Below are 115,343 nucleotides of genomic sequence, written 5' to 3'. Positions count from 1 at the left end.
CGGTGCTGTCTCACGCCCTGGAGCGGCAGGAGAGCCCCGAGACCCTCTACCACCTCGCGCGGGCGGTGGAGTGGTCGGGCGACTACCGCGCCGCGGTGGACTACTACGAGCGCGCGTTCGCGGCGTACCGCGCGCGGGCCGAGACCCGGATGCCCGCGCTCATCGCCGGCCGGGAGCTGAGCTTCCTGCACGCCGCCGTCTACGGCAACGACGCCGTCGCGGCGGGCTGGCTGGCGAGGGCGCGGAGCCTGGCCGACGAGGCGAGCGACTGCGTCGAGCGCGGCTGGGTCGAACTGGCCGAGGCGCTGGCGACCGACGACCCGGCCGAGAAGGCGGCGCACGTGCACGCCGCGGCCGGGATCGCCGACCGGTTCGGCGACACCGATCTGCGGTTCTGCGCGCTGGGGCACCGCGGTGTGATGCTGGTGCTCGCCGGCCGGATCACCGACGGCATGCGGCGGCTCGACGAGGCGGCGACGGCCGCGGCCTCCGGCGAGATCCCCGACCACCTCACGGCCGGCGAGATCTACTGCCACATGCTGACCTGCTGCGAGCTGGCCCTCGACGTCCGCCGCGCCCAGCAGTGGATCACCATCGCCACCACGTTCGGCGACCGTGTGGGCGCGCCGTGGGTGTCGGCGATCTGCCGCACCCACTACGGCGGCATCCTCACGGCGGCCGGGCGGTGGGCCGACGCCGAGCGCGAGCTGAAGTCCTCGATCGCGCTGTACGACGCCAGCTACGGCGCCCTGCGGTCGAGCGCGATCGTGCGACTGGCCGACCTCAGGGTGCGGCAGGGACGCTACGACGAGGCGGCGCGGCTCCTGTCCGGGTTCGAGTTCGACTCGTTCGCGGTGCGCCCGCTGGCGCGGTTGCACCTGGCACGGGGCGAGTACGACTCGGCGCGCCGGATCCTCCGCCGGGCACTGGCCGCGTCCGCACCGCACCCGCTGCAGGCCCCGGAGCTGGCGCTGCTCGCCGAGGTCGAGGTCGCCGCGGGTCGGCTCGACGACGCACGCTCGGCCTGCCGCACCCTGGCCGCCGTCACCAGGGAAGCCGACGTGCCCAGGATCGACGCGCTGGCCGCCTACGCCGCCGGGATCACGGCGGCAGCGGCCGGCGAACCTGACGCGGCCGCCCGTCTGGAGACGGCCCTGGCGGGGTTCGCGGCGGCCGGTCTCCCGCTGGAGACGGCACGCACCCGGCTCGCGCTCTCGCGTCTGCTGGCCGACACCGCGCCCGAGGTGGCGGTCGCCGAGGCGCGGGCGGCGCTGACGGCCTTCGACGAGCTCGCCGCGACGGCCGACGCCGACGCCACCGCGAGCCACCTGCGCCGGCTCGGCAGCCCCGGCAGGCCCGCCCCGCGCGGCACGGGGGCGCTCACCCACCGCGAGTCCGAGGTGCTGCGCCTGCTGGCGGAGGGACTGTCGAACGAGCAGCTCGCGCAGCGGCTGTTCCTCAGCAAGCGGACGGTGGAGCACCACGTGAGCAACATCCTCGGCAAGCTGGGCGTCACCACCCGCGCCGAGGCCACGGCTCTCGCCCTGCGTGCGCTCCCGGGCGACCTCGCGGCCGCCCCCGCGCCGTCCCGGAAGGCCACGTAGCACTTCCCTCACCGCGCCGTCGCGGAAGGCCATGTAGCTCTTCCCTCGCCGCGCCGTCACGAGAGGCCATCCGTTCGCGCACGGCCGAGGGCACGTCCCCCTCCCGTCCGAGGTGCCGTTCTCATGGCCTCGGCCTCCACCGGACGGCGACTCTCGTAAACCTTGCGACGCAAGCCTTGTATCGCAAGTCTTGCTATGCAAGACTCTCCTCCATGACCGAGGAGCGCATCGCCACGAACCTGCGCAAGGGAGTGCTCGAGTACTGCGTGCTCGCGCTGCTCTCGCACGGCGAGAAGTACGGCCTCGAACTGGCCGGCGAGCTCATCGCACGGGAGCTCATCGCGAGCGAGGGCAGCCTGTACCCCCTGCTGGCCCGCATGCGCGAGAACGGGCTCGTCGAGCCCCGCTGGGACTCGTCCGGAACCGGCCGCCCCCGCCGCTACTACGCCATCACCGATCACGGCACCGAGCAGCTCACCACCTTCACCCGGGTGTGGACGTCGCTCGGCGCCCAGGTCGACGACCTGCTGGAGGGATCCCGATGACCACGACGACCACAGGGACGACGACCACAGGGACGACGACCACAGGGACGACGACCACAGGGACCACGAGCGCCACCATGACCGAGAGGACCACGATGAACGCGATCACCGAGGACGCCTACCTGCGCGACGTCGGCAAGCGCCTGCGGGCGCTCACCCCCGAGCAGCGCGACGCGGTGCTCGACGACGTCCGGGCCCACTTCGCGGAGGCGGCGGATGCGGGCCGCTCCGCCGAGCAGGCCGCGGAGAGCCTCGGCGACCCGGCGGAGTTCACCGCACGGGTGCGGGCCGAGCTGGGCCACGATCCCGCCCGGGTCGACCGGATGCGGCGCACGCTGCTGTGGATCGCGACGGGCGTGGCGGTCTTCGCCGCCATGTTCGCCGCGTTCTGGCGCCCGGACGACTCCCTCCCGATGCCGAACAGCCAGTTCGAGGTGCACGGCTTCGGCATCGTGCTGTGGTACCTGATCCCGGCTCTGATCGCGGCGCTCCCGGTGCTCGCGTCCGTGCGCGCCCGGGCGGTCTTCACCGGAGCGGTCGCCATCCTGCTGACGGCGGTGTGCCTCGCCTTCCCCGACGGATGGGTCTTCGCCCCGGTCGCGGTGCTCGCATGGGCCGCGCTCGGCACGCCGGTCGTCGCCCGCCACGGGCGGCCCGCGGCCGGCTGGCGCATCACCATCGGCACCCTCACCGCCGTGCCGGCGATCGCGACCCTCGCCGGCGCACTCGTCGGCAGCTTCGGCATCGACATCTGGGGCGTCCTCATCGTCGCCGCCTCGGTCGGCGTCGGCGTGCTGATCGCCGTCGGCACGCCGTGGGCCGGCATCGTCCTCGCCGTGGGCGGCGTGGCCCTGCTGATCGAGTCCGCGCTCAACCCGGGGTACCTCACCCTCGCCGTCTGGTGGGCCGGCGGGCTGTTCATCGCCGTGGGCGCGAGCCACGCCCTCGCCCACTCCCGCCCGCGCACCCCCTCACGCGGGTAATACACCGGCGCGCGGCCACGATCCCGCCGGGAGAGCGGCACGGCCCCGGGCGAAGCCGTCCGGCGCCGTGCCGCGCCTCGCCCGTCATCGGGCGCGAGACTGGGCTCATGACGACGACGAGCGCAGGCCTCCTGTTCTACCGCCGACTGCCCGGCGCCGGGCTCGAGGTGCTGCTCGGGCACATGGGCGGACCGTTCTGGGCCCGCAAGGACGCGGGCGCGTGGACCGTGCTCAAGGGCGAGATCGATCCCGGTGAGGAGCCCCATGCCGCGGCGCTGCGCGAGGCGGGCGAGGAACTCGGGCTGGAGCTGCCGTCGTCGTCGGCTCCGGACCTCGAGCTGGGCGAGGTCCGCCAGCGCGCGGGCAAGAGGGTGTTCGCCTGGGCGCGCGAGTGGCCCGCGCCGGTGCCCGACCTGACGCGGGTCGCCGGCAACACCGTCGAGATCGAGTGGCCGCCGCGCTCCGGGCGACGCCTGGAGATCCCGGAGATCGACCGCGTCGCGTGGTTCACGCCCGACGACGCGCGGCGCCTGGTCGTGAGCGCGCAAGCCGCGTTCGTCGACCGCCTGGAGAACGCCGTCGCCGAGAATGCTTGACGGCGCCTGCGCTTGGTTCTAGTTTAACGCTACACCTCCCGGATGGGAGGTGCCGCCGCTCGAACGCGCGAGGCGGCACGGTCCCGGTCGACAGCGCCCGGGACGGTTCTCAAGGGAGAGACATGAAGCGTGAACCGACCGCGCGGCCCCTCGGCCGCGCCGCACGGCGCCTGACGGCGCTCGCCACCGCGACCGCACTGACCGGCCTCGCGGCCTGCTCCGGGGGCAGCGGAGGTGACGACCCGGCCGGAGACCTGAACGACGCCGGGGCCATGAGCGGCTACGCCGCCGACACCACCTTCCGGGCCACCGAGCCGGTCGAGTTCTCGATCCTCTGGACCGACTGGCCCGAGTCGCCCGTCAAGGACTCCTGGGAGATCTTCGACGAGATCGAGGAACGCACCAACGTCTCCCTCGAGCTGACCCACGTCCCGTTCAGCGACCACGTGGAGAAGCGCAGCCTTCTCATCAGCGCCGGGGACGCACCGGACGTCATCCCGCTGGTCTACACCGGCGAGGAGCAGCAGTTCGCCGCATCGCAGGCCGTCCTGCCGATGAGCGACTACGTGGAGCACATGCCGAACTTCCAGAAGTACGTCGAGGAGTGGGACCTCGGCCAGATGATCGACAACCTGCGCCTGGCGGACGGCAAGTACTACATGGTGCCCGGGTTGCAGGAGGTGTCCGTCCCGACGTTCACGCTGCTCGTGCGCGAGGACGTGTTCGACGAGGTCGGTGCCCCGATCCCGGAGACGTGGGACGAGCTGCGCGGCGCCCTGGAGAAGATCAAGGCGGAGCACCCCGACAGCAAGCCGCTCGCCGACGGGTTCGAGGGCGGGTCGATGCTGAACTACGCGGCGCACGCGTTCGGCACGGTCGCCGGCTGGGGCTACGGCAACGGCACCTTCTTCGACGAGGAGAAGGGCGAGTTCGTCTACGCCGGCGCGTCCGACGAGTACCGCGACATGCTCGAGTACTTCCACGGACTGGCCGAGGACGGCCTCCTCGACACCGAGTCGTTCACCGCGACGAACGAGGGCGAGGGCACCGTGACGGAGAAGTTCGCGGCCGGAGAGGTCTTCGCCGCCTCCGGCGCGGCCGGGACGGTCCAGGAGTTCTCCACGGCGCTCGACGCGACGGACGCGAAGGGCACGTACGAGATCGTCCAGATCGCTCCCCCGGGCGGACCGGCCGGGCAGGTCGTCGAGCCGCGCAACTTCTGGCACGGCTTCATGCTCACCGCCGAGACGAGGGACCATCCCAACTTCCTCGCCCTGGTCCAGTTCCTCGACTGGCTCTACTACAGCCCCGAGGCGCGCGACCTGCTGCGCTGGGGTGTCGAGGGCGAGACCTTCACGAAGTCGGACGACGGCGAGTACACCCTGGACCCCGAGTACTCGCTGAAGTCCTTCAACATCAACCTGGACGGGGATACTGACATCGGGGAGGACCTCGGCTACTCCAACAACGTCCTGTCCGACTCGACCGAGTCCCGTGCCCTCAAGGAGTCGTACAACTCGCCGCAGTACGTCGAGTACATCGACTCCGTGCTCTCCACGCGCACCCCGCGCGACCCCTTCCCGCCCGCACCGCTGGACGAGGTCGAGCTCGAGCAGGCGTCCCTGCTGGCGACGCCCCTCAAGGACACCGTCGACACGAACACGCTGAAGTTCATCATCGGCGACCGCCCGCTCAGCGAGTGGGACGCGTACGTGGCGGAGCTCGAGGCGCAGAACCTGCAGGGATACCTCGACCTGATCAACGGCGCCTACGAGCGCTTCGCGCAGGAGAACGGCTGACCTGTCGAGTGATCCGGGCCCGGTGGGACGGCGTCGCCCCTCGACGTCCCACCGGGCCCTCCCTGGAGGCGTGGGCATGACACACACACATGACGGAGCCGACGGCGTGCTGGTCGCCGACGGCACGGCGGAGCGGGCACCGGCGCGGCCCGCCGCTCCTGAGGGGAGGCCCCGCTCCGCACCGCGCAGAGGTCGCGGCGGGCGCACCCCGTCGGCGAAGGTGCCGTGGCGGAAGGCGTTGCGGCGCGACGGCGTGCTGTACCTGATGGCGTTGCTGCCGATCGTCTTCCTGCTCGTCTTCCGCTACCTGCCGATGCTGGGCAACGTCATCGCCTTCCGCCGGTTCCGTCCCGGCGACAGCATCTTCGGCGAGGAATGGGTCGGGCTCCGCTACATCGAGCTGTTCATCAACGACCCGACGTTCTGGAAGGTGTTCGCCAACACGGCGATCCTGGGCGGGCTGACCCTCGCCGTGACCTTCCCGCTGCCGATCGTGCTGGCGCTGCTGCTCAACGAGATACGCAAGAAGGCCTTCAAGCGAGTGGTCCAGTCGATCACCTACCTCCCGCACTTCCTGTCGATCGTGATCGTCGCCGGCATGGTCATGCAGCTGCTCTCCGTGCAGGGCACCGTGAACCAGATCATCGGTGCGCTGGGCGGCGAGGCGATCCCGTTCCTCGAGCGAGCGGAGTGGTTCCGCACGATCTACGTCGGCTCGGAGGTCTGGCAGACCGTCGGATGGGGAACGATCCTCTACCTCGCCGCCCTCACGACGATCGACAGCTCGCTCTACGAGGCGGCCCGCATCGACGGCGCGAACCGGTGGCGCCAGACCTGGCATGTCACCCTGCCCGGCATCCGGCCCACGATGATCACCCTGCTGATCCTCAACATCGGCGTCTTCCTCAACGTCGGGTTCGAGAAGGTGCTCCTGCTGTACACGCCGCTGACCTACTCGACGGCCGACGTCATCTCGACGTACCTCTACCGCGTCGGCCTCGTGTCCAACAATCTCAGCTACGCGGCGGCGATCGGCCTGTTCCAGGCATGCATCGGCCTCGTCATGGTCCTGTCCGCGAATCTCATCTCGCGGCGAGTGGTGGGAGCAAGCCTGTGGTGACCTCAGTGATGAATCCCGTCCGCCCCGGAGGCGGGGTATCGGTCGGCCCCCGCGACACCGTGGGGTACCGGGTGTTCACCTGGCTCAACACGATCACCCTGGTGGTGATCTGCCTCGTCACGCTCTATCCGTTCGTCACGCTGCTGGCGCAGTCGTTCTCCAGCGCGGGGGCGATCAAGGCGGGACTGGTCAACGCGGTCCCGGTCGGGTTCAACCTCGAGACGTACCGCGCGGTCATGCGCGACGGCGGGTTCTGGACGAGCTACGGCAACACCGTCCTGTACACGGTCGTCGGGACGGCCATCGCGATGGTGCTGACGACGACGTTCGCCTACGTGATCTCCAAGCGGCACCTGCGCGGGCGCAACGTCCTCATCGGCATCGCGGTGTTCACGATGTTCTTCAACGGCGGCATCATCCCGAACTACGTCCTGATCTCCGCCCTGGGCATGAAGAACACGATGTGGGCGATCGTCCTGCCCGGCGCGCTCTCGGTGTTCAACCTCCTGGTGATGAAGGCGTTCTTCGAGAACCTGCCGCGGGAGGTCGAGGAGGCGGCGCAGATCGACGGGCTGGGCTGGTTCGGCATCTTCACGCGCATCGTCCTGCCCCTGTCGAAGGCCATGATCGCCACGATGGTGCTGTTCTACTCGGTGGCCTACTGGAACGACTGGTTCGCCGCGTTCCTGTACGTCGACCGGAACGAGCTCTTCCCGCTGTCGCTCTACCTGCGCAATCTCATCGCGGGAGCGTCGACGACGACGGCCGCGAGCGCGGCGGCCGCCGGCACGACGACCGACGTCATCTCCGCGAACATCCAGGCGGTGGCGATGATCCTGGCGATCATCCCGATCCTGTGCGTCTACCCGTTCGTGCAGCGGTACTTCGTGTCCGGCGTGATGCTCGGCTCGGTCAAGGGCTGACGTCGGAGGTCGGGGGCCGACGTCGGACGCCGGGCCGGCGGGATCGCCGCCGGCCCCGACTCGATCACGCCAGGTCCGGGGCGGGAGCGGGCGCCGACGTCCCCTCGTGGATGAAGTCGTGCCGCGGCTGCACGGTGCGCGGCTCGAGGTGGATGCGGATGGCGACGCCGGGCAGGTCGGCGTGATGCGGGCCGATCTCGACCTCGAGCGCGTCGGGGGTTCGCCGCCAACGCGGCGGCTCGGGGTGGCCCAGCACCTCGACCCCGGCGATCTCGTCGGTCAGCAGCCCGAGGTCGCTGCCCCACGACCGCACGCGGGCCACCCCCGACTCGGGCCGGCGCAGCAGGATGGCGTACAGCTGCTCGCCCTGGTGGTCGACGCGGCGGGTGAAGCGGATGTCCCGCTCGGTGTACGCCGTCGGTCCCTCCACGAACGAGCCCTCCACGACGCGCGTCGGGCCCTCCGCGGCGACGATCCAGGGCCGCGTGCCGTAGATGGCCTGGCCGTAGGCGCCGAGCCAGCGGCCCAGGCCGCGGGCGAGCTCCACCTCGCGTTCGTCGAACGTGCCGTCCGCCTTCGGGCAGAAGTTCAGCAGCAGCACGCCGTTCTTGGCGACGACGTCGGCCAGCTCGGCGACGAGCTCCGGCAGTTCCTTGTAGTCCTGGTTCGGGTGCCAGCTCCACGAGTTGCGCGAGACGGAGGTGTCGTTCTGCCAGGCCTCGGGCTGGATCCGGGCCTTGGCCCCGCGCTCGATGTCGTGCACGGCGCTGCCGGGCGCGAACGCGTCCCATTTGTACTCGATCACGACCTCGACGCCCCACTCGGCGGCGCGGTTGTAGTAGTACGCCGCGAGGCGCCGGCGGTAGGGCTCGAAGGCGGGCTGCTCGATCCACCAGTCGAACCACAGCACCTGCGGCCGGTAGCGGTCGATGATCTCGACCGTGCGCAGCAGCCAGTCCTCGAGGAACGCCTCGTTCGGCGCGGTCTCCTCGCGCTGGGCGGGCCCGTAGAAGTCGTGCACGCGCGGGTCGAGCACGTCGGAGTCGAAGCGCGTGCCGGGGTTGAGGAAGAACCAGTGCTCGGCGCGGTGGGTCGAGGCTCCCGCGACCATGCCCGCGCGGCGGGTCGCGGCGGCGAGGTCGCCGTACACGTCGCGCCGCGGGCCCATGCGCGCCGCGGTCCACCGGGTGCGCGCGCTGTCGTACATCGCGAAGCCGTCGTGGTGCTCCGCGACCGGCACGATGAACTGGGCGCCCGCGGTGCGGAAGAGCTCCGCCCAGGCGTCCGGGTCGAAGCCCGACATGTGGAAGTCCGGGATGAAGTCCTTGTACCCGAACTCGCGGTGCGGCCCGTAGGTGGCGACGTGGTGCTCGAACTCCGGCGTCCCCTCGCGGTAGGCGTTGCGGGGGTACCACTCGGAGCCGTAGGCGGGCACCGAGTAGACGCCCCAGTGGAGGAAGATGCCGAGCTTGGCGTCGTGGAACCAGCGGGGCGGCCGGTAGCCCTGGAGCGACTCCCAGTCGGCGGAGAAGGGCCCCTGGGCGACGACGTCGTCGACCCGGCGCAGCGCCTCGCGGTTGTCGGAGACGTCGACCGGGTCGGGCAGGGTGCTGAGGTCGAGTGGGGTGGGGCGCGCGGAATGATCGGACAACCGAGTCTCCAAACGGGAGCATCAACAATCAGTGAGGCAGCTTGTGAGCCTATTGCTCCGACCTTTGCCCGGTCAACACCCGGGCGCGGCAGGAGATGCCACGCTGGAGACATGCCGAACCGTCTCGCGACCGCCACGAGCCCCTACCTCCTGCAGCACGCGGACAACCCCGTCGACTGGCGGGAGTGGGGCGACGACGCGTTCGCCGAGGCGCGGCGCCGCGGCGTGCCGGTCCTGCTGTCCGTCGGGTACGCGGCGTGCCACTGGTGCCACGTCATGGCGCACGAGTCGTTCGAGGACGCGGCGGTGGCCGCGGCCGTCAACGGCCGGTTCGTCGCCGTGAAGGTCGACCGCGAGGAGCGGCCCGACGTCGACGCCGTCTACATGGCCGCGACGACCGCGCTGACCGGGCAGGGCGGCTGGCCGATGACCTGCTTCCTCACGCCGGACGGCGAGCCGTTCCACTGCGGCACGTACTACCCGCGCGAACAGTTCCTCACGCTGCTCGACGCGATCACGGAGGCGTGGACGCGGCAACGCGACGCCGTCGTGCGGCAGGGGACGGCGATCGCGGACGCCGTCGCGCGCAGGTCCGCGCCGATCACGCCCGAGGCGCTCGACCCCGCCGCCCTCGACCGCGCCGCGCGGCTCGTGGCGCGCGACGCCGACCAGGTCCGGGGCGGTTTCGGCGGCGCCCCGAAGTTCCCGCCGTCGATGACGCTCGAGCACCTCCTGCGCCACCATGCCCGCACCGGCGACGCGGAGTCGCTGCGCATCGTCGAGCGCACGTGCGAGGCGATGGCTCGCGGCGGCATCTACGACCAGCTCGCGGGCGGTTTCGCGCGCTACGCGGTGGATGCCGACTGGGTCGTGCCGCACTTCGAGAAGATGCTGTACGACAACGCCCAGTTGCTGCGCGTCCACCTGCACCTGCACCGCGCCACGGGCTCGCCGCTCGCCGAGCGCGTCGCGCGCGAGACCGCGGCCTTCCTCCTGGCCGACCTGCGCACACCCGAGGGCGGCTTCGCCTCCGCGCTCGACGCCGACACCGACGGCGTCGAGGGACTCACCTACGTCTGGTGGCCCCAGCAGCTCCGGGAGATCCTCGGGCCCGACGACGGCGCCCGGGCCGCACACCTCCTGTCCGTCACCCCCGAGGGCACGTTCGAGCACGGCGCCTCGACCCTCCAGCTGCGCGAGGACCCTGACCCGGACTGGTGGGCCGCGGTGCGGTCGCGGCTCGCCGGGGCCCGGGCGGCGCGGCCCCAGCCGGCACGCGACGACAAGGTGGTCACCGCGTGGAACGGCCTGGCGATCGCCGCCCTCGCCGAGGCGGGAGCCGTGCTCGGCGAGGGCGCGTACGTGGCGGCGGCGCGCGAGTGCGCCGAGCTCGTCCTGCGGCTCCATGTCGTGGACGGGCGGCTGCGGCGCGCCTCGCGCGGGGGCGTCGTCGGTGCGGCACCTGGCGTCGCCGCCGACCACGGCGACCTCGCCGAAGGGCTCCTCGCGCTGCACCAGGCGACAGGTGAGCCGCGGTGGCTCGAGGCCGCGGGCGATCTGCTCGACGTCGCGCTCGCCCGCTTCGCCGACGACGCCGGCGGCTTCTTCGACGTCGCCGACGACGCCGAACGCCTCCTCAGCCGGCCGAAGGACCCCACCGACGGACCCGAGCCCGCGGGACAGTCGTCGCTGGCCGGCGCGCTGGGCACCTACGCGGCGCTGACCGGCTCGACCCGCCACCGCGAGGCCGCCGAGGCAGCGGTGACCGCGGCGGGCGGGCTCGTGCGGCAGGCGCCCCGGTTCGCGGGATGGACGCTCGCCGCGGCGGAGGCACTGGCCGCCGGCCCGCTGCAGGTCGCCGTCGTCGGGCACGACGACGCGGAGCGCGCCGCGCTCGAACGGGTGGCACGACGCGCGACGACGCCGGGCCTGGTGATCGCCGTCGGCGAGCCGGACGCCCCGGGCGCGCCCCTGCTCGCCGGCCGGCCGCTCGTCGACGGACGCGCGGCGGCCTACGTCTGCCGCGGCTTCGTCTGCGACCGCCCGGTCACGACCCCCGAGGACCTCGCCGGGGCGCTCGGGGCGTGACTGTCGAGGGCCACACCACACACCACTCGGCGGGGTCGATGACCGTGAGCCCCAGACCGTCGGCGACCTCCTTCATGTGGATGTCGTGCATGACCACCGTGATCCCGTCCGGCGCGAGCAGCGTGGCCCTGCCCGGGTAGATGGCGTCGAGGGAGCGGAGGTGCTTGCCCGGGCTGATCGTCGAGACGGCGCGGACGGCCTTGCTGCCGGGGTCGTCCAGGATCATGCGCAGTGCGATGGACGAGTCGATGTAGGACGACACCTCAGTGGTCGCCCTTGGACTCGTCGATGAGCTGATCCGGCGAGAGGCCCGGATCCGGTGGTCCGCGAGCGACTTTCGCCGTCAGGGACCGCTCGGGACCGCCGTCGTGCCGAGGCTCCAGCGGATGGCGCCGACGGCGATGCGGCCGGCCAGGCGTGACGCGGCGCCGTCCAGCCGGCGGTGCAGGCCGAGCTCCGTCCGGGCCCACGCGGGGAGCGTGGTGACCGCGCCGGCGGCGAGGAGCGCGTACGGGAGGCGGACCGGGCCGGGGAGGGGTGGCTCGTGGAGCAGGAACCGGACCGTGTCGAGGGCTTCCGGCGTGGCGCGCAGCTCCGGGCGGTAGGCGTCGAGGCAGGCTGCCAGGTCGGCGACCGTCTCCGGCACGTCCCGCGCGCCCACGGCCCGCGCCACCCGGCCGAGCTGCGCCACGTACTCGTCGGCCTCCGCCGGTCTCAGGCGGCGGGCGCCGAAGTGCTGGTGCGCCGTGAGGAACGAGTCCGCCTCGGCGGCGTGCACCCAGGTGAGCAGGTGCGGGTCGCTCGCGCGGTAGGGGACGCCGTCGGACGTCTTGCCGCGGACGCGCTCGTGAACCGCGCGGACGCGGTCGACGGCGGCCTGCGCCTCCTGCGCCGTGCCGAAGATCGTGGACGCGAGGAAGGTGGAGGTGCGGGCGAGGCGTCCCCACGGGTCGCTGCGGTAGCCCGAGTGCCCGGCCACACCCGCCATCGCCAACGGGTGCAGCGACTGCAGGAGCAGGGCCCGCAGCCCGCCCGCGAAGGTGGCGGCGTCCGCGTGCACCACGCGTGCCGCGCTGCCGGGCGGGAACCAGCGCGGTCCGGGCGTGAGGTGGATGCGGTCGCGGGTGGCGTAGCCGTCCTGCCCGGCCACCTTGAGGAAGATCGTCTCGCCCACCCGCACGCGGACCCGCTCGATCGGATTGGTCACGGCGGACATGGCACCATTGTCGCGCGGCGGTGGCCGTGCCCGGGCTGCTTCTGTCAGGTCGCGGTTTCCTCGCGGCCCACGCGACCGCAGCACCGGCGCGGACCGTCCGCGCACGTGAGGGTCCGGCGGGCGCCGCGTTCGCCGACAACCCGATCGAGAACCGGACCGTCCGCACGTGAGGTCTGGCGGCGGCGGGGACCGGCGGCGGACCATGGGGGCATGGCGGAGGCGCGGCGCGTGGTGCGGGCGGCGGCCGTGACGGTCGGCGTCCTCGTCGGGGTCGCCGGGGTGGTCGTCGGCGGGGCGTGGCTCGGGCAGGACGCGCTCGTGTACCACCCCGATCGCTCGTCACCGGGGCAGGCGGCACGCGCGCTCGACGGCGGCGTCGATGTCACGCTGGACACCGCGGACGGGCTCGAGCTGGCGGCCTGGTTCGTCCCGCCCGCGCCCGAGGCGCGCGACCGGGACGTCGCCGTCCTGGTCGCGCCGGGCAACGGGAGCAACCGGCTCGGACGCGCCGGCCTGGCCGCGCTGCTCGCGGAGCGCGGGTTCGCGGTCCTGCTGCTGGAGTACCGCGGGTACGGCGGGAACCCCGGCCGCCCGACCGAGGCCGGGCTCGCGCTCGACGCGCGGGCGGCCCAGATCGCGCTGGCGGAACGCGGCCATCCGCTCGAGCGGACGATCTACTTCGGCGAGTCGCTCGGCGCCGGGGTCGTCACCCGCCTCCAGTCCGAGGTCCCGGCCGCCGGCCTGCTGCTGCGCTCGCCGTTCACCTCGCTCGCCGATGCCGGCGCCCGCCACTACCCCTACCTGCCGGTCCGGGCGCTCCTGCGGGACCGGTACGAGGTCCTCGATCGCGTGGCCGCGACACGGGTCCCGGTCACGGTCGTGCACGGCGAACGCGACGACATCGTGCCGCCGGAGCAGAGCCAGGCCGTGGCGGACGCGGCACCACGGCTGGTCGAGCACGTCGTGCTCCCCGGGGTGGGGCACAACGACGCCGAGATGTTCGGCCCGGCGGTCGCGGACGCCGTCGTCCGCCTCGCCGACCACGCCGTCGGCCGATGATCGGGCTGCCGCGGCCCCCTCGGCCGATGCGGTGGAACCACGTGGTCGTGGCGCCGGCCTCGTGACCGGAGCCGCGTCCGTCTTCTACCCGAGGAGGCGGTCGACGAGGTCGGTCCACCCCGCGGTGATGCGCTCCTGCGACATCCCGCGCTGGGCGCGCAGATGCGCGAGGAGGGCCGGGTCCAGGGAGGCGAGCAGCGTCTCGGTGAGAAGCTCGGTGTCGCCGCCGGTCTCGGCGGCGGCCAGCAGGCCCGAGATGTGCCGGGCGTACAGGGCCCTCGGCGGGTCGTCGGTGTAGCGGCGGTCCGGGGGCAGCTCCGCCGCGAGATACAGGTCGCGGTACCGGAGGTGGTGCTCGATGAGTCCGGCGCCGAAGGCCCGGAGGCGATCGGTGGGCGGAGCGCCGGGGCCGAGGGGCGGCGGGCCGGAGATGAAGGCCTCCTGGAAGGCCCGCCCCGCGTGGTCGAGGAGGGCGAGCATCAGGCCGGCCCGGTCCCCGAAGCGGCGGTAGACGGTGCCCTTGCCGACCGCGGCGCCGGCCGCCACCGCGTCCATCGTCACGTTCGCCGCGCCGTGCTCCGCCACGAGCCGGGCCGCCACGTCCAGCAGCCGGCTGCGGTTGCGGGCCGCGTCGGCGCGCTCCCGCGGCGGCTGACCGGCGACGGGAAGCAGCACCGGCGGCGTGTGTGCGCTCATACCCGCGAGCGTAGGCGACCGGCGCGAGCAGGGCGACGGGCGCCGGGAACATATCCGGACCACAGTCCGTTACGCTTCCCGTACAACCGGACTACGGTCCGTATCCGCGTGTCGGGCATCCCCGGCCGCGTGCGAGACCAAGGGAGAGGCGGGCATGGAGCTCGGCATTGCAGTCTTCGGGGACGCGAACGCGCACCCCGTCACCGGCCGGCGGATCTCGGAGGCGCAGGCGATCCGCGACATCGTGGAGGTCGCCACCCTCGCCGAGGAGGTCGGCCTCGACTGGTTCGGCGTCGGGGAGCACCACACCCCGGAGTTCCCGGCGTCGGCCGCGGCGCCCATCCTCGCGGCCGTGGCCGCGCGCACCTCGCGGATCAAGCTGTCCAGCGCCGTCACGGTGCTCGGCACCGACGACCCCGTGCGCGTCTACGAGCAGTTCGCCACGGTCGACGCGATCTCCGGCGGCCGCGCCGAGATCATCGCCGGACGCGGTTCGTCGACCGAGTCGTTCCCGCTCTTCGGGTACTCGCTGGAGGACTACGACCGCCTCTTCGGCGAGAAGCTCGAGCTCCTCATGGAGATCAACCGCACCGACCGCGTGGTGTGGAGCGGCACGACGCGACCGCCGCTGAACGGCGAGTACATCCCGCCGCGCGCGGAGCACGGCCCGATCCCGCTCTGGCTCGGCGTCGGCGGCACGCCGGGGTCGGCGGTGCGCGCCGCGCAGCTCGGGCTCCCGCTGGCGTCCGGCCTGCTGGGCGGCAGCATCACCGGCAGCGCCAGGATCGCCGACCTGTACCGTGCCGCCGCCGCCCGGCTGGGGACACCACCGCAGCGGACCGCGGTGATGCTGGGCACCCCTGGCTTCGTCGCCGAGGACGGCGCCGCCGCCCGGGAGACCTGGTGGCCGCACTTCCACCGGTTCATGACGACCGTCGGCGACCAGCGCGGCTTCCCGCCGCCGTCGCGCGCGTCCTACGACGAGAGCACCGGCCCGGACGGCGCCCTGCTCGTCGGATCGCCCGAGGAGATCGCCGAGCGCATCGTCCGCATGCACGAGCGATGGGGCCACGTCCGGCAGTTCATCCACATGGACTGGGGCGGGCTGCCCCTCTCCGACCACCTGCGCGCGGTCGAGCTGTTCGGCACCGCCGTCAAGCCGCTCGTCGACGCCGAGCTCGGCCACACCCCGGTCGACCAGATCCTCGGCCGGAAGAACCACGAAAGGAACGACAGATGAACTCGGAGCTGGGGATCGTCCCCGATTCCTCGGCACGCGCCGCGAGCGGCCCGGCCCCCGGCAGGCTGCGCAGCGCGAGCGCCCGGGCGATGCGCCGCCCGGGCATCGACTACGACGGCGTCCCCGGGTCCCTGCGGGAGGGCGTGGTCGAGCCCGGCGACAGCGAGTACCTCGCCGTGAGCTCGAACTACCTGCGGGGCGGGGCGCCCGGCATCGTGCTGCGCCCCGAGACCCCAGGACAGGTGGCGGACGCGCTCGCGTTCGCGCGGCGGCACACCCACCTGCCGCTGGGCGTGCGGAGCGCGGGACACGGCGTGAGCGGCCGCTCGACGAACGACGGCGGCGTGGTGATCGACGTCGGCCGGATGAACCGGATCGAGGTGCTCGACCGAGACCGGCGGCTGATCCGCATCGGCCCGGGAGCCACGTGGAAGCAGGTGGCCGCCGCGCTGGACCCGTACGGCTGGGCGCTCGGTTCGGGGGACTACGGCGGGGTCGGCGTGGGCGGACTCGCCACGGCGGGCGGCATCGGGCTTCTCGGACGCGCGCACGGCCTCACGATCGACCACCTGCGGGCCGTCGATCTGGTCCTCGCCGACGGCAGCCAGGCCCGGGCCTCGGCCGAGGAGAACCCCGAGCTGTTCTGGGCCGTCCGCGGGGCGGGCGCGAACTTCGGCGTCGTCACCGCCTTCGAGTTCGAGGTGTACGACGTCGCGGAGGTCGGCTGGGCCAAGCTCACCCTCGTCAGCGACGACATCGAGAAGTCGCTGCTCCGGTTCGGCGAGGTCGCCACCGGCGCGCCCCGCGACACGACGGTCTTCCTCGTCACCGGGCGCCCGCGCCAGGGGCGGTCGATCGTCCAGCTGTTCGCGATCGTCGACTCGCCCGACCCGGCCGTCGTCGCCGAGCGGCTCACGCCGTTCCTGGACCTCGGAGCGCTCGCGCAGCAGGAGGTGTTCGTGACGCGGTACAGGGACATCATGGGTCAGGCGCACGACGTCGGGCCCGACGGCCACCAGGGCCGGGGCGAGCCGGTCTCCCGGTCGGCGTTCCTGCCGGCCATCACGCCGGAGTATGCGCGCGACACGGCCGAGCTGCTGCGCAGCGGCCGCGTCCACTTCTTCGAGCTGCGCCCCATGGGCGGCGCGATCGCCGACGTCCCCGCCGGGGAGACGGCGTTCGCGCACCGCACGCCCGCGTTCCAGGTGACCGCGATGGGCGCCGATCAGGTAGACCTGAACGCACGCTGGGACGCGCTGGCGGACCACTTCGACGGCCTGTACCTCAGCTTCGACACGGACCGGCGGCCCGAACGCCTGGACGAGGCCTTCCCGCCGCCGGTGCTGGAGCGGCTGCGCGAGCTCAAGCGCCGCTACGACCCGCACAACCTCTTCCGCGACAACTTCAACATCGATCCCCGCACCGGCCACGAGGCCGTGGGCGCGGGCCGGACGGGACGGAACTCATGACCGACTACGGACACGACCTGCTCTTCGGAACCTTCACGACGCCGAGCGCCCAGGGCGCGCAGCACGTGCTCGACCTGGCCGTCACGGCCGACCGCGCGGGGCTGGACCTGGTGACCTTCCAGGACCACCCCTACCAGCCCGCGTTCCTGGACACCTGGACACTGCTCGCCTACGTGGCGGCCCGCACCGAGCGCATCCGGGTCAGCGGGAACGTGCTGAGCCTCCCACTGCGCCCGCCGGCGGTGCTGGCCCGCGCCGCGGCGTCGCTGGACGTCCTGAGCGGTGGGCGCTTCGAGCTGGGCCTGGGTGCCGGGGCGTTCTGGGACGGCGTCGCGGCGATGGGCGGGCGCAGACTCACCCCCGGGCAGGGCGTGGAGGCGCTCCGCGAGGCGATCACCATCATCCGCGACGTCTGGGACACCGAGGCGGTCGGCGGGGTGCGCCAGGACGGCCGGTACTACCAGGTCGTCGGTGCCAGGCGCGGCCCGCGGCCCGCGCACGACATCGACATCTGGGTCGGGTCGTACAGGCCGAGGATGCTCGCGCTGACCGGCGCCATGGCCGACGGATGGCTGCCCACCATCGAGTACCTGCCGCGGGGCGTCGCCTCGCTGCCCGGCCTGAACGCCCGGATCGACGAGGCGGCCGAGGCCGCCGGGCGCTCGCCGCGGGACGTGCGGCGGCTGATGAACTTCATGAACGTGAGCTTCTCGCCCGACGACGACGGCCTGCTCGCCGGGCCGCCCGCCCGGTGGGTGGAGCAGCTGGCGGACCTGGCCCTGACCCATGGCGTCACGGCCTTCTTCATCGGCGGCGACGACGCCGGGGCGATCGAGCGGTACGCGGCCGAGGTGGCCCCGGCCGTGCGCGAGATCGTCTCCCGCGAGCGGGGGCACTACGGCTCGATGCCGTAGTGCTCGCGGACCTCGCGGACGGTGGGAATGCCGTTGAACCCGAGCTCGCGCAGCCCGATCGTGGCTTCCGTGCCGTCCTCCAGGTAGTAGTCCTGCGGGGTGGCCCACTGCGGATCCATCTCGGGTTCCGCGGCGATCGCCTGGAGGACGGCCTCACCGATCGCCCGTGCGTCGTCGGGGTCGTCCGTCGCCAGCTGGACGTCGACGCGTTGCCAGCCGCCGCCGAACTGCTCGCTGCAGTCGATCTCCACGGATGTGACGCCGTCCACCGCGCCGATGACCGTGGAGTACAACTCCGTGCACCGTTCCGTGCCCGGGGCGCAGCCGGCGAGTCCCGCGACCAGGAGGCCCAGCGCCGAAACGGCGGCCAGACGGGGGGCCGAGCGCGTCGCGCGTTCTCCGGTCACCTTCAGCTCCTCCGTCCGACGCCGATGTCCACGGCACTCGTGCTCGACGCGTTCCCGACCGCCGCGTCGTCGTTCGGAAGGGTAGCGGGATCGAAGAGGAAGCCGCTGTCCCGTAAGTGCTCCTCGTAGGCGAGAAGCCCGGGGTCGGTGCTCGAGCCCAGCGACGTGTCGTAGTCGCCGGTCCCGTGGCTCTGCCCCGCGTCGTAGATCGGCCCGGGGTTGTCGAGCGTGACCTCCGTGTGGTTCGCGCCGGCCTGTTCCGTGCCGCTCGGGAACGGGACGAGCGGGGCGAGCGGGTTGAAGAGGCCGTCACCCATGTCGAGCCGGGGTACGACGTCGTACTCGTGCTGCACCTCCAGCATGTTCACGCCGGGGTCGACGTGGTCGCTGTCGATCGGGGATCCGAAGACCATCGCGTTCGTCACGTTGTACTCCGACACGAAGTCGGAGTCCGAGACGAGGTCGGCGACCGTCATGCCACCCTGCGAGTGGCCGACCAGCATGACCTGGGCGTCCGGCGGGATGTCCGCGTTCTGCATGGCGAGCTCGACGGCCTCCGTCATGGTCGAGGTGCCGCCGCCCGCCGTGACGAGATTCCCCGTCAGGTCCATGGCGTTGTCTCCGGCTGCCGGGCTCCACGCCTCGGTTCCCGGCACGCTCACGATGACCCGCGGTCCGTCCTCCGTCTCGATGGTGGTGACGCGCACCGTCCCGTCACCGGCGTCGTACGCGTCCTTGACGCCCCCGGCCAGGTCCTCGATGCCGTAGGGGACCGTCAGCTCGTCGTCCCGCACGGGCTGCGGGTCGCCCGCGTACGGCTCGCCGTCGTCGAACAGGTTCAGGTCCACGAGGCCCGCGGTGCCGGTCGTCAGGCTGGTGTCGATCAGCGCGCCGCCGAACAGCACACCCGAGGCGATCACCTCGGTGGTGCGCGGCCACTCGCCGTCGAGGATCGAGCCACCCGTGGCGTCCCAGAGCTGACCGCCGGCGTCCCCGAGGTTGCCGTAGCCGTCCCCGAGCGTCGTCGCCGTCTCCGAGACCCAGCTCCCGACGTCGGAGGCGGTGTCCGTGAACCAGTCACCGAGGTCGGTGGCTCGGTCGGAGACCCAGCCGGCGCCGTCGGACACCTGGTCGCCGACCCGGACGACGCCGTCGCCGACGTCGTCCAGGCGGTCTCCGAACCAGTCGAACACACCGCCGTCGTCGACCTGGATCGGGCCGGTGGCACTCGCCCCCGCGAACGGGCTCTCGGCCTGGACCGAGCCGCTCGCGGTCACGCCGGCGAAGGGGCTACCGCCGTACGCCTCGGTGGTTCCCTCCTGCTCGTCGGCATTCCGGGCGGCCGTGTCGCCCGCGCCGCGCAGGGCGTCCGCCGCCTGCGTCAGGGACGGGGCAAGATCGCCCGACCACAGGTCGCGCATCTGGTCGACGTTCGCGCCCCAGCCGTCGAACCCGGACACCACGCCGTCGACCAGGTGCCGCGCGGCCTCGAGTCTCCCGGCCGACTCCGCGAACCTCCCCGACAGCTCCCGGACCTGCTCGATGTCCTGGCCCCACAGGTGCTCGCTCACCCCGCCGCCTCCTGGCGGGTGGTGGCGTCGACGGCGCCGGTCAGGGCCCACCGCAGCTCCTTCGCGACGGAGCCCGCGGGCCGCTCGACGAGCCGCAGTTCGTCGCCGTCGGCGCGCACGTCGATCAGCTGGTCCTCGACGACGGACCACAGCCGGCCCCACACCATCACCGGCACGTCGCCGCCGCACCAGGCCTCGACCTGCACGCAGAGGTTGCACTCCTCCCGGCCCAGGAGCCGCTGAGCGTCGTCGACGCCCAGGGCCAGCGGCCGGTCGCCCTCCACGGCGGCCGACGCCGGCGCCCGGAGCAGTTCCTTGTCCGGCAGGGTCCGGGCGAGCGACCGCCACAGCTCGTCCGGTCCCGTGAACGTGATCTGGGCTCCCGGCTCCGCCCGGATCTCGCCCTCGACGGACGCGATGCGCTGCGCCACGATCACGCTCTGCCCGCCGACCATCGTCAGCCGGGACCACACGCCGCGCTCCCCGGCGGTGGTCACGAGCAGAGCCCTGACGGGCGCGTCCAGGTGGTCCGCGAAGATCCCGGCCACGCTGTCCGTCGCGCCGGCGCGTGCGGCGCGCTGAAGCCGCCGCCATTCCTCGGTCTCGACCCGCAGGGTCCTGGAACCGGGCATCCGGGAGCCTTTCCTCGCTGGAATTCGCTCTTTCCGCCAGGAAGGTATCCGGTGCCCGGCAGGAATGCCATGAAAGTCGGTGGGGGACTTCTGCCCTTGCGCAGGGCGGTGGAATACGAAAGGGCCGTGCGGGGGCGTCAGGTGCCGCGGAACTTCAACGAATACCGGGCACCAGGACCGCCACGGCAGGGCTCGCCCGGGCGGATGATCTCCGGGTTTCCCGCATCAACATTTCAGGCAGGGCTGAAATGACGTGAACAATGTCTGAACAATACCCGTCGGACTCAGGAACTCTCGCGTGTACCCCTGTCGACGGCGGCTGAGGACCGAGCCGCCACCGCGATCCGACCCGATAGCGTCAGGCGGGACACGGACCGTCCAGCCGAGGGGACCCGATGAAGGCCGACCACTACGACGCGTTCGCTGCCGGCTATGACGCCGAGAACGCCGGAAGCTTGCTCAACGCCTGGTACGAACGACCAGCCATGCTCCGTCTCGCCGGCGACGTGCGCGGCCGCAAGATCCTCGACGCAGGCTGCGGCTCCGGACCGCTGTCGGCCGAGCTCCGCCGCCTCGGCGCCGACATGACCGGGTTCGACGGCAGCCCCGCGATGATCGAACTCGCCCGCCGCAGGCTCGGCGACGACGTACCGCTGACCGTCGCGGACCTCGCACAGCCGCTGCCCTATGCGGACGACGCCTTCGACGACGTCGTCGCCTCCCTGGTCCTGCACTATCTGGAGGACTGGCACCCGCCGCTGACCGAGCTGCGCCGCGTGCTCAAACCCGGCGGGCGGCTCATCCTCTCCGTCAACCACCCGCTCGTGCGCCCCTTCTTCTTCCCGGACGAGGATTACTTCGCCATCCGGCAGTTCTCGGAGGAGTACGAGTTCGCGGGTCGGCCGGGGACGCTGACGTACTGGCACCGACCCCTGCACGCGATGACCGACGCCTTCACCGCCGCGGGGTTCCAGATCGCGTCCGTGGCCGAACCCGCGCCGTCCCCGGACACACCGGCCGAACTCCTCCCGCCGCGCCTCGCGAGCGGAGAGAGAAGCGCCTTCGTGTCCTTCATCTTCTTCGTCCTCGAGGCTCGCTGAGATCCGCGTGATGCCACCGCTCGTACTGGACGCGATGCCGAGCCGCCCGCTCGTCGATGAGCGGGCCCGGAGGATCGTTCGACACAGCCGTCAGCGGCTCAGCTCCATCAGTGCCAGCAGCGCGCGCCCGTAGGCGTCGGCGGGCTCCGGGTCGCTGAAGACGCGGGTGCGGCCGAGGAACTCGACCTCCACCTCGTAGACGCCGTCGGTGCGGCGCAGGGTCCGGAAGGTGGAGCGCAGGAGGCCGCGCAGCTGGTCCTCGCGGGGCAGCCACAGGGTGTGCTCGATCGCGACCGAGTCCAGCGCCCACTCGGTGGTGCCGTTGAACCCGAGGATGGTGCCGGTCGGGTACTCGTGCGCCTCGATCGTCATCGTGCTCACGGTGAAGACGTCGCCCGCGAGCTCGGGCGACTCGATGCGGAACCGGTCGCCGTCGGCCGGGTCCCAGACCAGGCCGGCGTCGCGCAGTCTCGCGGCGAGGTCAGTGGAGATCACCGGTCCATTGTCGGGCACGCCGGCCCGGGTCATCCCTGCCGGAGCTGGATGCCGAACGCGGCAAGGATGCCGAACACGACGCCCCAGAGCGAGATGGCGATGATCTGCCAGACGATCACCGTGTTGCGGTTCGCGCCGAAGCCGACCATGGCGGCCGAGCTGATCTGGCTGGGCAGGATCCACTGGCCCACGAGGCTGACGCCGGCGACCCCGTACTTGTCGAAGGCCCGGCGCAGCCTTTCGCGCCGCGGCGACTCCTCACCACCCCGCTTCCTGCGCACCGCGTCGCGGGCGCCTGCGGCAGGCAGCACGAAGGCCAGCATCGACGGCCTCGCCCTGTCGCTGCTCGTCAGCGAGCGAGGCGTGACGGTCGACGGAGCGAGGGACCTGCTGCGCACGACCGTGAGCGGACTGATCGTCGCCGCGCCCGCCGCGGGAGGGCGGCGAAACGCGCAGGCGGCGATCCGTTCGCAGCGCCGGGAAATACCCGGCGAACCAGGAGACTGATTCCGGTATCGGCCCCTCCGGTGCAGGGGGCCTCCTCCCCCGGGGCCGATCGCCGGTCAGGCCTCCACCGCGTCCAACGGGTCGGCGTCGTAGGCCGGGAGGCCGTCGATGCTCGTGAGGTTCTTGCGGCGGCGGTACTCGCGCTGCCCGGCCTCGCCCTTGCGCTCGAAGAACGGGCCGAGCAGGTCCCGCTCGCCCTCGTAGGACATGAGGGGCACGCTCCAGCCGCAGCTGTCGGAGACCCGTTCGACGTCGACCACGATGACCGCGCGGGCGCCGGGAATGTCGGTGAACCGGCTCGCGAGGGCCGGGTACTCGTCGTCGTACCGCGTCACGACGCGGCCCGTGCCGTGCAACCGGACGATGTTCGGCGGGCCTTCGAACGCGCAGAACATGATGGTGATCCTGCCGTTCTCGCGCAGGTGCGCCACGGTCTCGCTCCCGCTGCCGGTGCCGTCGAGCCAGGCGAACGTGTGGTCGTCGAACACGGCGAAGGTGCCGGAGATGCCGCGTGGCGAGAGGTTGACGTGCCCGTCCGCGGCGAGGGGCGCCGTTGCGACGAAGAACACGGGCTGCCGCTCGACGAACTCGCGCAGCCGGCCGTCGATCCGTTCGTGCAGGTTCATACTGACATGCTGTCAGGAACGTCCTGCGTGGTCACGACCCGATCAGCACCCGGACACCGTGGTGAGGCCCGATCTGCCGTCACCCACGACCGCCGCGGTCTACCGATCGGGTTCGAGGGACGCGGGCGGGTGCGGCCTGATCGTTCGCACGCATCGCAGGTAGGCGGTGCGGAGTGCGGTCTCGCGGTCGTTGCCGAACATGTCGGCGCCCATGCGGTTCATGACGTAGGCGAAGGCCGTGCCGGTGGCGGGGTCGGCGAAGCCGCAGGATCCGCCGGCACCCCAGAAGCCGAAGGCGCGCTCGTCGGTGCCGAAGGTGAGCGATCCGCCGGGCTTCATCATGCCGAGGCTGAAGCGGATGTGGGTCTTGAGCACGAGGTCCCTGTTGCCGCGGGCCGGGTCGCGGCCGGGTGCCTGCAGTTCGTCGCGCACCGGCGCGGGCACGTCGATGAGGGTCGGGTGGAGGAACTGGTCGTAGAGCCGCGCGATCGCGCGTGCGGTGCCGATGCCGTTGCCCGATCCGATCTCGAGCCGGCGGATCTCGCGCCGGTTGAGGCTGTGGTGGTCGAGCAGGAACTTCGGGTTGCCCATCGCGCGGAACGGCAGCGAGCGGGGGTTGAGGAAGGACAGGACCATGGAGGGGGGCATCTTCAGCGGCATGAGCGCCTTGGTGAAGGACTTGATCTCGGCGACGTCGTCGTCGGGCACGTCGTCGGGCAGGCCGAGGAAGAACCGCGCGCCGAGGCGACCGGTCAGCTCGTCGGCCAGATACCGGCCGAGCGTGCGGGCCTGCGGATCGGTGCGCCGGATCAGCTCGCTCTGGTACCAGCCGAGGTTCCAGCAGTGGTAACCGTGGTGGTCCCCGGGCGTCCACGCCGGGCGCTGGGCGGCGAGGATCCGCGCCAGGCGCTCGGGATCGGCGATGACGGTCTCGTCGAGCGGGGCATCGACGGCGCACAGACCGGCCTGGTGGGCCAGCAGCTGCCGCACGGTGATGTCCTGCTTGCCGTGGGCGGCGAACTCCGGCCAGTGCCGCGAGACCGGGTCGTCGTAGGCGAACAGGCCGCGGCCGACCGCGTGCGCCGTCACGAGGGCCGAGACGCCCTTGGTGGTGGAGAAGACCGGGACGACCGTGTCCTGGGTCCAGGGTCGGCGGCAGGCCGTGTCGCGGTGGCCACCCCACAGGTCGACCACCTTGTTCCCGGACCGGTAGATGACGCAGGCGGCGCCCGTCTCACCGCGGTCGGTGAAGTTCGCGGCGAACGCGTCGGCGACGGGCCCGAACCCGTCGGCGACGTCGCCGTGGACCAGGCCGTTCACCGTGCGCCCCGCACGACGACGTCGGCGAGCGCCGGACCGAAGTCTTCGGCCGACCCTCCGTAGACCAGGACATGGACGAGCATGAATCCTCCGATGAGTTCCGCGATGAATTCGGTGTCGATCTCCGGCCGTAGTTCCCCGCGATCGGCCGCCCGGCGGGCCACGGTCTCGAGCGAGGCGAGCCGCGGCCGCACGAGACGTCGCTGGAACTCGGCCAGCAGCTCCGGCTCGCCGAGGCAGTCCGCGAGCAGGCCGCGCAGCAGCTCGACGTTTGCGGGGTCCGAGTACAGGAGCCGCTGCGCCTCGACCACCGCGGCCAGATCCCCCGCCAGCGTCCCGGTGTCCGGCAGGATGCCGGCGGCCTCGGCCCCGCCGCCGAACACGGCTTCGAACACCAACAGCGGCCTGCGCGGCCAGCGACGGTACAGCGTCTGCTTGCCCACGCCGACCGCACTCGCCACCTGCTCCATGACCAGCCCGCGATAACCCTGCCGCACCACGGCTTCGCGCGTCACGGCCAGGATGCGCTGGTCGATGGCCGCATCCCGCGGCCGACCCCGTGAACCCGCCATGCGAACAATATACAAGACGACCGTCTCGTAAATCTTCCCGACCACAGCCGTGGCGCACGGATTCATGGCCGTGCCGCCGGCCCCGGCGCATCAGGTACGCCTGGCCGGCGGCACGCCGCCGGGCGTGACGTGCCCCTACGCGGCCCGGCGGCTCCGGGACCAGGTGGAGATGCCGAGGACCAGCGCGAGCGCGGCGCCGACGACGGGGACGAGCAGCGCGCGCTGGTAGTCGGCCGCTCCTGCCTCCGTGGTGTGCCCGCCGACGAGGACGATCGTCGCCGCCGAGACGCCCAGCGCGGCGCCGAACTGGAACGCCGTGTAGACGACCCCACCGGCGAGCCCGTGCTCGGCCTCGTCCAGGCCCGCGGTCGCGGCGGCCGCGAGCGGCCCGTACACGAGGGCGAACATCACCGCGATCAGCAGCATCGACGGCAGCAGCTCCAGGTAGCCCCAGGCGCCGTCGATCCGCAGGGCCAGCGCGAAGGCCACGAGGCCGGCCAGCACCCCGGCCACCATCACCGGGACGTTCCCGAACCGTGCGACCAGCCGGTGCGTGAACAGCGGCGCCAGGATCATGTCCGCTCCCATGACGGCGAACGCCAGCCCGGTGGCCACCGGGGACCATGCGCGGAGATCCTGCAGGTAGAGGGTGACGAGGAACTGGAACGCGAAGAAGGACCCGATGACCAGCAGGCCGGCGACGCTCGCGCGCACCAGGAGCCCTTCGCGGAGGACGGCGAGGCGCAGCAGCGGATCCGCGGCCCGGCGCTCGATCACGACGAACGCCACGAGCAGCGCGGCGGCGACGCCGAGCGAGGTGATCCCCGTGGTGAGGCCCCGCCCCTCCCCCGTCTCCACGACGCCGTAGATCAGCACGACCATGGCCGACGTGAGGGTGACGGCACCGCCCAGGTCGAATCCGCGACGCGGGATGCGGCCGGCCTCGTCCGGCCGGATGACCGCCCGGCCGGCGACCCAGAGCAGCGCGCCCACGATGACGGGCGCGAAGAACACCCAGCGCCAGCCGGCCTCGGTGAGGAAGCCTCCGGCGACGACGCCGAGCGTGAACCCGCCCGCACCGATCGCACCGTAGACGGCCAGCGCCCGGTCCCGGAGCGGGCCCGCCGGGAAGCTGGTCGTCAGGAGGCTGAAGCCCGCCGGTGTCATGAACCCGGCCGTCGCGCCGGTGACGAACCGGGCGACGAGCAGCACCCAGGCGTCGTCGGCCACGCCGCCCAGGCCCGAGAACGCGACGAACACGGCGAGCGCGACCAGGAAGGTCCGGCGGCGGCCGACGAGGTCCGCCGTGCGCCCGCCGAGGATCATGAAGCCGCCGTAGGCGAGCACGTAGGCGCTGATCACCCAGTGCGCGTCGGCCGTCGCGAGGCCGATGTCGGCGGCGATCGCGGGGACCGCGACGTTGAGCATCGCGATGTCGATGCCCTCCAGGAAGAGCGCTCCGCACACGACCGCCAGCACTCCCCAGCCGGCCCGCGTCGCGGCCGCGGGCGGCGGGACCACCATTCTTGCCTCTGTCACCAGGATCTCCTCGCTCGGTGCATGGTTACCTCTTGTAACCATGACGATCCTTGGGCACGATCGTCGGATGGCACAAGAAGGCACTTCGGCGTCACCCGGTTACCCCGAGGGAACCGGAGCGGGGCCGGCCGAGTTGTCGGCCGAGTGCAGGGCGGACCGCGATCCCTTCCAGTGGGACGTCCGCGAGGACTGCCAGGTCCGGCAGATCCTCGACCGCATCGCCGACAAGTGGTCGCTCCTGGTCATCGCGCTGCTGGAGGAGAAGACGCTGCGGTTCGGCGAGCTCAGCAGGGAGATCGACGGGATCAGCAAGCGCATGCTGACGGTGACCCTGCGCAACCTCGAACGCGACGGCCTCGTGCGGCGCACCGTCTATCCCGAGGTCCCGCCGCGCGTGGAGTACGAGCTCACCTCACTGGGCCGCACCCTGCTCGGCACGACCCAGGCGCTCGTCACCTGGTCCGAGGAGCATCAGGAGGAGATCGCCCGCGCACGCGAGGCGTTCGAGACGGCGGCACACTGACCGGGCGCGCCGCCCCAGGGGTCAGGGCGTGGCGTCGTGCGCGGTCGTCGCGAGGACACGGTCGACCAGGTCCGTGATGAACGCCCGGTCGGCGGGCAGCGCCTGGAAGCCGATCCGGAACAGGACGCCGCCGTTGAGCAGCGCGAGGGCGGCGTCGACCGCGTCCGGCGGCAGGTGGGCCGCGAGAATGGCCGCCATCGGACCGGATCCCTCCGCCACGAGCTGCCGGCGCACCTCGTCGACCCCGGGATCGCTGCCCGCACGTTCCAGGATGCCGCCGAAGATGCGGGCGAGCTGACCCTCGGTGAGCGCCTCGGCCAGCCCGGTGAGCTCGGCGATCAGGTCGGCGCGCAGGTCACCGGTCGGCTCGGGGTGCTGGGACGTGGAGCAGATCTGCCCGACCGACGCCTCGATCAGATCCAGGCGCGTCGGCCAGTGCGCGTAGACGGTCGCCTTCGAGTACCCAGCTCGACGCGCGACCTCGGCATGGGTCACCCCGCCCCATCCCTCGGCGCGAAGCAGGGCCGTGGTCGCGTCGACGACGTCGCGCCGGGTCCGCACGATCCGGGGGTCGACCGTTCCTGCCTCCGTCTCCGGCGCTGTCTCCGGCGCTCCCTCTGCCATGTCGACCTAGCCTACGTGCCGCTGAAACCTCCGCACACTTCTGAACATCTTGTACAGTACTGACCGCATCGACTATCAGGCCACGTGCCCTTCTCGTGAGGAGAGACCATGACCACCACCGCGACGACTCCGACCGCCCCGCCCAGGGCCCTCGACGTCACCCTCTGGATCGCCCAGGGGCTGCTGGCGCTGATGCTGATCGGCAGCGGCCTGTTCAAGCTCCTCACGCCGCTCGCGCAGCTGGCCGAGACCTTCCCGTGGGCCGGGGACGTCGCCCCGGGCGTCGTCTACGCGGCCGCCGCCTTCGACATCCTCGGCGGCCTCGGCGTGCTGCTGCCCTCCCTCACGCGCATCGCGCCGCAGCTGACCGTGCTCGCCGCGCTGGGCTGCGTCGCCCTGCTCGCCACCGCCGCCGTCTTCCACTTCTCGCGCGGTGAGGGTGCCGACACCCCGATCAATTTCGTGCTCATCGCGCTGGCCCTGTTCGTGGCGTGGGGCCGCCGGTCGAGGGCGCCGATCAGGGCGCGGTCCCAGGCCGCCTGACGCGCCGCGGGCGCGCCGGCGAGCGAGACCCCACCGCCGGGCGGGGCGACTACGGCACGACCGACAGCGGGTGGACGGCGCCCGTGCCGGCGTCCACGAGCGCGGCGTGCGTGAGCCGGCCGGTCAGCGGCAGGATCTCGTAGGCCGCCTCCAGGACCAGCGGCGTCTGCTCCAGCCGCACCCGCGGCGCCAACGTGACGTGCGGGGTCCAGACTCCCGGGACGTAGTGCATGTGCAGTTCGTCCTCCGTGACGCCGAGGGCGTCGACGAGGCGCTCCTGGCGCGTGGCGAGCGTGCTCGTCACGGCGGGGATCAGGTTCATCCGCCCGCGCCGGAACGCGGCGACGGCGTCGAACCGGACGGTGACCGGGCCGGCGTCGGGCAGCGCCTCCACGGCGGCGCGCACCTTGTCCAGGTCCCAGGAGCGCAGCACCGCCAGCGACAGGTGCGGGACGTGCCGCCCATGGGTGTGCGTGGCGAGCGTGGGCACGCCGTCGTCCTCGAGCCGCTGCCACAGCCGCCGCAGGACCCGGTCGGTCGGCCCGTCGAACAGCAGGCACACGGCAAGGGCCATGTCCCCAGCCTAGAGGCCGTTCCGCACCGGGCGTTCAGCCTCGCGCGGCGGTCGGGGCGCGGGTGTAGCCCGCGGGGGTGATCGTGAGCTCCGCGCGACCGCCCGTCAGGGACCGCAGGTCGAGGGCGTAGCGGCCGAGCTCGGCCTCCGGGACCGTCGCGACCACGCGCGCACGGCCACCGTCGGCCAGCTCGGTCGCCGAGACAGCCGCACGCCGGCCCGACAGGTCGGTGAGCACCGCGCCCTGCCGATCGGGCGGGACGGTGACCGTCACGGTCGACACGGGCTCGAGGAGCACGGTCCCGGCCTCGGCCAGCGCGGCCCGGACGCCGGTGGCCGCCGCGGTGCGGAACGCCATGTCGGAGGAGTCCACCGAGTGCGCCTTGCCGTCGTACAGCTCGACGCGCAGGTCGACGACGGGGTGGCCCTGCGGGCCTCCGGCGGCCATGGCGTCGCGCGCGCCCCGCTCGACGGCCGGGACGTACTGCCGGGGCACCGCCCCGCCGACCACCGAGTCGACGAACTCGAACCCGCCCGCCCCGCCGTCGTGCAGCGGCCCGACCCGCAGCTGGACGACGGCGAACTGCCCGTGCCCGCCGGACTGCTTCTTGACCTTGCCCTCGGCCTGCGCGGGCCGGGCGATCGTCTCCCGGTAGGCGACGGGCACCGGTGCGGTCCGGACGTGGACCCCGAACACGCGCGCGAGCCGCTCGACCGCGACGGCGAGCTGGGTGTCGCCGAGCCCGCGCAGCACCGTCGCCTCACCCACCTGGTCGGCGACGAGCGTCCGGTCCTCGGCGACGAGCCGGGCCAGCGCCGCGGGCATCCGCTCGTCGTCGGACTGCGACGCCGGCACGAGCCGCGCGGCGTAGACGGGCCGGCGCGGCTGCGGCAGGTACGGTCGCGCCCGCCCCGACGGCCGCGACCAGAGCAGCGTGCCCGACGGCGACCCGCCCAGCTTGGCGACGGCGCCGACCTCGCCCGCGACGAGCTGGTCGACCGGCAGGTGCTCCTTGCCCCGCAGCCGGAACAGGCCGTGCAGGCGCTCGTCGGCGCCCGTGGTCGCGTTGCGCAGGCGGTCGGAGCCGTGCACGACGCCGGAGAGCACCTTGAGCATCGACACCTGGCCCACGTAGGCGTCGGCCACGGTGCGGAACACGTGCACGAGCGGCTCGCCCGACGGGTCCGCGGAGACCGCGACGGGCCGCCCGCCGTCGTCGCCCCCGTCGTCGTTCCCGGAACCCGCGGCGCCCGGGCCGGCGGCGGTCGTGCCGACGAACCCGGGGCCGGCGTTCCCGGGGGTGTCGTCCCCGGAGCCGACGACGATGCGGGCATCCCGCCCGCCGGGCGCGGGCGCGAGCTCGCACAGCAGGTCGGCGAGGCGGTCCACGCCGGCGGCGGTCGTCCCCGACGCGACGACGACGGGTATCACGTCGCCCGAGGCGACCTCGTACGCGAGGGTGCGTTCGAGGTCCGCCGCCGTCGGCTCCTGGCCCGACAGGTAGGCGTCGAGCTGGTCGTCGTCGTGCGACACGAGCTCCTCGGTCACGTCGACGTGCATCCGGTGCTCCTCGTCGACGACGTCGGCGGGCAGGTCCTCGTCGCGGTGCCGGCCGGCGCCGTCGTAGACGAGGGCATGCTCGCCGAGCACGTCGGCGATGGAGCAGAACGACTGCTCCTCGCCGAGCGGCAGCTCGATGGGCCACAGGCGCTCGCCGAACGCGTCCCGCAGCTCGGCGAGCACGCGCCGGAAGTCGGCGCGGGCCCGGTCCTCCTGGGTCACGACGACCAGGCGCGGCACACCGAGCGCCTCGGCCGCCGACCATGCCGTCCAGGAGCCGGGCTGCACGCCATCGACCGCGCTGACGACGACGAGCGCGAGGTCCGCGATCGAGAGGGCCGTGTCCACGGCGCCCGCGAAGTCCGGGTGGCCCGGCGCGTCGGCCAGGGTCAGCGTGTACGCGGCGCCGTCGGGACACGTCCAGGTGAGCGTGCCGAGCGCGAGCCCGAGCGAGCTGCCCCGGGCGACCTCCTCCGGCTCGTGGTCGCACACCGTGGTGCCGTCCTCCACGCGCCCGGCGCGGGAGATCGCGCCGGCGCGGTGCAGCAGCGCCTCGGCGAGTGTCGTCTTGCCCGCGCCCGCCGCGCCGACGACGGCGACGGTCCGGTGGTTCGTGGTCGGTGCCGCGTCCATGAGGCCCTCCCGCCATGGGGTGTACCAGACATGATGCCGCAGCGCCACGGCGCGGGCACAGCCGCTCCGCTACGCCCCGTAGGTCTCCGCGAAGTCGGTCACCTCGTGGGCGTACGACACCGAGCGGTTGTAGGTGGCCAACGCCGCCTCCCAGCCGTCGTCGGTCGTGACGTCGCCGCCGCTGCGGCACAGGTAGAGGCCGGCGGTCAGGGCCGCGTCGTCGATCTGGTGCGGATCCGCCCGCCCGTCGAGGTTTCCGTCCTGCGCCCAGCTCTCCCACGTGGCCGGGATGAACTGCATCGGCCCGACCGCGCGGTCCCATTCCGCGTCGCCGTCGAGCTCTCCCCCATCGGTGTCGACGATCTCCGCGACGCCCTCGCTGCCGTCCAGCGGGATGCCGACGATGGGCGGGCTCACCGTCCCGTCCGTCCCGGCGCGCGCGCCGCCGTAGCTGCCGTGCACCGACTCGACCGCGCCGACGCCCGCCAGCGTGTTCCACCCGATCCCGCACCCCGGCTCGAGCTCCGCCAGCCGCAGGGACGCCCCGGCGTAGGCGGCGAGCACCCGCACCGGGATCTCCGTGCGCCGCGAGACGTCCCGGAGCCAGCCCCGCTGGGCCAGGTCGGCGATGGGGACGGAACCGGTGTCGCCCGCGTGCTCCGCGGCCGGTGCCGGGACCGGCTGGCGCGGCGCGGGTGGATAGCTCAGCTCCCGGGCCGGCGACCAGGTCCCCCCGCCCGTGCCGCACCCGGTCAGCAGCAGAACGGCCGCGGCGACGACGGCCCAGGTTCGTACTCGTGCGGTGATGACGCGCCTCCGGTGCTCGGGAACAGCCGGGCGGCACCGGCGCTCGACGCCGGCGCTCGCCGTCCTGCCGCCGAGGTTACGGCCGGGCCGCACCGATCCGGTGTGCTCTGACAAGACCTCCAGCAAATGTGCCCGAATCCGACCCGGTCTCGGGAACCTCGCTGATCGTCCCGGCGGCCGACTGAGGCGCGACCGGACACGCCGGCGGCGCCACCCCTTTCGGAGCAGCGCCGCCGGTGCCTGCCGGTTCAGCCCGGGCTCACAGCTCCCGGCACTGGCCGAACTGGCGGCCCGTCACCGTGTTCGGCGCGCCGTTGTTCGTCGGCTCCGGGTCGTTGCGGTAGCAGGCGAGCGGTCCGACGATCCGGTTGTCCCCGATCACCGGGCCCTCCGAGCGGGTCACCGTGACGGGGCCGGTCACCCGGTTGCCCCCGCAGTTCGCCGCCGGGTCACCGATCGTGACCCCCGAGCTGCGGGTCACGGTGAGCGCACCCGTGAGGCGCGAGTCGCACACCCGCACCTCGGACGCCCCGTCGGCGCGGACCAGGGCAACGATCTTCGAGTCGGTCACCCGCAGCCCAGCGCCGTCGGACACGGAGACGCGGCCCAGCACCGTCGCGTCGTCGATGCAGGTCGTGCCCTCGGTGACCGAGACCTTGCCGTGGTGCCGGCCCGTGATCACCTCGTCGCACGGCGCCAGGCCCGTCACGGCGACGTCGGCCGAGGCCACGGCCGGCTCGTCGAACGGGTCGGACGTGACGTGCTCCGCGGTGTTCGTGTACGTGCCGCTGATCGCGTCCGGGTCGACCGTCACCTCGTAGGACAGCGTGACCGGGTCGATGCTCGGCCCCACGTAGTCGAGACAGATGCTGCCGCCCTCGGTGAGGGCCGACGACGGGTCGCCCGCGTTCACGACGGCCGTGCCGAGCGTACCCGCGAGGTTCTCGATCCCGATCGTGGCGAGGGCGGGCAGGGCGCCCAGCTCGCCGTACTCGAACGTGATCTCCGGCCGGTCGTCCGCCACGGAGTTGTAGATCCAGGTCTGGAACTTCCCGACGGAGTTGGACAGGTCGGCCGGGTCGGCGCCGTAGGGCAGCGGGTCGTCCCACTGCACCACGGCGACCTCGCCGCCCGAGGTGGCCAGCCGCACGCCGCGATCGTTCGCCAGCGAGAGCTCCAGGTCGGACCACAGCGGAGCGATCACGCCGTTCGGCGCGGCCGCGGCCGGGACCGCCTGCGGCTCCCACGGGCTGCCACCGTAGCCGCCCGCGATCGTGATCAGGCCGTCGTCGGACACCGTGAGGTTCGGCGACTGGTCGGAGTAGTGCGGGAACGGCCCGATGCTCGAGAACGCGCTCACGGCCGCGCTGTCGCCGTCGAGCGAGCTGAACCCGATGCCCACCGCGCCGAGGTCGACGAACCCGGACCACGCCGCGCACTGCGGGCTGGTGTCCGGCGTCGACGCCTCGTAGGCACCCGCGACGCCCACCGACGTGGGCATGTCGACCTCCCACGTGATCGTCTGCCCGTCCACGACGCCCCCGCCGGTCACCGACGCGGGGTCGATGGTCAGCCCGTCGGGCACGGTGTCGGTGATCGTGTAGGTGAGGTCCTCCGGCGTCACGTTGGGCTCGATCGTGAGGTCGTAGCCGATCGTGTCGCCGATGGCGGCGGCGTCCGTCGACGCGGACTTGGTCACGTCGTCGGCCACGCGGGACAGCCGGAGCGGGATCTCGCCGATGTCGCCCGGCGTGTCGGGCGAGCTGCCGAGCACGGCGGTGCCGTAGAAGAGGTCGCCCTCCTCGGCGTCGGGCAGGTCCCAGTGGACGCGCACGTCGTACGGCTCGCCCACCGGCACCTCGCCGTCGGGTCCGGCCACGCCGGCGTTGCCCAGGTCGGCGGACGGGACCACGGCCGTGGCGAGCGTGTGCGTGTCGGGCTGGTTGTCGCTGCCGCCCCAGTTCTGCACCAGGACCCACCAGGTCCCGGCGTCCGGCTCGGGCACCTCGCAGTACTCGGCCGCGGAGCCCGACGTCGAGGCGCACACCTGGGTGTCGGCGCTCGGCGTGTCACCGGTGCCGACGAACAGGTCGAGGTCGGGCGCGGTGGCCTGCGTGATCTCCGCGACGAGCCGCTCGGCGTCGCCGGGCACCTCCACGGTGGTGACCTGGACCTGGCTCAGGTCGTCGTACGGCGAGTCGTTCGTCGGGTCCTGCACGAGGGAGCCCTCGTGCAGGTCCGCCGCGGCCAGGCCACGCACGGAGCCGGTGAAGTCGGACACGGCGATCGACCGGAGGTCGCTCACCGCCTGCGACCCGGTGTCCCGGCGCGTGCTGATGTCGACCTCGTCCGGCAGCACGGCCACGGACGGGACGACGGCGACCGGCAGGGTCACGTCCGGCACGTCCGGGTCGCTCGGGGTGAGCGTGATGCGCCCGAACAGCGTCTCCCCCTCGGGGGCGCCGGCCACGTCCGCGGTGACCGAGATGTCCATCGAGTCACCCGGCGACACGGTGGCCTGCGACAGGTCCACGGTGAGCGCGAGGCCGGGGTCGGACTCCGCGGACACCGACCAGGTGACGCCGGCCGGGGCCGACGCGGGCGCCTCGGCCGTGCGCTGCCACGAGCAGGTGGCGAGGCACTGGGTCTCGGCGAAGGAGGGCAGGTTGAGCGTGCTGGGGTCGCCGCCCTCCTCGGGGTTCGCGGCCACGTAGTTCGCCGGGGTCTCGTCGAACAGCAGGCCGGCCTGGACCGCCGCCCCGATGTCCATGTGGCCGCTGCCTTGCGTGTACGGGGTGGCGGGCGCGCCGTCGTGGTTGCGCACGCCGGTCCGCGCCGTCGTCATGAGCGCGGACTGCTGCTCGGCCGGCGTCCAGTCCGGGCGGGCCTGCGTCAGCAGCGCGCCGGCGCCGGCCACGTGCGGGCTGGACATCGAGGTGCCCGAGCTGGTGGCGTACTCGACGTGGTCGTACGTGCCGTCGGCCACGCCGTAGGCGGCGAGGATGTCGACGCCGGGCGCGGTGATGGACGGCACGATCGTGTCGACGGCCCGGTTGGGACCGCGCGAGGAGAAGCTGGCCATGACGTCGCCGAGCGCGTCGTCCACGGTGAACGTGGTGCGCGCGACGCCTGCCGTGTGGCCGGTGCCCTCCGCGAGCCAGTTCTTGAGCGTCACGCCGTCCTGGTAGGTGAGGAACACGCCGTTGACCGCGTACGCCTCGCCGATCAGGGAGTCGCCGTTGACCTCGTTGTTCGCGAGCACGAAGCCGGCGGCGCCCTGCGCCGCGACGTTCTCCGACTTGCCGACGCGGGCGCCGACGCCGCGGTCACAGACCACGATCTTGCCGGTGTACTCCGCCTCGTGGCCGGACGTGTCCTGGCACTGCGCGTCGCCGAAGTCACCCGCGTAGACGATCTCGGTGGCGGGCAGCGGGCCGGTCAGGGACTTGCCGGTGAGGTCGGGCAGGTCGCCGGCGCTGCTGGTCAGGTCGATCAGCGCCGAGAACCCGTGCCGGTTGTGCGTGGAGGCGCCGACCGAGGTGAGCCACGGGGCGTCGGCCGGGGAACCGGTCGTGGCGACGCCCGGGCCGTCGTTGCCGTTGGAGGTCGCCACGAAGATGCCGGCGGCACGCGCGTTGAGGAACCCGATCGTGTCGAAGTCGTTCCACAGGTCCGATGGCGCGGACGAGCCGATCGAGTAGTTGATGACGTCGACGCCGTCGGCGATGGCCTGGTCGATCGAGGCGGTCAGGCCGGAGGTGGTGCAGCAGCCGCGGTAGCTGATGACGTTCGCGTGCGGCGCCACGCCGGAGACGTCGAACGTCGGCGGGTCGGTGCCCTCGGGCGCGGTCGGCACGACGTCGTCGACCACGTTGCCGCCCGACGTCGACGCCGTGTGCGTCCCGTGCCCGTCCTCGTCGAGGGCGCTCCGGTCGGAGTCGGTCAGGAAGCCGTAGGCGCCGATCAGCTTGCCGTTGCAGGGGAAGTCGGGGTCGTACTGGTCCGTGTTCGACGGGTCGCACGCGCCCAGGTAGTTCCCCGCGCCCAGCGGGTTGGTGTGGGTGTAGCCGTCGTCGCCGGTCTCGGCGAACGACGGGCTGCCCGGGTTGATACCGGTGTCGATGGTGCCGATGACGACGCCCTCGCCCTGGTAGTCCTCGGGCAGGCCCAGCTCCTCGACGGCGTTCCACAGCGCGTCCGCGTTGCTCCAGGCCGGGCCCGCGTCGGTGTGCAGCTCGTGCTCCTTGTCGAGCGCGATGTGCGCGACGGCGGGATCCTTGGCGATCTCCGCCGCCTCCTCGGGCGTCAGCACCGCCGAGACGCCGTTCACGGCGTACTGGTAGGTGAACGGGATCTCGACGTCGCGGTCCACCGTCCGCTCCATGCGGGTGACGAACTCCTCCTGCTCCGCCTCGAGGAACTCGGTGTACTCGCGCACCCGCGGGGTCGACGGGTCGAGCACCCGGCCCGGCCGCGGTGCCGTGGCCGTCATGCCTCCGACCCCGCCGCGGTAGGTCGGCACGGCGTCGCCGGCCAGCCGGATCAGGTAGGTGCGCTCCGCGCTCCCGCGGCCCAGGGCCAGCTTCTGGACGGCCGGCTCACGCTCGACGCCCGGCTCCGGGGTGGTCTCGGCCGGCACGAGCTTCTCGGCGACGAGATCGCGCGACTCGACCTTGTCCGGCCCGGGGGGATCGGCGGCCGGGACCGCGACCGCCGCGGGCGTCAGCGCCGCCGCCAGTGCTGTGACAGCGGCGATGACGAGGGGCGTTCTGGACCGGTGTGACATCTACGGCTCCCTTGGTGTGGCAGCGATGGGACGTTCACGAGCAAAGTGCCCGTTATTCCTTGCGCAGGTGAGAGGGCCGTGTCAACGGTCCCGGGCAGATTTCACCCGGTCCGGTCGGGCAGGTCGAGAAGGCGCGCCGAGGTCGGAGCGGCTTGCGCGAACCATGCGGTTGTTTCCGGATTGGCGCCGAATGCGGAAACAACCGCATGGCTGACCGGGTCAGACCGCCGACCAGCCGCCGTCCGAGGCGAGGATCGCGCCGTTGAGGTTGACCGAGTCGGTGGAGAGCAGGAACGTGATCGACGCCGCCAGCTCGGCCGGGGTGGCCAGGGACGGGATGTTGCCGCGGTAGCGGGCGAGCCGGCCGCCGCCGAACTCGGCGTCCTCGGGGACGACGATGCCGGTGGCGACGGCGCCGGGGGCCACCGCGTTGACTCGCACGCCCGTGCCGGCGTACATGACGGCGGAGGACTTGGTGAGGCCGACGACGGCGTGCTTGGAGGCGGTGTAGGCGACGCCTGCCGCCGAGCCGCGCAGGCTCGCCTCGGAGGCGACGTTCACGACGCGGCCCTGGCCCACCTCCAGCATGCCCGGCACGACGGCGCGGGTCAGGCGCATGGTGCCCTCGACGTTGACCCGCATGACGCGATCCCAGACGGCGTCGGTGACCTCATGGATCGCGGCGTTGTCGTCCATGATCCCGGCGACGTTCGCCAGCGCGTCGACGCGGCCTCCGGCGGCGCGGACGACGTCGGCCACCAGGTCCTCCGACGTGATGTCGCCGGCGACGGCGAGGATCTCGGCGCCGGGGAGCGAGGCGACGAGCTCGTCCAGGCCGGCCTTGGTCAGGTCGACCGCGACGACGCGGCCGCCCTCGCGGGCCACCCGGCTCGCGACCGCCCGGCCGATGCCCGACGCCGCGCCGGTGACCACCACGGTCTGGCCGGCGAACCGGCCGGGCGTGATCTCCTCGGCCCAGGCGGCGGGGGCCGCGGCGCTCTGCCCCGCGCCGGCCGCCGCGTCGTCCGGCGCGGCCTCCCGGTACGCGGTGAGGAGCGCGTCGACCATCTCGGCGGGGAACTTGCCCTGCGAGAGCGTGACGAGCTGCTCGAGCGGCAGGTTCCGCGCCGGCGCGAGCGCGTCGGCCGACCCGCCGCCCCGGGCGATCATGGCCGTCAGGATCGGGCCGCCGACGGGGTGGTCGAGCCACTGGCCGACGGTCGAGGAGGCGGTGAGGGACATGGCGTACTCCTGTCGACGAGAACCGGACACTGTTGTCCGGTAGTTAGGGTACGTCCATGGCAAGCCCCCGCGCGAATCTCGGCCCCGCCGCCGCGGCGCGCAACCGCGCGGCCCTGCTGGCCGCGGCCCGCGCCGTCTTCTCGGAGCTGGGCCCGCACGCCCCGCTCAACGCCGTGGCGCGGGCGGCCGGCGTCGGACAGGGCAGCCTCTACCGGCATTTCCCCGACCGGCAGGCGCTCGTCCTCGCCCTGTTCGAGGAGCAGGTCGCTGCCCTCGAGGAGCGCGCCGCCGATCCGACCGCGGATCTGGCCGACCTGCTCGGCCTGGTCACGCGGCACGCCATCGACTCGGTGGTGATCATCGACATCGCGTCCGCGACGCCGGACGCGCCCCCGGACCCGCGCCTCATGGAGCTGCGCGGCCGCGTCTCGGCGGTGCTCGGCTCCCGGCTCCCGGCCGCCGTCGCGACGGGCGACGCCCCGCCGGGTGCGACGGTCGACGACGCCCTGCTCGCCGTCGAGCTCGTCGCCACCGCCCTCACCCGCCGCCCGGCGGGGGAGCGCGCCACGTACGCGGCCCGCGCATGGCAGCTCCTGGGCTTCCGGGTCACGTCCGCGCCCCCGCGCGGATAGGCACCGCCGCTCGACGCGTCACCAGCGCGTGGTCACCGCCGCCCGAACCCTCAGTCCGGACCGAGGCCCCCGGCCGGGGGCACCCGGGCCGCCCGGCGGGCGGGAAGGATTGCCGCGGCCTGCCCCGCCAGGGCGGCCGTGAGGACGACGACGCCGAGCTGCGGCCACGGGATCTCCAGGACGGCCCGGGCGAGCGCCTGCTTCACGAACGTCTCGTAGCCCGCCCAGGCGAACGCGACCCCGAGCACGGTGCCGAGCACGGCGGCCACCACCGTCAGCAGCATCGCCTCGACCGCGAGCAGGCGCCGGAGCTGCCGGCGGGTGAGGCCGAGCGCCCGCAGCATCGCGTGCTCCCGCGTACGCTCGAACACGGACAGCCCCAGGGTGTTCGCGATCCCGACCAGGGCGATCACCACGGAGATCCCGAGCAGCCCGAGCACCAGCCACGTGATGACCGCCAGCTGCTGCCGGTCGGCGGCCTCGGCCTGGAGCCCGTTGTCGAGGGTCGCGCCGGCGGCGTCCGCGAGCGTGTCCAGGTCACCGACGAGCGCCGCCGCGTCGACCCCGGCCGCGGCGCGGGCCCAGACGGCGTGCTCCCGGGGCGCGTCGGTCAGCGCGGCCAGCGTCTCGGGCGCGACGACGCCCGCGCTCCCCCAGCCGGTCCCGCCGGTCACCCGGAGCCGGGCCGTGCGGTCGCCGGCGCGCACGGTCACCACGTCGCCGAGCCCGGCGGCCGGGTCCTCGCCGTACACCTCGGTGTCGAGCGCGATCAGGCCCGGTTCCACCGCGGCGAACGCCCCGCCGTCGCGGGCCACCTGATCCGCGTCCGGCGCGGTGAGGAGCAGGATCGGCCGGTCCTGGCCCTCGATCCCGGCGGGAACGCCGTCGACCGCGACGGCCCGCGCCACCCCGTCGGTGCCGGCCACCTCGCCCACGAGCCCGGGTGGCAGCGGGTCCTGCCACGAGGTGATCGCCACGTCGAGGGGATGGGCGCCGCCGTGGTTCGCGTCCACGGACGCGCGGGTCGTGGCCAGCCCGGTGAGCACCGCGGTCGTGAGCGTGACGCCGACGAGCAGCGACGCGGTGGTGGCGGCGGTCCTGCGCGGGTTGCGCACGGCGTTCTCGGTGGCCAGCCGGCCACCGGCCCCGAGCAGCGCCCCGGCCACGCGCACCAGGCGCGGCACGAGCACGGGCCCGAGGAGGAGGACGCCCGCGAACAGCACCCCGCCGCCCGCCAGCATGAGCACGGTACCGTCCAGGACCATCGCCGCACCGAGCAGCGCCGGCCCGGCGACCAGAAGGAGCACGGCGAGCACCAGGCGCACGCGGCCCGCGCCGGCGCGCACGTCCAGGACGTCGCCGGGACGCAGCGCCGCGAGCGGACTCACCCGGACCACCCGCCGGGTCGGCAGCCACGACGCGACCACCGTCACCGCCACGCCGACGACGAACCCGCCGGCCATCCACCCGACCGGCGGCTCCGGGGCGGACCCCAGCGGGTTCCGCGGCGCGACGGCGCCGAGCAGCGCGATCAGGCCGTAGCCGAGGCCGACGCCGGCCGGCACCCCGCACACGGAGGCGAGCAGCCCGACGACGACGGCCTCCCGGCGCACCGATCCCACGACCTGCCGCCGCGTCGCGCCCACGCAGCGCAGCAGCGCGAAGTCGCGCAGGCGCTGCGCGAACAGGATCGAGAACGTGTTCGCGATGACGAGGACGGAGACGAGCGCCGCGACGGCGGCGAACACCAGGAGCATCAGCGAGACGGTGTTCGTGTTGTTGGTGTGCACGGCGATGCTCTCGGCCACGAGCTCCTCGGGCGTCCGCGCCGTGGCGCCGTCGGGCAGCGTGCCGACGTCGCCGATCACCGCCGCCCGGTCCAGCAGGAGGCTGTCGTCGTCGCGCCAGTGCAGCAGTTGCTCGAAAGTGAGGTATACCGCCGCCTGCCCCAGGTTCGACGACGCCTGGACGATACCCACCACTCGCAGCTCGACCGCGTCGGCGCCCTGCCCGAGCCGGATCCGGTCGCCGGTCGCGATCTCCATCTCCTGGGCTGTCCAGACGTCGACCACCGCCTCCCCGGTGCGTTCCGGGAACCGGCCGGAGGCGAGCGTCTGCCAGCGGAGCTCCGGGGCCGTCGCGATCGACCCGACGAACTTCCCCGCCGCCCGCTCGTCGCCCGCCCGCAGCGGCAGCGTCGCCGAGCCGAGCACGGCGACGGTGTCCTCTCGCCCGGCGGCCCAGGCGATCGCGTTCTCCGTGCCCAGCCCGACGACGACGTGGTCCGCGCCGCGGAACGGCGCCCCGACGCCGTCCGTGATCCTGGCCTGCGCCGCGGCGGTGAGCACGCCCACCACCACGACGAACGCGACCGAGACGACAACGGCCACCGCCGCCGCCACGTACCTGCGGGCGTGGACGCGCAGCGAGGCGACCAGGACGGTCCGCATCAGGCGATCCTTCCGTCCCGCATCGTGACGACGTCGTCCGCGTACGACGCGGCGCCCTGCTCGTGCGTCACCATGACGACCGTCTGGCCGAGGTCGCGCACCGAGCGGCGCAGGTGCTCCAGCACCTCCGCGGACGTCTCGCTGTCCAGGTTCCCCGTCGGCTCGTCCGCGAACAGCAGCTCGGGCCCGGTGACCAGCGCCCGGGCGATCGCGACCCGCTGCTGCTGACCGCCGGACAGCTCCGCCGGCCGGTGACCGAGCCGATCGGCCAGCCCCAGGGTCTCCACCAGCGCGTGCGCCCGGTCCCGCACCGCGTCGTCGACCGGGCGCCCGCCCAGCTCCAGGGGCAGCACGATGTTCTGGTAGGCGGTGAGCATCGGCAGCAGGTTGAACGCCTGGAACACGAAGCCGATGCGCTCGCGGCGGAAGACGGTGAGCGCGTCGTCGTCGAGCGAGCCCAGATCCGTGCCGGCCACGGTGACCGTCCCGCCGTCGACGTGGTCGAGCCCGGCCAGGCAGTGCATCAGCGTGGACTTGCCCGAACCGCTCGGGCCCATGATCGCGGTGAACCTGCCGCGCGGGAGGTCGAGGTCGACGCCGCGCAGGGCGTGCACCTGCGCGTCGCCCCGGCCGTAGGTCTTGGTCAGGGCCCGCGCGCTCGCGGCGAGCGTCTCCCCGGCGGCGGGCCGGGCGCCGGGCTGGGTGGTGGTCGTCATGCCGTCAGTCCAGGCGAGGTCGTGTTGCCGAGGCGTATGCGCTTTTCGATACGCCGCCGATATGCGCGTGCTCGTAGCATCCGAGGCATGCGCGTGCTGATCGTCGAGGACGAGCCGTATCTGGCGGAGGCCGTCCGGGACGGCCTCCGGCTGGAAGCGATCGCGGCCGACGTCGCCGGCGACGGCGACACCGCGCTGGAGCTGCTGGACGTCAACACCTACGACGTCGCCGTCCTCGACCGCGACGTCCCGGGCCCCTCCGGCGACGAGATCGCCCGGCACATCGTCGCCTCCGGCAGCGGGACGCCGATTCTCATGCTCACCGCGGCCGACCGGCTCGACGACAAGGCCTCCGGGTTCGGGCTCGGCGCCGACGACTACCTCACCAAGCCCTTCGACCTGCGCGAGCTCGTGCTCCGGCTCCGCGCGCTCGACCGCAGGCGGGACCGTCCCCGGCCGCCGGTGCTCGAGGTGGCCGGCCTGCGGCTGGACCCGTTCCGCCGCGAGGTCTACCGCGACGACCGCTACGTCGCGCTCACCCGCAAGCAGTTCGCCGTCCTGGAGGTCCTCGTGGCCGCCGACGGCGGCGTCGTCAGCGCCGAGGAGCTGCTGGAGCGGGCCTGGGACGAGCACGCCGACCCGTTCACCAACGCCGTGCGCATCACCGTCTCGGCCCTGCGCAAGCGGCTGGGCGAACCCTGGGTCATCGTGACGGTGCCGGGCGTCGGCTACCGGATCGACACGGGGGCCGGCGGCGACGCCGGTGGCGGGCGTGGCTAGGCGGCCCGGGCCGAGCGTCCGCCTCAAGCTCACCCTCAGCTATGCCGGCTTCGTCATGCTCGCGGGTGCCGTGCTCCTCGCGGCCGTGTGGGTCTTCCTCCTGCGCGGTACGCGCGCCGCCGGTTCCTGGACGATCGCCGAGCTGCTGCCCGATCCCGCTCTCCTCGTCGGAGGCTGGGGGCCACGCGTGTTCGTCCCGGCGGCGATCGCGACGATGGCGTTCCTGCTGGTGTTCGGCCTCGTGGGCGGGTGGTTCCTGGCGAGCCGGATGCTCGCCCCGCTGGACCGGATCACCGAGGCCACCCGCCGGGCCGCGGCCGGCTCGCTCGCCCACCGGATCGAGCTCGAGGGCCGGCAGGACGAGTTCCGCGAGCTCGCCGACGCCTTCGACACGATGCTCGCCCAGCTCGAGGCGCACGTCGCCGAGCAGCGCAGGTTCGCGGCCAACGCGTCCCACGAGCTGCGCACCCCGCTGGCGATCACCCGGACCCTGCTCGACGTGGCCCGCGAGGACCCCGACGCCGACACCGGCGAGCTCGTACGGCGGCTCAGCGCCGTCAACTCCCGGGCGATCGACCTCACCGAGGCGTTGCTCCTGCTCAGTCGCGCCGGCCGGCGGTCCTTCGACCGGGCGCGCGTCGACCTGTCGCTCCTGGCGGAGGAAGCCACCGAGACGCTGCTGCCGCTGGCGGAGGCGCGCGGCGTCGCGGTCGAGACCTCGGGCGGCGTCGCCGTCGTCCACGGATCCCGGGCGCTCCTGCTGCAGCTGACCACGAACCTCCTGCACAACGCGATCGTCCACAACCTCCCGGAGGGCGGCACCGTGTGGATCCGCACCGCGGTGCGCGCGGGGGCCGCGGTGCTCACCGTGGAGAACACCGGCGCGCAGCTCACGGGCAGGCTTGTCGACACGCTCGCCGAACCCTTCCGGCGCGGCACGGAACGGGTCCGCGCGGACCACGCGGGTGTCGGCCACGCAGGTGTCGGCCTCGGCCTGGCGATCGTGCGGAGCATCGCCCAGGCGCACGACGGCGCCCTCGCCCTCGCCCCCCGGCCCGCCGGCGGGCTCCGCGTCACGGTGCGGATCCCCGCCGGGGACGGCGCCGCCGACCCGGGCTGAGGCATGGCGCGCGCTCACGCGCGGGCGCGCGTCACGTCCAGCGTGTACGTCGTGCCGTTGTTGCGGTCGACCCGCCATCGCGGGCGGGACTCCTCGGTCAGGGGGAAGGCGAACCCCGCCGCGACGAGGGCTCGCTCGAGGTCGGGCATCGAGACGCCGTCGACGTCGATCTCCCCGCGCCGCATCCAGGTCCTGGCCGACGTCGCCACCCAGGCCTCGCAGGACGCCAGGGTCGATCGCGTGTCGGCCAGGGTGACACGGACGGCGACGACGCCGCCGGGCAGCATAGCTCCGCCCACCAGCGCCGAGACCGCCGTCACGAGCCGCGTCCACCGGCCGGCCGCGGTGTCGTCGTCGGGAAGGGTCGTCATGTCATGCTCCAGTCGCCGTGGGGTGCAGCGTCGAACGCGGTGACGTGCGAGCGGCGGGTAGCCGCCGTCGTTATCCACACTGATGCCGCTAAATCCGAACAAGTGCCACACTTCTGTGGCACTCACCTCTAGGTTTCATGCAAGGGCGTTGCCGGGCGTATGGTGTGAATCCCCGTGACCGTCGAGGTTGGGAACACCGATGGACGACGAGTTGATCGGCAAGCGGATCAAGCAGCTCCGGCAGGCCCGGGGCGTGACGCAGGTAGGGCTCGCGCAGGAGGCGAAGATCAGCCTGTCCCTGCTGCGCAAGATCGAGCAGGGCGACCGGGACGTCTCCCAGCCGGTCGCGGCAGCCGTGGGGCGGGTGCTGCGCGTGGACGCGAGCACGCTCACCGGGCAGCCGTACCACCGGGAGGGCGCGTCGCCCGACCGCATCCACAAGCTGATCCCCGACCTCCGGCGGGCGCTGAACCGCTGGGACCTCCCGGCCGACGACGTCGACACCGCGCCGCGCCCGGTCGGCGCGCTCGCCCGCGATGCGCGGAACGTGTCCGAGCAGCTCCAGCACGGCCGCAACGCGCATCTCGCCGAGATCCTCCCGCCCCTGCTCACCGAGGCGTTCGCGATGGTGCACACCTGCGACGACGAGCAGGACCGCGCCGTGATCGCCCGCGCGCTGCTCGCGTACGCGCACGCCGCGCACACGGTCGCGCACCAGACCGGCTACGACGATCTCGCCGCGAGCGTCGAGGACCGCATCCAGTGGATCGCCGGGCTCACGGACGACCCGGCCGCCACCGGGTTCGCCGCGTGGATGCGCACCACGTCCCTCATGCGCGACGGCCTCTACGAGGGCGCGCTGTGGCTGCTGGACACGGCCCGCACAACGGTCGACCCCGGCGGGCGGGACGACGGCGCGCTGCTGACCGTGGGGGCGCTCCACCTGCGGTCCTCGCTCGTCGCGGGCCGCGCCGGCGATCTCGACCGGGCGATGGACCACGTAGAGGAGGCCCGCGGCATCGCGGAGCATCTGGACACGGACACCGACAACGACTGGTCACACCTCGCGTTCGGGCCGTCGAACGTCGCGATCTACCGGGTCGCGTGCGCCGTCGAGTCCGGGGACGGGCCACGCGCGCTCGCCATCGCGGACCGGACGCGCCTGCCCCAGCACATGCACACCCGGCTGCCCACGAGGGTCTCGCACCACAACCTCGACCTCGCGCGCGCGTACTTCTGGCAGGGCATGCACGACAAGTCGCTCGACAGCCTCATGACCGCGCGGCGTGCCGCGCCGGAGCAGACCAGGCACCACCCCACCACGCGCGAGGTGACGAACCTGCTCGTCCGGGCGCACCGCCGCAGCAACGAACCTCTCGCGCGCTTCAGCGCGTGGCTGGGCCCGGGCGACGACGCCGACCGGTGACGGGCGCGGCCACGGGTGACTCAGACGGCCGGGCTGCGGCGTTCCATGAAGACCGTGTCACGCCAGACGCCGTCGCGGCGTCCGATCCGCTCCCGGACGCCGAGCGTGCGGAATCCGGCCGAGTGGTGCAGACCCACGCTGGCGCGGTTCTCGGGGAAGATCGAGGTCTGCAGGGTCCAGAGGCCGCCGTCGTCCGCGGCCGTGACCTGCCTGCGGATGAGGGCTTTGCCGATCCCACGGCCCTGATGGCCGTCCGCGACGTAGATCGAGGTCTCGGCGACGCCGGAGTAGACCTCGCGGGCCGACACCGGGGTCGCCGCGGCCCAGCCGACGACCTCGCCGTCCAGCTCGGCGACCCAGCGGTGGTCCGGCAGCCACTTCACGTCCAGGGACTCCCGGCTCGGCACGACCGTCTCGAAGGTCGCCATACCCGTGTCGATGCCCTCGCCGTAGATGCGCCGCACCGCGTCCCAGTCCTCGTCGCGCAGCGCGCGCACCTCGACGTCGGCCGGTACGTCGCCGGGGCAGCACGGCCGCGGAGCCAGGAGGCCCATCACGGCGTCGGCGGCGTGCGGCAGGCCGACGCAGCACGCGGCGTTCACGGTCACCAGCGTGGCGGTGCCCTCCTTGTGCGTCCGGACGAACCCGACGCCGGCGAGCTTGCGCACGTGGTGCGAGCAGGTCGACTGGCTGATGCCGAGGGCGTCGGCGAGCGCCCCGACGGTGATCCCGCGCGGCGCGGTGGCGACCGCGTGCAGCATCCGCACCCGGGTGGGCTCGGCCAGGCAGGCGAACCACTCGGCGTAGGTGACTGCTTCGGCGGCGGGCAGCGCCGGGGGCGGGGCGTCGGCCGGGGACGTGGAAGCCGCTGTCGTCGTCATGGCAGCAGCATCGACCAGGATCGACGGCAACGTCAATCGACAACGATCGATAGAGCCGAGCACCGGGTCGTGCGCGTACCACTCGACGGCCCGGTGACACCCACGCGACACCTGGTGGCGGGCACACGACGAGGCAGCTCGCAGCACCCCTCGTCAAGCTCGGCCTGGACGCGCTGACGAAAACGGCGCGAACCGTTCCGACGCCCCCTCCCCGGCACGGAGGCGCTCGAGGCCGTCGAGGATGAGGTCGAGGCCGAACTCGAAGGCGTCGTCGCCGGCTTCCTCGACGTGGTAACGGATGTGCTCGGCGAGACAGGGGTACTCCGCCACCGGGAACGAGCGCAGGAGTTCGGGGCCCATCGCCTCCATGTCGTCCTGGTCGAGGGAGAAGCCCAGCTCCTGCATCGCGTGGCCGACGATGTGGTTCTCGACCGTGTGGAACGCGAGGTCGAGCAGGCCTGGCGCGAAGCCCGCCTCGCGCAGGTCGCGCAACGCGCTGTCGAGGTAGCGCATGCGCGCGGGCCCGATGCCGATGCGCGACGTCCACAGCGCGGCCGACCACGGGTGGCGCATCAGGGTGGCATGGGCCGAGACCGCACGACGCCGCGCGCGGTGGCGCCAGTCGGCGGGGGCCGCGGACGACGACGCTCGGGCCGCCGCGGCAGCGGACGGCGCGGCAGCAGGGGGCACGGCAGCCGACGGCGCGGCCTCCCGCACGCCACCGCCGGCCGGGGGCGTCCCCGGCGACTCGCTCCCCGGCAGCTCGATCTCCGCGGCGACCCGGTCGAGCATGCCGTCGAGCAGGTCGTCCTTGTTCTTCACGTGGTTGTACAGCGCCATGCCCTCGACGCCGAGCTCCTTGCCGAGCCGCCGCATCGACAGCGCGCCGATCCCCTCGGCGTCGGCCATCGCGATCCCGGCGTCGAGCACCCGGTCACGGTTCAGCGTGCGGCGCCCGCTCGGCCGGCCTGCCTGCTTCGACACCCGTGGCTCCCCTCCGATCGTGACCGCACCGGCCGTCGCGGCGCGGGTCTCCCGCGAACCGCCCGGCGACCACCGCCTCTGTGGCGGCGGCCCGGCGACCGGCCTTCCCGACGGTCCCGCGGCCGGCCGTGCCGGTAGCCCCGGCGACCGGCCGGCGGCACCGGGCCCGAGGGCCGGCGGTCTTGACGGCCCGTGCCCCGCAGCGTAACTTACGGCGTAAATATTTACACCGTAAATCTCTCGAGGGAGCGGCCATGCGAGCGATCGTGCAGCACGGGTACGGCGATCCGGGCGAGGTGCTGAGGGTCGAGGACGTGGAACACCCCGCCCCGGGGGACCGCGAGGTCCTGGTGCGGGTCGAGGCGGCGTCGGTCAACGCCAAGGACTGGATGGAGGTGGCCGGCCATCCGTACCTGTTCCGGCTCGCGCTCGGCCCGTTCCGGCCGCGGAACCCGGTCCCGGGCGCCGACGTGGCCGGGGTCGTCGAGACGGTCGGACCGAAGGTCACGCGGTGGCGTCCCGGCGACGAGGTGTTCGGCGAACTGCCCCGCGGCACCTTCGCCGAGTACGCCCTCGCGACCGAGGACGCCGTCGCCCCGAAACCGGCCGGGCTCGGCTTCGCGGAGGCCGCGGCCGTGCCGCTCGCGGGCATCACCGCGCTGCAGGGGATCCGGGCCGCCCGCGTCCGGCCCGGTCACCGCGTGCTGATCAACGGCGCCTCCGGGGGCGTGGGCACCTTCGCGGTGCAGATCGCGAAGTCGCAGGGCGCCCACGTGACGGGCGTGTGCCGCACGGACGCGCTCGACCTGGTCCGCTCGATCGGGGCCGACGACGTCGTCGACTACACCGAGGAGGACTTCACCCGGCGCGAGGGCTCCTACGACCGGATCCTCGACATGGTCGGCAGCCACTCCCTGGCCGACTACCGGCGGGCGCTGCGGTCCGGCGGGCGCTGCGTCGTCGCGACCGGCATGCCCGGCGGCAAGGTCCTCGGCCCGCTCCCCTACCTGCTCCAGGCCATGTCGGCCGGATCGCGGAACGGCTCGACCGTGACGACGCTGAGCGCCAAGCCGAACCCCGAGGATCTCGCCGAGCTCACGAGGCTGGCCGACGCCGGGCAGCTGAGGCCCGCCGTCGACCGCACCTACGAGCTCTCCGACGCGCCGGCCGCCGTCGCCGCCCAGGGCGCGGGCCACGCCCGCGGCAAGACCGTGGTGACCATCGGCGGCGGGGCATGACACCAGCTCCGCGGCCCACGCCGCGAGCCCGAGCAGACCCTCGGCGCCGCCGACGCCGAACGCCCGCTACGACGACGCGGACGCCACCACCCCGTTGTCCCACGCCCAGGCGGCGATCTCCACGCGGTTGCGCAGGCCCAGCTTGGCCTGGATCGCCGCCACGTGGCCCTTGACGGTGCTGAGGGAGATGAACAGGTCCGCCGCGATCTCCAGGTTCGTGCGGCCGCGGGCGATCGCGCGGACCACTTCGGTCTCCCGCTCGGACAGCGGCCGCACCGCCGCCTTCCCGGCGTTGCCCGGTGTGGCGCGCGGGGAGGTCAGGTGGCGCAGCAGCCGCACCGTGACCGACGGCGAGACCAGGGCGTCGCCGGCGTGCGCCGCCCGGACGGCCTCGACGAGCAGCGCCGGCCCGGCGTCCTTGAGGACGAAGCCGACCGCACCGCCGCGCAGCGCCCCGTAGACGTACTCGTCGTCGTCGAACGTGGTGACCACGATGACGCGGAGCGGGTCCGGCACGTCGGGCCCGGCGAGGGTGCGGGTGACCGCGATGCCGTCCAGGCCCGGCATCCGGATGTCGACGAGGCAGACGTCCGGTCGCAGCCGCTCCGCCAGGGCGACGGCCTCGACGCCGTCGGACGCCTCGGCCACGACGTCGATGTCGGGCTGGTCCTCCAGGATGAGGCGCAGGCCGCCGCGGACCATCGGCTGGTCGTCGGCCAGGAGCACGTTGATCGTCATCGCCGCTCCCCGGACGGCAGGGGCCGGCCATCGGCGGGCAGGGGCAGGGTGGCGAGGACGGTCCACCCGGCGTCCGGGCGCGAGCCCGCGCGCAGGGCGCCGCCGAGCGCCTCCACCCGCTCCCGCATCCCGACCAGGCCGTATCCGACGCCGGCACCCCCGGAGCCGGAGCCGTGGCGTGACCCGGGTGCCGCGTGCGGCGCGTCGTCGGACACCTCGACGCGGATGCCGTCCGGGGTCCGGCCGACGTCGACCGTCACGGACCGGGCCCGCGGGGCGTGCCGGGTCACGTTCGTGAGCGCCTCCTGGACCACCCGGTAGACGGTGCTGGTGACCTCCGGGGGCCAGCCGGCGTCGTCGTCGGGCAGACGAAGGCAGACGGCGGGGCCGCGCTCCTCGAACCTGCTCACCAGGATGCCGATCGCCTCGGGGCCCGGCGCGGACGGGGAGGCGTCGCCGTCGTCGCGCAGCAGGCCGACGACGCGGCGGAGCGAGGCGAGGGCGTCCGCGCCGGCGGTCTCGATGTCGGCGAGGGGGCCGGCGAGCGGCTCCGGCCGGCTCGATCGCCCGGCCACGATCCGGGCGGCCTGCGCCTGGACGACGATGCCCGTGATGTGGTGCGCGACGACGTCGTGCAGCTCACGCGCCACCGCGAGACGCTCGTCCCGGCGCACCCGCTCGACCATCGCCTCCCGGCGCTCCGTCCGGAGGCGACCCCCGAGCCCGGCCGCGACGGCCGCGAGCCACGAGACGCCGCACACCGTCGTGACCTGCGACGGCGCCGCCGAGAACGGGACCGCCGCGAGCCATGACGCGGCGACCACGGCGAGCCCGCCTCCCGCGACGACCACTGCCTCGCGGACCGGGAGCCGCCGGACCGCCGACGCGACGAGCACGGCGAGCGCCAGCGCCGTGGCGGGCGCCGGCTCCTCCGGCAGTCCGGCGAGCCGCGCCACGACGACCGCCGCGAGCGCCACGCCGAGCCCGGCCAGCGCCAGGGCGAACCGGCCGCGGCGGCGCAGCAGCGCGAGTGTGCCGGCCACGGTTCCGACAGCCAGGCCGAACGCCCAGTACCACCCTCCCCAGCTCGCCGCGAGCGCGGCCGCGGTCGCGGCGAGGACCGCGAGGACGACGACGGCGAGGGCGGCGTCCCCGGCGGCTCGCGCCGTCGCGGCCCAGCGGTGGGTGAGGTTCACGCGGCTCAGGCTACGAGGCTGCGAGGTGCGTCGTGCGCCCGGCGCAACGGCGGGCGGCGGAGCGGCGGGCGGCGGAGCGGCGGGCGGCGGAGCGACGGGCGGCGGAGCCACGTGGCCCACCGCCACAGCCATTCGGCGGGCCCGTACCGGAATCGGCGGAACCACAGCGTGGAGAACACCCACTGGGCGGCGATGATCGCGCCCGCGATGCCGAGCGCCTCGCGCGAGGACCACGGCTCGGCGAGGCCCACGAGGTGGGCGAGGGCGAGTACGGCGACGCTCGTACCGAGGTAGTGGGTCAGCGCCATCCGGCCGAGCGGGGCGAGCATCGCCTGGAGCACGGGGCGCAGGGGCGTGCGCAGCAGCACCAGCAGGAGGCACACGTACGCGCCGGCGAGGAGCAGCCCGGCCAGCGGGTAGGCGATGCGGTGCCCGAGGGCGTCGATGTCGCCGGCGGCCTCGAACCGCGCCTGCACCTGGACGGCGGGGACGGCGCAGGCGGCGAGCACGAGGCCGAGGGCGGCCGGGACGCGCGTCGAGTCCTCGATGCGGCGGACGACGCCGTACCGGGCGAGGGCCGAGCCGAGCAGGAAGAGGCCGGGGACGATCATGAACCGTCCGCCGGCGTCCAGGATGGCGACCACGAGGAGGGCCGCCGCGAGGGCCGCGGTCGCCCAGCGCGGCAGCCAGGTCGAGGGCAGGAGGACGACGAGCCCGGCGATCGCGTAGACGGCGAGGATGTCGCCGGGCCACAGGAGCAGGTGGTGGGCGGCGCCGATGACGAGGAGGGCGGCGAGTCGGCGGAGCAGGACCAGGCGGGGTCGTGGGCTGCGCGCGGCCGCGGACTCCAGGACGATCGAGAACCCGACGCCGAAGAGGAAGGAGAAGATCGGGAAGAACCGGTGGTCGACGAGCAGGTGGATCCAGTCCGCGTCGCCTGCGACCGGGCCGACGACGGCGGGGCCGCCGGGTATCGCGCTGCTCGCGATCGGGACGACGTTGGCGAGGGTGATCCCGCACAGCGCGAAGCCGCGCAGGACGTCCAGGGCGGCGATGCGGGGGCGTGTGCCGGGTGGTTCGATCGGGGTTCGGGGCATGGCCTCATGCTCGGCCGCGGGCGTCCTGCGGCGGTACCGGCCGAAAGTACTGTTCGGAGAGGTCGGCGTCGTTCGGCGGGACGGGCGGCGCTGGCGTCGTTCGGCGGCGTCGGCGCCGGCGCGTTCCCGCAAGAGCTACGCCTGCGCGGCGCGGCACGACAGCGAGAAGGTCCCTCCGGAAAGACGTCCCTCCGGCGCGGAGGTCCCTCGGGAAGGACGCCCCTCCGCGAGGACGTCACTCCGGAGCCTGACGATGCGCCGAGGCGCCCTGAGACAAGCAACCGTGCGGGCGGGACACCGACGGGGCGTCTGTGGACTGATGGTCTTTCCACGGATTTCGCTATCAAATGGCATGTCGAACATGCGTTCGCTAGTGTTGGTCGTGGCGGTGCCGAAGGTCCCGGGACAGTCGGTAGCGGCGCGAAGTCCGGGCGCAAGAAGATCGAGAGCAGGACGGTCGAGAGCAGGACGGTCGAGAGCAGGACGGTCGAGAGGGGGCGAGTGCGAATGTCGGCGGATCGGCGAACGAGCGTGGGCGGCGGCCGGCCTGTCGGCGCGCTCCTGGACGACCTCGAATCGTTGACCGCCGAGCTCATCGCCACCGCGGGACCCCGGGCCCTGGAGGCCGATCCTGCGGGCGCCGGTTCCGACGGCGCTACGGTGCTGGCGGGCGCCTCGGCGCGGCTGCGGATGGTCGGCCACCGGCTGGAGGTGCTGCGTACGACCTTCCTCCCCCTGATCGACGAGGCCGGCCTGTGGGCTCTGACCGGTGCGCGGACGTTCGCGATCTGGCTGGCGGCGACGGAGCAGATCCGCAACGCGACCGCGCGACGCGAGGTGCGTACCGCGACGGTGCTGCGTGACGTCCTGCCCGCGGCCTGCGAGGCCGCGCTGGACGGCAGGATCGGGCCGGATCACCTGCGTGCGATGGTGGACGTCGCGCCGACCAGCCAGGCACGCAGGGACGCACTGGCGGCTCCCGCCGTCGACGAGCCGCTCGACGACGGCCGCGACAGCACGCCCGACGAGAGGGGCGCCCCGGACGAGGTCCACGACGGGAACCGGCGCGCCGGCAGCGCGGACACCACACGCAGCACGAGCGACCCGGCGGGTGCGGACGACGCCGCCACTACGGACGACGCCGGGACCAACGGGGCGGCCGCAACCGACCGCGCAGGCAGCGATGCGGACGGACCCGGTCAGGCTGCGAACGCTGACGGAATGTCGCACCGTCACCCGGTCGAGCACACCGGGCCTGACGGAGACGGCAGGGCCGACGGCGCCGGCGGGCCTGACGGAGACGGCGACGCCGTCGGCCGGTCACGGATACCGACGTGGGAGGAGCAACTGCTGGAGTGGGCCGACGAGCGTCAGGCAGAGGACTTCCGCGGGCTGGTGCGGTACTTCGCGCGTCAGGCCGATCCCGAGGCGGACGAGCGCGGGCTGAAGAAGGCCCGGGACAAGGAGTACCTGAGCGTCTCGCCGACGATGGACGGCTTTCACGTGGCCGGGTTCCTGACCCCCGAGCACGGTGAACTGGTCACGACCGCCCTGGGCTCCGTGATGGGTGCGCCGGCCGCGGAGGACGACCGCACCCCGGGTCAGCGGCGTGCCCAGGGGCTGGCTGACCTGGCAAGGATCGCGCTGGACAACGGGCACACGGGGTCGGGCGCGGCGGTGCGTCCGCACCTGAACGTGGCCGTCTCCTGGACCGAGCTGCAGCGCCTGACCCACCACACCGACCGCACGCCTGGCAGCGCGGACGAGGTCCTCCTCGGCGCCCAGGAGCAGACCGCCCCGCCGGAGACGTATCCGGCCGGTCCGGCGCCGGCGGTGGTCGCGGGAACCGACACCCCCGTGCCGACGAGCCTGCTGCGGCGGATCACGTGCGACTGCGAGGTCACCCGGATCGTCTTCGGTCCCGACGGGGCAGTGCTGGATGTCGGGCGTGCCCAGCGCACGGTCACCGGCCCCATGCGGCGCGCGGTCATCGCGCGCGACAAGCACTGCGTGTGGCCCGGCTGCGACCAGCCGCCCGCGCGCTGCGAGGTCCACCACGCCGTCCGCCACTGGGCCGACGGCGGGCGCACCTCGGCCGACAACGCCGCGCTCCTGTGCTGGCACCACCACGACCGTGTCGACGGTCAGCACATCGCCATGCGCTGGACCGGCAATGCGAGCGGAACCCGCCACTCCGGCTGGTCCCTGACCGACCGGAACGGCCGCGAGATCAGCCTCGCGGGCGTATGGCGAGATCCGCCCGGGGAAACCCGCCACGAGGCCACCACCAAGCGACCTGCCGAGCTGCGACGTCCGGATGTCCGCGGCACCGCCACGGTCTCCTTTCGGCGAGGCATGGGTGACCCTGGTGAACTCGCTGCTTGACGTGCGGCGCAGTCTGCGCGCGTCACCCCAGGTACGGATTGGTCGCCAGCTCGTGCTCGACCGTCGTCGTCGGCCCGTGGCCCGGGACGACCGTCAGGCCTGCGTCGAGCCGCGTGACGACGTCGCGCAAGGTCGCCCCCATCGTCGCGTCGTCACCGCCGGGCAGGTCGGTCCTGCCGATCGATCCGGCGAAGAGGACGTCACCGGTGAACACGATCCCGGACCGCGCGGCGCCCTTCCCGCGGCCGCCCGGATCGCCGTCCGGTCCGGGCAGGTCCAGGAGGTAGAGCGTGGAGCCCTCCGTGTGCCCCGGCGCGTGCACGGCCCGCAGGGTCACGTCGCCGAACGTGAGGTCGGCGAACCCGTCGCGGGTGCCGAAGCCCCGGACCGACGTCGGCGCCCGGTAGGACTCCGGCACGAATCCCAGGCCGGCGAGTTCCCGCGCGAGCGCGCCGCTCACGATCGTCCCGCTGCCGGCCCTGCCACCCGCTACCGCACCCGCATTGCCACCAGCTTCCGCACCCGCCCCACCGGCATCCGCACCGGCACCCGCACCCGCACCCGCACCCGCACCCGCACCCGCACCGACCAGCGTGCCGAACGGGTCGTCGATCCGGTACGCGTCGGCGGCGTGCAGCCGCATCGGCACGTCGTACCGCTCGCACAGCTCAGCCGCGTCCCACGTGTGGTCCACGTGACCATGGGTGGCCAGGACGGCCCGGGGCCTGAGGCCCCGCTCCTCGACCACCCGGGCGACGCCCTCGGCCACGCCCGCGCCGGCATCGATGATCACGCAGTCCCGCGGCTCCGCACCGGCGACGCCGGCCGCCACCACGCAGCAGTTCGTCCCGAACACGGGCGCGACGACGACATGGACCTCGGCCGGAACACTCCCTGGGGCACTCACCGGGACACGGTACGTCGCCGGCGCCCCGGCCGGTGGGGGCGTGGGATAATTCGGGCGTGCGGATCGGAACGATCGACGAACTCTTCGAGGCCCTTGACCGGACCATCGCCGAGCACGAGCGCGGCGACCGCACCAGCGCCGCCGCCGCGGGTTTCTGGGAGCGACTGCTGCGGCGCGAGGACCACCCGCTCAGCACCGGCCTGCCCGACGAGCCGCTCACCGACTGGCACGAACGGGACCTGCTGGGCGACGTCGACGGTGCCCGCGTCCTCGACGTCGGCTGCGGCAACGGCCGCAACGGGAGATGGCTGGCCGAGCGGGGTGCGGACGTCGTCGGCGTCGATCTCGCCACGGCCGTCCTCGACGAGGTCCGCCCCACGCTCCCGAACGGGATGGAGGTCCACGCGGTCGACATCCTCCGCGACCCGCTCCCGGCCGGGCCGTTCGACCTGATCTACGACTCCGGCTGCTTTCATCACCTCGCGCCCCACCGCCGCATCACCTACCTCCAGCGGCTCGTGCCGCTCCTGCGGCTCGGCGGTCGCTACGCGATCGTCACGTTCTCCCAGGAGCGTCAGCCCAGCCCGAGCGACCGCGACGTGCTCGCGACGGGTGACACCGCGGGCGGCACGGCCTTCACGCTCGACGACCTCGAGCGGATCTTCACGGCCCTGCGGCCCCTCGAGCTCCGCGCGGTGCGGTCCGACGTGAGCGGTACGTTCGGCGCCGACTTCCTCAACGCGGCCCTCTTCCGCCGCTGACCGCCACGATCCGCGCCGGGACCGCGGCCCGTCGCGACCCTCTCAGTCGACCGCCGCCCGTCGCGACCCGCGCAGGAACTGCTCGACCGCCGTCTCCACGAGCCCGTCGAGCATGTCCGGCGGGACGAGGGCGCCGTTGACGAAGGTGACGATGCCCTGGATCGTCGCGAACAGAATCGTGCCCACCTGGTAGAGATCCCCGGCCTCGAGCACGCCGGCCTCCTGCCCTTCCGCGATGAGCTCGAACACGACGGCCATCGAGACACCGGCCGCGGCGACGACCGACTCGCTACCCCGCTGGTGCTTCGCGGTGAACATGAGGTCGAGGAGCGCGACGTCGCGCGTGGCGAAGCGGGCGTAGGCCGCGGCGGCGGCCCCGAGCCGGGCCGCGAAGTCCTCGCCGGCCTCCGCGATCGCCGCCCGCAGCTCCGCGCCCAACCGGTCGAATCCGGCGACCGCGAGCGCGTCCAGCAGCGCCTGCCGATCCGGGAAGTGCCGCCGCGGCGCGGCATGACTGACGCCGACCTGCCGTGCCAGCTCGCGCAGCGAGAGCTGGTCCGCGCCGCGCTCGCGCAGGCCTGCCTCGGCGGCGTCGAGCAGCGCGGCGCGGAGGTTCCCGTGGTGGTACGGGCGTTCGCCGGTGCGTTCGGAACTGGTTGCGGGCACGAGCACAGGATATCGAGGCGATGTTGCCATTGACAGCAATGTGTCCGGCGACAACTATGTTTCCTGTGACTACATTCACCGCCTCCAGCGTTCCCCCGATGACCGGCCGCACGATCGTCGTGACCGGCTCCAACAGCGGCATCGGCCGCGCCGCCGCTCGCGTGCTCGCCGCGAGGGGCGCGCGTGTCGTGCTCGCCGTGCGCGACGTCGACAAGGGCCGCGAGGCCGCCGCGACGATGACCGGCGAGACGGAGGTCCGGCGGCTCGACCTCGCGGACCTCGCGTCGATCCGGGCGTTCGCGAGCGACCTGGACGAGCCCGTCGACGTCCTCGTCAACAACGCGGGCGTCATGGTCCCGCCGCTGGTCCGCACGGCGGACGGCTTCGAGCTGCAGTTCGGCACGAACCACCTGGGGCACTTCGCGCTCACGAACCTGCTCCTGCCACGCCTCACCGGGCGGGTCGTGACGGTCTCCTCCAACGGGCACAGGGTCGCCCGGTCGCTCGACTTCGACGACCTGAACTGGGAACGCAAGCCGTACCAGGCCTTGCCGGCCTACGGGCAGTCGAAGCTCGCCAACCTGCTGTTCACGGCCGAACTCCAGCGGCGCCTGGCCGACGTCGGCTCCCCGGTGATCGCCACCGCCGCCCACCCGGGCATCGCCTCCACCAACCTCGGCCGCGCCCACAACGAGCGGCGACGCTGGCTGCGCCTGCTCGTCTCCCTGAGCGACCGGTTCGCGCAGAGCGACGAGGACGGCGCCCTGCCCACTCTGTACGCGGCCGTCGCGGACATCCCCGGCAACAGCTACGCGGGCCCGGGCGGCTTCCAGGAGGGACGCGGGGCGCCGGCCCTCGTCGGCCGCTCCGCCACGGCCCAGGACGGCGAACTCGCCCGCCGCCTGTGGGCCGTGTCCGAAGAGCTCACGGGAGTCACCTTCCCGCTGCGCGCGGCCGCTCCGGCGAGCGACTGAGGCCGCCGCGCCCCGGCCCGGAGCCGCCCCACGAAGTGGACGGATCTGTCCGGACCCTCGCTAGGCTCCGCTCATGCTCCCCGCCGTCGCCCTCACCGCGGTACTCGCCCTGATGGCCCTGTCTCAGCTCGCCCTCGCTCTCGCCCACGGCGCGCCGTGGGGCCGGTTCGCCCGGGGCTGACGATCGCCGCGGGACGTACCCGCCGCAGGACGTACCCGCTGCCCCGGGACCCGTCCCGGCCGCCCCGAGGGAACCTCGGCACGGACAGTTGAGGAGCCGCCATGAGAACGCCACGCATCCTGGACCGCGAGCCGTTCGTCCGCTATCTCAAGATCGTCGTGCGATCGGTCACCTACACCGTCGCCGCCGTCATGAGCTCGGCGTTCGTCGAGACGCTCAGTTCCGGGGAGTTCCTCACCGATCCCGCGTTCTGGCTGGCCGTCCTGGTGATCGTGGGCCCCGAGGTCCTCATCCAGGTCGGGCAGGGCAACACCGCACGAGCGCGCTTCGCGCAGACGCGCAGCGCCGTGGCGATCGTGTACGACACGCACGACCGGTACGTCGGACTCGGCGTCGTCGTGACTCCCCGGCGGGTCCTGGTCCCCCAGCATGTCGCGGTCCGTGGCACCCCTCCGGAGCCGGCCGCGTTCCGGGTCGCCTTTCCCCTGATCGAGTCCGCCGCGAGCCCGTGGGACTACCAGCGCACGGTCCGGCACGTCGGCGGCGACGACCAGGAGATGATCGCCGCGCTCGACGTCCCCCGGGGCGAACGCCTCCCCCGCCGGGTCCTCCCGTTCCGCCTCGCGGCGCCGAGCGCGGGCGCGGCGGTGCACGTGTTCGGCCGACCCGCCGGCGCCGCCTCCTGGGACACGGCCGTGCTCTCCGGCCGCGTCGAGCTCAGCGACGACCGCGGCGTGATCCGCGTCATCCTGGACTCCGGCACCGAGGTCGCCGAGAACGCCGACCTCGTCGGCGCGCCCGTCGTCGACGACCAGACCGGCCGCCTGCTCGGCATCCTCGACACCGCCCCCGCGCCCGGCGCGACCGTCCTCACGGGCCGGTCCGCCCCGAGCTTCGCCGCCCTGAACGTGCCCGCGCCGAGGTTCGTCCGGATGGTCCGGACCGTCGTCTCCGGCGTGAACCTGTGGACCATGCGGCGGGTCGCCCTCGTGCGCGCGTGGGCGAACCGCAACCAGCGCGGCCTCGCCACCGCGGCCGTGGCCGTGCTCACCGTCGCCGTCACGCTGTGGGCGGCGTCGGCGAGCAGGCTGCTCCCGCCGTGGCTCACCCCGGGCCCGGACCGCTGCGTCGCCCTGGACGTCAGCAGTTCCACCGAGAAGGACGAGATCGTCACGGATCTGGCCGCCGAGTTCTCCCGCCACCGGTACGTGGGCCTCGGCTGCGTCGACGTCCGCGTCCACGGCCTCACCTCGGGCGCCACGATGGAGGCCCTCGCGGGCGACTGGGACGCCCGGATGATCCGCGAGAACGTCGGCGCGGGCCAGTCCGTGAACCCGCCCCCGCCGGATCTGTGGCTGCCGACGTCGTCCCTCTGGCACGGCCTGCTCGCCGACGAGCCCGCCCCCCGGTTCGCCACGCTCGGCCCCGTCACCTCCAGCGTCATGTCCGTCGCCGTCCCGGAGTCCCGGCTCGGCACGTGGCCCGAGGTGTCGTGGGCGGCGATCCACGAAAGGGCGGTCGAAGCGGGTGACACGGGCGTCGGGGGCGGCGACGAGAACGCTGCCGGGGCCCCGGACGACGACGTCCTGCTCGGCCGGGACAACCCGCTCTGGTCGACGTCGGGGCTGGCCGAGACGATCGCCGTGTACGACGCCGCCGTCGGCGCCACCCTGGATACGCCCCACCCCGTGACCACCGACCTGCTCCGCGACCGGCGCGTCATCGAGTGGGTGCGGTCGCTCGAGGGGTCGTCGCGGAGCCACGGCGCCGAGGCGACCCTCTACCTGGAGGACCTGTACTGCGGCGCGGTACCGCCGGTCGACGCCGTCGTGATCGAGGAGCAGCTCGCCTTCCAGTACAACCAGGGCCGGCCGGCCGGACGCGCCGCGCCGTGTCTCGGCACGGACGACCCGCCTGGCACGGACGGACTCCCCGGCACGGACGCACCGCCCGGCGCCGACGACCCGCTCGTCGCCCTCCAGCCGGCCGAGGGGACGGTGCGGCTGGACCATCCCTTCCTCGTGCGCACCGGGCTGGGCGACGACGAGCGGCGGGCCGCCGAGGCGTTCTACCGGTTCCTCACGCACGAGGACCAGCAGGACCGGTTCCGCGCCGAGGGCTTCCGGGACCGGGACGACGCGACGACGCCGACGGGGACGCTGCGCGACGTCGTCCGCGCGGAGCCGGCGCGGCTCATCACCCCGCCCGCCACCGACGTCGTACGGGCCATGCGGTACGGCTGGGAGGGGTTCACCAAGCGGGCGCAGGTCGTCGTCCTCGTGGACGACTCCCCCTCGATGGCGGGCGCCCCGCTGGAGGAGGCGATGGCGACGACCTGCCGGATCGTCGCGCGCCTGAGCGCCGACGACGAGGTGGCCGTGTGGTCGCTCTCGGCCGGCGCGGCCGACCGCCCCGACGTCGCGCCTGCCGGCGACGGCGACGCCCGCGGTCTCTGCGACCCGGACGACGACGTGCCGGACCCCGGCTGGCGAGACGCGCTGCCCGTGTCGACCGGGGAGGGAACGGCCCTGCTCGACGCGATCGGCGACGCCCACCGGTACCTCGGCGCGCAGGTTCCCGAGACGTCCGAGGACGAGCGCGTCCAGGCAGTCATCGTGATCACCGACGGCCGCGACGGCCGGTTCTCCGAGCGCGCGGGGACCGGGGCGGCGGTGGCCGAGACCTCGACCGACGGGAGGGAGCCGGACGAGACACTGGACGCCACGCTGAGCGCCCTCGGCACGGCCGAGCGCCCGGTCCGGGTCTACCCCGTCGCGGCCGGCCACGAGCCCGACCGCTGCCTGCTGGCCCGGATCGAGGACGGCACCGGAGCCCGCCCGTCCCTGGCGGCCTCCGGTGCCGGAGGGATCGACGACCTCATGCTCGCGGTCTTCAGCAACGTCGGTGGCCTCGGCAGCCCGGGCGACCTCCCGACGCTCCGCGACGACGGCACGGCGGCGGCGACCCAGGCGTGCGCGGAGTGACCGCCGGGAAGTTCGGCCCGACGTCGGGTGGTCGGCCCGACGTCGGACGATCGGCCGCCCGGGGGACCGATCGTCCGGCATCCGGCCGACCACACCGGCCCGCGCGAGCGGCTACCGCGGCTCCACGCCCCCGAGCGTCGGCACCACCGGGCGGAAGAGCCCGTCGTCGCCCACCTCGATGCGGTCGATGGTGGTCTCCCGGTGCGTCCCGTCGCCGTCGGGGATCGCGTGCCGGTGGTAGGCGATGTACCAGTCGTCGGTGCCGGTCACGTTGAGGATCGAGCTGTGCCCCGTCCCCACGATCCCGAACGACGGGTCCTTCTCGAGGAGCAGGCCCTGATACGTCCAGGGGCCGTCGATGCTCGACGACGTGGCGTAGCCGACCCGGTAGTTCTGGGATCCGGTGTCGTCGATCGAGTACGTCAGGTGGTACATCCCGTCCCGGTAGTTGACGAACAGCCCCTCCCGGAAGTCCGGCAGGCCCTCGATGCGGGCGATCGTGCCCTCGTCCACCGAGAGCATGTCGTCGCTCAGCTCGGCGTACAGCGGCCCGCCGTTGCCCCAGAACAGGTAGTGCTTGCCCGTCTGCGGGTCGCGGAACCACGCGGGGTCGATCGCCTGGCCGGTGGTCACCGGCTCGTCGTTGGTGATCATCGCCTCCGGTTCGGCGGTGAACGGCCCGGTGGGGCTGTCGGCCACGGCGACGCCGATCGTCTTGCGGTTCAGCTCCGGGTGGTGGCCCGAGAAGTAGAAGTAGTACTTCCCGTCCCGCTCCGCGATGGTGGGCGCCCACGCGTTCCCGGTCGCCCACGGCACGTCCCCGTTGGCCCCGTCGAGCGTGAGGATCGGCTCGGCCGACCGCTCCCAGTCCACCAGGTTCGACGACGTCCAGACGTAGAACTCCTTCCCGCCCCAGCCCGGGAACCCGTCGGTGGTGGCGTACAGGTAGAACGTGTCGCCGAACTGCGCGATGTTCGGATCGGCCCACAGGCCGGGCAGCACCGGGCTGCGCATCTCGACCGCGCGCACCGTCCACTCCCGCGACTCGCCGTCGGGCCCGGTCACCGTGTAGGTGACCGGCGACGAGAAGTCCCGCACCGACCCGTTCGCCGGTGACACCGTCGCCTGCTCGGACACGTCGAGCACCGGCGCGAGCGCCGTCACGTCCGTGCCGGGCTCCACGGGGAGCGTGACCGTGCTGCTCGCACCGTGCACGACGGCGCCCGTGCGCAGTTCGTCCAGCTCCGCGCCGCGCACGGCGGTGTGGTCGGTGCCGAGGTAGGCGACCTCGTCCGCGGACAACGCCCGGTCGTAGAGGCGGAAGTCGCGCACGGACCCGTGCAGGTACCGGTCGCCCGAGTAGAGCGACCGCCCGATGTAGTTCGCGACCGTCTCGCCGTCGCCGATGTCCCGCGGGTCGATGGTGACGCCCTCCTGCCGGGCCACCTCGACGCCGTCCTCGTAGAGCACCGCGGTGGTGCCCTGGAGGGTGTAGGCGATGTTCTTCCACACGCCGCGCTCCAGCCCGGAACCCTTCGACACGGTCTGCTCGCCGGACCAGTTGCCGAGCGTGATCGAGCTGCGGTACGAGTCGCCGGTGGTGAACAGGTAGCCGTCGCCCCAGGTCTCGCCGGAGTTGCCCAGCCCGTAGACGAAGTACGGGGTGCGCTGCGACGGGTCCACGAGCACGTCGAGCGCCACGGTCACGTCCGTGATCCCGGCGAGCAGGTGGTCGGGCAGGTCGACGTGGTCGTCGACGCCGTCGAGCACGACGCCGTCCGCCGTCGGCTCGGCTCCCCCGACCAGGGTCGCGGGCCCGAACGCGCTGTCCGGCGCGGCGTTGGCCGCCTCGGTGCCCGACGTCGCGTCGAGCGGGTAGTGCGCGACGACGCCCGGCGGGTCCGCGGTGACCGTCACCTCGGTGGAAGCGCGGAAGTGCCCGCGGTTGCGCACGGTCACCGTGGTGGTGCCCGGCGCGACGGCGCGCACGACGCCGTCGTCGGACACGGTCGCCACGCTCGGGTCGGCGCTGTACCAGCGCAGCCGCCGGTCCGAGGCGTTGGCCGGCTCGACGGTGGCCTCCAGCGCGCGCTCGGTGCCCCGCCACAGCTCCACCTGCTCCGGGGCCACGGTCAGCGAGGTGACCGGGATGCGTCGCGCCTGGACGGTGACGACCGCGCGGGCCTTCGCCGTGACGCCCGCCCGCAGCGTCCCGGACACCTCGAAGGTGGTGCGGGGGCGCGCGTAGGCGGAGGGGTCGACGTCGTCCCAGGTGACCTTCTCGGTCCCGGTGGACCCATCGGCGTAGGTGACCGTGACCTCGTCGGGCAGCACGGGCTCGCGGCGCGCCTGGATGGTCACCTCCACCGGCTCGACCGACTCGACGTAGGCGTCCGGCTGGTAGTGCCGCAGCACCCGGTCGTACTCCTCGGCGGTCACCGGCAGGACGGTGCCGTGCCGGGGGCGCGAGGGCATGCGGTAGTCGTCGGCCATGCGCCACTCGGCCGCGTCGAGCGAGTCGGCGACGAACGGGACGTAGCCGCGCCCGCCGAACTCGTCGACGAACAGGTACCACTCGTCGGAGCTGTTCGACCTGAAGATCGTCGGCCCCTCACCCTGGTTGATCCCCGGGCCGAGAGAGTTGGCCTTGCCGATGCACTCGGTGACGAAGTCCCAGTCCGTGCTCGTGAGCTCCGTGGCGCGCTCCGCGAGGATGAACTTGGAGCACGGCGTGGAGGACGTGTTGTTGCGCTCGTCCTTGGTGAACCGGTAGTAGGTGCCGTCGTCGGCGCGGGCCACCGTCGAGTCGATCACCGAGTACCCGGGGTCGACCCAGATCTCCGGCTCGCTGAACGTGGTGAAGTCGGTGGTGGTGGCGTACATCATGCGGTTGTAGGAGCTGCCGGTGTGGCCCGGGTCGTCCTCGGCGTACAGCTTCGACGCCCAGAAGACCACGAACTTCCCCAGGTCCTCGTCCCAGTACGCCTCGGGCGCCCACGTGTTCCCGGCCTCCGGAGGGGAGACCTCGACGAGCCGCTCGTCGGACCAGTTGATCAGGTCGGTGGACTCCCAGACCACGATCGACCGCGAGCCGTGCCGCTGCGCGTTGTCCCAGCCCCCGCCGCCGTGGATCTTCAGGTCGGTGGCGATCATGTAGAAGGTGCCGTCCAGCGGCGACCGGATGATGAACGGGTCCCGCACGCCCAGCTCCCCGACGTCCGAGGTGAGCACAGGCTCGTTGTCGTTCAGGTCCTGGTAGTGCAGCGGGTCGTCGCCCTCGCTGAGCCCGAAGTAGATCTGCTCGCCGTCGGCGTAGCCCTCGCCGGCGAAGTAGGCGAACAGGTAGCCGGCGTACTCCTGGTCCGTCGCGTCCTGCTCGCCCCCGCCCGCCGTGTCCGATGACGCCGCGCCCGTCCGGGACGTCTCCGCCGTGATGTCCGACGACGCACCGCCCTCGGCGGTCGCGGCGGTCGCTCCGGCGGCCGCGGTCGCCATCGTGGCCGGCAGGAACAACGCCAGCCCGGTCAGCGCGGCCGCGATGCGGCCCGCCCGTTCTCGCCCTCTGGGTCTCATCGCCCGATCCTCCTCGTCGAGGTCACTGTCCCGGTGGATGTTAGCGCTAACACCGGCCGGAGGGAAGCGCTGTCCACTTGGCTGTGGTGGGTTCGCCCTCGGCCGTTGTCGGGCGGTCGGCCGGTTGTCGGATGATCGGCTCCCCGAGCGACCGATCACCCGACATCCCGCCGACCATCCGACATCCCGCCGACCACAGCGCGGCAGCGGCCCCGCCCGGCGTCAGGCCGGGCGACTCCACGGCGGGCGGACCGGGTGGCCGTGGCCATGCCTCGGGCGGAGGCACGCCACCGCCTCCGCGAGCGCCTCGGCCGCGGCGTCCGCCTCCTCCTGGGTCGGATCCGCGCCCTCGGCGACGACGGCGGCCGCCGCCTCCCGGGCCTCCGTGAGTCTCGCCCAGCTCCGGCGCGTCCAGTCGTCCTCGTCGAGCCCGGCGGTCTCGTCGAGGTAAAGCCGCACCGCGGTGGTGTCGACGATCGACCGGACGAACTCGGCCTCGGCGAGGTTCGTGTTGCCCGACGGCGCCAGGACGCGCACCGCGCCGACGGTGACCGGCTGCTCCAGGTCGATCTCCTGCCAGGAGTCGCCGCTCACGGTGCCGGCGGTGGCGAACGTCTGCCAGGTCTGTCCGCCGTCGTCGGACCCCTGGAACTGGATGCCGTTCGCCCGCGACGCGTACCCGGACCGGGGCAGGAAGCGGACGGTCTCGACGGTGAAGGTGGAGCCGTCGTCGGGGATCACGCTCACCCAGCCGGAGGACTGGGTCGTGTCGGTGAACGTGGTCGGGTCGCCGTCGAACATGGCCCAGCCGTTACCGGCGGCGTCCCGGCGCCCGTCCCAGGACGGTGTGCTGGCGGTGACCCAGGGCTGCCGGACCTCGGCGGTCCCGACGGGCGCGGGCTCCAGCAGGTCCCAGGCCTTGAGCAGGCGGGCCGCCAGTGCCCGGTCGTCCGCGCGGGGGTGGCGGGCGGCCTTGCGGACGGCCTCCAGCTCGCGCGTGAACAGGATCCGCGAGGCGCGCGAGTACGGGGTCAGGTCGACGGCGTCGGCCAGCTCCAGCACCGTGTCCAGGTCCGTCTCGGTGCGTTCGCCGTCGATCCGGAAGTCGGCGAGGGTCCAGATGACGGCCGGGTAGGCGGGGTCGGTGGGCGGGCCCGGTTCGTCGATCTGCAGCTTGAGGTAGCGGAACCGGGTGTCGCGGACCTCCTCGCGGACGGGCACCTCCTCGATCGCGACGTCGTCGCCGGCGTTGGGGTGCTCGGTGAGCAGGGTCCAGGACTCGCCGTCGACGGAGCCGTAGACGTTGGTGCCCTCGGCGCGGTTGGGGAAGGTGTCGCGGGCGAGGAAGCCGAACGCGTCGGCCCGCACGCGGTAGCCGATGCCGAAGTCCAGGACCATGCTGGGGACGCGCTGGTCGCCCCAGGTGGTCTGGTTGTCCCCGTCGGTGAGGGCGATGAGGGTCGGGGTGGACAGCGGGGCGTCCACGATCCGGGAGAAGTCCAGCGTGCCGTCGGGCAGGCGCGGGTCGAGCAGCGCGAGGCCGTCGACGGCGACGCGGAGGTCGTCGAGCAGGGCGGCGAACTCGCTCGCGTCGGCATCCTCGATGCCGGCCCGGGCGGCGTCGCGCGCCGCCGCGACGTCGGCCCAGGTGGCCGCGGTGTACGCCGCGGGCTCCTGGAGGCCGTCGAGGCTCGCGCCGATCGCCGCCTCCCGGTCAGGGGCGACCGTGACGGTCACGGGCAGGGCCGTGTCCGTCTGCTCGTGCGAGGCGACGACGACGAGGCGGTGCGTGCCGGCGTCGTCGGCCGCGGGCGTCCAGGTGAGCGTCCCGTCCGCGGTCAGGCTCGCCGACGACGGCGTGTCCTGCAGCGTCAGCACGTCCGGCGTGGCGCCGGAGGTGGCCAGCGGGCGGACGATCGGCTCGCCGACGACCGCGACGAAGGACAGCGCGTCGCCGACGTCGAACGTCACGGGCGTCAGCGTGCCGTTGGCCTGGGCGAGCACGCTCGCGACGTCCACGGGGGCCGCGCCGTCGGCGGCGCTCAGGAACACGATGTTCGAGCCGACCGGGGAGACGGGGTGCTTCGCCTGGTCGATGTCGAGGGTGACGTACCGCCACTCGCCGCCGGTGTCGGGGAGGGTGACGGTGGCGTGGGTCGCGGCGTCCGGCGAGGGGCGTACCTCGAGGGTCGCGGTGGCGTCGGTGCGGACGCGGAACCCGACCAGTGACGTCCCGTTGCGGCCCGCCCACGCGGCACGGCGGACGGCGACGTACCCGTCGTCGGCCTCGTCGCCGGCCGTGGCATCGAGGCGGACGTACCCGGTGCCGTCATCGTCCGTGCCGACCTGGGCGCCGGCGCCGACGGCGTGGCCGAACCGGGCCACCTGGAGTTCGGGGCCGTCCTGGAGCGGGGGCACCGTGACGTTCTCGTCCGCGAGCTGCGGCGGGAACGCCACCCAGTACTCGGCCGCGTTGAAGTCGGAGCCGCGCAGGTTCCAGAAGTTGGCCACGCCGGTGCCGTTGTAGTAGCGCGGGCCGTCGCGGTGCGCGAAGGCCTCGGCGACGTGTGGCGCCTCGGTCTCGACGTCGACCCCGGCCACGTAGGTGTACTGGTAGTACAGCTCACTCGCGGGGTCGATCAGCCGGCCCCGGTAGGCCTGCGACAGCTTTCCGGATCCGCCGGAGGTGTCGATGAACGGCACGTCCTCGCCCAGCATGAAGGCGGCGAACACGTCGGCGCCGGCCAGGGTGCGGTTGCCGAGGAACTCGTACGGGGTCACGGCGTCCGGCGCGGTGGACACCGTGCCGTCCACCGGGTCGAGGCGGGTGCCCTGGTTGTGCACGATCCGGGCCAGGGCGGTCAGGATGTCGACGTCGCCCGCCGCGTGCGCCTGGTCGCGGCCCATCTCGATGTGCTGGACGAAGTCGTAGCCGTACGGGTTGAGCGGGTCGTCGGCGTCGATGACGCGGTAGAGCGCGACCAGCGAGCCGTTGACGTCGCCGCCGTTGATGGTGTGCTCGCTGGTGTAGGTCGAGTTGACGGTGTACCACTCCACGCGTTCGGCGTAGAGCTCGGCGTCGTCCAGGAAGATCGCCGCGGCGATCATGCCGACCACGCCGTACAGGTGCTGGTTCCACAGCCGGTTCTGGGAGAAGAGGAACGTGTCCAGCACCGGGCGGATCAGGTTGTCCTCGATGCGCTGCTGGTCGCGGTCGGTCCAGCGCAGGTCGTAGCCGTCGAGCGAGTCGTTCACCGGCGTGGTGGACCGGATGATCTCGGCGGCGGCGAGCAGCTTGTACAACGGCTCGCCGGTGTGGATGTGCGCGTCCGGGAAGTACACGTACTTCGCCGGGTCCATGCTGGACCAGGTGCGGATGACGTGCAGGGCGTTGGCCCGGTACACCTCGTCGCCGGTGACGACGTACCGGAGCGCCTGGGTCAGCGCGCCGGTGCCGTCGTTCAGCGCGCGCGAGCGCATCCCGGCGTTGTCGTAGGTGTCGCTGCGCGGTTCGTCGTCGGACGGGCCCGCGTTCTGGGCGCGGAACGTGCGTGAGGCGAAGCCCGTCTCGGTCATCGCCTCGTAGTAGCTCGCCCACGGCTCCACGCCCGCGAGCACCTGGGTGCGCGCGTTCTCCAGGTGGTCCGCGGTCAGGCCGACGCCGGGGTGGGTGAAGCCGGCGTCGCTGGTGGAGCGGACGATCTGCGGCGGCTCGGTGGTGGCCGCCTCCGTGACCGCCTGCCCCGCGGCGGCGGGTGCGGCCGCGGGTTCCGTGGCCGCGGCGGCCGGGACCAGGAGCGTCGTACTCAGGACGGCCGCGCCGAGCGCGGCGGTCACGCTGCGCCACCGGCCTCGCTGCCGGTCGCGCCTTCTGGTGATCCTCATCGATCTCCCCTTTCCTGGCGCAGCCGGCCGTCGGCTGCGCCGTTGGTTCGTCATTCGGGACGGTCTGCCACCCGGAGGCGGAGGAGGCGGGCCGACAGGGGCGCCGGAAGCTTGACCTCCAGGGCCGCTCCCCCGTCGACGACGACGGCGGACGCCCCCGCCCAGGTCGGGTACAGGACCTCGGCGTCGCCCGTGGCGACGAGACCCGGCAGGCGCAGGCGGACGCTGTCGGGGCCCGCCCAGCCGCCGTCGTCGTCGGAGCGGCGCCATACGGCCAGGTACAGGTCCGCGTCGTCGCGGGCGCCCAGCGCGACCCACGGGTCGCGCCAGCCCGGCAGGCCGAGCGGCCAGACCGGGACGGAGCGGGCCATTGCCGCCCGGAGGCCGCGATGCACCTCCAGCGCCTCACGGACGGCCGCCCGCTGCACCGCGTCCAGCGTGTCGATCCGGCCGGCCAGGTGGACGCGCGAGAGCATCGCGGTGACCAGGGAGAACGCGATCTCCTCGGGCGGCATCGCGCCGTCCACCGACGCCCACACGCCCGCCTGCTCGGGCGGGATCACGAGCGGCGCGGCGGCGGCGATCGGCGGCACGAGCCGGAAGTCCTGCTGGTCGGTCAGGGACTGCACGGGGAACACGGCTCCGCCGGCCGCGTCGGTGCGGGACCCGCCCGCCGCGCAGCCCTCGACGACCACACCGGGGTGGCGATCCATGACGGCGCCGACCCACGCGAGCACGGCGCGGCCGTGCTCCAGCAGGCCGTTGCCCGCGGGCTCCGCTCCCCCGGCGTCCGTCCCCGGCCCGATGTCCACGTTGTGGTCGAGCTTGAGGTACGCCAGGCCGAACTCTCCCACCAGCCGGTCCACGACGCCGTCCAGGTGCGCCCGGGCGGCCGGATGCCGCAGGTCGAGCTGGTACCGGCCCCACTCGGCGACCCGCTCCCCGCCCCGCCGGAAGAACGCCTCCGGCGGCAGCTCCCGGGCGACGGGGCTGCGCACGCCCACCACCTCGGGCTCGAGCCACAGCCCCGGCTTCATGCCCAGTTCCCGGATGCGGTCGATCACGGCGGCGAGCCCGCCGCCGGGGAACCGGTTGGTCGAGGGTTCCCAGGCGCCGACCGAGTCCCACCAGCCGCCGGACTCGTCGTCGTACCAGCCGGCGTCGATCACGTAGTACTCGGCGCCGAGGTCCGCCGCGGCCTCGACGAGGGGCAGGACGCGCTCGGTCGTCGGGTCGGACATCAGCCCGTTGAGGAAGTCGTTGTAGATCACGGGCAGGCGCTCGTGGTCCGGGTGCTCGCGGCGGGTGCGACGCCGGTGGGTGGTCAGCGCGGCGGCGAGGGCGGCCAACGTCTCCTCCCGCCCGCCGGGGGCGCCGGGGACGACAGCGAGGCCGACGGGCACGGTGTCGAAGGCGGCGTCGCGCGTCGCGTCGGCGTCGGCGTCGGGCCCCACCTTCCCCGCCCACTGGTGTTCCGCCGCCGTCGGGCCGGTGACCAGCAGGTAGACGTCGTCGTACCGGTCGCCCAGCTCGGCGTGCCAGCCGCCGTTCGTCTCCGCCTGCCAGGCCACCATGCGGCCCGTCCGCGTGTCCTCGACGATCCCCTGGGCCAGGTGCTCGGAGGTGGACCACGCGCCGGTGGAGGTCAGCGTCACGCGGTTCTTGGACCCGACCTGGCCGTGGCGCACCATGCCGACGTCGATCAGCCCGCGCTCGGCGAGCGTGGCCCGCCGCCAGCGGAACTCCCCGCTCCACGGGTTGGCGGCCTCCCAGAGCACGAGGTCGTCCTCCCAGGCCGCCCCGTGCCCCAGTCCGCCGAGGGCCCCGGTGGTGGCGTGGTCGAGGGACGCGGGGCGATCGGCGGTGATCCGCGCCCAGGACCGCACGACGGGGACGCCGTCGGCCGCCTCGTAGACGACGGTCGCGCGCAGGCCCGTCCCGTCCTCGGCGACGTCCAGCTCCAGGCGTGCCACCTCGCCGGCGCGCGATTCCCGGTGCCCGGTCAGGCGCAGTCGTTGCGCGGCCGCGCCGTCGACGTGCCGCTTGCCGGAGGTGCCCGACCGGCCCTCGCCGAGCACCGCGACCTCCAGCACGGGCAGGGCGGAGCGCCGCAGCCCGGGCAGGTCGGGGTGCGGCTCGCCGGTGTGCCACAGCGCGACGAGCCGCGGCGCGGTGCCGGGCCCGTGGGCGACGGCGAGCCGCACGGCGTCGTTGCCCCACTCGAGGTACTGCTCGTCGTCGCCGGGCAGCCCGGGGAGCGTGACGGTCACGAGATCACCCCGGTCGCCGGGTCGAGGGTCCACGACTCGCGCCACTCCAGCTCGGCCCGGCCGTCTTTGACCCGCATCGGCAGCCACACGGGCGCGGAGTGGTACAGGTCGTCCCTGTTCCAGCGGTCGCCGACGTAGACGTGGCTCGTCGTCTCGCTGCCGTGCACGGGTACGACGACGGACACCTGGGAGTCGTAGGTCGCCGACCCGGGCGGCGCGAAGTCCCGCCACTCGCTCCACGGGCCGGCGGGTGAGGGCGCCGTCGCGTACTGGTTGTCGTTGGTGGACCAGCCGGTCAGCTCGGACCCGAACAGGTAGTACAGGCCGTCGTGCCGGATCATCGTGGGCGACTCGTAGCCGTGCGGGCCCGCGGGGTGGTCGCTGGGCGGGGTGAGCGTCGTGGAGACGATCGCCTCGACGGACAGGAGGTCGGGCGCGAGGCGGTAGACGTGCAGCCCGTGCTCGCGGTCCTCGCTGAGCAGGTATCCGGTGCCGTCGTCGTCCAGGAAGACGCCGATGTCGCGGCTGATGTTGCCGAGCGGCCGCTCCGAGTGCAGGTACGTGTACGGGCCCTCCGGGCGGTCGGAGATCGCCCAGCCGACCCGGGCGTACGAGTAGTCCGGGGACTCGACGTGCAGCAGCATGACGTAGGCCCCCGCCGCGTTGCGCAGCACCTTGGGGCGCTCGACCACCCGGCCGGGCGCGAGGTCGGGAACGGTCTCGTCGACCGCCAGCGCGTGGCCGAGGAACGTCCACGTCGCCAGGTCCGGCGAGGAGTAGCACGCCACTCCGCCGAACGTGCCGCCGTGGGTCTTGTCCTCGCCCCAGGCGTAGAAGACGCCGTCGTACCGCTGGATCCCGACGCCGTGGAGCTGGGCGACGTCGCCGTTCTGGTCGACGAACAGCAGGCCGGGCGCGATGGTGCCGCGCGGGGCGTGCGAGGGCACGGTCAAGGGAACCTCCGGAGGATGGTGGAGCGGGCCGACGGCGTGGGCCGGCGGCGGGGTGGACGACGGCGTGGTGACGGCGTCGGAGGGGTGGGGTCGGACCTGCCCGGCGGCCGGGCAGGTCCGCGGTCACTTGAGGCTGCCGATGGTGACGCCGGAGCGCCAGTAGCGCTGCATCGCGATCATGAGCACCACCATCGGGATGGTCGAGACGAGCGACCCGGTGACGACGAGGCTGGTGAGGTCCACGGTGCTGTCGATGCCGCGCTGCAGCCAGGAGTACATCCCGAGCATCACGGGCCACTTCTCGACGCCCTTGAGGAACACCAGCGGCCACATGAACGTGTTCCACGACGCCACGAAGTGCAGCAGGAAGATCGTCGCGCCCGCCGTGGACATCAGGCGCAGCCCCATGGAGAAGAAGATCCGGTACTCCCCCGCGCCGTCGATCCGGGCGGCCTCCATGAGCTCCGACGGCATCGCGCCCTCCGCGTAGACCTTGGCCAGGTAGACGGAGAACGACCCGAACATCCCGGGCAGGATCATCGCCCACATCGTGTCGTAGAGGCCGAGCTGCACGAAGAGGATGAAACTCGGCACGATCATCAGCGATCCCGGGATCAGGAAGGACCCGATGATCAGGCCCATCGTGAGGCCTCGCCCGCGGTACCGGTACTTGGCGATGCCGTAGCCCGCCGCGAGCGCGACCAGCGTCAGGCCGAGCGAGCCGAGCCCCGCGTACACGACGGTGTTCCACAGCCAGCGGCCGAAGATCCCGTCCTGGTAGGTGAACAGCGTGGCCAGGTTCTCCCACAGGTTGAACTCGCTGAACCAGAGCCCGTTGGTGGTGTACAGCTCTCGCCTGCTCTTCGTCGCCGCGACGACGAGCCACCACAGCGGCCCCACGGCGTACAGCGTCAGGGCGACGAGCACGCCCAGGACGACCCAGCGGGAGGAACCGCGGGCCTCCGCGACGGAGGAGTACTCCTCGGTCCGTCGACGACGGCGGCGGACCGGCAAGCGCGTGGTCCCGTCGGCCGCGGCATCGGGTGCGAGTGTCGTGTCGCTCATGGCTCTTCCCGGTTGATGAAGCGGTAGATGATCGCGGACGCGACGCCGACGACGAGGGCGAGGATGACCGACAGCGCCGTGGCGTAGTTGAGGTTGCCCACCTGGAACGCCTGGTCGTAGATCATCATCGCGGGCGTGAAGTCCCGCGTGATGGTCTCGGGGGTGACGGCCCGGAACAGCAGGGGCTGGTCGAAGAGCTGCAGCGTGCCGATGATCGAGAGCAGCGACGTCAGCACCAGCGAGCCGCGCACGAACGGCACCTTGATGGACCACGCGATGCGCAGCTCGGACGCGCCGTCGAGCCGGGCCGCCTCGAAGATCTCGTGGGGCACGGACTGGAGCGCCCCGTAGAGGATCAGCATCGTGAACCCGAGCGCGCTCCAGACCGCGAGGTTGCCCATCGACACCCAGACCATCGAGCTGGAGAAGAAGTTCACGTCGAGGCCGAAGAACGCGAAGAACGGGGTCAGCGGCCCGACCACCGGGCTGTACTGGTAGATCCAGACCATCGTCGCGACGATGCCGGGCACCATGTAGGGAAGCAGCAGCGCGACCCGGAACCGGGCGGCGGCCCGGCGTCGCGCGGCGTCGAGCAGGAGTGCCAGGGCAAGGCTCAGCACCTGGGTCAGCGGGACCACGATCAGGGCGTACAGGAACACCCTGAACATCCCCGACCAGAAGGACCCGTCGACGAAGCCGTCGGCGAAGTTGTCCAGCCCCGCGAACGACACGGTCTCGCCACCGAAGCCCAGGCCGCCCGTGGACCTCGTGGTGTAGACGCTCTCGCGCAGGGCCATCGCGACCGGGACGATCACGAACAGGGTGAAGCCTGCCAGGAACGGGAAGCTGAGCGAGGCGCCCTTGGCGTTCTGCGCGGTGCGCCAGTTCCAGATCGGGGTACGTCCACGAGGGGAGGAGCCGCCCCTGGGACGCCCGCCGGGTGGCGGGCCGGGGACTGGCTCGCGCGCGGCGGCGCGGTCCTCTTGCGTGTTGACGGACATCGGCGTCCTCCCCTCGTGGATCAGTGGGTCACTCGGCGACGGTGTAGGAGATGCCCTTGTTCTCCAGGTCCGAGGCGACGAACTCCTGCACCGCGGTCAGCGCCTCCTCGAGCGTGATCTCGCCGGCGACCGCCTTGCCCCACTGGTCCTGCAACTCAGGGAACCAGGCGTCGTAGTTGGGGCCGAGCTCGAACTTGCCGATCACGTGGGTCTGGGCGGACACGATCTCGTCGGCCGCGGCCTGGTCGTCGGCGAAGAAGCCCTCCGGGACCACCTCTTCGACGTAGTCGGACGGGTCCGGGATCTGCGTGGGGAAGCCGATGGCGCCGGTCTCGGCGTTGCGTCCGGCCTCGATCGCCTCGGGCGTGGTGCGCCAGTCGTGGAAGGCCACGACCGCCTCGGGGTGCTCACAGCCGACGGGCACGAACGACGCGGTGGCCCGCCCCGGGGTCACCGGCGCGGCCGCGTCCGCGAACTGCGGGATCGGGTGCGCCGTCCAGTCGCCGGCGGAGTCCGGCATGTTGGTCTGCAGGCCCGTGAGCGACCACCACTGCGTGGTCGTGGAGGCCATCTTGCCGGAGTCGAAGTACTTGTAGAGGGCGGGCCGGTCCATGTAGGTCTGGTTGGAGACCATGTCCTCGTCGATGAGCTGCTGGAACACGTCGGCCGCGGCGAGCGTCCTCTCGTCGGTGAAGTTCACCACCCACTGGTCGCCGTCGATCGCGAACCACTCGGCGCCGGCCTGCTGGGCCAGGTGCATCAGCGGGGTCGGGTCCTCACCGGCCAGGTTGGTGATGTCGACGCCGTCCTTCTTGAGCTCCCGGCCGACCTCGACGAACTCGTCCCAGGTGGTGGGCACCTCCACGTCGTACTCGTCGAACGTCTTCTGGTTCACCATGTAGAACTGTGCGTCCGACCCGGCAGGCAGGCCGTAGTACCGGCCGTCGACCTGCGCCGCGGCGAGCGCGCCCTCGTTGTACAGGTCCGTGGAGCCCTCGACGTACTCGGTGATGTCCTGCGCCCAGCCGTTGACGACCATCGTCGTCAGCGGCGCGAAGCCCTGGACCAGGCACGGGACACCGGAGCCCGCCTCCATGGCGTTCTGGAAGTTGGTCTGCGTCGCGACGTTGCTGGCCTGCAGCACGTACTCGGCCTCGACGTCGTCCTGGGCCTCGTTGAACGCGTCGACGATCTGCTCGCCGGTCTCGGCGTCCCAGCCCCAGATCTCGATCGACACGGGGCCCGCCTGCTCGGCCGGCTCGTCCGGCTCCGCGGCCGATCCGCCGCTCGAGCAGGCGGCCAGGCTCACGGTGGCCGCGGCGGCGACGCCCATCGTCGTCCACCGGGTGCGGTTGGTCCTCATCAGCTCTCTCCTTCGAGACGGCCCGTGGACGACGCCCGTCACGCCGTCGGACGGGAAATCGTTCTCACCGGCTCATGGCACCCCGCCGACAGTCCGGCGCGGTAGTTCCGGCCTCCCTCGGTGGGCCGCTCTGCCATGAGCGCCCCTCGCGGGATATCGTTATCCTACACAGGGTCGAGGCGAAGGCAAGACTCCGTCACCATCTCGTGACCCGCGGGTCACCCCGCCTGCCCATGGCGTGCACGGCGACGGCCCGGCATAGTGCCACACCCCCAGCAGATCCCGCATCCTCAAAGGTCGACGACCTGCGATCGCCGAGGCGGCGTTCCACCGCGGCCGGCGCGCCGCCTCGGCGGCCGGGGCGGCGTGGTCAGGCGGGAAAACGATCGTCTCGGAGGGTGGAACGCTTATCCTTCCCTGCATGACGACGCAGAAGCCGTACCGCGCACCGGTCCTCGCCGACGTCGCGCGCGAGGCCCGGGTCTCGGTGCCCACGGTCTCGCGCGTCCTGAACGGGAGCAAGTACGTCGCCCCGGAACTCGCCCAGCGGGTCCAGCGGGCCGTCGAGAGCCTCGGCTACCGGCCGAACGAGGCCGCGCGGTCGATGCGCTCGGGGCGGCGCACGCTGGTGTCGGTGCTGTCCGGCGCGACGGCGAACTACGGCTACGCACGCACCCTCCAGGGGATCGAGACGGCCGCCCGGCGCGCCGGGATGTCGGTGACGATCACGATGGTCGAGTCCGGCGAGGACGACGACGTCAAGCGCGCCGTCGACCTGGCCCTCGCCCACCCGACCGCCGGGGCGGTCGTGCTGGAGTTCGACCGCGCCGGGATCAACGCGCGCCACATGCTGCCCGAGGGGCTGCCGGTCGTCGTCGCCGGCGGCGGGTCGCGGCGCACGGGGGGCATCCCCGCGGCGCTCATCGACGAGCGCACCGCGGCCCGCCAGGCCACCGACTACCTGCTGCGGCTCGGGCACGAGTGCGTCCACCACATCGCCGGACCCACCGCGGGCAAGCACTCGGGGCGCACCGAGGGCTGGCGGGCCGCGCTCACCGACGCCGGCATCACCGTCCCCACGATCATGAACGCGGAGTGGGACGCCGCCTCCGGGTACCGGTGGGGCGAGCGCATCGCCGGCCGGGACGACGTCACCGCCGTGCTGTGCGGCAACGACGAGATCGCGATCGGCCTCATGCGCGCCCTCGCGGACCGCGGCGTGCGCGTGCCGCAGGACGTGTCCGTCGTCGGGTTCGACGACCAACCTCTGGTCGCGATGTGGCAACCCTCGCTGACCACCGTCGACCAGGACTTCGAGGACCTCGGCGCACGGGCGTTCGGCCTGCTCGAACGGCTCGTCGCCGGCGACGGGTCCGCCACCTCGAGCGTCGTCGTGCCGCAGCTCGTGGTCCGCGAGTCGACGGCGCCGCCGCGCGGCTGACGGCGGTTGTCGCAAGGTCGGCCCCTTGTCGCATGGTCGGTCGGTTGTCGCATGGTCGGCCGCCCGAGCGACCGATCACGCGACATCCAGCCGACCACACCGCCGCGAGCACGCCGTCGGTGCGCTACGGGGAGGAGCAGGACAGGTCTCCCAAATTCACCCGGTGCGTGATAACGTTTTCCCGCTATCCCGTTCCATGCACCCGTGATCACCGCAGATCACGGGGACGACGAAGATCCCGCAGCGGTTCGACGACGAGCCGCACGAACGGACGGAGACAACGATGTCGCCCACCCCTCCCCCGCCGCGCGTGTCCCGCACGGCACCCCTGGCCCGCATCCCCGTGTCGCGCCGCACCGTGCTCGGCGCCGCGGCCGCGACGCCGCTGCTCGCCTGGCTGGCGAGCTCGATCCCCGCCGCGGCGGTCGCCGCCCACCCGAGCATGCTGCACACCGCCGCCGGCCTGAGCACCGTCGCGGACCGCGTGGCCGCCGGCAGCCAGCCGTGGACCGGCGGCTGGGACCGCCTCGTGGCCAACGGACGGTCGTCCGCGAGCTGGAACCCGCGCCCGCTGGAGACCGTCGTCCGCGGCGGCGACGGCTCGAACTACGGACAGATGATGGGCGACATCGCCGCCGCCTACCAGAACGCGCTGCGCTGGCACATCGGCGGCGACAGGGCCCACGGCGACGCCGCCGTCCGCATCCTCAACGCCTGGTCCGGCACGCTCACCACGGTGACCGGCAACGCCGACCGGTTCCTCGCCTCGGGGATCTACGGCTACCAGTGGGCCAACGCCGCCGAGCTGATGCGCGGCTACTCCGGCTTCGACGTCGGCCGGTTCCGGAGCATGCTCCTGAACGTCTTCCACCCGATGTGCGAGCACTTCCTCACCAACCACAACGACGCGGTCATCACCAACTACTGGGCCAACTGGGACCTGTGCAACATGGCCGCGATCCTGTCGATCGGCATCTTCACCGACCGCGACGACCTGGTGAGCCGCGCCCTGGACTACTTCGAGAACGGTGCGGGGAACGGCTCCATCGAGCACGCCGTCCCGTTCGTGTACGACGACGAGGGCCTGGCGCAGTGGCAGGAGTCGGGCCGCGACCAGGCACACAGCATCATGGGCATCGGGCTCATGGGCACCTTCTGCGAGATGGCCTGGCACCAGGGCGTGGACTGCTACGGCTACGGTGGCAACCGCTTCCTCAAGGCCGCCGAGTACGTGGCGAAGTACAACCTCGGCCACGACGTGCCGTTCACCGACTACACGTGGCAGTCGGGGCCGAACACGACCGCGCCCCACGTCGGCTGGCACACGCACACCGAGATCAGCAGCAACTCGCGCGGCCAGGTCCGGCCGGTGTGGGACATGATCCTCGGCCACTACCAGGGTCGCCGCGGCCTGGCCGCGCCGTGGACCCAGCAGATCGCCGAGTCCGTCCGGCCCGACGGCGGCGGCGGGGACTACGGCCCGGACTCCGGGGGATACGACGCCCTCGGGTTCACGACGCTGATGCACGCCCCGCCCACCACGGTGCGGATCATCAACGTCGCCACGGGCAAGTGCCTCGACGGCCTCGGCCGCACCACCGACGGCGCCGCCGCAGGCCAGTGGGCGGGCTCCAGCAGCGCCAACCAGCGGTGGGTCCGGACGGCCTCCGGCGGCTACACGCGATTCCGCAATGCCGCCACGGGCCTCTACCTGGACGGCATGGGCCGCACCGCCGACGGCGCCGCCGTCGGCCAGTGGTCCGGCTCCGGCAGCGCCAACCAGCAGTGGCAGGTCGACGACCGCCGCCTGCGCAACCGCGCCACCGGCCTGTACCTCGACGGCATGGGCCGTACCACCGACGGCGACGACGCCGGCCAGTGGCGCAGCTCGACCAGCACCAACCAGCAGTGGCGGATCGGCTGACCCCTCAGGCCGGGGAGCTCACGCCCGCCCGGGCTCCCCGGCCCCCGCCGTCTGACGACGCAGGTAGCTCACCACGACCACGTGCAGCTCGCCGGTCATCACCTCGCGCTCCCGCTCCCCGGCGGCGCCCGTGATCAGCGGGATCATGCCACGCACGAGCTGGATCGACACGGTTGCGACGCGCGCCACCTCGTCCGCGGGCCGCCCGGGCAGGAGCTGTCCGACGAGTTCGGCGACCCGGCCGTGGATCGCGGCGTGCACGGGCGCGACCGCCTCGCGCAGCCCGGCAGGCATGTCCGTCCGGGCGAACAGCGCCTTGAAACCGGGGTGCGCCAGGTTGAACGCGACCAACGGGTCGAGCACGGCCGCGACCAGCTCGTCGAGATCCCGGCCGTCGCGCGCCACGGTGTCCAACTCGGCCCGCAGGGTCGCGAGGCGGGCGGCGTAGCGTTCCGCGAGCGCGCGTGCGACGTCGTCCTTGTTGGCGAAGAACTGGTACAGGGAGCCCGGGGAGATCCCGGCCCGGGCGGCGATCGCGTTCGTCGTCGTGGCGTCGTATCCCTGCTCGCCGAACACCTCGGCCGCGGCGCGCAGGATCTCCTCGATCCGCTTCTGCCCGCGTGCCTGGCGACGCCGCGCGGGCGCCCCCGCGCCCCCCGCCGCCTCCGCTGTTCCGCCCATCCCACGCTCCTTCGCCGAGCCGACCCTCGACAATGCGAGTAATCGCTCGTATTCTCAATCGCGAGCATTCGCTCGCATCCGGTTCACGAGCAGCCTAACAAGCAGCGGAGAAGCAGAGGATCCCCATGACCGACCTGCCCCCGGCCGTCTCCCCTCTCGAACGTCTCGCCGACGTCCTGCATCGCAGGCGCCGCGCCGTGCTCGTCGCCGCCTGCGCCGCCCTGGTGGCGTGCGGCGTGGTGGCGGCGGGAGCGATGTCGTCCTTCGTGCTCAGCCGCTGGGAGGCGCCCGGCACCGAGTCGGTCGCCGCCCAGGACGTCCTGCGCCAGGAGTTCGGCACCGGCAACGCCAACCTGGTGCTCCTCGTCTCGGCGCACGGCGGCGACGTGGACGCCCCGGACGTGGCCCGCTCCGCGAACGCCGTCGCCGACGAGCTCGCCCGGGAGCCCGCCGTCGCCGAGGTCTGGTCCTACTGGTCCACGGGCGACGCCACGATGCGCAGCGAGGACGGCGCGTCCGCGCTGGTCCTCGCGCACGTCGCCGGCGACGCCACCGCGGCGCGGGCCGAGATCGCCCGGTACATCCCGGACCTCACCCGGGACGACGGCACGGTCGGCGTGCGCGTGGCCGGGCCCGAGGCGGCGTCGACCCAGATCAGCGCGCAGGCGACGCAGGACCTCGTGCGCGCGGAGCTGATCATCGTCCCGCTGATGCTCGTGCTCCTGACGATCCTGTACCGGCGGGTGAGCGCCGCCCTGCTGACGCTCGGCGTGGGACTGTTCTCCGTGATCCTCACCCTCGCGGTGCTGCGGGCGCTGACCCCGCTGGTGGAGATCGCGACGTTCGCGGCCAACATCGTGCTCGTGATGGGCATCGGCCTGGGCGTCGACTACTGCTTGTTCGTCATCTCGCGGTTCCGGGAAGCGCTCGGTCGCGGCTCGGGGGTACGGGCGGCGCTGCGGGAGACGCTCGGCACCGCGGGCCGCACCGTGATCCTCAGCGGCCTGACGGTCGCCGCCTCGGTCGCCGTGCTGGCGGCGCTGCCGTTCCCGTTCCTGCGCTCGTTCGCGTACGCGGGCGTGGCGACCGTGGCCACCGCGGCGCTCGGCGCCCTGGTGGTGCTGCCGGCGGCGCTCGCCGTGCTGGGCGAGCGCTGGGTCCGGCGCGGGGTGGTGACCCCCGCGCCGCGGCCGGTCGAGCGCGGTGGCTGGTACCGGCTGGGGCGGCGCGTCATGCGCCGTCCGGTGGTGTGGGGTGCGGCAGCGCTCCTGGTGCTGCTCGCCGCCGCGTCGCCCGTCGCCGGCCTGCGGGTGGGCGTTCCGGACGACCGGGTCCTCGCCCAGGGTTCCTCGGTGCGCGACACCTACGACCTGATGCGGGAGAACTTCGCCACCGAGCCGCACGACGCGCTCCAGGTCGTCGGGACGGCCGCGAACCCGCCGTCGGACGGTGACGTGGCGGCCTACGCCATCGCGCTCTCGCGCCTGCCCGGCGTCGTCCAGGTCGGCTCGTCCGCGGGGATGTTCGCCGGTGGGGAGCCCGTGACCGGCGGCCGCTCCGAGGCGCTCGGTGCCCGGCTCGACGGCGGGGCGCATCAGCGTCTGGAGGTGGTCCTGACCCGGGAGGCGCTGGAGGCCGGTGCCGACGACGTGGTGGCCGGCGTGCGCGCCGCCGCCTCGCCGTTCGACGACGTGCTGGTGGGCGGCTATCCCGCTCAGCTCGCCGACTTCCGTGCCGAACTGCTCGACCGGCTGCCGCTCGTCGGCGGTCTGATCCTCGCGATGACGCTCGTGGTGCTGCTCGCCCTGTCCCGCAGCGTGGTGGTGCCGCTCAAGGCGACGGTGCTCAACCTGCTCAGCATCGGCGTGATGTTCGGCGTGCTGACCCTCGTGTTCCAGAACGGGCTGCTGGCCGGGATCATCGGCTTCACCCCCGTGGGTACGCTCGATCCGGCGTTCCCGATCCTGATGTTCTGCCTGGTCTACGGCCTGTCGATGGACTACGAGGTGTTCATGGTGTCCCGGATCCGTGAGGAGTACGAGCGCACGGGCGACAACCGGCGGGCGGTGCTCGTGGGCCTGCAACGCAGCGCCCCGCTCATCACCGCGGCCGCCGCCGTCCTGGCCGTGTCGTTCGGCGTCTACGCGACCGGGTCGGTCATGTACCTGCAGATGATCGGGATCGGCACCGCCGTCGCGATCCTGGTGGACGCCACGGTGATCCGGGGAATCCTGGTGCCCGCCTTCATGCGGCTCGCCGGCGACGCGAACTGGTGGGCGCCGTCGTGGCGCCGCGGACGGTTCCCCCGTCCCGGCATCAGATCAGCCGGCGGTAGGCCGTGATCGCCGCCGTGCCGAAGACTGCGAGGAAGACGCCGCCCCACAGCAGCGTCATCCCGACCGGGCCGGCGACCGGACCGCCGAGCAGGAGCCCCTGGCTCGCCTCGATCGCGTGGCTGACGGGGTTGACGTCCGCCCACGCGCGCAGCCAGCCCGGCATGGTCTCGGCGGGTGCCGCCATGCCGGTGCCGAACACCAGCGGGAAGGGCAGCAGGAAGCCCACGGTCGACACCATGGTCTCGTCCCGCAGCAGCACCGCGACCAGCACGGTCAGCCAGCTCAGCGAGAAGCCGAAGCCGATGGCGAGGGCGGTCGCGGCGAGTGCCGAGGCGAGATCCGTCTCGACACGGAAGCCGAGCAGGTAGCCGACGCCGAACAGCACGACCACCGCGATGACGTAGCGGATCGCGTCGGCGAGCACGGATCCGACGAGCAGGGCGGCCCGCGGCACGGGCATGCTGCGGAACCGGTCGAAGACGCCCTTCTTCATGTCCGTGACGATGCTGAGGCCGGTCGAGACCTGCCCGGCGAGCACGGTCGTGAGGACGAGGATCCCCGGGAAGAGGTACTGCAGGTACTCCCGCGTCGAGCCGGCGACCGCGCCGCCGAACAGGTACACGAACAGCACGAGGAAGATCACCGGCAGGATCAGCGCGTCCAGGAGGACCCCGGGATTTCGCCGGGTCTTGGTGAGGCTGCGGCCGGCGAGCGCCAGGCTGTGACGGACCAGCGGCCACGGGCGGGCGGTGCCCGCCGTCGCACGGTCGCCGTCACCTCCGGACGCCGACGACACGGAGGAAGACGGTGCGGAAGAAACGGTACGGACAGAGGATTCAGGCGTGGAGGTCATGAGTTCTCCCGGATGTGGTGGGCACAGCGGTGGGTGCGGGCGTGTTCATGTCGGGACGCACCGGGGGACCCGTGGGCGCACACTGCTTGGCAGAGCGGGCCGCCGGGGCAGGCATGTGCGGGCGTGGCCGTCACGGTTCCTCCCGGGAGCGGCCGGAGGCGCTCCCCGAGAGCTCCGCCGGGTGGCCGGTCAGGGTGAAGAAGGCCTCGTCGAGGCTGGGAAGGCGCAGGGCCAGCTCGGTGACGGGGACGTCGGCGTGCTCGAGCGCGCGCACGATCTCCGTGAACGCGTGCTCGTCCGGGACCGGGGCCGTGACGACGCCGCGCGCGGCCTCGACCGGCCGGCCGACCACCCGCCCCACGACGCCGGCCGCCGCCGGCAACCGGGCGGGGTCCCGCGGCCGGACCACCACGGTCTGTCCGCCGACCTGTTGCTTCAGCCCGGCCGGGGTGTCGTGCGCGATCACCCTGCCGTGGTCGATCACGGAGATCTCGTCCGCGAGCGCGTCCGCCTCCTCGAGGTACTGGGTGGTCAGCAGGACCGTCGTGCCGTCGTCGGCGAGTCCGCGGATCGTCTGCCACAGCTCCTCGCGCTTGCCGGGGTCGAGCCCGGTGGTGGGTTCGTCGAGGAACAGGATGCGCGGCTCGCCCACCAGGCTCGCGGCCAGGTCGAGGCGGCGGCGCATCCCGCCCGAGTAGGTCGCGGCGCGCCGCCCGGCCGCCTCCGTGAGCCCGAAGCGGTCCAGCAGCCGGGCGGCGCGTGCCCGTGCCTCCGCGCGGGGCAGGTCGAGCAGCCGCCCGAACAGGACGAGGTTCTCGGTGCCGGTCAGGTCTTCGTCGACGGTGGCGTACTGGCCGGTCAGCCCGATCGTGCGCCGCACGCGGACGGCGTCGTGCACGACGTCGAGCCCGTCGACCTCCACCGTGCCCGCGTCGGGACGCAGCATGGTGGCCAGGATGCGGATCGCCGTGGTCTTGCCGGCTCCGTTGGGTCCGAGGACGCCGAGCACCGTGCCCGGCTGCGCCCGCAGATCGACGCCGTCGAGCGCGGTCGTCGCGCCGAACTTCTTCACCAGGCCCTCCACCTGGAACGCGGGCCTCATGCCGCACCGCCGGAGGAGGGCTCGCCCGCCGGGGCGATGTTGAGGTTGCGGTCGAACAGGTTGCGCGGGTCGTAGGCGCGCTTGATCGCCGCCAGGCGTTCCAGGGTGGCCGGCGGGTAGGCCGCCCGCACGTCCGCCTCCGTGGCCGAGCCCTGGAAGTTCACGTACACGCCCGTGCCGTGGGCGGCGACCGGCCGCCAGCCGCTCAGCGCGTCGTCGACGACGGCGTCGCTCGCGTCGCCGGGGACGACGACCGCGCCGATGACAAGCGCCTCGGCGTCCCGGTGAGCGAACGCCGTCGCGTCGGGGAGCACGCGCCCGAAGGCGCCGCCCAGGCCGCGCAGGCTCAGCACCGTGGGCCGGTCGCCCCGGTGCGCCGCGACGAGGTCGCCGACCACGGCGTCGTCGAGCTCGGGGACGAGTACGTTGCGCGCCACCACCCGCATGCCCGCCGGGTGTGCACCGTCCTCGAGGATGTCCGCGTACGGCCGCGTCTCGATCGCGCTGTCCGTCACCGTCCCGAGCCGGAGCAGGGGTTCGATCGCTCGCTCGGCGGCTCCGGCGTCGTCGTGCACGTCGCAGAGCAGCACCGACACGGACGCCGGACGACCGCCGAAGGGCGGCATGAGCGTGAGCGTGCTGCTGAGCTCCTCGGGCGCCGTGCGCAGGTGGTCGCGCCAGCCCCGGATCAGTCCCGCCGGATCGTCGGGTCGATAGGTGATCGAGCCGAACCGCACGTCGCCCACCGGGACGGCCGCGAAGTCGAAGCTCGTCACCACCCCGAAGTTCCCGCCACCGCCGCGCAGCGCCCAGAACAGGCCCGCGTGCTGCTCGGGGCTCGCGGTCACGGATCTGCCGTCGGCGGTAACGACGCGGGCGGCGAGCAGGTTGTCGACGGCGAGCCCGTGGCGGCGCACCATCCAGCCGACCCCGCCGCCGAGCGTGAGGCCGCCGACGCCGACGCTCGCGGTGTCGCCGGCGGTGATCCCGAGGCCGTGCGGGGCGAGGGCGGCCGCGACCTGGCCCCAGGTCGCCCCGGCGCCCACCCGGACGATGCGCCGGTGGGGGTCGATCACCTCGACGGCGTCGAGGTGCGTCAGATCGAGCACCATCCCGCCGTCGTTGGTGCCGTGCCCGAGCGGGCTGTGCCCGCCCGAGCGGACCGACAGGGCGAGGCCCTTCCGGGCGGCGTAGGTGACGGCCCGGCCCACCTCGGCGGGGTCGTGCGGCCGGACCACCAGTGCGGGTCGTCCGGTCGCGAACAGGGTGCTGCTCGCCTGGTCGTATCCGGCGTCGCCGGGCACGAGGACGGTGCCGGCCGCGAGGCCGACGTCGTGCGGCCCGGTTCGCGCGGTCCGTGCGGTCGTGCCGGTTCTCGGGGTCTGGGTGCTCACGCTGCTCTCCTCCGGATGCGGCCGGCGTGGGATCACGCCGGGACGTGCCACCGATCCTTCGCCGGAACGGGCGTGGTGTCGTCGTCCGACGGGAGGCATCTGCGCGTACCGGAACGGGCGTGGACGGACGCCCCGGATACCCCGCCGGGAGCAGTCCACAACTACTCCCCACGGCGGATGCGAGGGCTGACGGGAGCCTCCTACGCTGGGGCGATGCGCACCGACCGAGCTTGGAAACGGTTCTACGCCACGAGCTGGCTGATCACCCTGGGGGTGAGCCTCGTGGCGGTCCTCGCGTGGCGGGCATACGTGCGCGAGGTGGAGCAGCGTGCCGAGGACGCCGAGCGCACGCGGGAGGAGGTGGCGCGGCGGCGGGCCGTCGAGGAGCGGCTGCGCATCGCCCGCGAGCTGCACGACTCCCTGACCCACAGCATCTCCGTGATCAAGGTGCAGGCCGGGGTCGCCACGCACCTGGCCCGCAAGCAGGGCGACGAGCCGCTGCCCGCGCTGCTGGCGATCCAGGAGGCCGGCGCGGACGCCGTCCGGGAGCTGCGCTCGACGCTCGACGTGCTGCGGCGCGACGGCGAGACGAACGGCAACGGGCTGGAACGCCTGAAGGTACTGGTGGAGGGCGCGGAGGCGGCGGGCGTCCCGGCCACGGTCACGGTCGTCGGCGAGCGGCGGCCGCTGCCCGCCGGCGTCGACGAGGCGGCGTACCGCGTCGCGCAGGAGGCCCTGACGAACGTGAGCCGGCACGCGGGCCCCGGCGCGACCGCCGTCGTCCGGGTCCGCTACGACCCGGAGTCGCTCGTCCTCGAGGTCGCCGACGACGGTCGCGGGGCGGACGGGGCGCCCGCGCCCGGACACGGGCTGACGGGGATGCGCGAGCGCGTCGCCGCGTTGGGCGGGCAGTTGGACGTCGGCGCCGCGCCCGGCGGCGGGTTCGTGGTCCGGGCCGAGTTCCCGTGCGCGCCGGCGGAGTGATCGGCCGATGATCCGGGTGGGGCTGGTGGACGACCAGGCGCTGATCCGCTCCGGCATCCGCGCCCTGCTCGACGCCGAGGACGACATCACGGTGGTCGCCGAGGGGGCCACCGGGCACGACGGCGTCGGGATCGCCCGCGAGCACCGGCCCGACGTCGTGCTCATGGACGTGCAGATGCCGGTCCTGAACGGCATCGAGGCGACACGGCGGATCGCCGGCGACGACGAACTGGCCGGGGTCCGCGTCGTCATGCTGACCAACTACGGCCTCGACGAGTACGTCTTCGACGCGCTGCGCGCGGGCGCGTGCGGATTCGTCGTCAAGGACACCGAGCCCGCGGACCTGCTGCAGGCCGTGCGGGTCGCGGTCCGGGGCGACGCCCTGCTGTCGCCGGCGATCACCCGGCGGCTGATCAGCGAGTTCGTCGCCAGGCCGCCGGACGCGCCCCTGGCGGGCGGCGACCTGCTCACACCGCGGGAGCGCGAGGTCGTGGCCCTGGTCGCGCACGGGCTGTCCAACGACGAGATCGCCGAGCGCATGGTGCTCAGCCCGCTGACGGCCAAGACGCACGTCAGCCGCGCCATGACCAAGGTGGGCGCCCGGGACCGCGCCCAGCTCGTCGTCTTCGCGTACGAGTCGGGCATCGTGCGGCCACGCGGCGTCTGACGAGCCGGATCTTCTCGCTCCCCGCCGGACGAGGTGACGATCCGCGGGCGCTCGAACTCAGAGGTCGCCCGAACTCAGAGGCCGTGCGACCTCCTGGAAGCCGCGGCGCGCCATCAGCCCGGGAAGAACTCCACGTACCGGCGGGCCTCCCCGTAGAAGGCGGCGTCCGACATCGCTCGCAGGTGATCGAACGCCTCGACGAGCGCGTCCTCGGTGCCGTCGTCGCCGGAGAGCGTGACCGTGAACCCGGGGCCCCGCGCGGTGCACCTGTCGCGGGTGGCACCGTTCTCGAACCGCTGCTCGTCGCAACCGTCGAGCGTCAGGCCGTCGACGTCACGGTCGTCGTCGACCGAGGCGTTCGAGACGACGTGGATCTGCCCGCCGTCGGGCAGGGTGTACACCGCTGCCGACCCGCCGTCGCCCAGCGCGATGTACAGCGGCTCGTACCGGTCGCCCTCAAGGGTGTACGGCACGCCCAGGGCCGCGGCCCGTTCGGCGAAACCGCTGACGGCCGTGACCGCGGCCAGCACGAACGGGGCAGCGACCAGCACACCCGCCGCCGAGAGGGCCACCGGGCGGGCGGCGCGGAGGCCCGACGCCGCCGTCACCGTCGCGACGATTCCGCCCAGCAGCAGCGCCAGGGCCGGGTCACCGCCGACAAGGCCCGGCCAGATCGCGCCCGCCTGCTCGGGCGCCAGCAGCACGACGAGCGCGACCGTGGCGCCCAGGACCGGGGCCGCGATCCCCGCGAGCACCGCTCCGCCGAACCCCCGCACGATCAAGGCGGAGATCACGCACATGACCGCGATCCCGACGACGCCGACGACGACCGCCCCACCGGGCCTGCCCCATCCGGCGAGGATCGCCGCCCAGCCCACCGGCCAGGCGAGCAGCCCGAACAGCAGGCCGACGGCGGCCGCGCCCGCCCAGGCGATCGCACGCCCTCCGCCCCCGGCCGACGCCGCGTCGAGCGCCCTCGGGTTGTCCCCGTCCCCTGCCGTCATCGGCACGTCCCTCGGGTACGTACACACGGCGGACGACGGCTCCCACGACGGGCGGGACTCATGCAGGCTCCTCACTCCTGGCCTGTACCGGGCGACATGCGCCAGGGTAACCGTGGACCGTGAGCGAGATCCGGCTGCAGAATCCGCGCGCCGGGTGCGATAGTGCTCGACATGGTGACCCAGCACTCGGCACCCGGCGTGCCGTCCGACCACCCCGGCACGCGATGAGCGACGACGTCGCCTCGTGGTTCGACACGCTCGGACCGCTCGCGTTCTACCTGGTGGTGTGGGGGCTCGTGTTCGTCGGCACGGCCCTGTTCGTCGGCGTGTTCCTGCCGTTCCTCACCGGGGACTCGCTGCTGTTCGGGGCCGGCCTCGTGGCGGGCAGCACCACCTCGATCAACATCTGGGTGCTGACCACCGGCGTCGCGATCGCGGCGATCGCCGGCGACCAGGTCGGTTACCTGCTCGGACGGCGCTACGGCCGCCCCTACCTCACCGCCCGGCGCGGCCGGTGGGTCCAGACGGGGATCGCCAAGACCGAACGGTTCTACGAGCTGTTCGGCTGGTGGTCCGTGGTGGTCGGCCGGTACGTGCCGTGGGGGCGGGTCTTCGTCCCGGCCGTCGCCGGGGTGTCCGACATGGCGTACTGGCGCTTCGTCACCGCCAACGTGGTGGGCGCCTTCACGTGGGGCGTCCTGATCACGCTGATGGGCTTCTTCGCGGCGTCGATCCCGGCGGTGCGCCCGATCGCGTACGGGATCGCGATCGCCGTCGTCCTGGCCTCCATCGTCGCGGGCATCCGCGCCTGGCGCCTGGACCGCGCGGCGAACGCGGGCTGAGCCGGCGTGCCGGGCGCCGACCGGGCGGCGGTCGCGCGCCGACCACGCCATTCTGGCGTGGTCGCGCCAACATGGCGTGGTCGGCGCCGACCAGGCGCGGTCGGCGGAATGGCGTCGTCGCGTCGGCCGGCGTGGTCGACGCCGACCGAAACAGCTCAGGCCAGCGCGTCCGCGACGCGTTCCCGCAGCACCGGGACGACCTCGGTGAGGAACCACGGGTTGCGCGCCTGCCAGCGGAAGTTCAGCGGGGACGGGTGCACCAGCGGGACGACGTCGGGCAGGTAGTCGCGGAACGCGCGGACGGTGTCGGTCAGGGTGCGCCCGGCCCGGTCCCCGAGGTAGTACGCCTGGGCGTAGCTCCCGACCAGGACGGTGAGCCGGATACCGGGCATGAGTTCCAGCAGCGGTGGGTGCCACCGCTCCGCGAAACCCTTGCGCGGCGGCAGGTCCCCGCTCGCCCCCTTGCCCGGGTAGAAGAAGTCCATCGGCAGCAGCGCGAAGAGCTCCGGGTCCCGGAACTGCGGCTCGGTCACGCCGAGCCACTCGATCAGCTTCCTCCCGCTGGCGTCGTTCCAGGGCAGCCCGCTCTCCTGCGCCCTCCGCCCGGGAGCCTGCCCGACGACGGCGACCCGTGCCCCCGCACCCGCCACGTACAGCGGCTCGTACCCGAGCTCCCGCGCCGCGGCATTCTCGGCGTGGTCGACGATGGCCTGCCGGATGGACTCGAAACCCATGGGCCCAGTATCCGGCGTGCGCCGATATCCGGGCGTCATGCGGGCCGCGAAAGGGGACACCGCGCCGGGCACATTTTCACCCTCGTGTGTGGCATGGAGCACAAAGTGGTGTATGACTGACCTCGTGAGATGGCTCCCGCCGAACGAGTATCACGCAAAACTCCCCCGTAAGCGGATCGGAGCCGGGGTTCTACTGCGCGGCAGCGGCGACAGAATCGTCGCGATCGTGCCCTCGTACAAGCCGGGCCTGGAGATCCCGGGTGGGGTGGTCGAGACCGGGGAATCTCCCTGGGATGCGGCTGAGCGAGAGCTCAAGGAGGAGCTCGGCATCGTGCGCGAGGGCATGCCCTTGCTGGTGGTGGACCACGTCCCGGTGGCGGACGACGGCGTTCCCGAGGGGTTGTTGTTGATCTTCGACGGCGGCTGGCTCACTCCCGACGAGGAGCGCGACCTGCGCGGAACCGACGAGGAAGTGTGGTCGGTGTCCCTGTACGAGATCGACGAAGCCACCAGAGAGATGAAGACCTGGCTGGGCCGACGCGTACGCCTCGCCTTCGAGACGGCGAAGAGCGTATCCGGGCCCGCGCTCTCCGCGAAAGGACACCGTCGACCCGTCCAATCGCAGCCACCACAGCCAGCGGCTCCGGACGATATCCCAGTGCCCGCATTACCCGAAACAGCGCTCGCCGAGTCTCGGTGATCATCCGTCGCGACACGGCATCGCCGACAACTAGGACTTATGTGGAGCGCTCAAGGTGCCTTAGGGTCGGCGTGTGTCTATCGCAGCTACGCTTTCCGGAGACTCGCCAAACCAGGATCGATACATTCTTGGCGAGGGATTTGCTGCTGTGCTCGACGGTTCGACGTCCGTCGCCGGTGACCGGTCGCACGACCCGGGGTGGTACGCCGGGCGGCTGGGAGAAGCGCTGGAACCGCTGCTGCCGGGCGACAAGCCGATCGCCGATGCCGTGGCGATCGCGATCGCACAGGTGGCGGAGGCGGCAGAGCTCGTGGCGGAGACGAGCCCGACCAGCACGGTCGCGGTGGCGCGCTGGAACGAGGACGTCGTCGAGACCTATGCGCTGTGCGACAGCACGGTGGTGGTCCTGTGTCGCGACGGCACCGATCACGTCCATACCGACGACAGGGCCGGGGAAGCCGTCGCGGAACATCGCGCCGAGTACCGTGCGCACCTGGAGGCCGGTCACGGGTACGACGACGGGCTGCGGGAGATCCTGCTCACCCTGCAGGAGCAGCTCGCCCGGCACCGGAACGTGCAGGGTGGCTACTGGGTGGCCGGCGCGGATCCCGAGGCCGCGTACGAGGGGATCTCCCACACGTACAGCCGGTCCGACGTCGACGGGGTGATCCTCGCGACCGACGGCGTCACCCTGGAGCGGCATCCCCGTGTCACGACGTGGCGAGAGCTCTACGCGGAGGTCCGCACACATGGAGCGGATGACCTGCTGCGGGAGTTGTTGCGGGAGCTGCATGCCGCGGAGGACCACGACCCCGACGGCGTCCGGTGGTGGCGCTCGAAGCGACATGACGACAAGACCCTCATCGTCACGCCCCTTTCCTGATGCGCTAGCCGCGAAGCCACTCGTCGGCTACGCCGACGTCTATGGAGACCATCTCGTTCCGGCGGCTCATCGCGTCCGCGTCCCGGCCGGCCCTCTCGAGCAGCACGGCGGCCCGTGCGAGGGTGGTCCGATACCCGTCCAGGAACTGGACCGACCGCATGCCCTCCCCATAGCGGCGCCGGAAGATGGCAAGGGACTCCTCGAAGACATCCGACGCCACGGCGTCGCGACCACTCTCCATCAGGGAGATGGCGCTGCTGCCGAGGCTCCAGGCAAGGTTCGGCTCGAAGCGGGCGGGCAGGCCGTCCACGAGTTCCCGGTAGATCTCGATCGCCTCCGCGTGGACGTCACGTGAGTCGTCGAAGCGCTCGACGTTCGCGTAGGCCGTCCCGAGGTTCGTGAGGCAACGTGCGAGCCCGGACCGGTGAAGAACCGGGCTCCGGGCGGCGAGGCGTTGCCAGAGACCTCTGGCTTCCTCGTGGGTTCGAAGGGCGTCGTCGGGCTCAGGAAGGTTGTCGCGCTTCGCGAGGCTCTCGGAGCACGTCGCGAGATCCCCGAGCGCGTGGGCCAGATAGTCCTCGTAGCGCGTGGGGGTCCGCGCATCCAGGCGCCGCCAGATGCCGCGTGCCTCGACGAACACTTCGTGCGCCGCGTCGAGGTCACCCAGATCCGAGAGACAGCGCCCGATCGAGCTGAGTGATCGGGCGAGGGCGGCCGTGTCCGTGTGGCGATCACCCTGCTCCGCCAGGGCACGCCGGATGCGCAGCGCTTCGCGATGGGTGGTGAGCGCCATGTCCGGCCGCCCGAGGTCCCGGTAGGAGATCCCGAGGTTGTGCAGGGAGCGCGCGAGCTGGGAGGCGTACAACTGATCCGACGTGACGGCGTGGTTCTCCCAGCGCCGAACCGCCTCGCGGCGCACCTTCAGCGCGTCCCCGTACCGGCCGAGCGAGGCGTAGGAGTCACCCAGGTTGTCGAGCGAGAGGGCGAGGTCGGGACCGAATCGGCCCGGGTTCCGGAGGGCGAGGACCCGGTAGGTCCGGGTCGCGCGTTCGCGCGCCGCGAGCGCCTCGCGGTAGCGGCCCCGGGTGTGCTCCCAGTTCCCGAGTACGTGCTTGGCCTGAGCGGCATACTCGGAGCCGGCCATCCGGGAGCCCCGGGAAATGCTGGCGTCGAGCCGCCCGGCGAGCCTGTGGCCGACTGCGTGCAGGGCGCTCGGCGGGTCGGGCCAGGGAATGACCTCGTGGACCGCGCTGATGACCGGTCGTTTCTCCGGAAGGCGGTCGACCAGCTCAAGGGCGACTTCTGCGATGTCGTCGCTCCACCGTGGGTCGAGCCCGCGCGGGGTGCGAGCCCTGGGTGCCGTGGCGCCGCTGCGGGACGGGTCCGCCGTGGCACGTGTCAGGACGATCATCGCCTGCTCCGCCTGGCGCGCGTTCAGGTTGTGCAGCAAGGCCGTCCGCCGCTCGAGACTCGCCAGCTCACGCGCGTCCTCGGCGACGTCGGAGGCGGTGAGCGCCGAGACCACGAGATGTTCGGCGAGCCTGTCGGGGTGGAGGCTGCCCAGCCAGCCGGGAGTGCCGACGAGTTCGCGGTCGCCGTGGTGCTCGTCGGCGGGATCGCCGGACTCCGGTGGCGGGTACTGCTCACGCAGCCAGCGCGCGGCGGCGATGGGGTCGGGCGCCTGTCCGTGGGTGCAGAGCCCTGCGACCCGGCGGGCCAGTTCCTCGGCTTCCTGCTGGTCGGCCGCGCCCAGCAGGCACCCCGCCGCGACAAGGGTTCGCAGGGTGTGACTGTCGGTCCGGACACCCGCGAGCTGTGCCGATCGCTTCCAGTCGCGCGCCTCGTGCCGGAGCAGTTCGTCGAACACCGCGTGGATGGACTGCCCGGCCGTGTCGCTGCCCGACGACGATCCGTCCTCCTGGCGCAGGACCTCGACCAGCGCGATGGAGAGCAGGTCGAGCATGCGGGCATCGGGAACGGCGTCGGGCAGGAGCACCGATGGGGCGCCCACTCCGAGATGTTCGGCGAAGTCACGCGCGGCGGCCCGGACGATCTCCTGCTGCTCCATGTGCAAGCTGCCGGCGCCAGAGCTGGGGACGATACGCGGCGAGAGCTCCAGCGGGTCCGCCGCACCGACGACGGCGCCGACGCCGGGCAGCTGGCAGAGGTCGGTCCACCACTGGCCGCTCTGGCGGGCGAGGAGCAGGATCCGCACCGTGCCGGAGTCGTCGTTGGCGCGTTCCAGGAGCGTGGCGAGGCCGTCGTGCCAGTTCTCCGCATAGTCCACGACGAACAGCACGGGTGCGTCGCCGTGGCCGCGCCGCAGCACGGCCATCGCCTCCGTCTCGACGCCGGTGCGCAGGTTCCGGCATTCCCAGCCCCGGTGGCGCATCACGGACTGCAGTTCCTGCGCCAGGCGGGTCTTCCCGACGCCGCCCGGCCCGGTCACGAGCCGCACCCGCAGCGACCGCCGCCCACGGACGCCGCCCTCCGTGCACCAGTCGACGAGGTCCTGGATCTCCCGCTCGCGGCCGAGGAACGTGACGACCTGCGTGTCGCCGTCGCGCACCGGCGAGAGGAGGCGGCCCGGGGCGTCGGCGTCCCCGGGAGGGCGGACGGCGAGGTTCACGGACTCGTGGAGGGCCTCCTGGTCACGTGCGGCCATCGCACGTCGGCGATCATCAAGCGTGAACCAGCGTTCGACCAGTATCGCACCAAGAATGCTTCCGACGATTCCGGCCGTGAGAATGATCTGCCGGACCCACTCAGGGATCGACGCCGGAAGGATCGTCGCGATGACACCCACGACGATCGCCGCCGACGCCGCGAGGCCGTAGACCCACATGCGTCGCACGATGCCCCTGCTGGCTTCCCGGCCGGCATACCCTTCCGCATCCATGTCTTGAAGCGTATCCGAAACGGACATTCCGTTTTATTCGCCACACCGCCGGCCGCGCCGCACCGCCCGTCACGGGCCGCGCCATCATCGTCCGAGTTCGGCACCGATGAGGTCGGCGTAGACGTCGACCTTGGTGTAGCCGCTGTAGGCGTCCTCGCAGACCGTCCCGCCACGGGAGAGAATCGGCCCGAACACACCCGCCAGCCGCCCGTCGATGACCAGTGGGCCACCGCTGTCCCCGCCGCAGGCCGCCGGTCCGCCGTCGGGCCGCCCGCCGCAGACGTAGAAGCGGGGATCGAGCTGGAACGGCATGACCGGATGCGCCCGCGCCGCCTCGTTGCAGGCGGCGTGGCCGCGCATCGGGATGCGCCCCTTCTGCAGCACCGGCGACGGTCCCAGCAGCCCGTCCTCCTCGTAGATGCCCCAGCCGAGGATGGTCGCGTGCCGTCCGGGCGCGTAGCGCCAGCCGTCGTCCGGGTCGATGATCCGGAGCGTGCGGTAGGGCATCGGGCGGTCGAGCGTCAGCACCGACAGGTCACCGCCGCCGAGGAACGCCGGATCGCCGGGTTCGGCCGCGGGCGGTGGCACCGGGGGTGCGTTCCATACGCGCACGACGCCGCGGACGATGCCCTCCTCGCCGCGAAGATCCGTCCGCCCGCCGATCACCTGGAACTGCTCCGGCTCGAGGTCGTCGACGCAGTGCGCGGCGGTGACCACCATCGTGGGGGCGACGAGCGTGCCCCCGCAGAAGTGGCCGGACGGGGTCGTCGTGTCGCCGACCCGGCCGAGGAAGACCATCCACGGGTAGTGCCTCGTCGTCGCGTCCTTGCCCCCGACGATCGCCTGCGCCTGGACGGCACCGAGCGAAAGCAGCATCACGACGGCCAGCGCGGGAACGAGCAGGACGACGAAGGCACGTGCTCTGAACCGATGGTTCATGTCGTCGAAGGTACGAACCATCCGGCGATCCGGACATCGGGCATGGCCCTGGTAGCGACCCTGAATCCTTTGACCAGCTGCCGCTCCAAGGTGTGCGACAGGTCCGCCTCCTACGGTGTGCGACAGGTCCCCTCCCAGCGGGAGATCTCGCCCTCCCGGAGTCCGGGATCGTTGCGCATCCATACGCGAGGCGGCCAGGAAGGCCGCGCCACCGGCGGGCAGATCTCCCCATGGCCACCGATGCTCCGCCCCGCTAGGGTCAGCCTGCCCGGACCAGGACCGCCGCCGGACGGGCCACCTCACGAAGGGACCGCGCATGGGTGAGCTCTGGGGCGCCGACATCGGTCAGTTGCGCGCGCTCGCGACGGTGATGCACCGCGGGGCGCAGACCCTCGAGGGTGCGCGCGCCCGGGTGGACTCGCTGATCGGCGACCTCGCGTGGTTCGGCGGGGACTCCGAGGGATTCCGCGACGAGTGGTCGGCGGTGCACCGTGCGAGCCTGTCGGCGGCGATCGATCAGCTCACCCAGGCCGGCGGGACGCTCGACCAGAACGCGGACGACCAGGAGGGGACGAGCGAGGAGGACGGCGCCGTCGGGCCGGGCGGCGGCACCGGTTCCGACGGCACGGGCTCCGGCGCCGACGGATCGGGCTCCGCCTCGCCCCCGGCGCAGGTCCCCACGTCCCCGCTCACCCCCGAGCAGTACCAGGACCTCTCCGAGGCCGAGCGGCAGGAATGGCTCGCGACGGCCACCGACGAGCAGATCGCGGCCCTCCTGGCCGCCATGGAGGCCGAGGGCCTGTACCCGGGGCCGGACGCGGGCGCACTCGCGAGCGAGCACTGGACGCGGCAGGCGGCCCAGGACGCCGGCATCGACTACCTCGAATGGGACCCGGAGCTCGGCGCGGAGGCCAACCGGGAGAACATCGAGGCCGTCTACGAGTACTACGCCCAGCTGTACCTGAACAACCCCGACCTGCAGTGGGCCGGGATGGCGGCGATGATCGGGCCGTCGTTCGCGGCGGGCTTCCTCGACCTGGCGATGATGCGCGACATCGCGCAGGACTTCGAGGTCGCCGGCGAGGTGCTCGACCAGGTCCCCGGTGGCATCCCCGGCGCGGATCTGATCGAGCAGGCCGGCCGGATGACCGACGAGGAGCTCCGCTTCTACGAGACCACGTTCCTGTCGATGCAGCAGGAGATCTTCCACGACCAGGCCTCGATGCACGCCGCGTACGAGCACGGCGGCATGGCGGAGATCGAGCGGATGTTCCAGTCGGGCGCGATCGACGAGGCCACCTACGACGCCTGGGCCGACATCGACTCCGGCGACCCCACCCGCGTGTCGGAGGGCAACGTCGAGATGCTGCGCCGCGAGCAGCAGGACATCATCCACGACGACTACCAGGCGACGATGGAGCGCCCGGTGACGGGCGAGGCGATGACCTACATGATGACCCTCGTGGGCGAGGCCTCGATCCCCGGCACGCACACGTTCGCCGAGACCAACCCGTTGTCCGTCACGGCCGAGACGCCCGGGCCGGACAACATCCCGTTCACCCCCTGGGACAACCCGCTCCAGGGCGAGGTCACCGTCAGCACCCCGCTGCCGGACGGCAACATCGCCGACACGCCCCAGCGGTGGGAGTACATCCAGGCCGATACTCTGCCCGCGTACCAGGACCTCCTCGCGAACGATCCGGGCCGCGTGCAGGAGATTCTGGAGACCCCTGTGTCCGACCGCATCGAGGACTACCGGCTCACGAACCCGGACCGGCTGGGCCGCATCGTGGACCGGCTGGCGACCGACTGGGACGTCGATGTCAGCCAGTAGCTCACATGACAGGGTGGACCCATGTCGATGAGGAAGGCGATTCTCGCGGCGACCGTCGTTCTCGCACTGACCGTGGCGGCGGGCTGCACCGTCCGCGTCGGCGGCTCGGACGACGACGGCGCCGAGGTCTTCGGAGAGGCGAACAGCATGCAGTGGGACCTGACCCGACCGCTCGAGGCGGAGGCCCTGGGCCTGCCCGGCGACCAGATGGTGGTCGTCACCGTGCCCGACGACGCCACGGTGAACCTCACGCTCCCCACCGGGACCTGGACCGGGCGGACCGAGGAGATGACCGTGACCACCCGGCACGGCTACGTGGACTCGGTCGACCTGTACTGGACGGAGCCCGACGGCCAGGCCGCCGCCGACCGGATGGTCGCGGACGCCCCGCTGCTCGGCATCGACGCCGCCCGGGCCGCCGAGTGGGCCGGCACCGCGAAGTGGGCCGAGACCGCCGACATCAACCGCACCCGCGAGAAGGCGAACTACAACGGGGCGGCGGGCGAGGTCTCCACCTCCGTCAAGCCCAGCATGGCGGTCGGCGAGGGCGAGGGGACGCCGGTCCGCCTCTGGTACAAGTTCTACGTCCGCGACGTCGTCGAAACCGCGGGCTGACGCGCCACGACCAGCCGGGCACGGCCGTGCGCCGGGGCGGGGCGCCCCGGCGCACGGTGATCGGATCCTCTCGGATGCGCGGCTCCGGACGCGTCGCGCCGTCTCACGACGGTGCCCTCAGGCGTCCGGTTCGTCGTCGGACGGGCGCCGCTTGCCGCGGCGGCCTTCCGGGCCGGGCCCGCCGAACGGGCCCGGGCGGCCGTGCGGACCGGGACGGCCTCGCCGTCCGCCGCGGCCGGGGCGTCCGCCGTACCAGCCGGGGCCGCCGGGGCCGAATCCGCCCGGGCCGAACCAGCCCGGACCGGGTCCACCGGGTCCACCCGGCCCGAACCCGCCACGGCGCCACATCTCCTCGAAAGCCTCGCGGCGCTCGCCGAACTCGTCGCCGAACGCGCTCTCCGCGTGGTCGAGGATCCGGCCGAGGTAGGCGCTCAGTCGCTCCACCTCGTCGTCCTCGAGCACATCGAGCAGGTCGTTCGCGGGCGTGTGCTCCTCGGCCTGCTCGGCCTCCCGGCCGGCCTCGGTGAGCCGCACGACGACGACGCGCTTGTCGTCCGACGACGGCTCCCGCTCGACGAGCCCCTGCTTCTCCAGCTTGGCCAGGAGCTCGGCCAGCGCCTGCCGGGACATGCCCAGCAGGAAGGTGAGCTCCTTCTGCGTGGTCTCGGGCTGCAGCTTCAGCAGGGCGAGCACGCGGCCCTGCCCCTGGCTCGGGTCGTGCCACGGCGCCCGGCGCCCCGGCATCCTCCCCCGCCACATCTGGTGCCGCTGCAGCATCCCGACGGCCACGAGTCGCTGTGCGGCCTCCTGCCGCACGTCACGTTCCTCGGTCATGGGTTTTCCTCTCGGTGGTCGAATCTGTCAGGTACCTGACGTCTACCACCATGCGCCCGCCCGAGTGATTTTGTCAAGCACCTGACCGTCTGGTTCTTGACAAAAGAGTCGGACGGGCGGAGGTGCGCTCCGGAGCGAGCACGGCGTCGCGGCACGACCGGGCCCGCCCCGACGGGCAAGCCGGCCTCTACACCTTCACCTTGGCGCGCTGCGCCTCGCGCTGCTTCTGCTTGAGCGCCTTCGCCTGCTGCTCGCCCTTGAGGGTCGACGACTCGAACCAGTCGAGCGCGCCCGCCCAGCCGGTGCGGGCGCCGTCGTCGGTCCGGAACACCTGGCCGTAGCGGATGCGGCTGTACAGGTCGGGCAGCCGCTTGTCCAGGTAGCCGATCGTCACCCGGCCGAGCGCCCACGCGGCGCCGAAGCCGTTCGCGATCCCGACCACCACGAGCGCCGGCGCGGTCCAGGGCGCGGGGGCCAGCAGGTGCAGCAGCACCATCGCACCGGTGGGCAGCACGGCGGCCTGCATCAGCAGCATCGCGATCCACACGTGGAAGGTGATGTTCCCGACGGCGTCGTTGGGCCCGACCCGCTGCCGGGGGTCGACGCCGGGCGAGACCCCCACCGCCGCGACGATCAGCGCTGCCCCGGTCGCGGCGCCCAGCAGGGCGGGGATGGCGGCCAGCAGGATCGGCACCGCCCACATCGCCTGGCTGAGCAGCACGAACACGACCGACACCAGGAGGATCTTCGGCAGGAAGGTGAGGACGACGCCCCACTGCCGCCCCCGCACGTCGGCCCGCACCGACCCCGCGTCCTGGCTCACCACGTCGAGCCAGACCGCGGTGCCGTCCTGCCCGTAGACGGTGCAGGCGGAGATCCCCACCATGAACGTGATGATCAGCCCGGCGAACGCCGCCACGCCGTCGAGGTCCTCGCTCGCCAGCGCGAACGCGCCGATCAGCACGCCGGTCCAGACGCCGGACTGCGTCTCGATCATCCGCCAGGCGTCCCGGCTCCACTGCCGCACCTCCTTCGCGACGACGGCACCCGTCGGGGTGGCCGGCAGCCATCCGCCGCCCGCGACGAGCCGCGCGGACCTGCGCCGCCCGCGACGTCGTCGGGCGGGCTCGGCCGACGGCACCAGCAGCGGGATCGTGGCCGCGATCACCGCCGCCGCCAGCACGGCCAGCCCGCCGAGCAGCAGCAGCGCGCCGCCCCAGTCGCCCCGCGCGGCACGCTCGACCGCCAGCACCGCCCACGACGTCGGACTCAGGTCCAGGCCACGGGCCACCGCGGCGTCGGTGAACCCCGTGGCCAGGAAGTCCGGCGTGCGCTCGATCGCGACCTGCACCGGGATCCAGCCGGCGAACATGCCCGCGAACATCAGCCCGAACTGGATGCTCGCGATCTCGACCCCGGCCCGGGATCCCATCGCCGCCCCGAGCAGCCCGTACACCAGCCGCGACAGCGCGACCAGCAGGATCCACGTGAGCACGGCCCCCGGGACCGCCACCGCGAGCGCCGCCGGCGACAGCAGCACCGCGTGCACGCCGGTCGCCAGCAACGCCGCCAGCACGACGCCGGCCGCGACACTCACGTACACGCTGACCAGCAGGCCGCGGCCGAGCACCGGACGCGACATCGGCAGCAGCGTGAAGTAGCCCGGCCGGAGCGTGCCCGAGCCGCTCATCAGCACCGGACCGATCGCCGTCCCGACGCCCCACAGGAGCAGCCCGAGCGTCAGGATCGAGTGTCGCGCGGCGTCGTTCCCGGCGTTCAGGGCCGCCGCCCAGGTGACGACGACGAGAGCCCCGCCGATGGCCCACCCCGCCATGCGCATCCCCGGCGTCGAGTGCCGCAGCATCGTGAGCTTGAGGGAGATCAGCCACCGATCCATGCCAGGTCCTCCTCCCCCAGCTCGCTCGCGCCCACGAGCTCCACGAACCGGTCCTCCAGGGTCCGGCCGCCGCGCACCTCGTCGAGGGTGCCGTCGGCCAGCACGCTTCCCGCGGCGATGATCGCCACGCGGTCGCACAGGCTCTCCACCAGGCTCATCACGTGGCTGGAGATGATGATGGTGCCGCCCGCCGCCGTGAACCGGCGCAGGATCGCGGTCAGCACGCGCGCCGAGACGGGGTCCACGGCCTCGTAGGGCTCGTCGAGCACCAGCAGGCGGGGCGTGTGCAGGAGCGCGGTCGCCAGGCCGATCTTCTTGCGCATGCCCGTGGAGTACTCCCCCACCAGCGTGCCCAGCTCCTCGGCCTCCTCCAGCTCGAGGATGCGCATCAGCTCGGCGGCGCGGTCGGCGACGACGCCGGCCGGCATGCGGCGGAACCTGCCCCAGTAGGTGAGGAGCTCGCCGCCCGTGAGCCGCTCGGGCAGCGCCAGCCCGTCGGGCAGCACGCCCAGGACGCGCTTCGCGGCGACCGGATCCCGCCAGACGTTGATGCCGTGCACGAGGGCCCGCCCGCCGCTCGGGCGGAGCAGGCCCGTCGCCATGGACAGCGCCGTCGTCTTCCCGGCGCCGTTCGGGCCCACGAGGCCGAAGAACGAGCCGCGCGGCACGGCCAGGTCGATGCCGTCGACGGCGACCTTGTCGCCGAACGTCCGGCGCAGGCCGGTCAGTTCCAGGGCGGACTCGGACGCGGCGTGCCCGCCGGAGTCCTCGGCGGCGGGCCCGCCCGGTTCGGGCGCGGGTCGTGCGGATGTCGTGGTCATGCCCCCAGGCTGTCCGACGACGCCGCGCCGCGCCTCCGCCGATCGGGCATTTCTGCTCCGCCGATCGGGCACCGGAGGCCCTCCTCCGTTCTGGTCCCGCATCGGCCGACCTATCCTCGGAACATGGTCACCTCGGACGCGGATCGACGGCGGGCGCGCGTGAGGCTCACCTCGGCCCTCGGAGACGGCCCCGCGTCCGGCACGGGGCCGGGCGCCCTCGCGGAACCCGCCGCGCCACGCAGGTCAGGAAGGCCGGGCAGGTCCACGGGGCCGGCCGGCGCGGTCGAGCCCGGCGGTGCGGCCAAGCCCGGCGCCGGCGCGGCAGAGCCGGGCGAACCCGGCCGGTCGGGCTCGCCCGCCGGATCGCGGCCGTCCCGGTCGCGGCTCCGCACCGCCCTGACGGAGTTCGCCCGGCTCCACACCCGGCGCACCACCGGCGAGTGGGTCGCGGACAGCCTGCAGGTCGCCGTCGCGCTCCTCGTGTGGTGGTTCTACGGGTTCGTCACCGTCGACACCTATCCCGCCGTCCCCGACTGGTACTGGCCCGTGGACCGGCTCCTGGGGCTGGTCGCCTGCCTCGCGCTCTGGTGGGCACGATTCCGGCCGGTGACGGTCGCCCTCGTCGTGCTCGTACCGGCCGCCTCCTCGATGAGCGCGGGTTTCGCGGCACTCGCCACGGTCTACCGCCTGGGCTCGCACGCGCGTCCGCGCGTCGCGGCCGGGACGGCCGTCCTGTACGTGGCGGCCGGGCTGCCCTACCACGCGATCTTTCCCATACCGGCGACCAGCTGGGCCTGGTGGTCGACGATGATGGTGCTCCTGTACCTCGTCGCCCTCAGCTTCGGCCTGCTGGCGCGCTCGCGCCGCCTCGCGCTCCAGCGGGTGCGCGACGACGCGGCACGCGAGCGCGAACTGTTCCGGGCCCGGATCCTGGGCGCGCGCCGGGACGAGCGCGAGCGCGTCGCCCGCGAGATGCACGACGTCCTCGCTCATCGCGTCTCCCTCGTGTCGGTGCACGCCGGCGCGCTGGAGTACCGCCTCGACGCGGCCGAGGCGCCGGCCGCGAACGCCGCGGACGCGGAGAACACCGACCTGGACACGGAGAACGAGGACACGGCGCGCACGGCCGGCCGGGTCTCTCCGGGCGGCGCGGCGCACCAGAGCCCGTCCGGCCCGGCTCGTGCGGCGTACCCGCCCCGCCCCGCCCCGCCGTCGTCGGCCGAGATCCGTGAGGCGGTGTCCGTGATCCGGCAGAACGCGCACCTGGCCGTCGAGGAGCTGCGGCACGTGCTGGACGTGCTCCGCGCCGACGAGCCGGAAGACGACGCGATCGACCTCGACCATCCGCAGCCCCGCCTGACGGACATCGCCCGCCTCGTCGAGGAGGCGCGCGGCGCGGGGCAGCGGGTGACGTCGCGCCTGGACCTCGGCTCAGGCGACCTGCCGGGCACCCTCCAGCGCACCGCGTTCCGCGTGGTGCAGGAGGGCCTCACCAACGCACGCAAGCACGCGCCGCGAGCGCACGTGCACGTCGAGGTCGTGGCCGACGACGACGGCGTCCGCCTCGCGATCACCAATCCCCTGCCGATCGGCGTCGGCCCCGGTGAGATCCCGGGCGCCGGCGCGGGCCTGATCGGGCTCGACGAGCGCGTCCGCCTGGACGGCGGAACAATCGAGCACGGCGCCCACGACGGCGAGTTCCGGCTCACCGCCCGCCTGGGGGTACGACCATGAGCGCGCGCGTGCTGCACTGCCCGCCTCGAGCTGGCGTCACGCCGGCTCGTGTCCGCCCGACCCCCGGTCCCGGGGTGCAACCATGAGCGCCCCCGTCCGCCTCCTGCTCGTCGACGACGACCCGCTCGTGCTGCGCGGCCTGCGCCTCATGCTCGCCGGCGCCCCCGACCTGGAGGTCGTGGGAGACGTGGACGACGGCGACGCCCTCGTCGCCGCGGTCCGGGAGACGACGCCGGACGTCGTGCTGCTCGACGTCCGCATGCCCCGGGTCGACGGCGTGACCGCGCTCCGCCTGCTGCGCGCCGAACCCGACCTGGAGCTGCCCGCCGTCATCGTGCTGACCACGTTCGACACCGAACGCGTCGTCCTGGACGCGATGCGGGCCGGGGCCGCGGGATTCCTGCTCAAGCACACCCCGCCGGCCGAGCTCGTGCGCGCGGTGCACGCCGCCGCGGCGGGCGAGCCGGTGGTCTCCCCGGCGGTGCTGCGCCGCCTCATCGACCACGTGGCCCTCACCGAGCCGAGCGACCGCCCCCACGGAACGACGTCGGGCAGCGCCGCACCGCCCGGCGACGTGCTGGACCTGAGTCTGCTGACCGACCGCGAGCGCGAGGTCGCCCTGGCCGTCGCCGAGGGCCTGGGGAACACCGAGATCGCGCGGGAGCTGTACCTCTCCCCGAGCACGGTGAAGTCCCACCTGTCGAGCGCCCTCACCAAGTTCGGCCTGACCAACCGCACCCAACTCGCAATAGCAGTCCACGAGGCCAACCGCCGGGGTTGAGCCGGCCGCACTACTCGATCGTCAGGGACACGCGCTACCCGTCCACGGGCACACGGTCGCATCGAAGGTGGGACGTCCATGTGAGGCGAGAAAGCGCTTCGTCGGTCCGTACGAGGGGTCGAGTACTCGAGCGACCACGAAGACCGACACGTCCTGCGCGCCCGCCTGCTTGAGCGCCGCGGCAGCGGACTGGGCGTTCGAACCGCTCACCCAGGAGTCGTCCACCAAGAGAATGTGGTCCGGCACATGGTCGGACGCGACGACGAAGTTGGCGGGCCGAAGCTGCCGGCGTTGGAAGTCGTCCGCGACCGAGAGTCGGACCTCAGCGTCCGGGCGTTTCGTCATGCCGCGCACGATCTCTCCGAGGCGAAGCCGCTTCTTCGACGAAGGCATCACCGCCCAGCCAGACTTCGACGTCGCCCGCCCGCATGGCACGTGCCCCCGCAGTCCGAGCGCGAACAGGGATGTCATCACACGGTCGACGTCTCGACCTGGGTTCGGGCCCTTGTACTGGTGCACGACCTTGTAGCCCTGCGAGTCGTACTCCTCGGCGTAGATCAGGACGCCCACTCTGTCAGCCAGTGGCAGCCTTGACCGAACGTGCCCTTGGCACTGTGGACACAGAGCGTCGATCGCGTGGTTGAGGGGTTTTGCGCAGACCGAACAGGTCTTGGTGGTCTCGAACACTGCGTTGTGGAGATAGCGCCCGTGAGCCGTCTGAAGGAACTCGGCGATGGGGCGAACGACGGTCGGCAGTTCCCGTGTCACGCACTCATCAGGGCGGCGAGCGCCTCGTCCACCCTGCGCGGCTGTTCCTGGATCTCGCGTACCGCAGCTGCCAGATCGTCCATCGAGTCCACGACGTACACGCCCGGCTGACCACGAAGGGCACCTCCCCACGTAGTCGTCGACGCGACCTTTTCGGTGAGTATCACCGGCCGCCCGTGCTCGCCGGCCAACCTGGCCTGGATGCGCGTGCCGCTGTGTTCGCCTGCCTCGACCACAATCGTCGCCAGCCCGTAGCCGGACATCGACGCGTTCCGCATCGGGAAGGACTGCTTGGTGGGCGGCGCCTCCGGATAGAACTGCGAGAGCACGAGCCCACGCTCAGCAACTTCCTGCTGCAGGTCGGCGTTGGCCGCCGGGTAGGCCCGAGTGATCCCTGTCCCGATGAACGCCACGGTTCTGCCCCCCGAACCGAGCGCCGCCCGGTGAGCCGCGGCATCGATGCCTGCCGCCAAACCACTGATCACCGTCATGTCCTGGTCGACCAGGAATCGTGCGATGTCCCCGGCCAGTCGCAGCGCGTCCGGCGAAGCATTCCGTGAGCCGACGAGTGACATCCCCGCGTCATCGCGACGTAGGTCCCCGGCGTAGAACAAGAAGGGAGGCGTCTCGCGGATGTCCAGAAGGCGTTGCGGGTACTGCGGGTCGAGCACCGTCACCATCTGCAGGCCCTGCGACTGCCAGGACCGGACATCCTTCCTCGCCTCGTCGATCCGGGCTTCGTCCACCGGAAGGTCGAACAGCGCCCCATCGCCCTCTGCGCCCGTCAGGAGCGAGAACGCGCTCCCCTCGAACGCGACCTGCGAGGCGATCCGCCCCCAGCTCGACTTCTGCTCACGCAGAAGGACCAGCAGCGCGGCAATCTCGTCGTGGCGGTCGGTCATGGAAGCCAGCGTAGAGCCCTCGTATCGGTTGTCCTGTCAGGCGCTCCGAGCAGCTGCGGATGTTATCGAACTGTTGTTCCATTAGCTGTCGACAGGTTCGGACGTCCGGCTACGACGGCGCTGCCCGGGGACCCAGATCGACCCTCCCCGCTAACGCGCCGCGGCCGGGCCCGCCGTTCTACGCGCCGCGCAGGATCGAGCTCATCTTCTTGCCGCGGGCGAGTTCGTCGACCAGCTTGTCCATCCAGCGGATCTGCTGCATCAGCGGGTCCTCGATCTCCTCGACCCGGATCCCGCAGATCACGCCCTTGATGAGGGTGGCGTTCGGGTTCATGGCGGGCGCCTCGGCGAAGAACGTCCTCAGGTCGACCTCGGTCGCGATGGCCTTCTCCAGGCCTACGGCGTCGTAGCCGGTGAGCCAGCCGATGACCTCGTCCAGCTCGTCCTTGGTGTGGCCCTTCCCCTCGGCCTTGGTCACGTAGTGCGGGTAGATGCTGGCGAAGCTCACGCCGAAGATGCGGTGTCCGGCCATGTCGCGTCCCCTCCAAAGTACTGGAGCCGCCAGGCTACCCGTCACATGGCTGGTGTCCCATCGGGGCCGGACGCCGGAGCGTCATCCGTTGAGCTCGTCGCAGACCTCTTCGAATGCTGCCTCCAGGCGATCCTTGTCGAACTCGCCGCCACCCAGCCAGATCGGGTGGTGGAGTTCGATCGTCGTCTCGTGCGACACGCCCAGGGACGTCACCCTCACCGGCACGGTCGAGATGGCGCTGTAGCCGCCGCTGAACGTCACTTCCTGGAGGGGATCCACGATCCACATCGCCACCTCGCGCCCCGGCGGGATCACCACGCGATCCGACGTCTCCGCATCCGGGGGGCCGGCCTCGAACTCCGGGAGCCGCACGTCGTCCCGGCGGTGCTCGGCGAGTCGCCCGAAACGGAACGCCTCGGGCTCCTCGGAAACGACCTCGACCTCCCACCGCGCGTCATTCCGCACGGTCTGTATCGCCACGACGTCGTCACTGCTGGGGTACACGGCGCCGTCGCCTTCACCCGGCCCGCAACTGTTCAGCCACACACCCGTGCCGATGTGCGCCCTCGAGCCAGCCACCACGGCTTGCCGCGTCTCCGCCACCCAAGTAGTCACCAGAGCAACCACTACCGTGACCGTGACGACGACGGCCACCACGACGAGAATGCTCCGGTAGCTCACGCGAAGTTCGAGGTACTTCCGGTCCGACGGCATGGGCGCGAGGGTAGACCCAGGTCACCGACCTGGAAAGGAAAGTCCGGCCCGGCCGGTGAACCCCACTACTCTCCATCCATGGCTTCCACCGTCCATGTCATCGGCGCCGGACCAGCGGGTCTCGCCGCGGCGGCCGCTCTCCGGGCGAGGGGCGTCGACGCCACGATCCTCGAGAAGTCCGGGCACGTCGGCAACGCCTGGCGGAACCACTACGACCGCCTGCACCTGCACACCACACGCGGCCTCTCCCGGCTTCCGGGGCTCGCCATCCCACGCGAGTTCGGCCGCTGGGTCGCCCGGGACGACGTCGTCCGCTACCTCGAGGCGTACGCCGCCCATCACGACCTGCGGGTCGAACTCGAGGCGGAGGTCACGCGCATCGACCGCGAGGACGGCGCCTGGGCGGTCGCCTGCGCCGACGGCACGCGGACGACGGACGCCGTCGTCGTCGCCACCGGCTACAACCACACGCCGCACCTGCCGGACTGGCCCGGCTCGGACGGGTTCCGCGGCGAGATCGTGCACGCGAGCCGGTACCGCAACCCGGCCCCGTACGCGGGCCTGGACGTCCTTGTGGCAGGCGTGGGCAACACCGGCGCGGAGATCGCTCAGGACCTCGCCGAGGGTGGCGCCGCGAGCGTTCGGCTCGCCGTCCGGACGCCGCCGCACCTCGTGCCGCGCAACAAGGGCCTATGGGCTGCGCAGTACACGGGTCTCCTGGTGAGGCACCTGCCGACCAGCCTGGTCGACGCACTGTCCGTCCCCGTCCGCAAGGCCAGCTTTCCCGACCTGTCCCACCTCGGGCTGCCGATCCCCGCGGTCGGCCTGGCGACCCGCGTCGCCCAGGGCGCCATCCCCGTGCAGGACGTCGGACTGGTCGCCGCCGTCCAGGCGGGCACCGTGCGCGTGGTCGGCCCGATCGACCGGTTCGACGGCGACGAGGTGGTCCTGGCCGACGGCGCGCGCCTGGCCCCCGACGTCGTGCTCGCCGCGACCGGGTACCGCCGGGCGCTGGAGCCCCTGGTGGGCCACCTCGGCGTGCTCGGCGAGCAGGGCACGCCCGTCGTGACGCACGGCCGCCCGGCCGCGCCTGGCCTCTACTTCACAGGCTTCACCAACCCGATCACCGGGATGTTCCGGGAGACGGCGGCCGACGCCCGGCGGATCGCGCGGAGCATCGCCCGCGGGCGCTGAAGGTACGACCGGACCACGGATGCCCGGGACCGATCGCCGAACCGCCCGTTACTCCGTCGAGACGGACTGCACCTCGAACGGGAAGGGCAGCGGGTCCGTGCCGAGCAGGCCGGCGAGGGCCTCCGCCGACTCGCGGGTGAACGACCCCGAGATCTCCGCCGCGCCGGCGGTGATCACCGTGCCGGGCGGGATCGTCGGCGCCGAGACCACCACTCCGTCCACCGTGACGGCGAACTGGTTGCGAGGGCTCTCTTCTCCCTGCAGGCGCTCCGTGATCTCGGTGAGTGCCGCCGTGCCGCCCTCGTCGAACTGCAGGTTGATGACCCAGTCCGCGGTCTCCGCCGTGTTCGAGGAACTCGCCTCGGAGACGTCGGCTCCGTCGATCTCGGCCGGACCGAGGAGGTACTTGCCGGTCCTGGCCTCGTCGCAGGCGACGAGCGGCAGGTCAGGGTCGCCGGCGCCGACGTCACCCCCGGCCTCGTCCGTGCAGTCGAGGGCCTCGAACTCCGCCACGACGTCGTCCGCGACACCCGGCACGTCGGACGACCCCGCACCGGAGCCCCCACCATCCAGGGCCAGCACCGGACGGAACGCCAGATCGCCGGGCCGAGTGAGCAGCGGGTAGTCCTCCCCGCCCACCTCGCCGATGACGTCCATCGTGACCGTGCTCCCCTCGACCACGGTGACGTCGACCTCGCGTTCGCCGTTCTCCAGCCGCTCCACCAGCACGTCGACGGCGTCACCCATGGCCGCGGCCGTCGCATCGTCGTCAGCAGCGGGAGTGGCCTCGAGCACGACCCGCGTGATCGGTGCCCCGGAGGAATCCACCCGGTAGTCCAAGGGCCCGCACCCGGACAGGACGGACGCCACGACACACATGGCGATCACGGGCATTGCGCGGCGAGTCATCGTCTCTCCCTCGATCGGGTGCGACCAGCTCGATCAGGCGTCGCTCCGAGCGAGCGTATATCCAGCTCGCAAGCCTGCACAGGAAAGTCCCGCGGCTGACCGAGAGCGGCTGTCCGAGGCGGGTGACCGAGGGCGCGGCCGACACCGAGCCCGCATACCGCGGCCGCAACACACCGCCTCGACCACCTCGCGATTCGAACACTTGTACGTTATCGTCGAGTCAGCCGCGGAACGGAGCCACCAATTGACCACCACCGATGCCCTCGCCTACTACACCGAACCCGGACCGTTCACGGACCCCGGACCCCACCGTGACAGCGTCCGGGACCTGCGCCGCGACATCCCCGGGCTCCTCGATACCCTGCACGGCCTGCTCATCCACGAGCACCTCACCCGCGCCTACGACGTCGAGCACCGCCCCGACCACAACGAGACCGCCAACCTCCGCCACGCCGAGGACCTTCTCGCCCGGCTCCTGGCCGACGGCCGCCCCCTCACCGAACCCCGCGAGCCGGACGAGCGGCTGGGCGGCACCTGCCGCGACTTCACGATTCTGGCCGTCACGGCCCTGCGAGTCCACGGCATCCCCGCCCGCGCTCGCTGCGGCTTCGGCGCCTACTTCCCCGTGCCCAGCAACGAGGACCACTGGGTCGCCGAGTACTGGAACGACGGCGAAGGCCGCTGGGTCCTCGTGGACGCCCAGATCGACGATCGCCAGCGTGAACTCTTCAACACCGATATCGACGTCACCGACGTGCCCCGCGACCAGTTCGTCGTCGCCGGCGACGCCTGGCTCCGGTGCCGCGCCGGCGAGGACGACGCCGACCGGTACGGGCTCACCGTCACCCAGGAGTTCGGTGCGTGGTGGATCGCCGCGAACCTCATCCGTGACACCGCCGCTCTGTCGAACGTCGAGATGCTCCCGTGGGACGTCTGGGGCGCCATCCCCGAACCCGAGGACACGATCGGCCCCGATCTCACCGATCTCCTCGACCGCCTTGCGGCGTTGACCGCCGATCCCACCACCGCCGCCGAGGCCCGGCGGCTCTACGACGACGCCCGGCTGCGCGTCCCCACCACGGTCCGCAACGCCAACCGTGGCCACGACGAACCGGCACTCCTCCGCGGCTGAGATCTCAGCGACCCAGAACCAGCAGGCCCGAGCCTCGCGACTGAGGCGCTCCATCAGATGCTGGCCCGGTCGAGCGGCCGGTTGCCGTTCCCGGCCGAGCGGTAGGCGGCCGCGCCCGGCACGGCCGGTTGCCGCGCCCGGCATGCGGTGCCTACGCTCCACGGGTGGTTGACGAGGCAGGCGAACGAGCGACCGTCCCGGCAGATGTGCGGGACCGGATCGACGAGGTGACCCCCGCGAAGCGGCGGCGTGACGCCGAGACGCTGCTCGCGCTCTTCGCCCGCGCCACCCACGAGGAACCCGCCATGTGGTCCTCGATCGTCGGGTACGGCACCTACCACTACCGCTACGACAGCGGCCGCGAGGGGGACGCGCCGGCAGCGGGGTTCGCGCCCCGCAAGGCGGCCACCGTTGTCTACCTCAACGACGGCGTCGGCACATATGCCGACCTCCTGGAGGAACTCGGCCCGCACACCACCGGCGTCGGCTGCCTCTACCTCAAGGACCTGGAGGCCGTCCGTCTCGACGTCCTCGAACAGATCGTGCAGCGCTCCTACACCGCCCTGACGTCCGGCACCTACACACAACGCGCCCGCGAGGGCGGCACACAGGCCTGAGGGCCGACCCCGAGGCACCCGCCGCGAGCGCTCTCTCGACGGTGAGCCGCGCCACCTGACACGATCGGCCGGTGCGCCTCGTCCAGCTTCCCGCCATCGCCGTCTCGACGTTCGCCAGCCACGGCGTCGACATGGACTTCCTGCCGTCCGTTCAGGGCGGCACCCGGACCAGGACCACCATCGTCCGGTTCACCGCCGGCGGAGTCCTCGGGATGCACGAGGCGACACTGCGGCAGGTCTTCGCCGTCCTGGACGGCCGGGCCGTCGTGACGTCGACGACGCCACCGGAGGGCTCGACGTCGGACGAGCCCGACGTCCGGGTGCTGAAGGCGGGCCAGGCCGCGATCTGGGACGTCGGCGAGAACCACGAGACGCGAGCGGTGACCGACCTGCTGGTCGCGGTCCTGGAGACCGACGGCGAGCTGCACTTTCGCGAGCACACCGACCTGCCGCCGTACGGGCGGGCGCAGTAGATCTCGGAGGCCCTACAGCGCCCCGATCATCCGTTCGAAGCCGGCCTCGCTGATGACGGTGATGCCGTACGCCTCCGCCTTGCGGGCCTTGCCCGACATCGAGTCCGGGTCCGCCGCCACGACGAGGCGCACCTTCTTCGTCACCGTCGGGTGCGGCACGAGGCCGGCCGCGCGGGCACGCCGCTCCCACACGTCGCGCGGCTCGCGCATCGCCCCGGTGAAGACGACAAGGTCGCCCGGCGAGAGGTGCGAGCGCAAAGCCGTGACGCTGCTCGTCCCGACGCCGGCTACCCCGCCGGCGCTCGCCTCGCTCCCAGCCATCGCCTCGCTCCCAGCCATCACCCCGCGCCCAACCACCGCCCCGCGTCCCGCAGCCAGAAGGCGGTCCGCGTCGTCGTCGGGCACCTCGAGCATCGCCGCCACCGCGCGGAAGTCCGCCTCCTCCGCAGCCGTCACCACGCCGTCGCCCCAGGCCGCGGCAGCCAGCGCCGCCAGGTACTCCCGGTGCAGCGCGTCCGCCTCGGCCCGCCCGATGCCGGCCTCCGCGCAGTACGCCTCGAGCTGGTCGTGCTCGCGGGCCGAGATGTGCCGGTCGAGGAGCGCCCGGTCCACCAGCTCCAGGTACTCCTCCTTCATCCAGGTGGTGATCGGGCGGTTCCGGGCCGTGGCAAGCCGGGCGAGGAAGTGGGTGTCCCGCAGCGTGGCGACCCCGCGCGCGACCGTCGTCGCGGACCCGGCCGGAACCTCGGGCCACGGTGTGGTCTCCGCCAGGTCGACGACGTCGTCCCATCCCGGCACGGTCCGGCGCGATCCCTGGTCGAGGAACACGCGCAGCAGCCCGGCCGCGGCCAGGGCGTCGGACATCGCCTCGTGGGCGTTCCGCAGCTCGACCCCGTGGTGACCGCAGCTACCGGCCAGCGACCGCGGCGCGTCCGGTGAGAGCACCGCGCCCGTGCGCATGGTGCACAGCGTCGTCGGCTCGATGAGCGGGACATCGGCTCCCTGCCGCGCGAACTCGTGCCATACGAAGCGCCGGTCGAACTGCGCGTTGTGCGCGACGAACGCCCTGCCCCGCAGCAGCCCCGCCACGTGCCCGGCGACGTCGGTGAACGCCGGGGCGTGCCGCACGTCGGCGGCCCGGATGCCGTGGATCTCCTGCGGGCCGAGGTCCCGCCCCGGGTTGACGAGCGTCGACCAGGTCTCCTCGACGACGCCGTCCGGCGCCACCTGCACGACGGCGATCTCCACGACCCGGTCGTGCCCGCCCGGGAACAGCCCCGTGGTCTCCACGTCGACGACCGCGTATCCGCCCACTCCGGCCCCTCTTCCCTGCTCAGCGGATCAAATGGCGCCCATCGTGGCACGCGGGACGTGCGACCGGTACCGCAACCGTGGGTGAACTCGCGGCCCGGGCGTGCGCCCCGCCGTATCCGGTGCCACGCTGATCATCGCGGGGGCGAACACCCAGATCACAAAGAGGCAGACCGTGTACGAGGTCGATTTTCTGCCCGTCGAAGCCACCGACGGCGAGCCGAGCACCAGGAACGGCGACGCCATCACGATCCACTTCACCGAAGACGCCACGGGAACCGAGCGCGTCGTCGTCATCGACGCGGGGTTCGAGGCGGTCGGCGACGACGTCGTCGAGCACGTGACGAGGTACTACGGCACCAGTCACGTCGATCTGGCGATCAGCACCCACCCCGACCGCGACCACATCGAGGGCATGCGGACCGTCGTCGAGAAGCTCGACGTCGCCGAGCTCATGGTGCACTGCCCGAAACTCCACGCCTCGCCGCGCGACGTCCAGCAGCACTTCCGCGACATCGCCGCCGTCGACGACCTCATCAGGTCCGCGAACGCCCACGGCACCAGGGTCGCCGAGCCGTTCACCGGCGAGTCCCGGTTCGGCGGGCAGCTCACGATCCTCGGCCCTGCCGAGGGCCTCTACGAGACGCTCCTCGCGGAGCACCTCGGCGAGGAGCGGGCGGGCACGATGACGAGGGCGACGGCCATCGCGGCCGGAGGACTCCGCGACCTCTTCCGCAGCGTCGCGGCCTGGAGCCGTCCCGCGGAGACGCTCGCCGAGGACGTGGAGACCAGCGCGCGGAAGGAGACGTCGGTCGTCACCCTGATCCGGTGCGACGGCCAACGGCTCCTGTTCACGGGCGACGCCGGCCTGCGTGGCCTGGGCGCCGCCGCCGACCGCTACGAGTCCCTGCTCGGACCGTTCGAGAGCGTGCCGATCACCCTGTTCCAGGTGCCGCACCACGGCGACCGCCACAACCTCTCCCCCGCCGTGCTCGACCGTCTCCTCGGTCACCGCGGGCAGCCGCACACGCCGACCCTGGCGGTCGCCAGCTCGGCCGACGACGACCCGAAGCACCCGTCGCCGATGGTGGCGAACGCGCTCAGCCGCCGCGGCGCGACACTCGTGGCGACCGAGGGCGAGCCGGTCTGGTCGAACCACGGGGCGCCGCCGCGGGCGGGGTGAAGCCCGGTGGAGGCGATCGGCCCGCTCATCGACGACCAGGCGTGAGCTCCGCCTCGCGGGGTGGGACGAGCCGTCCGGTCACGTGGCCGGGGCCGTCTCGTCGAGGCCCGCCACGGGCTTGGTCCGCGAGCGGCCTGTGGCGTCTTTGAGCACGACGTACTTCAGGTCGACGTGGGGTTCGAGCGCGCTGTACTTGTCGTTCGGGGCGCCGATGACGAGCTGGAAGCCGAGCCCGCGCCAGGCGCCGACGGCGCGTCCGGTGAACCGGGCGTCGGCCTTGATGAGCGCCTCGTCGAGGAAGACGGGCGCGTAGCGGGGGCGTTCCGCTCCGGCGTCGCCGAGCTGGTAGCGCAGGGCGGCGCCGACGATGAACGCGACGAGCTCCTGCGACTCGCCGCCGGACTTCTCGCCGATGTGGTCGTAGAGGGCGACGTGGTTGCCCTCGAGGTCGACCTTCTCGGCGCTGAGGCGCACGTGGCGGCGCACGTCGACGAGGTCGGCGAAGTCGGGTGCCGTGCGGCGGATGCGGTCGACGACCTTCGCCATGCGGTGGTAGCGCCGTTCCCGTTCGGCCTCGTCGGCGTCCTGGGCGAGGCGTTCGCGCAGGGCCCGCAGTTCCTTGCGGAAGGCGGCGACGACGGCGGACTGGTTGTCGCGGGCGTCGATGCGCAGGCGGTGGTGGTCGTCGGCGAAGGGGAGGCCGGCGAGGATGTCGTTGACAGGGCCGATGCGCTCCTTGATCTCGCGGACCGCCGCGGACAGGGAGCTGTGCAGGTCGGTGAGGTCGTTGCCGGACAGCCGCAGGAGGCTGTTGCGCCATTCGGCCTCGAGCTCGTGGATGCCGTGGGTCTGCAGCTGGGTGAGGATGCGGTCGTAGTCGGCGTAGGACGCGTCGGGGTCCGTGCCGAGGTTGGGGTCGGGCCAGCGCTGCTTGAACGTCTCGAAGGCCCGCGCCAGGGCGGTCCGGGCGGTGCGGATGGTGTTCTCCGCGGTCTCCCGGTCGGTCCGCAGCCGGCTCCCGGCCTGCCGGAGCGCGCCGTCGAACGCGGCGAGGGCCGCGGACGCGGAGTCGGACGACGCCGGGCCGGTCGACGTCGTGCCGGACGACGCCGGGCTCGGCGCCCCGGCGGAGACGACGGGCGACGCCGAGCCCGCAGCGCCCGTCGGTCCGTCGTCGACCGCTTCGAACAGTCCCGCGAGGTAGTCACGCTGGCCCGGCGTCAGCTCCGTGCCGGCGGCCTCGTCAAGAGCCTGCTGCGCGGCGTCGACCTCCTCGACGACGTCGGACCAGCGGATCCCCAGCGCCTCGACGCGCCCCTTGGCCTGGCCGAGTTCCTGGTTGAGCGTGCCGATCCGCTCGTCGAGCTCGTCGGCCTTCTTCTGGAGGCGGGCGATGTCGGGGTTGCCGGCGGTGACCTCGTCGATGACCTGGGCCCAGCGGGCCTCCTCCGCCTCGAGCGCGGCGACGTCGACCTGCGCCCAGGTCAGTTCGCCGACGACGGCGTGGGCGCCCCGGGCGTCGTCGTACCGGTTGAGGGCGAGCTCGGCCTGCTCGAGCCGCGCCTCCGCGGCCTCGACGTCGCCGGCGGCGCGGCCGATCTGCTCGTCGAGGTGCGCCAGGAGCCGGCCGTTGGTGAAGCCGAGGACGTTGCCGCGCAGGTCGCCGCCGTGCGCGCCGCGATGCCCCTCGGACACCTGCCCCTGCCGGGTCAGCGCCTTCGGGTGCTGCGAGAGCTGCCCGGGCGTGTCGACGCAGACGTACGCGAACCGCCGGTGCAGCTCGCTCTTCAGCCAGCCGGTGAACGGCCCCTCGCGCACGTCCAGCCGCCCGGGCAGGGTGCGGGAGTCGAGGCCGACCGTGTCCTGCTGCCCGGTGGGGACGCCCTGGAAGTTCACGCGGGACGACGTCGGCACGCTGTCGATCGCCTTGCGGAACGCGCCCAGGCGCCCCGCGTCGATCAGCATGACCGTCGCGAACCCGCCGAGGGCCAGGTTGAAGGCGCCGCGCCAGGGCTCGAACTCGGTCCGCACCTCCAGCAGCTCGCCGACGAAAGGCAGCTCGTCGACGCCCATGCCCGCGGCCTGCGCCAGCTCGAGGCGGGCGCGGTGCAGGTGGCCGGGGATGTTGCCGGTGCGCTCGGCCGCCGCCTCACGGTCCCGCTCCAGCCCGGCCAGGCGGTCGCGCGCCTCCTTCCGGGCGGACATCGCGGCGCCGTACGCCTCGCGCGCGGCCCGCTTGGCGTCGTCGTCCTCAAGCGCGGCGCGGGAGCGGGACGCGACGGCCGCGAACTCTGCCTCGGAGGACACGGTGACGTCCAGGATCTCCAGCGCGTCGTCGAGCCGGCGCCGGGCGCGCCGCACGTCGCCGAGCCGCGACCGGACGCCCGTCAGCTCGCGGTTCGCCTGCTCGATCCGGTCACCGCCCGACGCGCGCAGCGTCTCCCGCACGCCGTCCAGCTCGGACCGCGCCGCGGCGATCCGCGCCGTCGTCTCCTCGACGACGCCCTTCGCCTCGCGCCGCTCGCGCTGCAGCTCGCGTTCGACGTCGCGCAGCAGGCCGAGCCGCCGCTCGTGCCGCCACAGCGCGGCGGGCGACGCGCCGTCGTCGAACGACCCGACCTGGTCGATGACGGCGAGCCGCTCCTGCGCGGCGTCGATCGCCGCGCGGTCCTCCCGGATCGGCGCGAGGGCCGCGACCTGCTGCCGGGCGGTGACCATCTGGTCGCGGGTGCCGGTGAGCTTGTCGAAGTGTTCGACGACGTCGTCCGCCTTGGCGAGGGTGTCCGGCTCCTCCAGGACCATCGCCTTGTACAGGGCGTCCACCGTGGTGATCTGCTGCCCAGCCTGGATACGGCCGAGCAGTCCGACGGCCTTGGCGCCGTTGCCCGTCGCGCCGATGCCGAGGGTGGAGTGCAGGCGGGCGGTGAAGTCGCGGTCGGTGTCGAACGGGGTCAGGCCGGTCGCCTTGACCGGGCCGGCGGCGAGCCGCTGTTCCGCCGCCGGGACGAGGTCCCGCAGGCCGAACGCGCCGTCGTACGTCGCGCGCAGCGGCGTGACGTCGTCGAGCGTGCGGGCGGCGGCGGGGACGTACCAGGCGCGCAGGGCGGTGAACTCGGTGCCGGACTGGTCGGCCCAGGTCATCGCGAT

95 protein-coding genes (2 of these 95 cut by a window edge) are annotated in these 115,343 nt (G+C 73.0%); 41 read left to right on the top strand and 54 right to left on the bottom strand.

Translation table 11 applies throughout. From position 1 onward, the window contains the following. The 7 genes from IIE03_RS26680 to IIE03_RS07610 all read left to right on the top strand — a co-directional run. Window positions 1-1,604 carry the 3' portion of a LuxR C-terminal-related transcriptional regulator gene (locus IIE03_RS26680; protein ID WP_318842858.1) on the top strand. It extends 76 nt beyond the left edge of the window, so the window shows 1,604 of its 1,680 coding nt (coding positions 77-1,680); its start codon lies beyond the left edge, outside the window; the stop codon is at window positions 1,602-1,604. Window positions 1,605-1,816: 212 nt separating this feature from the next. Then, entirely contained in the window at window positions 1,817-2,149 is a 333-nt protein-coding gene (locus IIE03_RS07635; RefSeq protein WP_192862141.1) for a PadR family transcriptional regulator, read from the top strand. Between the two features lie 77 nt (window positions 2,150-2,226). After that, window positions 2,227-3,132 carry an HAAS signaling domain-containing protein gene (locus IIE03_RS07630; RefSeq protein ID WP_192862140.1) on the top strand — a complete coding sequence of 302 codons (906 nt, stop codon included), beginning with the start codon at window positions 2,227-2,229 and terminating at the stop codon, window positions 3,130-3,132. Between the two features lie 107 nt (window positions 3,133-3,239). After that, window positions 3,240-3,728, top strand: coding sequence for an NUDIX hydrolase (locus IIE03_RS07625; protein ID WP_192862139.1), 489 nt, complete (start codon window positions 3,240-3,242; stop codon window positions 3,726-3,728). Between the two features lie 122 nt (window positions 3,729-3,850). Then, the gene (locus IIE03_RS07620) at window positions 3,851-5,527 is read left to right on the top strand and encodes an ABC transporter substrate-binding protein (RefSeq protein WP_192862138.1); all 1,677 of its coding nucleotides are present in this window, start codon (window positions 3,851-3,853) and stop codon (window positions 5,525-5,527) included. A 76-nt stretch (window positions 5,528-5,603) separates the two neighbouring features. Continuing rightward, complete coding sequence (locus IIE03_RS07615) at window positions 5,604-6,647, top strand: ABC transporter permease (protein WP_192862137.1); 1,044 nt, start codon at window positions 5,604-5,606, stop codon at window positions 6,645-6,647. An 8-nt stretch (window positions 6,648-6,655) separates the two neighbouring features. Continuing rightward, entirely contained in the window at window positions 6,656-7,570 is a 915-nt protein-coding gene (locus tag IIE03_RS07610; protein WP_192862136.1) for a carbohydrate ABC transporter permease, read from the top strand. A 64-nt stretch (window positions 7,571-7,634) separates the two neighbouring features. On the opposite strand, the gene IIE03_RS07605 is transcribed toward IIE03_RS07610, so the two are convergent. Then, window positions 7,635-9,221, bottom strand: a complete 1,587-nt coding sequence (locus IIE03_RS07605) for an alpha-L-fucosidase (protein ID WP_192862135.1) — start codon at window positions 9,219-9,221, stop codon at window positions 7,635-7,637. 111 nt (window positions 9,222-9,332) lie between these two features. Here IIE03_RS07605 and IIE03_RS07600 point away from each other — a divergent pair, with 111 nt between their 5' ends. Continuing rightward, a complete protein-coding gene (locus tag IIE03_RS07600) occupies window positions 9,333-11,309 on the top strand; it encodes a thioredoxin domain-containing protein (protein WP_192862134.1) in 1,977 nt (658 codons plus the stop codon). On the opposite strand, the gene IIE03_RS07595 is transcribed toward IIE03_RS07600, so the two are convergent. Then, the gene (locus IIE03_RS07595; RefSeq protein WP_192862133.1) at window positions 11,269-11,571 is read right to left on the bottom strand and encodes a hypothetical protein; all 303 of its coding nucleotides are present in this window, start codon (window positions 11,569-11,571) and stop codon (window positions 11,269-11,271) included. The two genes, IIE03_RS07600 and IIE03_RS07595, sit on opposite strands and share 41 nt — an antisense overlap. A gap of 81 nt (window positions 11,572-11,652) precedes the next feature. After that, entirely contained in the window at window positions 11,653-12,525 is an 873-nt protein-coding gene (locus IIE03_RS07590) for an oxygenase MpaB family protein (protein WP_192862132.1), read from the bottom strand. A 210-nt stretch (window positions 12,526-12,735) separates the two neighbouring features. Here IIE03_RS07590 and IIE03_RS07585 point away from each other — a divergent pair, with 210 nt between their 5' ends. Then, a complete protein-coding gene (locus IIE03_RS07585) occupies window positions 12,736-13,584 on the top strand; it encodes an alpha/beta hydrolase (RefSeq protein ID WP_192862131.1) in 849 nt (282 codons plus the stop codon). Between the two features lie 84 nt (window positions 13,585-13,668). Here the strand turns inward: IIE03_RS07585 and IIE03_RS07580 are convergent, their stop codons facing one another. Further along, window positions 13,669-14,280: a TetR/AcrR family transcriptional regulator gene (locus IIE03_RS07580; protein ID WP_192862130.1), complete on the bottom strand. Its 612-nt coding sequence runs from the start codon at window positions 14,278-14,280 to the stop codon at window positions 13,669-13,671. A gap of 154 nt (window positions 14,281-14,434) precedes the next feature. Between IIE03_RS07580 and IIE03_RS07575 the strand changes: the two genes are divergently transcribed. From IIE03_RS07575 to IIE03_RS07565, 3 genes are read left to right on the top strand one after another with little or no spacing between them, the layout of a single operon-like run. After that, window positions 14,435-15,520, top strand: a complete 1,086-nt coding sequence (locus IIE03_RS07575; protein WP_192862129.1) for an LLM class flavin-dependent oxidoreductase — start codon at window positions 14,435-14,437, stop codon at window positions 15,518-15,520. Then, on the top strand, window positions 15,517-16,989 hold the full coding sequence (locus IIE03_RS07570; protein WP_192862128.1) for an FAD-binding oxidoreductase: 1,473 nt from the start codon (window positions 15,517-15,519) through the stop codon (window positions 16,987-16,989). Before IIE03_RS07575 ends, IIE03_RS07570 begins: the two co-directional genes overlap by 4 nt. Continuing rightward, the gene (locus IIE03_RS07565) at window positions 16,986-17,903 is read left to right on the top strand and encodes an LLM class flavin-dependent oxidoreductase (protein ID WP_192862127.1); all 918 of its coding nucleotides are present in this window, start codon (window positions 16,986-16,988) and stop codon (window positions 17,901-17,903) included. The genes IIE03_RS07570 and IIE03_RS07565 overlap by 4 nt, the downstream gene beginning before the upstream one ends. Here the strand turns inward: IIE03_RS07565 and IIE03_RS07560 are convergent. The 3 genes from IIE03_RS07560 to IIE03_RS07550 are packed head-to-tail and all read right to left on the bottom strand — an operon-like array spanning window position 17,885 to window position 20,513. Next, window positions 17,885-18,310: a hypothetical protein gene (locus tag IIE03_RS07560; protein WP_192862126.1), complete on the bottom strand. Its 426-nt coding sequence runs from the start codon at window positions 18,308-18,310 to the stop codon at window positions 17,885-17,887. The genes IIE03_RS07565 and IIE03_RS07560 overlap by 19 nt on opposite strands. A gap of 2 nt (window positions 18,311-18,312) precedes the next feature. After that, window positions 18,313-19,881, bottom strand: a complete 1,569-nt coding sequence (locus IIE03_RS07555; RefSeq protein WP_192862125.1) for an alpha/beta hydrolase family protein — start codon at window positions 19,879-19,881, stop codon at window positions 18,313-18,315. Then, window positions 19,878-20,513 (bottom strand): hypothetical protein, encoded by a 636-nt coding sequence (locus IIE03_RS07550; protein ID WP_192862124.1) that lies wholly within the window; start codon window positions 20,511-20,513, stop codon window positions 19,878-19,880. Before IIE03_RS07550 ends, IIE03_RS07555 begins: the two co-directional genes overlap by 4 nt. A gap of 395 nt (window positions 20,514-20,908) precedes the next feature. On the opposite strand from IIE03_RS07550, the gene IIE03_RS07545 reads away from it, so the two are divergent. Then, entirely contained in the window at window positions 20,909-21,613 is a 705-nt protein-coding gene (locus IIE03_RS07545) for a class I SAM-dependent methyltransferase (RefSeq protein ID WP_192862123.1), read from the top strand. Between the two features lie 90 nt (window positions 21,614-21,703). Here IIE03_RS07545 and IIE03_RS07540 read toward each other — a convergent pair whose 3' ends face one another. The 6 genes from IIE03_RS07540 to IIE03_RS07515 all read right to left on the bottom strand — a co-directional run bounded on the left by IIE03_RS07540 (window position 21,704) and on the right by IIE03_RS07515 (window position 26,672). Then, entirely contained in the window at window positions 21,704-22,108 is a 405-nt protein-coding gene (locus tag IIE03_RS07540; protein WP_192862122.1) for a pilus assembly protein CpaE, read from the bottom strand. Window positions 22,109-22,137: 29 nt separating this feature from the next. Continuing rightward, on the bottom strand, window positions 22,138-22,431 hold the full coding sequence (locus IIE03_RS07535; protein WP_192862121.1) for a hypothetical protein: 294 nt from the start codon (window positions 22,429-22,431) through the stop codon (window positions 22,138-22,140). 240 nt (window positions 22,432-22,671) lie between these two features. Then, window positions 22,672-23,241 carry a pyridoxamine 5'-phosphate oxidase family protein gene (locus IIE03_RS07530; protein ID WP_192862120.1) on the bottom strand — a complete coding sequence of 190 codons (570 nt, stop codon included), beginning with the start codon at window positions 23,239-23,241 and terminating at the stop codon, window positions 22,672-22,674. Window positions 23,242-23,340: 99 nt separating this feature from the next. Continuing rightward, window positions 23,341-24,561, bottom strand: coding sequence for a serine hydrolase domain-containing protein (locus IIE03_RS07525; protein WP_318842857.1), 1,221 nt, complete (start codon window positions 24,559-24,561; stop codon window positions 23,341-23,343). Next, window positions 24,558-25,133: a TetR/AcrR family transcriptional regulator gene (locus IIE03_RS07520; protein ID WP_192862119.1), complete on the bottom strand. Its 576-nt coding sequence runs from the start codon at window positions 25,131-25,133 to the stop codon at window positions 24,558-24,560. The genes IIE03_RS07525 and IIE03_RS07520 overlap by 4 nt, the downstream gene beginning before the upstream one ends. Window positions 25,134-25,268: 135 nt before the next feature. Then, window positions 25,269-26,672 (bottom strand): MFS transporter, encoded by a 1,404-nt coding sequence (locus IIE03_RS07515; RefSeq protein ID WP_318842856.1) that lies wholly within the window; start codon window positions 26,670-26,672, stop codon window positions 25,269-25,271. Between the two features lie 67 nt (window positions 26,673-26,739). Here IIE03_RS07515 and IIE03_RS07510 point away from each other — a divergent pair, with 67 nt between their 5' ends. Then, entirely contained in the window at window positions 26,740-27,195 is a 456-nt protein-coding gene (locus IIE03_RS07510; RefSeq protein WP_225997414.1) for a winged helix-turn-helix transcriptional regulator, read from the top strand. A gap of 21 nt (window positions 27,196-27,216) precedes the next feature. Here the strand turns inward: IIE03_RS07510 and IIE03_RS07505 are convergent, their stop codons facing one another. Next, entirely contained in the window at window positions 27,217-27,819 is a 603-nt protein-coding gene (locus tag IIE03_RS07505; RefSeq protein ID WP_192862118.1) for a TetR/AcrR family transcriptional regulator, read from the bottom strand. A 108-nt stretch (window positions 27,820-27,927) separates the two neighbouring features. Here IIE03_RS07505 and IIE03_RS07500 point away from each other — a divergent pair, with 108 nt between their 5' ends. Further along, window positions 27,928-28,362 (top strand): DoxX family protein, encoded by a 435-nt coding sequence (locus IIE03_RS07500; protein WP_192862117.1) that lies wholly within the window; start codon window positions 27,928-27,930, stop codon window positions 28,360-28,362. Window positions 28,363-28,411: 49 nt separating this feature from the next. Here the strand turns inward: IIE03_RS07500 and IIE03_RS07495 are convergent, their stop codons facing one another. The 5 genes from IIE03_RS07495 to IIE03_RS07475 all read right to left on the bottom strand — a co-directional run bounded on the left by IIE03_RS07495 (window position 28,412) and on the right by IIE03_RS07475 (window position 37,965). Further along, the gene (locus tag IIE03_RS07495; protein ID WP_192862116.1) at window positions 28,412-28,936 is read right to left on the bottom strand and encodes a 2'-5' RNA ligase family protein; all 525 of its coding nucleotides are present in this window, start codon (window positions 28,934-28,936) and stop codon (window positions 28,412-28,414) included. A 34-nt stretch (window positions 28,937-28,970) separates the two neighbouring features. Then, window positions 28,971-31,130, bottom strand: a complete 2,160-nt coding sequence (locus tag IIE03_RS07490) for an elongation factor G (RefSeq protein WP_192862115.1) — start codon at window positions 31,128-31,130, stop codon at window positions 28,971-28,973. A 69-nt stretch (window positions 31,131-31,199) separates the two neighbouring features. Next, entirely contained in the window at window positions 31,200-32,051 is an 852-nt protein-coding gene (locus tag IIE03_RS07485) for a lytic transglycosylase domain-containing protein (RefSeq protein WP_225997413.1), read from the bottom strand. A gap of 145 nt (window positions 32,052-32,196) precedes the next feature. Then, entirely contained in the window at window positions 32,197-36,723 is a 4,527-nt protein-coding gene (locus IIE03_RS07480; protein WP_192862114.1) for a S8 family serine peptidase, read from the bottom strand. Window positions 36,724-36,942: 219 nt separating this feature from the next. After that, window positions 36,943-37,965 (bottom strand): SDR family NAD(P)-dependent oxidoreductase, encoded by a 1,023-nt coding sequence (locus IIE03_RS07475; RefSeq protein ID WP_192862113.1) that lies wholly within the window; start codon window positions 37,963-37,965, stop codon window positions 36,943-36,945. A gap of 56 nt (window positions 37,966-38,021) precedes the next feature. Between IIE03_RS07475 and IIE03_RS07470 the strand changes: the two genes are divergently transcribed. Next, window positions 38,022-38,597, top strand: coding sequence for a TetR/AcrR family transcriptional regulator (locus IIE03_RS07470; protein ID WP_192862112.1), 576 nt, complete (start codon window positions 38,022-38,024; stop codon window positions 38,595-38,597). Between the two features lie 50 nt (window positions 38,598-38,647). Here IIE03_RS07470 and IIE03_RS07465 read toward each other — a convergent pair whose 3' ends face one another. Together IIE03_RS07465 and IIE03_RS07460 are read right to left on the bottom strand one after the other, a co-directional pair. Further along, window positions 38,648-41,047, bottom strand: a complete 2,400-nt coding sequence (locus IIE03_RS07465; RefSeq protein ID WP_192862111.1) for an FtsX-like permease family protein — start codon at window positions 41,045-41,047, stop codon at window positions 38,648-38,650. After that, window positions 41,047-41,763 (bottom strand): ABC transporter ATP-binding protein, encoded by a 717-nt coding sequence (locus tag IIE03_RS07460; RefSeq protein WP_192862110.1) that lies wholly within the window; start codon window positions 41,761-41,763, stop codon window positions 41,047-41,049. The genes IIE03_RS07465 and IIE03_RS07460 overlap by 1 nt, the downstream gene beginning before the upstream one ends. 87 nt (window positions 41,764-41,850) lie before the next feature. Between IIE03_RS07460 and IIE03_RS07455 the strand changes: the two genes are divergently transcribed. Next, window positions 41,851-42,543, top strand: a complete 693-nt coding sequence (locus IIE03_RS07455; RefSeq protein ID WP_192862109.1) for a response regulator transcription factor — start codon at window positions 41,851-41,853, stop codon at window positions 42,541-42,543. Continuing rightward, window positions 42,536-43,663, top strand: a complete 1,128-nt coding sequence (locus tag IIE03_RS07450) for a sensor histidine kinase (RefSeq protein WP_192862108.1) — start codon at window positions 42,536-42,538, stop codon at window positions 43,661-43,663. The genes IIE03_RS07455 and IIE03_RS07450 overlap by 8 nt, the downstream gene beginning before the upstream one ends. Window positions 43,664-43,677: 14 nt before the next feature. Here IIE03_RS07450 and IIE03_RS07445 read toward each other — a convergent pair whose 3' ends face one another. Next, window positions 43,678-44,034, bottom strand: coding sequence for a hypothetical protein (locus IIE03_RS07445; protein WP_192862107.1), 357 nt, complete (start codon window positions 44,032-44,034; stop codon window positions 43,678-43,680). Between the two features lie 199 nt (window positions 44,035-44,233). Between IIE03_RS07445 and IIE03_RS07440 the strand changes: the two genes are divergently transcribed. Continuing rightward, on the top strand, window positions 44,234-45,460 hold the full coding sequence (locus IIE03_RS07440) for a helix-turn-helix domain-containing protein (RefSeq protein WP_192862106.1): 1,227 nt from the start codon (window positions 44,234-44,236) through the stop codon (window positions 45,458-45,460). A gap of 20 nt (window positions 45,461-45,480) precedes the next feature. On the opposite strand, the gene IIE03_RS26675 is transcribed toward IIE03_RS07440, so the two are convergent. Then, window positions 45,481-46,341: a helix-turn-helix domain-containing GNAT family N-acetyltransferase gene (locus IIE03_RS26675; RefSeq protein ID WP_192862105.1), complete on the bottom strand. Its 861-nt coding sequence runs from the start codon at window positions 46,339-46,341 to the stop codon at window positions 45,481-45,483. 153 nt (window positions 46,342-46,494) lie between these two features. Beyond that, window positions 46,495-47,325 (bottom strand): TetR/AcrR family transcriptional regulator, encoded by an 831-nt coding sequence (locus IIE03_RS07430; RefSeq protein ID WP_318842855.1) that lies wholly within the window; start codon window positions 47,323-47,325, stop codon window positions 46,495-46,497. Between the two features lie 254 nt (window positions 47,326-47,579). Between IIE03_RS07430 and IIE03_RS07425 the strand changes: the two genes are divergently transcribed. Further along, a complete protein-coding gene (locus IIE03_RS07425; protein ID WP_192862104.1) occupies window positions 47,580-48,563 on the top strand; it encodes an NAD(P)-dependent alcohol dehydrogenase in 984 nt (327 codons plus the stop codon). 66 nt (window positions 48,564-48,629) lie between these two features. On the opposite strand, the gene IIE03_RS07420 is transcribed toward IIE03_RS07425, so the two are convergent. From IIE03_RS07420 to IIE03_RS07410, 3 genes are read right to left on the bottom strand one after another with little or no spacing between them, the layout of a single operon-like run. After that, on the bottom strand, window positions 48,630-49,301 hold the full coding sequence (locus IIE03_RS07420) for a response regulator (RefSeq protein WP_192862103.1): 672 nt from the start codon (window positions 49,299-49,301) through the stop codon (window positions 48,630-48,632). Continuing rightward, window positions 49,298-50,497 (bottom strand): sensor histidine kinase, encoded by a 1,200-nt coding sequence (locus tag IIE03_RS26670; protein ID WP_192862162.1) that lies wholly within the window; start codon window positions 50,495-50,497, stop codon window positions 49,298-49,300. The genes IIE03_RS07420 and IIE03_RS26670 overlap by 4 nt, the downstream gene beginning before the upstream one ends. A 5-nt stretch (window positions 50,498-50,502) precedes the next feature. Further along, window positions 50,503-51,594 carry a DUF418 domain-containing protein gene (locus IIE03_RS07410; RefSeq protein ID WP_192862102.1) on the bottom strand — a complete coding sequence of 364 codons (1,092 nt, stop codon included), beginning with the start codon at window positions 51,592-51,594 and terminating at the stop codon, window positions 50,503-50,505. A 579-nt stretch (window positions 51,595-52,173) separates the two neighbouring features. Between IIE03_RS07410 and IIE03_RS07405 the strand changes: the two genes are divergently transcribed. After that, window positions 52,174-53,979 carry an HNH endonuclease signature motif containing protein gene (locus IIE03_RS07405; protein WP_193107582.1) on the top strand — a complete coding sequence of 602 codons (1,806 nt, stop codon included), beginning with the start codon at window positions 52,174-52,176 and terminating at the stop codon, window positions 53,977-53,979. A 22-nt stretch (window positions 53,980-54,001) separates the two neighbouring features. On the opposite strand, the gene IIE03_RS07400 is transcribed toward IIE03_RS07405, so the two are convergent. Beyond that, window positions 54,002-54,886 carry an MBL fold metallo-hydrolase gene (locus tag IIE03_RS07400; protein ID WP_192862100.1) on the bottom strand — a complete coding sequence of 295 codons (885 nt, stop codon included), beginning with the start codon at window positions 54,884-54,886 and terminating at the stop codon, window positions 54,002-54,004. A gap of 56 nt (window positions 54,887-54,942) precedes the next feature. Between IIE03_RS07400 and IIE03_RS07395 the strand changes: the two genes are divergently transcribed. Next, window positions 54,943-55,647 (top strand): class I SAM-dependent methyltransferase, encoded by a 705-nt coding sequence (locus tag IIE03_RS07395; protein WP_192862099.1) that lies wholly within the window; start codon window positions 54,943-54,945, stop codon window positions 55,645-55,647. Between the two features lie 42 nt (window positions 55,648-55,689). Here IIE03_RS07395 and IIE03_RS07390 read toward each other — a convergent pair whose 3' ends face one another. Further along, window positions 55,690-56,313, bottom strand: a complete 624-nt coding sequence (locus IIE03_RS07390) for a TetR/AcrR family transcriptional regulator (protein ID WP_318842854.1) — start codon at window positions 56,311-56,313, stop codon at window positions 55,690-55,692. Window positions 56,314-56,378: 65 nt separating this feature from the next. Between IIE03_RS07390 and IIE03_RS07385 the strand changes: the two genes are divergently transcribed. Both IIE03_RS07385 and IIE03_RS07380 read left to right on the top strand, forming a co-directional pair. Then, on the top strand, window positions 56,379-57,287 hold the full coding sequence (locus IIE03_RS07385; protein WP_318842853.1) for an oxidoreductase: 909 nt from the start codon (window positions 56,379-56,381) through the stop codon (window positions 57,285-57,287). A gap of 282 nt (window positions 57,288-57,569) precedes the next feature. Further along, complete coding sequence (locus tag IIE03_RS07380; protein ID WP_192862096.1) at window positions 57,570-60,452, top strand: vWA domain-containing protein; 2,883 nt, start codon at window positions 57,570-57,572, stop codon at window positions 60,450-60,452. 111 nt (window positions 60,453-60,563) lie between these two features. Here IIE03_RS07380 and IIE03_RS07375 read toward each other — a convergent pair whose 3' ends face one another. From IIE03_RS07375 to IIE03_RS07345, 7 genes are all read right to left on the bottom strand, one after another. Next, window positions 60,564-64,025 carry a family 43 glycosylhydrolase gene (locus IIE03_RS07375; protein WP_192862095.1) on the bottom strand — a complete coding sequence of 1,154 codons (3,462 nt, stop codon included), beginning with the start codon at window positions 64,023-64,025 and terminating at the stop codon, window positions 60,564-60,566. Window positions 64,026-64,247: 222 nt separating this feature from the next. Beyond that, entirely contained in the window at window positions 64,248-67,910 is a 3,663-nt protein-coding gene (locus tag IIE03_RS07370) for a discoidin domain-containing protein (protein WP_192862094.1), read from the bottom strand. A 50-nt stretch (window positions 67,911-67,960) separates the two neighbouring features. Continuing rightward, window positions 67,961-70,180 (bottom strand): glycoside hydrolase family 36 protein, encoded by a 2,220-nt coding sequence (locus IIE03_RS07365; protein WP_318842852.1) that lies wholly within the window; start codon window positions 70,178-70,180, stop codon window positions 67,961-67,963. Then, a complete protein-coding gene (locus IIE03_RS07360) occupies window positions 70,177-71,127 on the bottom strand; it encodes a family 43 glycosylhydrolase (RefSeq protein ID WP_318842860.1) in 951 nt (316 codons plus the stop codon). The genes IIE03_RS07365 and IIE03_RS07360 overlap by 4 nt, the downstream gene beginning before the upstream one ends. A gap of 129 nt (window positions 71,128-71,256) precedes the next feature. Beyond that, on the bottom strand, window positions 71,257-72,198 hold the full coding sequence (locus IIE03_RS07355) for a carbohydrate ABC transporter permease (RefSeq protein ID WP_192862093.1): 942 nt from the start codon (window positions 72,196-72,198) through the stop codon (window positions 71,257-71,259). After that, window positions 72,195-73,199 (bottom strand): carbohydrate ABC transporter permease, encoded by a 1,005-nt coding sequence (locus IIE03_RS07350; RefSeq protein ID WP_192862092.1) that lies wholly within the window; start codon window positions 73,197-73,199, stop codon window positions 72,195-72,197. The genes IIE03_RS07355 and IIE03_RS07350 overlap by 4 nt, the downstream gene beginning before the upstream one ends. A gap of 28 nt (window positions 73,200-73,227) precedes the next feature. Then, window positions 73,228-74,562, bottom strand: a complete 1,335-nt coding sequence (locus tag IIE03_RS07345) for an ABC transporter substrate-binding protein (protein WP_192862091.1) — start codon at window positions 74,560-74,562, stop codon at window positions 73,228-73,230. 421 nt (window positions 74,563-74,983) lie between these two features. On the opposite strand from IIE03_RS07345, the gene IIE03_RS07340 reads away from it, so the two are divergent. Next, complete coding sequence (locus IIE03_RS07340; RefSeq protein ID WP_192862090.1) at window positions 74,984-76,003, top strand: LacI family DNA-binding transcriptional regulator; 1,020 nt, start codon at window positions 74,984-74,986, stop codon at window positions 76,001-76,003. Window positions 76,004-76,286: 283 nt separating this feature from the next. Next, the gene (locus IIE03_RS07335; RefSeq protein WP_192862089.1) at window positions 76,287-77,927 is read left to right on the top strand and encodes an RICIN domain-containing protein; all 1,641 of its coding nucleotides are present in this window, start codon (window positions 76,287-76,289) and stop codon (window positions 77,925-77,927) included. Between the two features lie 18 nt (window positions 77,928-77,945). Here the strand turns inward: IIE03_RS07335 and IIE03_RS07330 are convergent, their stop codons facing one another. After that, window positions 77,946-78,608: a TetR/AcrR family transcriptional regulator gene (locus IIE03_RS07330; RefSeq protein WP_192862088.1), complete on the bottom strand. Its 663-nt coding sequence runs from the start codon at window positions 78,606-78,608 to the stop codon at window positions 77,946-77,948. Between the two features lie 125 nt (window positions 78,609-78,733). On the opposite strand from IIE03_RS07330, the gene IIE03_RS07325 reads away from it, so the two are divergent. After that, entirely contained in the window at window positions 78,734-80,950 is a 2,217-nt protein-coding gene (locus IIE03_RS07325; RefSeq protein ID WP_192862087.1) for an MMPL family transporter, read from the top strand. Here IIE03_RS07325 and IIE03_RS07320 read toward each other — a convergent pair. The 3 genes from IIE03_RS07320 to IIE03_RS07310 all read right to left on the bottom strand — a co-directional run bounded on the left by IIE03_RS07320 (window position 80,925) and on the right by IIE03_RS07310 (window position 84,293). Next, a complete protein-coding gene (locus IIE03_RS07320) occupies window positions 80,925-81,740 on the bottom strand; it encodes an ABC transporter permease (RefSeq protein ID WP_318842851.1) in 816 nt (271 codons plus the stop codon). The genes IIE03_RS07325 and IIE03_RS07320 overlap by 26 nt on opposite strands. A 187-nt stretch (window positions 81,741-81,927) precedes the next feature. Next, window positions 81,928-82,899: an ATP-binding cassette domain-containing protein gene (locus IIE03_RS07315; protein WP_192862085.1), complete on the bottom strand. Its 972-nt coding sequence runs from the start codon at window positions 82,897-82,899 to the stop codon at window positions 81,928-81,930. Then, window positions 82,896-84,293 (bottom strand): FAD-binding oxidoreductase, encoded by a 1,398-nt coding sequence (locus tag IIE03_RS07310; RefSeq protein ID WP_318842850.1) that lies wholly within the window; start codon window positions 84,291-84,293, stop codon window positions 82,896-82,898. Before IIE03_RS07310 ends, IIE03_RS07315 begins: the two co-directional genes overlap by 4 nt. Before the next feature lie 213 nt (window positions 84,294-84,506). Between IIE03_RS07310 and IIE03_RS07305 the strand changes: the two genes are divergently transcribed. Then, window positions 84,507-85,277 (top strand): sensor histidine kinase, encoded by a 771-nt coding sequence (locus IIE03_RS07305; protein ID WP_225997411.1) that lies wholly within the window; start codon window positions 84,507-84,509, stop codon window positions 85,275-85,277. A 7-nt stretch (window positions 85,278-85,284) separates the two neighbouring features. Further along, on the top strand, window positions 85,285-85,944 hold the full coding sequence (locus IIE03_RS07300; protein ID WP_192862082.1) for a response regulator: 660 nt from the start codon (window positions 85,285-85,287) through the stop codon (window positions 85,942-85,944). Between the two features lie 113 nt (window positions 85,945-86,057). On the opposite strand, the gene IIE03_RS07295 is transcribed toward IIE03_RS07300, so the two are convergent. Further along, window positions 86,058-86,948, bottom strand: a complete 891-nt coding sequence (locus tag IIE03_RS07295; protein ID WP_192862081.1) for a hypothetical protein — start codon at window positions 86,946-86,948, stop codon at window positions 86,058-86,060. A gap of 224 nt (window positions 86,949-87,172) precedes the next feature. Between IIE03_RS07295 and IIE03_RS07290 the strand changes: the two genes are divergently transcribed. Next, window positions 87,173-87,790, top strand: a complete 618-nt coding sequence (locus IIE03_RS07290; RefSeq protein WP_192862080.1) for a DedA family protein — start codon at window positions 87,173-87,175, stop codon at window positions 87,788-87,790. Between the two features lie 155 nt (window positions 87,791-87,945). Here the strand turns inward: IIE03_RS07290 and IIE03_RS07285 are convergent, their stop codons facing one another. Next, window positions 87,946-88,524 carry a uracil-DNA glycosylase family protein gene (locus IIE03_RS07285; protein ID WP_192862079.1) on the bottom strand — a complete coding sequence of 193 codons (579 nt, stop codon included), beginning with the start codon at window positions 88,522-88,524 and terminating at the stop codon, window positions 87,946-87,948. A gap of 112 nt (window positions 88,525-88,636) precedes the next feature. On the opposite strand from IIE03_RS07285, the gene IIE03_RS07280 reads away from it, so the two are divergent. Together IIE03_RS07280 and IIE03_RS07275 are read left to right on the top strand one after the other, a co-directional pair. After that, entirely contained in the window at window positions 88,637-89,224 is a 588-nt protein-coding gene (locus IIE03_RS07280; RefSeq protein WP_192862078.1) for an NUDIX domain-containing protein, read from the top strand. 148 nt (window positions 89,225-89,372) lie between these two features. Then, complete coding sequence (locus IIE03_RS07275) at window positions 89,373-90,107, top strand: hypothetical protein (RefSeq protein ID WP_332841708.1); 735 nt, start codon at window positions 89,373-89,375, stop codon at window positions 90,105-90,107. A gap of 4 nt (window positions 90,108-90,111) precedes the next feature. Here IIE03_RS07275 and IIE03_RS07270 read toward each other — a convergent pair whose 3' ends face one another. After that, window positions 90,112-93,006: a tetratricopeptide repeat protein gene (locus tag IIE03_RS07270; RefSeq protein ID WP_192862076.1), complete on the bottom strand. Its 2,895-nt coding sequence runs from the start codon at window positions 93,004-93,006 to the stop codon at window positions 90,112-90,114. An 84-nt stretch (window positions 93,007-93,090) separates the two neighbouring features. Continuing rightward, window positions 93,091-93,945: a S1 family peptidase gene (locus IIE03_RS07265; protein WP_192862075.1), complete on the bottom strand. Its 855-nt coding sequence runs from the start codon at window positions 93,943-93,945 to the stop codon at window positions 93,091-93,093. Window positions 93,946-94,261: 316 nt separating this feature from the next. On the opposite strand from IIE03_RS07265, the gene IIE03_RS07260 reads away from it, so the two are divergent. Both IIE03_RS07260 and IIE03_RS07255 read left to right on the top strand, forming a co-directional pair. Beyond that, the gene (locus tag IIE03_RS07260) at window positions 94,262-95,779 is read left to right on the top strand and encodes a WXG100 family type VII secretion target (protein ID WP_192862074.1); all 1,518 of its coding nucleotides are present in this window, start codon (window positions 94,262-94,264) and stop codon (window positions 95,777-95,779) included. 21 nt (window positions 95,780-95,800) lie between these two features. Continuing rightward, the gene (locus IIE03_RS07255) at window positions 95,801-96,394 is read left to right on the top strand and encodes a hypothetical protein (RefSeq protein WP_192862073.1); all 594 of its coding nucleotides are present in this window, start codon (window positions 95,801-95,803) and stop codon (window positions 96,392-96,394) included. A 117-nt stretch (window positions 96,395-96,511) separates the two neighbouring features. Here the strand turns inward: IIE03_RS07255 and IIE03_RS25695 are convergent, their stop codons facing one another. The 3 genes from IIE03_RS25695 to IIE03_RS07240 all read right to left on the bottom strand — a co-directional run bounded on the left by IIE03_RS25695 (window position 96,512) and on the right by IIE03_RS07240 (window position 99,946). Next, complete coding sequence (locus IIE03_RS25695; RefSeq protein WP_225997410.1) at window positions 96,512-97,228, bottom strand: MarR family winged helix-turn-helix transcriptional regulator; 717 nt, start codon at window positions 97,226-97,228, stop codon at window positions 96,512-96,514. A gap of 187 nt (window positions 97,229-97,415) precedes the next feature. Beyond that, window positions 97,416-99,125, bottom strand: a complete 1,710-nt coding sequence (locus IIE03_RS07245) for a hypothetical protein (protein WP_192862072.1) — start codon at window positions 99,123-99,125, stop codon at window positions 97,416-97,418. Beyond that, window positions 99,110-99,946 (bottom strand): ABC transporter ATP-binding protein, encoded by an 837-nt coding sequence (locus tag IIE03_RS07240; RefSeq protein ID WP_192862071.1) that lies wholly within the window; start codon window positions 99,944-99,946, stop codon window positions 99,110-99,112. Before IIE03_RS07240 ends, IIE03_RS07245 begins: the two co-directional genes overlap by 16 nt. Window positions 99,947-100,069: 123 nt before the next feature. Here IIE03_RS07240 and IIE03_RS07235 point away from each other — a divergent pair, with 123 nt between their 5' ends. Together IIE03_RS07235 and IIE03_RS07230 are read left to right on the top strand one after the other, a co-directional pair. Beyond that, the gene (locus tag IIE03_RS07235) at window positions 100,070-101,680 is read left to right on the top strand and encodes a histidine kinase (RefSeq protein WP_192862070.1); all 1,611 of its coding nucleotides are present in this window, start codon (window positions 100,070-100,072) and stop codon (window positions 101,678-101,680) included. A gap of 82 nt (window positions 101,681-101,762) precedes the next feature. Then, window positions 101,763-102,461, top strand: a complete 699-nt coding sequence (locus tag IIE03_RS07230; protein ID WP_192862069.1) for a response regulator — start codon at window positions 101,763-101,765, stop codon at window positions 102,459-102,461. Between the two features lie 21 nt (window positions 102,462-102,482). Here the strand turns inward: IIE03_RS07230 and IIE03_RS07225 are convergent, their stop codons facing one another. From IIE03_RS07225 to IIE03_RS07210, 4 genes are all read right to left on the bottom strand, one after another. Beyond that, entirely contained in the window at window positions 102,483-103,229 is a 747-nt protein-coding gene (locus tag IIE03_RS07225; RefSeq protein ID WP_192862068.1) for a hypothetical protein, read from the bottom strand. Continuing rightward, window positions 103,226-104,131 (bottom strand): DNA-processing protein DprA, encoded by a 906-nt coding sequence (locus IIE03_RS07220; protein WP_192862067.1) that lies wholly within the window; start codon window positions 104,129-104,131, stop codon window positions 103,226-103,228. Before IIE03_RS07220 ends, IIE03_RS07225 begins: the two co-directional genes overlap by 4 nt. Before the next feature lie 178 nt (window positions 104,132-104,309). Continuing rightward, window positions 104,310-104,663 (bottom strand): DUF2200 domain-containing protein, encoded by a 354-nt coding sequence (locus IIE03_RS07215; RefSeq protein ID WP_192862066.1) that lies wholly within the window; start codon window positions 104,661-104,663, stop codon window positions 104,310-104,312. Between the two features lie 81 nt (window positions 104,664-104,744). Continuing rightward, window positions 104,745-105,317 (bottom strand): hypothetical protein, encoded by a 573-nt coding sequence (locus IIE03_RS07210; protein WP_193107581.1) that lies wholly within the window; start codon window positions 105,315-105,317, stop codon window positions 104,745-104,747. 138 nt (window positions 105,318-105,455) lie between these two features. On the opposite strand from IIE03_RS07210, the gene IIE03_RS07205 reads away from it, so the two are divergent. Further along, window positions 105,456-106,571 (top strand): flavin-containing monooxygenase, encoded by a 1,116-nt coding sequence (locus IIE03_RS07205; protein WP_192862064.1) that lies wholly within the window; start codon window positions 105,456-105,458, stop codon window positions 106,569-106,571. A gap of 48 nt (window positions 106,572-106,619) precedes the next feature. Here IIE03_RS07205 and IIE03_RS07200 read toward each other — a convergent pair whose 3' ends face one another. Beyond that, on the bottom strand, window positions 106,620-107,480 hold the full coding sequence (locus tag IIE03_RS07200; protein ID WP_192862063.1) for a SecDF P1 head subdomain-containing protein: 861 nt from the start codon (window positions 107,478-107,480) through the stop codon (window positions 106,620-106,622). Window positions 107,481-107,724: 244 nt separating this feature from the next. On the opposite strand from IIE03_RS07200, the gene IIE03_RS07195 reads away from it, so the two are divergent. The 3 genes from IIE03_RS07195 to IIE03_RS07185 all read left to right on the top strand — a co-directional run bounded on the left by IIE03_RS07195 (window position 107,725) and on the right by IIE03_RS07185 (window position 109,702). Continuing rightward, window positions 107,725-108,612 (top strand): transglutaminase-like domain-containing protein, encoded by an 888-nt coding sequence (locus IIE03_RS07195; RefSeq protein WP_192862062.1) that lies wholly within the window; start codon window positions 107,725-107,727, stop codon window positions 108,610-108,612. A gap of 164 nt (window positions 108,613-108,776) precedes the next feature. Continuing rightward, on the top strand, window positions 108,777-109,229 hold the full coding sequence (locus IIE03_RS07190; protein WP_408632833.1) for a DUF1801 domain-containing protein: 453 nt from the start codon (window positions 108,777-108,779) through the stop codon (window positions 109,227-109,229). A 71-nt stretch (window positions 109,230-109,300) separates the two neighbouring features. Further along, window positions 109,301-109,702, top strand: a complete 402-nt coding sequence (locus IIE03_RS07185; protein ID WP_192862061.1) for a hypothetical protein — start codon at window positions 109,301-109,303, stop codon at window positions 109,700-109,702. Window positions 109,703-109,714: 12 nt separating this feature from the next. On the opposite strand, the gene IIE03_RS07180 is transcribed toward IIE03_RS07185, so the two are convergent. After that, complete coding sequence (locus IIE03_RS07180) at window positions 109,715-111,016, bottom strand: exonuclease domain-containing protein (RefSeq protein WP_192862060.1); 1,302 nt, start codon at window positions 111,014-111,016, stop codon at window positions 109,715-109,717. Between the two features lie 172 nt (window positions 111,017-111,188). On the opposite strand from IIE03_RS07180, the gene IIE03_RS07175 reads away from it, so the two are divergent. Further along, window positions 111,189-112,196: a ComEC/Rec2 family competence protein gene (locus tag IIE03_RS07175; protein ID WP_192862059.1), complete on the top strand. Its 1,008-nt coding sequence runs from the start codon at window positions 111,189-111,191 to the stop codon at window positions 112,194-112,196. 78 nt (window positions 112,197-112,274) lie between these two features. Here the strand turns inward: IIE03_RS07175 and IIE03_RS07170 are convergent, their stop codons facing one another. Beyond that, a protein-coding gene (locus tag IIE03_RS07170) for an ATP-binding protein (RefSeq protein WP_192862058.1) crosses the window boundary here: on the bottom strand, window positions 112,275-115,343 show its 3' portion. Its footprint extends 378 nt past the window's final position; only the last 3,069 of its 3,447 coding nucleotides appear in the window; the start codon falls outside the window, past its right edge; the stop codon is at window positions 112,275-112,277.

The organism is Myceligenerans pegani, assembly GCF_014892515.1.
In the GTDB taxonomy this organism is placed as follows: Bacteria; Actinomycetota; Actinomycetes; order Actinomycetales; family Cellulomonadaceae; genus Myceligenerans; species Myceligenerans pegani.
Note: the sequence above shows the minus strand (reverse complement) of the source record. Positions and strands in the feature narration are given on the sequence as shown.

Excerpts from the sequence above, each read along its gene's own strand:
- IIE03_RS07635 (WP_192862141.1), top strand. The coding sequence starts at position 1,817 with ATGACCGAGGAGCGCATCGCCACGAACCTGCGCAAGGGAGTGCTCGAG.
- IIE03_RS07630 (WP_192862140.1), top strand. The coding sequence starts at position 2,227 with ATGACCGAGAGGACCACGATGAACGCGATCACCGAGGACGCCTACCTG.
- IIE03_RS07625 (WP_192862139.1), top strand. The coding sequence starts at position 3,240 with ATGACGACGACGAGCGCAGGCCTCCTGTTCTACCGCCGACTGCCCGGC.
- IIE03_RS07620 (WP_192862138.1), top strand. The coding sequence starts at position 3,851 with ATGAAGCGTGAACCGACCGCGCGGCCCCTCGGCCGCGCCGCACGGCGC.
- IIE03_RS07615 (WP_192862137.1), top strand. The coding sequence starts at position 5,604 with ATGACACACACACATGACGGAGCCGACGGCGTGCTGGTCGCCGACGGC.
- IIE03_RS07610 (WP_192862136.1), top strand. The coding sequence starts at position 6,656 with ATGAATCCCGTCCGCCCCGGAGGCGGGGTATCGGTCGGCCCCCGCGAC.
- IIE03_RS07600 (WP_192862134.1), top strand. The coding sequence starts at position 9,333 with ATGCCGAACCGTCTCGCGACCGCCACGAGCCCCTACCTCCTGCAGCAC.
- IIE03_RS07590 (WP_192862132.1), bottom strand. The coding sequence starts at position 12,525 with ATGTCCGCCGTGACCAATCCGATCGAGCGGGTCCGCGTGCGGGTGGGC.
- IIE03_RS07585 (WP_192862131.1), top strand. The coding sequence starts at position 12,736 with ATGGCGGAGGCGCGGCGCGTGGTGCGGGCGGCGGCCGTGACGGTCGGC.
- IIE03_RS07580 (WP_192862130.1), bottom strand. The coding sequence starts at position 14,280 with ATGAGCGCACACACGCCGCCGGTGCTGCTTCCCGTCGCCGGTCAGCCG.
- IIE03_RS07575 (WP_192862129.1), top strand. The coding sequence starts at position 14,435 with ATGGAGCTCGGCATTGCAGTCTTCGGGGACGCGAACGCGCACCCCGTC.
- IIE03_RS07570 (WP_192862128.1), top strand. The coding sequence starts at position 15,517 with ATGAACTCGGAGCTGGGGATCGTCCCCGATTCCTCGGCACGCGCCGCG.
- IIE03_RS07565 (WP_192862127.1), top strand. The coding sequence starts at position 16,986 with ATGACCGACTACGGACACGACCTGCTCTTCGGAACCTTCACGACGCCG.
- IIE03_RS07550 (WP_192862124.1), bottom strand. The coding sequence starts at position 20,513 with ATGCCCGGTTCCAGGACCCTGCGGGTCGAGACCGAGGAATGGCGGCGG.
- IIE03_RS07545 (WP_192862123.1), top strand. The coding sequence starts at position 20,909 with ATGAAGGCCGACCACTACGACGCGTTCGCTGCCGGCTATGACGCCGAG.
- IIE03_RS07535 (WP_192862121.1), bottom strand. The coding sequence starts at position 22,431 with ATGCTGGCCTTCGTGCTGCCTGCCGCAGGCGCCCGCGACGCGGTGCGC.
- IIE03_RS07530 (WP_192862120.1), bottom strand. The coding sequence starts at position 23,241 with ATGAACCTGCACGAACGGATCGACGGCCGGCTGCGCGAGTTCGTCGAG.
- IIE03_RS07520 (WP_192862119.1), bottom strand. The coding sequence starts at position 25,133 with ATGGCGGGTTCACGGGGTCGGCCGCGGGATGCGGCCATCGACCAGCGC.
- IIE03_RS07510 (WP_225997414.1), top strand. The coding sequence starts at position 26,740 with ATGGCACAAGAAGGCACTTCGGCGTCACCCGGTTACCCCGAGGGAACC.
- IIE03_RS07505 (WP_192862118.1), bottom strand. The coding sequence starts at position 27,819 with ATGGCAGAGGGAGCGCCGGAGACAGCGCCGGAGACGGAGGCAGGAACG.
- IIE03_RS07500 (WP_192862117.1), top strand. The coding sequence starts at position 27,928 with ATGACCACCACCGCGACGACTCCGACCGCCCCGCCCAGGGCCCTCGAC.
- IIE03_RS07495 (WP_192862116.1), bottom strand. The coding sequence starts at position 28,936 with ATGGCCCTTGCCGTGTGCCTGCTGTTCGACGGGCCGACCGACCGGGTC.
- IIE03_RS07490 (WP_192862115.1), bottom strand. The coding sequence starts at position 31,130 with ATGGACGCGGCACCGACCACGAACCACCGGACCGTCGCCGTCGTCGGC.
- IIE03_RS07480 (WP_192862114.1), bottom strand. The coding sequence starts at position 36,723 with ATGTCACACCGGTCCAGAACGCCCCTCGTCATCGCCGCTGTCACAGCA.
- IIE03_RS07475 (WP_192862113.1), bottom strand. The coding sequence starts at position 37,965 with ATGTCCCTCACCGCCTCCTCGACCGTCGGCCAGTGGCTCGACCACCCC.
- IIE03_RS07470 (WP_192862112.1), top strand. The coding sequence starts at position 38,022 with ATGGCAAGCCCCCGCGCGAATCTCGGCCCCGCCGCCGCGGCGCGCAAC.
- IIE03_RS07465 (WP_192862111.1), bottom strand. The coding sequence starts at position 41,047 with ATGCGGACCGTCCTGGTCGCCTCGCTGCGCGTCCACGCCCGCAGGTAC.
- IIE03_RS07460 (WP_192862110.1), bottom strand. The coding sequence starts at position 41,763 with ATGACGACCACCACCCAGCCCGGCGCCCGGCCCGCCGCCGGGGAGACG.
- IIE03_RS07455 (WP_192862109.1), top strand. The coding sequence starts at position 41,851 with ATGCGCGTGCTGATCGTCGAGGACGAGCCGTATCTGGCGGAGGCCGTC.
- IIE03_RS07445 (WP_192862107.1), bottom strand. The coding sequence starts at position 44,034 with ATGACGACCCTTCCCGACGACGACACCGCGGCCGGCCGGTGGACGCGG.
- IIE03_RS07440 (WP_192862106.1), top strand. The coding sequence starts at position 44,234 with ATGGACGACGAGTTGATCGGCAAGCGGATCAAGCAGCTCCGGCAGGCC.
- IIE03_RS26675 (WP_192862105.1), bottom strand. The coding sequence starts at position 46,341 with ATGACGACGACAGCGGCTTCCACGTCCCCGGCCGACGCCCCGCCCCCG.
- IIE03_RS07425 (WP_192862104.1), top strand. The coding sequence starts at position 47,580 with ATGCGAGCGATCGTGCAGCACGGGTACGGCGATCCGGGCGAGGTGCTG.
- IIE03_RS07420 (WP_192862103.1), bottom strand. The coding sequence starts at position 49,301 with ATGACGATCAACGTGCTCCTGGCCGACGACCAGCCGATGGTCCGCGGC.
- IIE03_RS07410 (WP_192862102.1), bottom strand. The coding sequence starts at position 51,594 with ATGCCCCGAACCCCGATCGAACCACCCGGCACACGCCCCCGCATCGCC.
- IIE03_RS07380 (WP_192862096.1), top strand. The coding sequence starts at position 57,570 with ATGAGAACGCCACGCATCCTGGACCGCGAGCCGTTCGTCCGCTATCTC.
- IIE03_RS07375 (WP_192862095.1), bottom strand. The coding sequence starts at position 64,025 with ATGAGACCCAGAGGGCGAGAACGGGCGGGCCGCATCGCGGCCGCGCTG.
- IIE03_RS07370 (WP_192862094.1), bottom strand. The coding sequence starts at position 67,910 with ATGAGGATCACCAGAAGGCGCGACCGGCAGCGAGGCCGGTGGCGCAGC.
- IIE03_RS07355 (WP_192862093.1), bottom strand. The coding sequence starts at position 72,198 with ATGAGCGACACGACACTCGCACCCGATGCCGCGGCCGACGGGACCACG.
- IIE03_RS07350 (WP_192862092.1), bottom strand. The coding sequence starts at position 73,199 with ATGTCCGTCAACACGCAAGAGGACCGCGCCGCCGCGCGCGAGCCAGTC.
- IIE03_RS07345 (WP_192862091.1), bottom strand. The coding sequence starts at position 74,562 with ATGAGGACCAACCGCACCCGGTGGACGACGATGGGCGTCGCCGCCGCG.
- IIE03_RS07340 (WP_192862090.1), top strand. The coding sequence starts at position 74,984 with ATGACGACGCAGAAGCCGTACCGCGCACCGGTCCTCGCCGACGTCGCG.
- IIE03_RS07335 (WP_192862089.1), top strand. The coding sequence starts at position 76,287 with ATGTCGCCCACCCCTCCCCCGCCGCGCGTGTCCCGCACGGCACCCCTG.
- IIE03_RS07330 (WP_192862088.1), bottom strand. The coding sequence starts at position 78,608 with ATGGGCGGAACAGCGGAGGCGGCGGGGGGCGCGGGGGCGCCCGCGCGG.
- IIE03_RS07325 (WP_192862087.1), top strand. The coding sequence starts at position 78,734 with ATGACCGACCTGCCCCCGGCCGTCTCCCCTCTCGAACGTCTCGCCGAC.
- IIE03_RS07315 (WP_192862085.1), bottom strand. The coding sequence starts at position 82,899 with ATGAGGCCCGCGTTCCAGGTGGAGGGCCTGGTGAAGAAGTTCGGCGCG.
- IIE03_RS07305 (WP_225997411.1), top strand. The coding sequence starts at position 84,507 with ATGCGCACCGACCGAGCTTGGAAACGGTTCTACGCCACGAGCTGGCTG.
- IIE03_RS07300 (WP_192862082.1), top strand. The coding sequence starts at position 85,285 with ATGATCCGGGTGGGGCTGGTGGACGACCAGGCGCTGATCCGCTCCGGC.
- IIE03_RS07295 (WP_192862081.1), bottom strand. The coding sequence starts at position 86,948 with ATGACGGCAGGGGACGGGGACAACCCGAGGGCGCTCGACGCGGCGTCG.
- IIE03_RS07290 (WP_192862080.1), top strand. The coding sequence starts at position 87,173 with ATGAGCGACGACGTCGCCTCGTGGTTCGACACGCTCGGACCGCTCGCG.
- IIE03_RS07285 (WP_192862079.1), bottom strand. The coding sequence starts at position 88,524 with ATGGGTTTCGAGTCCATCCGGCAGGCCATCGTCGACCACGCCGAGAAT.
- IIE03_RS07280 (WP_192862078.1), top strand. The coding sequence starts at position 88,637 with ATGACTGACCTCGTGAGATGGCTCCCGCCGAACGAGTATCACGCAAAA.
- IIE03_RS07270 (WP_192862076.1), bottom strand. The coding sequence starts at position 93,006 with ATGGATGCGGAAGGGTATGCCGGCCGGGAAGCCAGCAGGGGCATCGTG.
- IIE03_RS07265 (WP_192862075.1), bottom strand. The coding sequence starts at position 93,945 with ATGAACCATCGGTTCAGAGCACGTGCCTTCGTCGTCCTGCTCGTTCCC.
- IIE03_RS07260 (WP_192862074.1), top strand. The coding sequence starts at position 94,262 with ATGGGTGAGCTCTGGGGCGCCGACATCGGTCAGTTGCGCGCGCTCGCG.
- IIE03_RS07255 (WP_192862073.1), top strand. The coding sequence starts at position 95,801 with ATGTCGATGAGGAAGGCGATTCTCGCGGCGACCGTCGTTCTCGCACTG.
- IIE03_RS25695 (WP_225997410.1), bottom strand. The coding sequence starts at position 97,228 with ATGACCGAGGAACGTGACGTGCGGCAGGAGGCCGCACAGCGACTCGTG.
- IIE03_RS07245 (WP_192862072.1), bottom strand. The coding sequence starts at position 99,125 with ATGGATCGGTGGCTGATCTCCCTCAAGCTCACGATGCTGCGGCACTCG.
- IIE03_RS07240 (WP_192862071.1), bottom strand. The coding sequence starts at position 99,946 with ATGACCACGACATCCGCACGACCCGCGCCCGAACCGGGCGGGCCCGCC.
- IIE03_RS07235 (WP_192862070.1), top strand. The coding sequence starts at position 100,070 with ATGGTCACCTCGGACGCGGATCGACGGCGGGCGCGCGTGAGGCTCACC.
- IIE03_RS07230 (WP_192862069.1), top strand. The coding sequence starts at position 101,763 with ATGAGCGCCCCCGTCCGCCTCCTGCTCGTCGACGACGACCCGCTCGTG.
- IIE03_RS07220 (WP_192862067.1), bottom strand. The coding sequence starts at position 104,131 with ATGACCGACCGCCACGACGAGATTGCCGCGCTGCTGGTCCTTCTGCGT.
- IIE03_RS07215 (WP_192862066.1), bottom strand. The coding sequence starts at position 104,663 with ATGGCCGGACACCGCATCTTCGGCGTGAGCTTCGCCAGCATCTACCCG.
- IIE03_RS07205 (WP_192862064.1), top strand. The coding sequence starts at position 105,456 with ATGGCTTCCACCGTCCATGTCATCGGCGCCGGACCAGCGGGTCTCGCC.
- IIE03_RS07200 (WP_192862063.1), bottom strand. The coding sequence starts at position 107,480 with ATGACTCGCCGCGCAATGCCCGTGATCGCCATGTGTGTCGTGGCGTCC.